The organism is Acinetobacter towneri (assembly GCF_001758345.1).
Taxonomy (GTDB): domain Bacteria; phylum Pseudomonadota; class Gammaproteobacteria; order Pseudomonadales; family Moraxellaceae; genus Acinetobacter; species Acinetobacter towneri_A.
Window position 1 is genome coordinate 57672 of the sequence record NZ_MKQS01000001.1, and the last position, 115343, is coordinate 173014.

The 115343-nt window shown below is 40.2% G+C and carries 99 protein-coding genes, 1 tRNA gene and 4 pseudogenes (1 of these 104 only partly in view); 39 read left to right on the forward strand and 65 right to left on the reverse strand.

The window, feature by feature from the left end:
- From BJN41_RS00245 to BJN41_RS00280, 8 genes are all read left to right on the forward strand, one after another.
- On the forward strand, positions 1-394 hold the 3' end of the coding sequence (locus tag BJN41_RS00245) for a MetQ/NlpA family ABC transporter substrate-binding protein (protein ID WP_070152050.1). 479 nt of this gene lie to the left of the window's left edge; only the last 394 of its 873 coding nucleotides appear in the window; the start codon falls outside the window, past its left edge; it ends in the stop codon at positions 392-394.
- A gap of 74 nt (positions 395-468) precedes the next feature.
- Positions 469-1494 carry a methionine ABC transporter ATP-binding protein gene (locus tag BJN41_RS00250; RefSeq protein WP_070152053.1) on the forward strand — a complete coding sequence of 342 codons (1026 nt, stop codon included), beginning with the start codon at positions 469-471 and terminating at the stop codon, positions 1492-1494.
- Entirely contained in the window at positions 1491-2186 is a 696-nt protein-coding gene (locus tag BJN41_RS00255; RefSeq protein ID WP_019837998.1) for a methionine ABC transporter permease, read from the forward strand. The genes BJN41_RS00250 and BJN41_RS00255 overlap by 4 nt, the downstream gene beginning before the upstream one ends.
- A 189-nt stretch (positions 2187-2375) precedes the next feature.
- A complete protein-coding gene (dnaE, locus tag BJN41_RS00260) occupies positions 2376-5939 on the forward strand; it encodes a DNA polymerase III subunit alpha (protein WP_070152056.1) in 3564 nt (1187 codons plus the stop codon).
- Between the two features lie 28 nt (positions 5940-5967).
- Positions 5968-6816, forward strand: a complete 849-nt coding sequence (locus tag BJN41_RS00265) for an RNA methyltransferase (protein WP_070152059.1) — start codon at positions 5968-5970, stop codon at positions 6814-6816.
- Complete coding sequence (cysE, locus tag BJN41_RS00270) at positions 6809-7618, forward strand: serine O-acetyltransferase (protein ID WP_019838001.1); 810 nt, start codon at positions 6809-6811, stop codon at positions 7616-7618. The genes BJN41_RS00265 and cysE overlap by 8 nt, the downstream gene beginning before the upstream one ends.
- Before the next feature lie 141 nt (positions 7619-7759).
- A complete protein-coding gene (locus tag BJN41_RS00275) occupies positions 7760-8662 on the forward strand; it encodes an ABUW_2363 family tetratricopeptide repeat lipoprotein (protein WP_070152063.1) in 903 nt (300 codons plus the stop codon).
- A gap of 127 nt (positions 8663-8789) precedes the next feature.
- Positions 8790-10784 carry an esterase/lipase family protein gene (locus BJN41_RS00280; protein WP_070152065.1) on the forward strand — a complete coding sequence of 665 codons (1995 nt, stop codon included), beginning with the start codon at positions 8790-8792 and terminating at the stop codon, positions 10782-10784.
- Between the two features lie 281 nt (positions 10785-11065).
- On the opposite strand, the gene BJN41_RS00285 is transcribed toward BJN41_RS00280, so the two are convergent.
- Positions 11066-11245 carry a hypothetical protein gene (locus tag BJN41_RS00285; RefSeq protein WP_019838006.1) on the reverse strand — a complete coding sequence of 60 codons (180 nt, stop codon included), beginning with the start codon at positions 11243-11245 and terminating at the stop codon, positions 11066-11068.
- 717 nt (positions 11246-11962) lie between these two features.
- Between BJN41_RS00285 and mutS the strand changes: the two genes are divergently transcribed.
- The 4 genes from mutS (at position 11963) to BJN41_RS00305 (ending at position 16829) form a co-directional block, all read left to right on the forward strand.
- Positions 11963-14602 carry a DNA mismatch repair protein MutS gene (gene mutS / locus BJN41_RS00290; protein ID WP_070152068.1) on the forward strand — a complete coding sequence of 880 codons (2640 nt, stop codon included), beginning with the start codon at positions 11963-11965 and terminating at the stop codon, positions 14600-14602.
- Positions 14603-14815: 213 nt separating this feature from the next.
- Entirely contained in the window at positions 14816-15139 is a 324-nt protein-coding gene (gene fdxA, locus BJN41_RS00295) for a ferredoxin FdxA (protein ID WP_070152070.1), read from the forward strand.
- Between the two features lie 142 nt (positions 15140-15281).
- Positions 15282-16001, forward strand: a complete 720-nt coding sequence (locus tag BJN41_RS00300; RefSeq protein WP_070152072.1) for a D-Ala-D-Ala carboxypeptidase family metallohydrolase — start codon at positions 15282-15284, stop codon at positions 15999-16001.
- Positions 16002-16163: 162 nt separating this feature from the next.
- Entirely contained in the window at positions 16164-16829 is a 666-nt protein-coding gene (locus tag BJN41_RS00305) for an O-methyltransferase (protein WP_070152074.1), read from the forward strand.
- Positions 16830-17004: 175 nt separating this feature from the next.
- On the opposite strand, the gene BJN41_RS00310 is transcribed toward BJN41_RS00305, so the two are convergent.
- From BJN41_RS00310 to BJN41_RS00365, 12 genes are all read right to left on the reverse strand, one after another.
- Positions 17005-17847 carry a universal stress protein gene (locus BJN41_RS00310; protein ID WP_070152077.1) on the reverse strand — a complete coding sequence of 281 codons (843 nt, stop codon included), beginning with the start codon at positions 17845-17847 and terminating at the stop codon, positions 17005-17007.
- A 126-nt stretch (positions 17848-17973) separates the two neighbouring features.
- A complete protein-coding gene (locus tag BJN41_RS00315) occupies positions 17974-18600 on the reverse strand; it encodes an acyltransferase (RefSeq protein ID WP_070152080.1) in 627 nt (208 codons plus the stop codon).
- Positions 18593-19192 (reverse strand): IMPACT family protein, encoded by a 600-nt coding sequence (locus BJN41_RS00320; RefSeq protein WP_070152083.1) that lies wholly within the window; start codon positions 19190-19192, stop codon positions 18593-18595. Before BJN41_RS00320 ends, BJN41_RS00315 begins: the two co-directional genes overlap by 8 nt.
- Before the next feature lie 222 nt (positions 19193-19414).
- Positions 19415-20173, reverse strand: coding sequence for an LPS export ABC transporter ATP-binding protein (gene lptB / locus BJN41_RS00325; protein ID WP_171257405.1), 759 nt, complete (start codon positions 20171-20173; stop codon positions 19415-19417).
- Positions 20174-20181: 8 nt separating this feature from the next.
- The gene (gene lptA / locus BJN41_RS00330) at positions 20182-20748 is read right to left on the reverse strand and encodes a lipopolysaccharide transport periplasmic protein LptA (RefSeq protein ID WP_070152089.1); all 567 of its coding nucleotides are present in this window, start codon (positions 20746-20748) and stop codon (positions 20182-20184) included.
- A complete protein-coding gene (gene lptC / locus BJN41_RS00335; RefSeq protein ID WP_070152092.1) occupies positions 20738-21280 on the reverse strand; it encodes an LPS export ABC transporter periplasmic protein LptC in 543 nt (180 codons plus the stop codon). Before lptC ends, lptA begins: the two co-directional genes overlap by 11 nt.
- A 40-nt stretch (positions 21281-21320) precedes the next feature.
- Positions 21321-21860, reverse strand: coding sequence for a KdsC family phosphatase (locus BJN41_RS00340; protein WP_019838015.1), 540 nt, complete (start codon positions 21858-21860; stop codon positions 21321-21323).
- Positions 21861-21863: 3 nt separating this feature from the next.
- Entirely contained in the window at positions 21864-22841 is a 978-nt protein-coding gene (locus BJN41_RS00345) for a KpsF/GutQ family sugar-phosphate isomerase (protein ID WP_004973067.1), read from the reverse strand.
- A 418-nt stretch (positions 22842-23259) separates the two neighbouring features.
- A tRNA-Gly gene (locus BJN41_RS00350) sits at positions 23260-23335 on the reverse strand.
- A 65-nt stretch (positions 23336-23400) separates the two neighbouring features.
- Positions 23401-24822, reverse strand: coding sequence for a cysteine--tRNA ligase (gene cysS, locus BJN41_RS00355; protein WP_070152095.1), 1422 nt, complete (start codon positions 24820-24822; stop codon positions 23401-23403).
- A 208-nt stretch (positions 24823-25030) separates the two neighbouring features.
- Positions 25031-26143: a beta-ketoacyl-ACP synthase III gene (locus BJN41_RS00360; protein WP_070152098.1), complete on the reverse strand. Its 1113-nt coding sequence runs from the start codon at positions 26141-26143 to the stop codon at positions 25031-25033.
- A gap of 30 nt (positions 26144-26173) precedes the next feature.
- Positions 26174-30133: a DUF3418 domain-containing protein gene (locus BJN41_RS00365; RefSeq protein WP_070152101.1), complete on the reverse strand. Its 3960-nt coding sequence runs from the start codon at positions 30131-30133 to the stop codon at positions 26174-26176.
- 376 nt (positions 30134-30509) lie between these two features.
- Here BJN41_RS00365 and ahpC point away from each other — a divergent pair, with 376 nt between their 5' ends.
- A complete protein-coding gene (gene ahpC, locus BJN41_RS00370) occupies positions 30510-31073 on the forward strand; it encodes an alkyl hydroperoxide reductase subunit C (RefSeq protein ID WP_070152104.1) in 564 nt (187 codons plus the stop codon).
- Between the two features lie 295 nt (positions 31074-31368).
- Positions 31369-31575, forward strand: coding sequence for a hypothetical protein (locus BJN41_RS00375; protein ID WP_004973053.1), 207 nt, complete (start codon positions 31369-31371; stop codon positions 31573-31575).
- 96 nt (positions 31576-31671) lie between these two features.
- On the opposite strand, the pseudogene BJN41_RS00380 reads toward BJN41_RS00375, so the two are convergent.
- Positions 31672-31887 (reverse strand): annotated as a pseudogene (locus tag BJN41_RS00380) (DUF1653 domain-containing protein); the annotation flags it as partial.
- 143 nt (positions 31888-32030) lie between these two features.
- Between BJN41_RS00380 and BJN41_RS15745 the strand changes: the two are divergent.
- Both BJN41_RS15745 and BJN41_RS00385 read left to right on the forward strand, forming a co-directional pair.
- Positions 32031-32381, forward strand: a pseudogene (locus BJN41_RS15745) (transposase); the annotation flags it as partial.
- 248 nt (positions 32382-32629) lie between these two features.
- On the forward strand, positions 32630-32974 hold the full coding sequence (locus BJN41_RS00385) for a hypothetical protein (RefSeq protein WP_070152107.1): 345 nt from the start codon (positions 32630-32632) through the stop codon (positions 32972-32974).
- An 89-nt stretch (positions 32975-33063) separates the two neighbouring features.
- Here BJN41_RS00385 and BJN41_RS00390 read toward each other — a convergent pair whose 3' ends face one another.
- Positions 33064-33579, reverse strand: a complete 516-nt coding sequence (locus tag BJN41_RS00390) for a hypothetical protein (protein WP_070152672.1) — start codon at positions 33577-33579, stop codon at positions 33064-33066.
- A gap of 159 nt (positions 33580-33738) precedes the next feature.
- Between BJN41_RS00390 and BJN41_RS00395 the strand changes: the two genes are divergently transcribed.
- A complete protein-coding gene (locus tag BJN41_RS00395) occupies positions 33739-34785 on the forward strand; it encodes an NAD(P)H-dependent flavin oxidoreductase (protein WP_070152110.1) in 1047 nt (348 codons plus the stop codon).
- Positions 34786-34869: 84 nt separating this feature from the next.
- Here the strand turns inward: BJN41_RS00395 and dusB are convergent, their stop codons facing one another.
- Positions 34870-35916, reverse strand: coding sequence for a tRNA dihydrouridine synthase DusB (gene dusB, locus BJN41_RS00400; protein ID WP_070152113.1), 1047 nt, complete (start codon positions 35914-35916; stop codon positions 34870-34872).
- A gap of 420 nt (positions 35917-36336) precedes the next feature.
- On the opposite strand from dusB, the gene BJN41_RS00405 reads away from it, so the two are divergent.
- The gene (locus BJN41_RS00405; RefSeq protein WP_070152116.1) at positions 36337-37953 is read left to right on the forward strand and encodes a tyrosine-type recombinase/integrase; all 1617 of its coding nucleotides are present in this window, start codon (positions 36337-36339) and stop codon (positions 37951-37953) included.
- 4 nt (positions 37954-37957) lie between these two features.
- On the opposite strand, the gene BJN41_RS00410 is transcribed toward BJN41_RS00405, so the two are convergent.
- From BJN41_RS00410 to BJN41_RS00510, 21 genes are all read right to left on the reverse strand, one after another.
- On the reverse strand, positions 37958-38467 hold the full coding sequence (locus tag BJN41_RS00410) for a hypothetical protein (RefSeq protein ID WP_010112783.1): 510 nt from the start codon (positions 38465-38467) through the stop codon (positions 37958-37960).
- Positions 38468-39094, reverse strand: a complete 627-nt coding sequence (locus tag BJN41_RS00415) for a lysozyme (RefSeq protein ID WP_070152119.1) — start codon at positions 39092-39094, stop codon at positions 38468-38470.
- Positions 39091-39471, reverse strand: a complete 381-nt coding sequence (locus BJN41_RS00420; protein ID WP_070152122.1) for a hypothetical protein — start codon at positions 39469-39471, stop codon at positions 39091-39093. The genes BJN41_RS00415 and BJN41_RS00420 overlap by 4 nt, the downstream gene beginning before the upstream one ends.
- A gap of 79 nt (positions 39472-39550) precedes the next feature.
- Positions 39551-54988 carry a PLxRFG domain-containing protein gene (locus BJN41_RS15750; RefSeq protein WP_070152125.1) on the reverse strand — a complete coding sequence of 5146 codons (15438 nt, stop codon included), beginning with the start codon at positions 54986-54988 and terminating at the stop codon, positions 39551-39553.
- Positions 54989-55114: 126 nt separating this feature from the next.
- Positions 55115-57043, reverse strand: a complete 1929-nt coding sequence (locus tag BJN41_RS00430) for a hypothetical protein (RefSeq protein ID WP_070152128.1) — start codon at positions 57041-57043, stop codon at positions 55115-55117.
- 69 nt (positions 57044-57112) lie between these two features.
- Positions 57113-59620 carry a hypothetical protein gene (locus tag BJN41_RS00435; protein WP_070152675.1) on the reverse strand — a complete coding sequence of 836 codons (2508 nt, stop codon included), beginning with the start codon at positions 59618-59620 and terminating at the stop codon, positions 57113-57115.
- Positions 59621-59625: 5 nt separating this feature from the next.
- Complete coding sequence (locus tag BJN41_RS00440) at positions 59626-60966, reverse strand: hypothetical protein (RefSeq protein WP_070152131.1); 1341 nt, start codon at positions 60964-60966, stop codon at positions 59626-59628.
- Complete coding sequence (locus BJN41_RS00445) at positions 60963-63584, reverse strand: hypothetical protein (protein WP_070152134.1); 2622 nt, start codon at positions 63582-63584, stop codon at positions 60963-60965. The genes BJN41_RS00440 and BJN41_RS00445 overlap by 4 nt, the downstream gene beginning before the upstream one ends.
- 1 nt (position 63585) lies before the next feature.
- Positions 63586-64113, reverse strand: a complete 528-nt coding sequence (locus BJN41_RS00450) for a hypothetical protein (RefSeq protein ID WP_227515200.1) — start codon at positions 64111-64113, stop codon at positions 63586-63588.
- A 90-nt stretch (positions 64114-64203) separates the two neighbouring features.
- A complete protein-coding gene (locus BJN41_RS00455) occupies positions 64204-65430 on the reverse strand; it encodes a hypothetical protein (RefSeq protein ID WP_070152138.1) in 1227 nt (408 codons plus the stop codon).
- The gene (locus tag BJN41_RS00460; RefSeq protein ID WP_070152141.1) at positions 65430-69059 is read right to left on the reverse strand and encodes a hypothetical protein; all 3630 of its coding nucleotides are present in this window, start codon (positions 69057-69059) and stop codon (positions 65430-65432) included. Before BJN41_RS00460 ends, BJN41_RS00455 begins: the two co-directional genes overlap by 1 nt.
- Positions 69060-69111: 52 nt before the next feature.
- Positions 69112-69411, reverse strand: coding sequence for a hypothetical protein (locus tag BJN41_RS00465; protein ID WP_081406264.1), 300 nt, complete (start codon positions 69409-69411; stop codon positions 69112-69114).
- Complete coding sequence (locus BJN41_RS00470; RefSeq protein WP_070152144.1) at positions 69408-70598, reverse strand: hypothetical protein; 1191 nt, start codon at positions 70596-70598, stop codon at positions 69408-69410. The genes BJN41_RS00465 and BJN41_RS00470 overlap by 4 nt, the downstream gene beginning before the upstream one ends.
- Positions 70599-70913, reverse strand: a complete 315-nt coding sequence (locus BJN41_RS00475; protein WP_070152147.1) for a hypothetical protein — start codon at positions 70911-70913, stop codon at positions 70599-70601.
- A gap of 2 nt (positions 70914-70915) precedes the next feature.
- Positions 70916-71323 (reverse strand): hypothetical protein, encoded by a 408-nt coding sequence (locus tag BJN41_RS00480; protein ID WP_070152150.1) that lies wholly within the window; start codon positions 71321-71323, stop codon positions 70916-70918.
- Positions 71304-71501, reverse strand: a complete 198-nt coding sequence (locus tag BJN41_RS00485; protein WP_070152153.1) for a hypothetical protein — start codon at positions 71499-71501, stop codon at positions 71304-71306. The genes BJN41_RS00480 and BJN41_RS00485 overlap by 20 nt, the downstream gene beginning before the upstream one ends.
- Positions 71502-71594: 93 nt before the next feature.
- A complete protein-coding gene (locus BJN41_RS00490) occupies positions 71595-72269 on the reverse strand; it encodes a DUF6682 family protein (protein ID WP_070152156.1) in 675 nt (224 codons plus the stop codon).
- Positions 72269-73162 carry a RyR domain-containing protein gene (locus tag BJN41_RS00495; RefSeq protein WP_070152159.1) on the reverse strand — a complete coding sequence of 298 codons (894 nt, stop codon included), beginning with the start codon at positions 73160-73162 and terminating at the stop codon, positions 72269-72271. Before BJN41_RS00495 ends, BJN41_RS00490 begins: the two co-directional genes overlap by 1 nt.
- A gap of 71 nt (positions 73163-73233) precedes the next feature.
- Positions 73234-73707, reverse strand: coding sequence for a hypothetical protein (locus tag BJN41_RS00500; RefSeq protein WP_070152162.1), 474 nt, complete (start codon positions 73705-73707; stop codon positions 73234-73236).
- Between the two features lie 64 nt (positions 73708-73771).
- On the reverse strand, positions 73772-75061 hold the full coding sequence (locus tag BJN41_RS00505) for a DUF4043 family protein (RefSeq protein WP_070152166.1): 1290 nt from the start codon (positions 75059-75061) through the stop codon (positions 73772-73774).
- A 26-nt stretch (positions 75062-75087) separates the two neighbouring features.
- Complete coding sequence (locus tag BJN41_RS00510; protein ID WP_070152170.1) at positions 75088-76134, reverse strand: hypothetical protein; 1047 nt, start codon at positions 76132-76134, stop codon at positions 75088-75090.
- Between the two features lie 105 nt (positions 76135-76239).
- Here BJN41_RS00510 and BJN41_RS00515 point away from each other — a divergent pair, with 105 nt between their 5' ends.
- Positions 76240-76467: a hypothetical protein gene (locus tag BJN41_RS00515; protein ID WP_227515190.1), complete on the forward strand. Its 228-nt coding sequence runs from the start codon at positions 76240-76242 to the stop codon at positions 76465-76467.
- A gap of 341 nt (positions 76468-76808) precedes the next feature.
- Here BJN41_RS00515 and BJN41_RS16040 read toward each other — a convergent pair.
- The 18 genes and pseudogenes from BJN41_RS16040 to BJN41_RS00600 all read right to left on the reverse strand — a co-directional run.
- A pseudogene (locus BJN41_RS16040) lies at positions 76809-77192 on the reverse strand (Gp49 family protein); the annotation flags it as partial.
- Positions 77193-77460: 268 nt separating this feature from the next.
- Positions 77461-79764 (reverse strand): hypothetical protein, encoded by a 2304-nt coding sequence (locus BJN41_RS00525; protein WP_070152176.1) that lies wholly within the window; start codon positions 79762-79764, stop codon positions 77461-77463.
- 9 nt (positions 79765-79773) lie between these two features.
- A complete protein-coding gene (locus tag BJN41_RS00530) occupies positions 79774-81438 on the reverse strand; it encodes a terminase (protein WP_070152179.1) in 1665 nt (554 codons plus the stop codon).
- Positions 81439-81539: 101 nt separating this feature from the next.
- Positions 81540-82193, reverse strand: a complete 654-nt coding sequence (locus BJN41_RS00535) for a hypothetical protein (protein WP_042890544.1) — start codon at positions 82191-82193, stop codon at positions 81540-81542.
- A 57-nt stretch (positions 82194-82250) separates the two neighbouring features.
- Positions 82251-82583, reverse strand: a complete 333-nt coding sequence (locus tag BJN41_RS00540) for a hypothetical protein (protein WP_070152182.1) — start codon at positions 82581-82583, stop codon at positions 82251-82253.
- Positions 82580-83038 carry a hypothetical protein gene (locus BJN41_RS00545; RefSeq protein WP_070152185.1) on the reverse strand — a complete coding sequence of 153 codons (459 nt, stop codon included), beginning with the start codon at positions 83036-83038 and terminating at the stop codon, positions 82580-82582. Before BJN41_RS00545 ends, BJN41_RS00540 begins: the two co-directional genes overlap by 4 nt.
- A gap of 23 nt (positions 83039-83061) precedes the next feature.
- Positions 83062-83457 carry a DUF1064 domain-containing protein gene (locus tag BJN41_RS00550; protein ID WP_070152188.1) on the reverse strand — a complete coding sequence of 132 codons (396 nt, stop codon included), beginning with the start codon at positions 83455-83457 and terminating at the stop codon, positions 83062-83064.
- Complete coding sequence (locus BJN41_RS00555) at positions 83454-84197, reverse strand: ATP-binding protein (protein WP_070152191.1); 744 nt, start codon at positions 84195-84197, stop codon at positions 83454-83456. Before BJN41_RS00555 ends, BJN41_RS00550 begins: the two co-directional genes overlap by 4 nt.
- On the reverse strand, positions 84194-85186 hold the full coding sequence (locus tag BJN41_RS15755; RefSeq protein WP_070152194.1) for a DUF1376 domain-containing protein: 993 nt from the start codon (positions 85184-85186) through the stop codon (positions 84194-84196). Before BJN41_RS15755 ends, BJN41_RS00555 begins: the two co-directional genes overlap by 4 nt.
- 6 nt (positions 85187-85192) lie before the next feature.
- Positions 85193-85498: a hypothetical protein gene (locus BJN41_RS00565; protein WP_070152197.1), complete on the reverse strand. Its 306-nt coding sequence runs from the start codon at positions 85496-85498 to the stop codon at positions 85193-85195.
- Positions 85495-86073: a hypothetical protein gene (locus BJN41_RS00570; protein ID WP_070152199.1), complete on the reverse strand. Its 579-nt coding sequence runs from the start codon at positions 86071-86073 to the stop codon at positions 85495-85497. The genes BJN41_RS00565 and BJN41_RS00570 overlap by 4 nt, the downstream gene beginning before the upstream one ends.
- Complete coding sequence (locus tag BJN41_RS15230; RefSeq protein ID WP_141730345.1) at positions 86070-86297, reverse strand: hypothetical protein; 228 nt, start codon at positions 86295-86297, stop codon at positions 86070-86072. The genes BJN41_RS00570 and BJN41_RS15230 overlap by 4 nt, the downstream gene beginning before the upstream one ends.
- Before the next feature lie 70 nt (positions 86298-86367).
- Complete coding sequence (locus BJN41_RS00575; RefSeq protein ID WP_061517846.1) at positions 86368-86625, reverse strand: hypothetical protein; 258 nt, start codon at positions 86623-86625, stop codon at positions 86368-86370.
- Positions 86622-87137, reverse strand: a complete 516-nt coding sequence (locus tag BJN41_RS00580) for a hypothetical protein (protein WP_070152202.1) — start codon at positions 87135-87137, stop codon at positions 86622-86624. Before BJN41_RS00580 ends, BJN41_RS00575 begins: the two co-directional genes overlap by 4 nt.
- Positions 87130-87846: a hypothetical protein gene (locus tag BJN41_RS00585; RefSeq protein WP_070152205.1), complete on the reverse strand. Its 717-nt coding sequence runs from the start codon at positions 87844-87846 to the stop codon at positions 87130-87132. The genes BJN41_RS00580 and BJN41_RS00585 overlap by 8 nt, the downstream gene beginning before the upstream one ends.
- Positions 87843-88364, reverse strand: coding sequence for a hypothetical protein (locus BJN41_RS15760; protein ID WP_070152207.1), 522 nt, complete (start codon positions 88362-88364; stop codon positions 87843-87845). Before BJN41_RS15760 ends, BJN41_RS00585 begins: the two co-directional genes overlap by 4 nt.
- Before the next feature lie 2 nt (positions 88365-88366).
- The gene (locus BJN41_RS00595; protein ID WP_049044693.1) at positions 88367-88693 is read right to left on the reverse strand and encodes a hypothetical protein; all 327 of its coding nucleotides are present in this window, start codon (positions 88691-88693) and stop codon (positions 88367-88369) included.
- Positions 88694-88704: 11 nt separating this feature from the next.
- Positions 88705-88917, reverse strand: coding sequence for a helix-turn-helix domain-containing protein (locus tag BJN41_RS00600; RefSeq protein ID WP_070152210.1), 213 nt, complete (start codon positions 88915-88917; stop codon positions 88705-88707).
- Between the two features lie 110 nt (positions 88918-89027).
- Here BJN41_RS00600 and BJN41_RS00605 point away from each other — a divergent pair, with 110 nt between their 5' ends.
- The 14 genes from BJN41_RS00605 to BJN41_RS00670 all read left to right on the forward strand — a co-directional run bounded on the left by BJN41_RS00605 (position 89028) and on the right by BJN41_RS00670 (position 96891).
- Positions 89028-89693, forward strand: a complete 666-nt coding sequence (locus BJN41_RS00605) for a helix-turn-helix domain-containing protein (protein ID WP_070152213.1) — start codon at positions 89028-89030, stop codon at positions 89691-89693.
- A gap of 23 nt (positions 89694-89716) precedes the next feature.
- Positions 89717-90106: a putative four-helix membrane protein gene (locus BJN41_RS00610; protein ID WP_081406265.1), complete on the forward strand. Its 390-nt coding sequence runs from the start codon at positions 89717-89719 to the stop codon at positions 90104-90106.
- A gap of 152 nt (positions 90107-90258) precedes the next feature.
- Positions 90259-90588, forward strand: a complete 330-nt coding sequence (locus BJN41_RS00615; protein ID WP_010112842.1) for a hypothetical protein — start codon at positions 90259-90261, stop codon at positions 90586-90588.
- A 53-nt stretch (positions 90589-90641) separates the two neighbouring features.
- The gene (locus BJN41_RS00620) at positions 90642-91466 is read left to right on the forward strand and encodes a DUF2303 family protein (protein WP_070152216.1); all 825 of its coding nucleotides are present in this window, start codon (positions 90642-90644) and stop codon (positions 91464-91466) included.
- 64 nt (positions 91467-91530) lie between these two features.
- Positions 91531-91755 (forward strand): hypothetical protein, encoded by a 225-nt coding sequence (locus BJN41_RS00625; RefSeq protein ID WP_070152218.1) that lies wholly within the window; start codon positions 91531-91533, stop codon positions 91753-91755.
- A complete protein-coding gene (locus BJN41_RS00630) occupies positions 91752-92009 on the forward strand; it encodes a hypothetical protein (protein ID WP_070152221.1) in 258 nt (85 codons plus the stop codon). Before BJN41_RS00625 ends, BJN41_RS00630 begins: the two co-directional genes overlap by 4 nt.
- Positions 92010-92011: 2 nt before the next feature.
- Positions 92012-92335: a hypothetical protein gene (locus BJN41_RS00635; protein ID WP_070152224.1), complete on the forward strand. Its 324-nt coding sequence runs from the start codon at positions 92012-92014 to the stop codon at positions 92333-92335.
- Positions 92332-93318: a YqaJ viral recombinase family protein gene (locus BJN41_RS00640; RefSeq protein ID WP_070152227.1), complete on the forward strand. Its 987-nt coding sequence runs from the start codon at positions 92332-92334 to the stop codon at positions 93316-93318. The genes BJN41_RS00635 and BJN41_RS00640 overlap by 4 nt, the downstream gene beginning before the upstream one ends.
- A gap of 11 nt (positions 93319-93329) precedes the next feature.
- Positions 93330-94340 carry a RecT family recombinase gene (locus tag BJN41_RS00645; protein ID WP_070152230.1) on the forward strand — a complete coding sequence of 337 codons (1011 nt, stop codon included), beginning with the start codon at positions 93330-93332 and terminating at the stop codon, positions 94338-94340.
- A gap of 52 nt (positions 94341-94392) precedes the next feature.
- Positions 94393-95886 carry a 3'-5' exonuclease gene (locus tag BJN41_RS00650; RefSeq protein WP_049044790.1) on the forward strand — a complete coding sequence of 498 codons (1494 nt, stop codon included), beginning with the start codon at positions 94393-94395 and terminating at the stop codon, positions 95884-95886.
- Positions 95887-95957: 71 nt separating this feature from the next.
- Entirely contained in the window at positions 95958-96188 is a 231-nt protein-coding gene (locus BJN41_RS00655) for a hypothetical protein (RefSeq protein WP_141730346.1), read from the forward strand.
- On the forward strand, positions 96188-96409 hold the full coding sequence (locus BJN41_RS00660) for a hypothetical protein (RefSeq protein ID WP_070152236.1): 222 nt from the start codon (positions 96188-96190) through the stop codon (positions 96407-96409). The genes BJN41_RS00655 and BJN41_RS00660 overlap by 1 nt, the downstream gene beginning before the upstream one ends.
- Positions 96402-96707: a hypothetical protein gene (locus tag BJN41_RS00665; protein WP_070152238.1), complete on the forward strand. Its 306-nt coding sequence runs from the start codon at positions 96402-96404 to the stop codon at positions 96705-96707. The genes BJN41_RS00660 and BJN41_RS00665 overlap by 8 nt, the downstream gene beginning before the upstream one ends.
- Positions 96708-96714: 7 nt before the next feature.
- A complete protein-coding gene (locus tag BJN41_RS00670; protein WP_227515191.1) occupies positions 96715-96891 on the forward strand; it encodes a pyocin activator PrtN family protein in 177 nt (58 codons plus the stop codon).
- A gap of 86 nt (positions 96892-96977) precedes the next feature.
- On the opposite strand, the pseudogene BJN41_RS16045 reads toward BJN41_RS00670, so the two are convergent.
- A pseudogene (locus BJN41_RS16045) lies at positions 96978-97043 on the reverse strand (hypothetical protein); the annotation flags it as partial.
- 83 nt (positions 97044-97126) lie between these two features.
- Here BJN41_RS16045 and BJN41_RS00675 point away from each other — a divergent pair.
- The gene (locus BJN41_RS00675) at positions 97127-98332 is read left to right on the forward strand and encodes a DUF1615 family protein (RefSeq protein ID WP_070152240.1); all 1206 of its coding nucleotides are present in this window, start codon (positions 97127-97129) and stop codon (positions 98330-98332) included.
- Positions 98299-98946 carry an HAD-IB family phosphatase gene (locus BJN41_RS00680; protein ID WP_070152243.1) on the forward strand — a complete coding sequence of 216 codons (648 nt, stop codon included), beginning with the start codon at positions 98299-98301 and terminating at the stop codon, positions 98944-98946. The genes BJN41_RS00675 and BJN41_RS00680 overlap by 34 nt, the downstream gene beginning before the upstream one ends.
- Positions 98947-99238: 292 nt before the next feature.
- Here the strand turns inward: BJN41_RS00680 and BJN41_RS00685 are convergent, their stop codons facing one another.
- Positions 99239-100333, reverse strand: coding sequence for a fatty acid desaturase family protein (locus tag BJN41_RS00685; RefSeq protein WP_070152246.1), 1095 nt, complete (start codon positions 100331-100333; stop codon positions 99239-99241).
- A gap of 13 nt (positions 100334-100346) precedes the next feature.
- The gene (locus BJN41_RS00690; RefSeq protein ID WP_070152249.1) at positions 100347-101417 is read right to left on the reverse strand and encodes a ferredoxin reductase; all 1071 of its coding nucleotides are present in this window, start codon (positions 101415-101417) and stop codon (positions 100347-100349) included.
- 154 nt (positions 101418-101571) lie between these two features.
- Between BJN41_RS00690 and fabR the strand changes: the two genes are divergently transcribed.
- Complete coding sequence (gene fabR, locus BJN41_RS00695; protein ID WP_070152686.1) at positions 101572-102252, forward strand: HTH-type transcriptional repressor FabR; 681 nt, start codon at positions 101572-101574, stop codon at positions 102250-102252.
- A 57-nt stretch (positions 102253-102309) separates the two neighbouring features.
- On the opposite strand, the gene BJN41_RS00700 is transcribed toward fabR, so the two are convergent.
- The 6 genes from BJN41_RS00700 to BJN41_RS00725 form a co-directional block, all read right to left on the reverse strand.
- On the reverse strand, positions 102310-103140 hold the full coding sequence (locus tag BJN41_RS00700; RefSeq protein WP_070152252.1) for an alpha/beta fold hydrolase: 831 nt from the start codon (positions 103138-103140) through the stop codon (positions 102310-102312).
- A gap of 411 nt (positions 103141-103551) precedes the next feature.
- Positions 103552-106389, reverse strand: coding sequence for an RNA polymerase-associated protein RapA (rapA, locus tag BJN41_RS00705; protein ID WP_070152255.1), 2838 nt, complete (start codon positions 106387-106389; stop codon positions 103552-103554).
- Between the two features lie 146 nt (positions 106390-106535).
- Complete coding sequence (locus tag BJN41_RS00710) at positions 106536-107222, reverse strand: RluA family pseudouridine synthase (RefSeq protein ID WP_413772604.1); 687 nt, start codon at positions 107220-107222, stop codon at positions 106536-106538.
- A gap of 445 nt (positions 107223-107667) precedes the next feature.
- Positions 107668-108969, reverse strand: coding sequence for a glutamate-1-semialdehyde 2,1-aminomutase (hemL, locus tag BJN41_RS00715; RefSeq protein WP_070152261.1), 1302 nt, complete (start codon positions 108967-108969; stop codon positions 107668-107670).
- A gap of 57 nt (positions 108970-109026) precedes the next feature.
- On the reverse strand, positions 109027-109647 hold the full coding sequence (gene thiE, locus BJN41_RS00720) for a thiamine phosphate synthase (protein WP_070152264.1): 621 nt from the start codon (positions 109645-109647) through the stop codon (positions 109027-109029).
- 635 nt (positions 109648-110282) lie between these two features.
- On the reverse strand, positions 110283-110666 hold the full coding sequence (locus tag BJN41_RS00725; RefSeq protein ID WP_019836693.1) for a DUF962 domain-containing protein: 384 nt from the start codon (positions 110664-110666) through the stop codon (positions 110283-110285).
- A gap of 241 nt (positions 110667-110907) precedes the next feature.
- On the opposite strand from BJN41_RS00725, the gene BJN41_RS00735 reads away from it, so the two are divergent.
- On the forward strand, positions 110908-112374 hold the full coding sequence (locus BJN41_RS00735) for a CYTH domain-containing protein (protein WP_070152271.1): 1467 nt from the start codon (positions 110908-110910) through the stop codon (positions 112372-112374).
- Between the two features lie 204 nt (positions 112375-112578).
- Positions 112579-114045, forward strand: a complete 1467-nt coding sequence (locus tag BJN41_RS00740) for a CHAD domain-containing protein (RefSeq protein WP_070152273.1) — start codon at positions 112579-112581, stop codon at positions 114043-114045.
- A gap of 105 nt (positions 114046-114150) precedes the next feature.
- Here BJN41_RS00740 and BJN41_RS00745 read toward each other — a convergent pair whose 3' ends face one another.
- The gene (locus BJN41_RS00745; RefSeq protein ID WP_070152276.1) at positions 114151-114783 is read right to left on the reverse strand and encodes a hypothetical protein; all 633 of its coding nucleotides are present in this window, start codon (positions 114781-114783) and stop codon (positions 114151-114153) included.
- 108 nt (positions 114784-114891) lie between these two features.
- On the opposite strand from BJN41_RS00745, the gene BJN41_RS00750 reads away from it, so the two are divergent.
- Complete coding sequence (locus BJN41_RS00750) at positions 114892-115293, forward strand: DUF3144 domain-containing protein (RefSeq protein WP_019836689.1); 402 nt, start codon at positions 114892-114894, stop codon at positions 115291-115293.
- The last annotated feature ends 50 nt before the right edge of the window (positions 115294-115343 follow it).

Below are 115343 nucleotides of genomic sequence, written 5' to 3' on the forward strand. Positions count from 1 at the left end.
GGTTAAACTGAAAGATGGTTTTGACAATGTTCAAGGTACGCCTGCAGACATCGTAGAAAATGCCAAGCAAATTCAAATCAAACCGATTCAAATGGCAACGGCTGTACGTGTCAAAGATGAAGTCGATGCAATTGTTTTGGGCAACACCCTTGCAATGGAAGGTGGTTTAAACGTACTGAAAGATTCAATTTATTACGAGCCAATTGACCAAAGCACAAAAATGAATATCAACATTCTGGCTACTGCTGCAGATCGTCAAAATGACCCAATCTTGCAAAAAGTAGGTGCGTTGTATCATACCGAAGCAGTGAAGCAATATATTGATCAGCACTTTGGCGGAACAAAAGTTGCGGTAAATAAACCTGTCAGCTATTTCACTGAAGCAGCAAAATAGTAATATAATGCGTTAAACAAAACAGGCAAAGCGAACTTTGCCTGTTTTTTCATTTATGGACATTTCTTGACGATATGATTGAATTTAAAAACATTTCAAAGCACTATCAGCTCAAAGGTCAAACACTGCGTGCGTTGGATCAAATTAACCTACAAATTCCAACAGGCAGTATTTTTGGCATTATTGGCTATAGTGGTGCAGGTAAAAGTACCTTAATCCGCTTGATCAATTTGTTGGAGCGTCCAAATGCTGGGCAAGTCATCATTCATCAAAAAGATTTTACTGCACTCAATGCTCGAGAATTGCGTCATGAACGTGCCCATATTGGGATGATTTTTCAGCACTTCAATTTATTGCAGACTAAAACTGTGGCCGCCAATATTGAAATGCCGATGAAACTTCTCGGCTGGAGCAAAGCCGAACGTGAAAAACGTTTAAATGAATTGCTTGAGTTTATTGATTTAAAACATAAAAAAGACGCTTTTCCCGATGAGCTTTCAGGCGGGCAAAAACAACGTGTCGGTATTGCGCGTGCACTCGCCAATCATCCTAAAATTTTACTTTGCGATGAAGCCACTTCTGCACTTGATCCGCAAACCACTAAATCGGTGTTGGAACTACTTAAAAAAATTAATCAGGAACAAGGCATTACCATTGTAATGGTGACCCACGAAATGGATGTGATTGAGTCTGTTTGTGATTATGTGGCGGTGATGGAACAAGGCAAAGTGATTGAAACAGGTTCAACACTGGAAATTTTTAGTCAGCCGCAACATCCAACCACCAAAAGTTTTATTCAAACGGTTTTACAGCAACAATTGCCAGTTAATATTCTGCATAACCTTGAAAACCAAAATCAGCACAGTATTTATTGCCTGAAGTTTTTAGGAAAATCTGCTCAGGAAACCGTGATTCAGGCCGTCATTAAACAGTTTGATATTAGCCTGAATATCCTGTTTGCCAACATGACTGAAATAGATGGCGCAGTGATTGGGCAAATGTTTATTCAATTATTGGGCGATACTGCAGAAATTCAGCATGCTATTGCCTTCTTGGAAAGTAGCGGTGTACAGGTTGAGCAGTCAGGAGTACAAGCATGAGAGATTTAATTGTGCAGTGGCTGACTTCGCTGACTGCTCTATTTTGGAAAAGCTCATTATCCATTGACCAGTTTGTTACAGCTTTGCAAGAAACCTTTCACATGGTGTTCTTTGCCATGTTGTTTGGTTGTATTTGGGGTTTTATTCAGGGCATTACCCTTTTGGTCACTCGTCCAACAGGAATTTTACCTAACCGTGTGATTTATCATGGCCTCAATCCCATTGTAAACGCACTACGCTCTCTGCCATTTATTATTTTGTTGATTGCGGTCATTCCCTTAACCAAGCTCTTGGTTGGTACATCTATTGGAACTTGGGCAGCGATTGTACCGCTAACGATTTATGTCGGCCCATATATTGGCCGTTTGGTGGAAACTTCATTACTTGAAGTGAATGAAGGTATTGTCGAATCTGCACAGGCGATGGGGGCAACGCCATTACAAATCATCTTCAAATTTATTTTACCTGAAGCACGCAGCTCACTCATTTTAAACCTAACCACAGCCACCATTAGCTTGATTGGCGCAACTGCGATGGCAGGTGCAGTCGGTGCAGGCGGGATTGGTGACCTTGCTATTTCTTATGGTTATCAACGCTTTGATAGTAGTGTCGTGATGCTAACCGTAGTGGTCTTATTAATTTTAGTGCAATTGGTGCAAAGTTTAGGTGACTGGTTATCTAAGCTCAGATAAAACAATGATCATTCAATAGCGAATAACTTAGCCTGTTCATCCCACTCGGTGAAACGTCAAAAGTTAACGCATAAAATGAAAAATTGTGTTAGCGGGTAAAGATCACTTCACCACAGAAAAACACAGCAGCGTGTTTTGTCTTGAGCAGAGCATGCTAAACTAACCCGTGATTTTTTAAGGGACTGATTCATGCGCTTTGTTCATTTAGGTATACATACAGAATTTTCGATTACCGAGTCGATTGTACGCATACCTGACTTGATTCAAGCTGCAGTCAATGAAGAAATGCCTGCTTTGGCATTGACCGATCTCTCTAACCTACACGCTGCCGTAAAATTTTATGGCAAATGTTTGGGGCAAGGCATCAAACCAATTTTAGGTTCAGTGCTGCGTTTAAATGATGCCGATCATCGCGTGACTCTATTGTCGATGAACAATCACGGTTGGCGTAATCTGACTGAATTGGTATCCCGTGGTTATATTGAAGGTCAGCAACTCAATATCCCTTGCGTCAATAAAGCATGGATTTTAGAACAAGCCGATGACCTGATTCTGTTACTCGGTATTCAAAGTGATGTCGGCAAAATGCTGATCACCTCCAATCCGCAAAAAGCCGAACCTTTGCTGGAAGAATGGATTGAAAAATTTGGCAATCGGGTTTATTTAGCCCTGACCCGCACAGATCGCCCTGATGAAGATACCTTTATTGCTGAAGCAGTTAAATTAGCTAAAAAATATAATATTGGCGTGGTAGCACATAACGATGTGCATTTTATTCGCCGTGAAGATTATGAAGCACACGAAGCGCGCGTCTGCATCGCCGATGGTTATGTCTTAGGGGACAACCGTCGTCCAAAAACTTACAGTCCTGAGCAATATTTTAAAACCGCCGAAGAAATGACGGCACTGTTTTCTGACATTCCAAGTGCCATTGAAAACAGCTATCACATTGCCAAACGCTGTAATGTCACGCTGCAATTGGGTAAATACTTCCTTCCAGATTATCCAATTCCAGAAGGACACACCATTGATACCTACTTTGCACACTTGTCCAAGCAAGGTTTGGAAGAACGTCTAAATGTACTTTATCCTGTTGCACAGCGTGATGAAGACTGGGCTGAAATTCGCAAACCTTATGATGAGCGAATTGAATACGAAATTAATATTATTAACTCGATGGGCTTCCCGGGCTACTTCCTCATCGTCATGGACTTTATTCAATGGTCCAAAAATAATGGCGTACCTGTTGGGCCGGGTCGTGGTTCGGGTGCAGGTTCATTGGTCGCTTATAGCTTAAAAATTACCGACTTAGACCCACTGCGTTATGAACTACTCTTTGAACGTTTCCTAAACCCAGAACGTGTATCCATGCCCGACTTTGACGTCGATTTCTGTATTGCAGGGCGCGATAAAGTGATTGACTATGTGGCACGTACCTATGGACGTGACGCAGTATCACAAATTGCCACTTTCGGTACTATGGCCGCCAAAGGTGCAATTCGAGATGTCGCGCGAGTTTTAGGCAAATCTTATGGTTTGGYAGACCGTATTTCTAAACTGATTCCAACTAAACCTTTAGGACTCAGTCTAGAAGAATCGATTGAAGCAGAACCACAGCTGAAAGATGTGGTGACCAATCCATCTAACCCTGACTATGATGATGCTTCAGAAATTTGGGAAATGGCTTTAAAACTTGAAGGCATTACCCGAAACACAGGTAAACACGCAGGTGGTGTGGTCATTGCACCAACCAAAATCACCGACTTTTCTGCGGTTATGTGCGATGCTGATGGAACCGCCCGTGTTGCACAATACGATAAAGACGATGTTGAATCGGCAGGTTTGGTCAAATTTGACTTCTTGGGTTTACGTAACCTGACGGTTATTGAAGATGCAGTACAAAATATCAATAAACGCATCCAAGCCGATACACCGCTAGATATTGCCCATATTCCATTGGACGATAAAGACGCCTATTTAGTCTTTGCCAATGCCAACACCACAGCGGTATTCCAGTTTGAATCCGTGGGCATGAAAAAGATGCTCAAAGAAGCACGCCCAAGCAAATTTGAGGAAATTATTGCCTTCGTGTCCTTGTATMGTCCTGGCCCGATGGATCTCATTCCAGACTTTATTCACCGTATGCACGGTGGCGAGTTTGAGTATCTGCATCCTTTGCTAGAAGGTGTGCTTGAACCAACCTACGGCATTATGGTTTATCAGGAACAGGTAATGCAGGCGGCACAGTATTGTGCAGGCTATACCCTCGGTGGTGCGGACTTACTGCGTCGTGCTATGGGTAAGAAAAAACCTGAAGAAATGGTCAAACAGCGCCAAATCTTTATTGAAGGTGCCGCGAAAAAAGACATTGATGCCGCCACAGCCAACCATATTTTTGACTATATGGAAAAGTTCGCAGGCTACGGTTTTAACAAATCCCACGCGGCTGCTTATGCCCTCGTTGCCTATCAGACGGCATGGCTGAAAGCACATTACCCTGCCGAATTCTTGGCAGCGGTCATGTCGTCGGAAATGCAAAACACCGATAACGTGGTGTTCCTGATTGATGACTGTCGCCACAATGATCTGGAAGTTTTACCACCTTCGGTAAATATGTCTTTGTATCATTTCCACGCCAGCGATGAACGCACTATTGTCTACGGACTTGGCGCAATTAAAGGCGTGGGCGAACAAGCCATGCAATCGGTGATTGATTCTCGCCAAAAAGAAGGTCCATACCGCGATTTATTTGACTTCTGTCATCGTATTGATTTGAAAAAAATCAACAAACGAACCCTTGAAGCCTTAATTCGTGCGGGTGCATTAGACTGTTTAGGCATCGAACGCTCAAGTTTAATGGCACAATTGCCAGAAGCGGTACAAGCAGCGGAACAAGCACGTTCCAACCGTGAAACAGGCATCATGGATTTATTTGGTGAAGTTGAAGAAGTACAACGTAAGCCTGCCAAACCTGTAAAACCATGGTCAGATGAAGTCCGACTTAAAGGTGAAAAAGACACACTTGGACTTTACCTCACTGGTCACCCGATTGATGTCTATCGCAATGAATTAAAAGCCTTTATTCCAAGTAAAATTAATGAACTGACGCCAACCCGTCGTGGCGTGACCACCGTCTTTGCAGGCTTGGTGGTGGATGTCGCCAACTTCCCAAATCGGATGGTGGTCACTTTAGATGATGGTACGGCACGTATTGAAGTATCTGCCAACCATGAGCGCTTCCAACGCTTTAAAGATATTGTACAAACTGAAAAAGTGGTGGTGATTGAAGGCGAAATTTACGAACGTGAAGGTTTTGACCGCCCAATGGGACGCTTAACCAAAGCGTTTAGCTTGAATGAAATTCGTCAAAAACGCGCCAATAGTATTCAAATTCACTTGCATGCAGAACATTTAAGCAAGACCTTGAGTCAAGACTTACAAAATATGTTGCTGCCTTATTGTAATGTGGATTTATGCACGCATATTCCTGTTTTATTGCACCTTGACTATGCTTATGCCACTGCAGAATTACATTTGGGCATTCAGTGGAAAATCGCACCCTTAGATGAAGCCTTGGTCAAATTGCGTGACTATTTTGGTAAAGAAAGCCTGCATATCGAATATCAAGTGAAATCCAAAGCCGCGAAAGCTGTCGATGTGGCGAAACCTGCATCGATTGCTCCACCACCTGCTGATATGAGCATGGACGATGCTATGGATTTATACCATACCGAAGTTGATCAATACTCTTAATTAAAAACTTAACCCATCTGGATTTGTTATGAGTCAAACTGACAATGCAACTGTTGCCGCACACCTCTCCCACGTGCGTATTGTCATGGTAAATACCACCCTGCCTGCCAACATTGGCAGTGCCTTACGCGCTATGAAAACCATGGGGCTAAATAAATTGGTTTTGGTTGCTCCAAAAACCTACCCACACCCAGATATTGATGCTTTGGCAGCAGGTGCAACCGATTTAATTGAACAGATCGAAGTGGTTGAGCAGCTCGAAGATGCCATTGCCGACTGCCATTTGGTCTTTGGTACTAGTGCGCGTACTCGCACTATTCCTTGGCCACTCTTAGATGCACGTCCTGCAGCAAAAAAATCTTTAAATGCTGTGACGCTACATGGGCAAAATATTGCAATTATTTTCGGACGTGAGGATCGTGGCTTAACCAATGAAGAACTGGCGTTGGCGAATTATCACGTGACGATTCCTGTCAATGAGGAATATGGTGTATTGAATGTTGCTCAAGCCATTCAAGTGATTTGCTATGAAATGCGTATGGCTGCCATCGATATTGTCGGAAAAGTTGCCGATCCCGAAGCGACTATGCAAGTGACAGATTCTGAAGCGATGCAATGGGATGAACCGTTGGTCAACCACGCGCAAATGCAACAGTTCTACCCACATTTAGAAAAAATGCTGGCAGAAATTGAATTTATGGACCCAAAAAATCCACGATTATTGCCTTTGCGCTTGCGTCGGCTTTTTGGACGTATACAATTAGATCGTATGGAATACCATTTACTACGCGGTATTTTTAGCCGCGTACAAGCAATGAATAACGGTTCATGGAAAAAATCTACATCAACACTCGACGAGGATCAAACTAATGCTTAAACAGCTCAAAGAAGACATTCAAGCTGTCTTCGCGCGCGATCCTGCTGCTCGAAATACGCTCGAAGTCTTAACGACTTATCCAGGAATTCACGCATTACTGATGCATCGCGTGGCGCATGAATTATGGAACAAAGACTGTAAAGGATCAGCTCGTCTACTCTCGTCATTTAGCCGTTTTGCAACAGGTATTGAAATTCATCCTGGTGCAAAAATTGGTCGTCGCTTTTTTATTGACCATGGTATGGGCGTAGTGATTGGTGAAACTGCTGAAATTGGCGATGATGTTACCTTATATCATGGCGTGACTTTAGGCGGTACCACGTGGAATAAAGGCAAACGTCATCCAACTTTGGAAGATGGCGTGGTGGTCGGTGCAGGCGCGAAAATTCTAGGTCCATTTACCGTACATAAAAATGCCAAAGTTGGCTCTAATGCGGTGGTGACCAAAGAAGTTCCGGAAGGTGCAACTGCTGTAGGCAACCCTGCGCGCTTTATCATGAAAAATAAACCTGCCGATGATCAGGAGACACGTCGTCGTGATTATGCCGCCAGTATAGGTTTCCAACCTTATGCGGCAACACAAAATCAGTCCGACCCGATTTTAGATGGTATGCGTGTGTTATTAGATCGTTTAGAACAAAATGAAAAACGTATGAATTTGTTGTGTCAGCGTTTATCTTTACTTGACCCAAGCTTTAAAAACCAACAACAACACGCACATGCTTATAGCGCTGAAGAATTAAAAATAATTGAAGATGTTAGACGTGAATGTGAAATGCAATACAACTCAACGGACACTTAAAAAAGTTCGTATCACTGTGTAACAAAGCCCCATCCTTTGTATTGCATGTTCGGAACAGATTTCTTAGACTGACCGACATGCAATATTTTAATTCGACACAGTCACCTCTCACTTTTAAAATAAATTGAATGGAAGAACACCATGACCCTTAAGCCTTTGGCACTCAGTATTTTAGCTGCAACGCTCGTTAGCGCCTGTGTTGCACCACCAAAACAAGAAGCAGTCAAACCTATCGTATTTACCGAACCAGAATTAAGCGCACCATTCTATGCCTTAAATCCATTTAATTATGATGCCCCCCCACCATTTGAAATTAACCTACAGAAAGCAGCAGCACAGCCTGTGACTAAAATGGTAGTCACAAATCCAAATGATCCAAGCAAGAGCATTACCTTAGATCAAAACAAATTGATTGTACCTACGCTCAATAACAATTCCCGTAGCTTGAAATTTGCGGTTTTGGCTGGTGACAACGAAATCGATATCACTGAAATTGATGACTTCTTACAACTGGTCGAAGGCAAAGCTCGTCACTATCCGCCACGTTTTAGCGAACGTCAAGAACGTCGAGGTTTTGAGGCGAAGCTCAAAGAAGTGACTCAACAACTAGACACTTTAGCAGCCAATGAAAATGCCTCTTTTGATATTTTGATGCGAGCATTTAAAGCCAGTGTTATGGCGCGTAACCTAGACTTAGGCTCTATTTACACCACACGCTCACTTAACTATGCACAGCGTATTTTAAAAATAAATCAGGAAGATGCTGAAGCGAATTTCTGGTTTGGTTTTGGTCTGTCTGAAGGGGGTGGTCATCGTGAAGCGATTCCTTATTTAGACAAAGCCATGAAAGCAGGTGTGCAGGAAGCTTATTTGTCTGCGGCAAACAACTACATTGCCATGGAACAAAAGAAAAATGCAGTACAAACTTTGAAAAATTATAAAATCAAATACCCGCAAGAAGCCGAAGTGGCTGACCGTTTAATTGCTGAAATTGAAAAGCAAGGTCGTTGGAATGTTTGGCAAGTAATCGCGCCACGTACTTGATTAAAGATCGATACAAAATAAATCTAAAATAGACCGTTCCGACGGTCTATTTTACTTAAGACGCAATTGAAAAAGCTTTAAAAAAACGTATGATGGAAAAAATCTTAAAAATTAAGCTAGACTTTCCATGAATAAAATTGTGATTGCTGCATTGCTCAGTACAACATTGCTGTCTGGTTGTCAGGTGGTGAGTGTTAAAAATCAGGCATTAAAAGTCAGCATTGCCAATGAACGCGATAGTATTTTATCGCGCAAAAAACTGAGTGAAGCAAGTTTAAATGTCTTGTCGATGACAGGACGTGAGGCGAATCTTTGTGCCGAAAACCCTGAAGAATGTGTAGATGCTCTGAAACAAATCCCACAAATTCAGGATGAACAACTGCTCTCAACCGCCAGTGAATTATATTTAGCGAAAGCGATTGGACTTGAAAATTCATCGTCCTGTAAAATCAGTATTCTGAACAGTAAAAGATCGGAAGAACAACAAAAAATTAATCAGGCCAATTATGAACAATGTTTAGATCAGCAATTACACATGCTCGATCAAAGTATTCGTTATAGTTACGCCTACATGTTTAAAACTAAACGTGCGCCACAAGACCGTATTTTTGATAACAGACAAGTCCAAATTCGGGACTTTTATAACCAAGCGATTGCCAAATTGGTCAGCAGCTATGCGCTGCGCTATAAACACAATGAATTACAACAACAAATTCGTGTTGGCAACAGCATTTACGATATTGATTTTGATTACTACCCACAGCTGAAACAGCAAAAAATTCAGCAATTGATGTCAACCTATAACCTGAACTTTTCGGGTTTGCGCTCGGTCACCCGCCGTGATGGTTTTGGGTCTGAATTTCTAGTGGTACTACCTGAAAATCCAAACGATGATTTGAGCAACAGCAAATATATTATTGATCCCCTAAAATATGATTATCCTGCAGGAAAAAATCCAAACATTCATCAAGCACGTTATTTAGCCGCGACCATCACTGCAGAACCGCATAGTGCCAATTCTATTGAAGATATTTTAAATCGACCCCATTTTAAGCTCAAAGCTTATGATCCGTATAAATATGAGTCCGCTCAAATTGCGCACAAGCAATACCCACTTGCCGCAAACTTTTCTGCTCCTTATGGCTTGTGGTTAGCGCAAAATAATTTAGGTAAATCGGCATATTTGTCCTTAATTGATCGTGAAGAACGACTCAGTATGCCGCATTTGTACTTACTTGAACCGTATAATCCGAATAAGAAGGTCATTGTGCTCATTCATGGTTTGGCCAGTAGTCCTGAAGCGTGGATTCGCTTAACCAACGATATTATGGGCGACCCTGTTTTACGAGAAAACTTCCAAGTTTGGCAGGTCTTTTACTCAACTAATATGCCAATTTTAGAAAGCCGTTTCCAAATTTACGCTCTACTTCAACAAGGCTTTAACCAGGTTAGCCCTTCTGCTGCTGCCAAAAAAGATGCTGTAGTGATTGGACACAGTATGGGCGGTATTTTAGCGCGTTTGTTAGTCAGCGATAGCGACTTAACTCAACCTGCCATGCAAATGCTTAAAAACCGAAGTCTTGAACGCTTTAAATCTGATCCTTTGTTGCAAGCACGGTTGCGCCTTAAACCCATCACCAATTTTAACCGTGCAATATTCTTGGCTGCGCCGCATAAAGGTACAGAGTTTGCAGACCGCTGGTTTACCCTAGCTGCACGTAAAATCATTCGCTTACCGACAGCATTTTTAAGTGCCTTTGCTGACACCTTACAGCAACATGAGGTCGATTTAAAAAATCTGACTAAAGAAATTGGGCATAGTGTCATTCAAAATGGGCCAAGTGATTTAAGTAAAAATTCCAAATTTACGGAATTAACTGAAGATATTTTGCCTGTAAAAGGATTTAAATATCACAGTATTATTGGCAATAATACTGACAGCACAGACTATCAATTAATGAGTGACGATGTGGTGCATTACAACAGTGCGCACTTAGATGGTGCTGTTTCAGAAAAAATTATTAAAGGCGGACATTCAATTCAGGAAACACCAGAAGCCGTATTGGAGTTGCGACGTATTCTTAGATTACATTTACAAGATTTAGGTCTGTATAAACCGTAATTGGTTACAGCAAATATAACCGAAGTCTAAGTGGCTTCGGTTTTTTAAGTCATGCAATTTCACAGCAATATTAGAACGGTGCTTGCAACACATAAGCTTAGATCAATAGCTCGTTAAATTCTGCAACGCTGCTTGGCAAATAATCAAATAAAGATTCAAGACCAAATGTTTTGAAACAACAACAAAAACCCATGATCACATGGGTTTTTGAGTCATTAAAATCAAATGCGATAAATCAGTCATCTATCAATTTCATTGTAAATAAACTTATACTGTTGTGCTTAGTCGATTTCTTTTAGGCACACTGCAGACAAAATTGGTATACCAAAACATGGAAGCAATAATAAAATCCAGTATTCAACGACAGTAGCTTCACCACTGATCATATTGATAAATATTCCACCAATGATTAATACCGCTGCAATTAAACCCAAAAAAATTCCAAAAAATCTTGCAGGCATTTTACGTCCTCTGAACATACGAACAAAAGTGATAAATACAGTATATACTTTATAATTAAATAAGATATTATTTTTTAAGCAAAGATGAACAAAGCAATACGATCCGCTGCATTAGAGGTGTCAATATTGCGCATATTGAAGTATGGTCTTAATAAACTTGTTTATTTGCCTGATAGGATACGCGTAGCATCTCTTGCTTTGGTAGTAGTTGAGGTTTTTCCATAGTACGGATTGTAACTAGAAATAAGACCATCTATAGCATAATGTTACAACATCTCCTACTTTCTAAATGAATACCTAGAAAACAATTGCTAAGCAAATTCATCAAATTTTATTATCCTGCATATTTAACACTCGACCCCTCAAATATTTTTTCAACTCAATGCAATTAAAATTGGTAAGTGTTTTATGGATGGACATCAAGCAAATGACTCTACAAATCATACATTTTAACGGCTAAACTCTTTGAGCTATGCGATATTATTTTTGAAACCTTAGGCTTGCTGTTTATGAGCGATTTTTTGGCTGTGTGCGACCAAACACACCCGATCAATTGAATATTATCCACATAAAAGCACAAACCGCTCTGCATTTTACTCACTTTTTAGAGCATGCAACAATGACATGCTGGTTCACTTATTTAACCAAGATGCCGTAAAATAAGCTATTCACAGACTTATATTTAAATTACGCCTCAAATTAAAGGATTTCAACTGCATGAACATGACAGAAATCATGGCTGACCTATCTTCCCATACTCCAATGATGCAGCAGTACTTAAGAGTGAAGATGGAGCATCCACATTCTTTAATGTTCTATCGCATGGGCGATTTCTACGAATTGTTTTTTGATGATGCTCACAAAGCCTCCAAACTTTTAGGCATAACCCTCACACATCGAGGTAAAACCAGCGGCAAGCCTATTCCAATGGCAGGCGTGCCCTATCATGCTGCCGAAGGCTATCTCGCTCGCTTAGTAAAAAAGGGCGAAACCGTGGTAATTTGTGAGCAAATTGGCGAAGTGACAGGCAAAGGTCCTGTCGAGCGTGGAGTGGTACGGATTATCACCCCTGGTACTCTCACCGATGATGCCCTACTGAACAGTCATCAATCTTCCAATTTGGTTTCGTTATGCTTACAACAAAACCAAATTGGTATCGCATTACTAGATTTAAGTGCAGGGATTTTTAAAGTTCAGCAAATGGAATATTTGCCTGAACAACTCACGATTGAACTTTCGCGTTTAATGCCGAGCGAAATTGTGTTCGATGAAGATATTGTCGATCCAAATATCATTGAACAGGTTAAAAAGCAGCTTGACTGCCCTGTGACCAAACGTCCGAATGTCGATTTCAACCTGAACAATGCGCAAAAAACGCTTTGTGATCAATTTGCTGTATCGACACTTTCAGGTTTTGGAATTGATCATTTACCCTTAGCCAAAGCCGCAGCGGCAGCGTTAATTCACTATGCCAAAGAAACCCAAAAAACGGCTTTGCCGCATATTCGCAGTATTCAATTAGAACAAAGCAGCGATTTTATTGCGCTTGATCCTGTAACCCGACGTAATTTGGAATTAGTCGAACCATTATTTGAACACGGGACTTCTTTATTCCAACTCATCAACGATTGCCAAACTGCCATGGGCAGCCGTTTACTGAGTCGTGCCTTGATGCAACCTTTGCGTGATACGGTATTGTTAGATGCAAGACTAGATGCAATTCAAACACTCATACAAGGTTATCATGAATCTCCAGTGCGTTTGGTGCTCAAAGAAATTGGTGATATTGAACGCGTATTGAGTCGTGTCGCGCTCGGTAGTGCGCGCCCACGTGATTTAGTGCAATTGCGTCAAGCTTGTGCGCAAATTCCCTATTTACGTCATGCCTTACAGCCCATTGTTTCTACGCAGCAATCCACACTCATTCAAAGTTTGAATGAAGAACTGGGCAATTTTCACGGGCTACATCAACGTCTAATGCAGGCAATTGTAGAAAATCCACCTGTACTATTGCGTGATGGCAATGTCATTGCAGAAGGTTTTGACAGTGAACTCGATGAACTCCGTAAAATACGTGATCATGCAGGGCAATTCCTGATTGATTTAGAAATCAAAGAACGCCAAGAAAGCGGTATCCCAACTTTAAAAATTGGCTACAACCGTGTCAGTGGCTACTACATTGAACTCACTCGCGCCCAGGCCGAGCAAGCACCTGAACACTACATTCGTCGTCAAACCTTAAAAAATGCAGAACGCTACATCACTCCAGAGCTAAAAAGTTTTGAAGATAAAGTCTTGTCTAGCGAGTCCCGTGCTTTAGCACGTGAAAAAATGCTGTTCGAAATGTTATTGGATGAATTACGCCAAGACATTGCTCAATTACAAATGATGAGCAGCGCGATTGCACAAATTGATTTGTTGGCTAACTTTGCCCATCAAGCACGTTTACGCAGTTGGGCGCGCCCTGAATACAGCCCTGAAATTGGAATTAAAATTACAGCAGGACGTCATCCTGTTGTGGAAGCTTTAAGCAAAACTGCATTTACACCAAACGATACTTTACTCGACTACAATCATCGTTTGGCAATTATTACTGGACCGAACATGGGCGGTAAATCCACGTATATGCGTCAAACGGCACTGATTGCCCTACTGGGCTATTGTGGCAGTTATGTGCCTGCCMAAACTGCCGTATTAGGCCCTATTGATCGCGTGTTTACCCGTATTGGATCTGCCGATGATTTATCGACAGGCAAATCGACTTTTATGGTAGAAATGACTGAAACTTCACAAATTTTACACCATGCAACCTCACAATCTTTAGTGCTGATGGATGAAGTTGGACGCGGAACCAGTACCTACGATGGCTTATCTTTGGCGTGGGCATGTGTGTTGGATTTAAGCAAACGCATCAAATGTTTATGCCTATTTGCAACACATTATTTTGAATTGACCGAATTAAGCAAAGAATCAGGTGTAGATAACTACCACGTTACTGCAAAAGAAATGAACGGAAACCTGATTCTCTTGCACAAAGTACAACAAGGCCCAGCCAGTCAAAGTCATGGTTTACAGGTCGCAAAACTGGCAGGTATTCCAGCCAACGTCATTAAAGAAGCACAAAACCGCTTAAGAATTTTAGAAAAGCAGCAGCACAAAAATGTGAATTTGGCCGTTCAGGATGATTTATTCGCCCCTGCTACCAGCTTGGCAGAAGCTGAAATTATTGAACGTGTGATTGAAGTGGAAAAACCATCACCTGCTTTAGATTTATTACGCAGTATAGATGTCGATAATTTAACGCCACGACAAGCGCTGGAACAATTGTATGCTTTAAAGGAACAATTGAACGCTTAGCCGCTGTTATTTCTACAATATTTTTACCAAACAAAGACTCTTAATTGAGAGTCTTTTTCATTTATAAGTTTTTTTGATGGTTTTATCCCCCTTTTATCAAATTTAGCAGCACTGTCTATATCAAATATCAGTAAAAGCGATTGTTAGTTGTGGTGATTTTTGCCTAAAATAGACTATTCTGAATTAGAACCATATTGTTAGGTAGCTGTCGCCATGACATTTGTTGTCACTGAAAACTGTATTAAATGTAAATATCAAGACTGCGTTGAAGTTTGTCCTGTAGACTGCTTCTACGAGGGTCCGAACTTCCTTGTGATTAATCCAGACGAATGTATCGACTGTGCATTATGTGAACCCGAGTGTCCTGCCAACGCTATTTTCTCTGAAGATGAGTTACCCGAAGGTCAGGAAATATTTATCGAACTAAATGCCGAACTTTCACAGACTTGGCCAAACATTACACAAATTGGTGATCAACCTGCTGACCGCGAAGAATGGAATGGCAAACCAGACAAATTACAATACTTAGAAAAGTAAATTGATCTTGTTGTGAAAAAGATCAGCCCTGTGCTGATCTTTTTTTATACCTAAAACACACATTTGATTGCAATATTCTCAAATTTTTACCCGCATTTTCGATTAGAATACGGACACTTTAAATAAATATCTGATTTGCCTAATGAAGAAATTTTTCAAGGCGCTGTTTTCGTTCAGCATTGTTCCCATGATTTTGGTGGCTTGTAGCTCAACCCCAAACAGAACAACAACGATTACCACGCCCGATGGAAAACGAATTTTCATTCCTCAAGAAAAAATCACCTACGAGCGTCAGGCAGCACCTAAAATTGTGCCTTATTCGTATAATGCATGGGTGGCAGTGAGTGACAATTTACGCCAAGTTCGTGAATATGAACGCTTCTTGGAACATAATGGTGTTGGCAATATTATTCCAAGTTTTGAATTAATGCGTACCGCACGTGACTGGCAACGCTGTGGACGATCGCAGTTTATGATTCCAAGTCGTGAATTGTGGCAAAATCAGGTGCCTACCCTGCGTGTATTTAAATATTTAGTCGCCTCTAAAGTTTTAACGGACTTTGAAGTTACTTCTGTCTATCGAGATTTACCACTGAATCAATGTGCAGGTGGAGCAAATTCTTCACGTCACTTATTTAACTCAGCCATTGATTTTAGAATTGGGCCAGAATTCCCGAATGCCGAAGACTTTGCCTACATTGAAAGCACCAAATACAGATTATGTCAGTTTTGGCACCAACATGGTCAAAGTTTAAACATGGGCTTAGGTCTATACGCTTCAGGACAAATTCATATTGATACACAGGGTTATCGAACTTGGGGACCGGATTTAAGCCGTCATTCATCTATGTGTAATTTCTAACTTGCTCTCATTAAAATGAATTCTTAAAGAGGTCAAATTGACCTCTTTTTTTATTGCGAAATAAATTATCTACACTTTATTGCCTTGCCCCATTCCGTGAATAAATTGCACTCTGAGCAGAAAAGTTTACAATGCAGACATCGCAACAAAGGTGAGCACGCTATGCAACAAATGTGGACGGATATCGATCACTATATCGAATCACATTTAATTCCCGAAGACCCAATTTTAACGCAAACTTTAGAGAATACCGATGCCAAAGGTTTTCCAGATCACCTTGCAGTTGCGGCAAATCAGGGCATGTTGCTACAAATGCTCATTCAAATGAATCAATGCAAACGTGTGTTGGAATTAGGCACATTCGCAGCTTATAGCACAATGTGGCTGGCACGCGCACTGCCTGAAGATGGTTATATACTCACGATTGAAGGACGTGATACCCATGCCGCTTTGGGACAGGAAAATATTGACCGCGCGCAATTAAAACAAAAGGTTGAATTAAAAGTTGGTCGTGCTGCAGATATTCTAAAAGCCCTACCAGAAGATACTGAAGCTTTTGATTTTATTTTTATTGATGCCGACAAACAAAGCTATCCTGAATATTTGGAGCTTAGTCTTAAACTTTCGCGCTCTGGCACAATTATCTTTTTAGACAATGTCATTCGAGCAGGTGAAATTTTAAATCCCGACAATCACAAACCAAGCATTGAAGGGATTCGAGATATGTTCAAAGCCATGCAAAATCATCCACGAATTTTATCGTGTACAGCACTACAAACCGTAGGCAGTAAAGGACATGATGGCTTTGCTCTAGCGATTGTAAAGTAAAGTCCACACAAGGTTAAAAAACAACCTGACGCAATTTTACTTTATTTATTATAATTTTACATATACTGTCCATACAGTTATCCACAAATTATGCGGATAACCATAGACAGTCAGCTAGCCTTTATAAGTTCATCTAAACTATCTATAAAATGATATTTTGACATATTTAGGATTATTACTTTGCCACCAATAAAGGAACAGTTGAATTACGGAAAATATTAGTGGTAATGCTTCCTAAGAAAAATTGATGAATTTTACTGTGGCTAAATGCCCCCAGTACAATCAACTGGATACCATGTTCACGTTGATAATCTAAAATATTTTCAGCTACATCACCATAACGATATTCAACCACCACATCTAAACCCGCTGCTGTTAAAAAATCTGCAGGTTCATTTAAAAGTTCAGGATGATCGCCCACATAAAGCAAATGACATTGCAGTAATTTAAGCAAATCACTTTGTGCAATTCGCTTCATCATTTTGATACAAGTTGGGGAATATTCATAAGCAAAAATAAAGCGGGTTGGTGCTTTAAAATGCTCTCCCACAGTCATCACGGTACAATTTGCACCACGAATAAAGTTTTCAACATTACTCCCTAAAGCCTTGTTCCGTTCAGCAGATTTTTCGCCCACGCGTCCAATCACCACAATATCGTCTTCATTTAACACACTGAAGCTTTGTTCTAGAAAATCGCCTTTTTCTTGAATTTGAGTAGGTACAATTTCATATTTTTCCTGAATCATATTGGAAATGTGCTGTAATAAATTGTTGCTATAGTCGAGTGCTAATTCACTTTGTTTTTGTTCCAACTCGGCTAATTCTTTGAGTAACATCGCATTACTTTCAAAGCCAATTACACCACTAATTTCCCCTAAATGATAACTAGCGGGGTAATAATCTAAAACTTGTAATAACACCAATTCACGTTGAGTTTGTGTTGCAATCCACGCAGCAGCTTCAGCAAGCGCATTAATACAAGGCGAAGAATCAATACAAGCTATTACACGTTTCATTGTTGCCTCTCTTACTGCCTTTTGCAGGCTATTTTTTAGTTGTTATTTTTAACTTAACACAACTCGTGTTGCAGTGACATGAAAAAATGTAATGAAGTTTAAAGATTTAGCCTTGCTGGATCGTACTTATTCACGATAACGAATCAKTTTGGCAGGATTTCCCGCCACAATTTCCCGCTCCTGAACATCTTTAGTGACCATGCTATTCATCCCAACGACTGCGTGCGCCGCAATCTTCACCCCATCTTTAACACCAACATGCGCACCTAACCAAACATCCTTTCCAATTTCAATKCCTTGGGAACGCACTGCTTGCTGATAAATCGGCTGATCTAAAGCCATGCCATGATCAAACGCATATAAATGACAATAAGCTGCGATACGCACCTGATCATGGAGTTTAATTCCAACTCTGCCACCATCTAAAATACAATGATGATTAATCGCGACTTCATTTCCAATTTCCAAAGGGCCATGCAAAGTGCAATCGGCGGCAATAAAGGTATTATCGCCAATCCTGATTTGACGTCCTGGCTCTGCAAAAATATGTGCCAAAGGGGAAATAAAACAGTTTTTGCCAATCTTCACCGTTTCCATTGCCGTTAAATAAGCTTGATATTCCTGCTGCCAAGCTTCTGCCCATGCACGATGTTTAGGTTTTAATGACCAATATAACCACGGCATGTAGTTTAAACGGTGTTTATGCTGCTCACGGTATTTCAGCAATGGGTCAGGTGAATTTACTTCAGTCATCTTGATCATCCTCAAGGATTTTGAGTTTTTCACGCCCTCGGCTAATATCTTGTAATTTTAATGTTAAAGGTTCTATTTGATGGACTTGCATAAATGCCTTTACTAACACGCCTTCGGCGGTGTAGTCTTCGCTGTACTCAATCTGCTGACTATTCAGCTCGTATTGTAAAATTGCCCACTCATTAAAATGACAGGCAAATTGTACGGTTTTTTTCTGAATCAGTTCTATTTTTTCTGCCAGAGCCAAGCATTGCCCTGCACATCCCCCATAGGCACGTACCAGACCGCCTGTACCTAGTTTAATACCGCCATACCAGCGATTTACTAAGACCAAAACATTGGTCAACTCATTGCCTTCAATTGTGGCTAAAATAGGACGTCCTGCCGTACCTGACGGTTCGCCATCGTCATTAAAACGTAATTGATGCCCAATTTTCCATGCCCAACATTGATGTGTGGTAGATGGATCACGCTGTTGTTCCAAAAACGTTTTTACCGCTTGCTCATTATCTACAGGCACGGCAATTGCCTGAAATCGACTTTTTTTAATTTCTTCTTCAAAAATGATGGGCGAAGCAATGGTAAATAGCATAACACTCCAATCAATCAACCAGTTCAATGAAAACTTGATAATTATAACGTGTTGAGCGTGAGAACGTATTTAGAGTTATAGCGTATTTAGACTGATAACTACTATGAAAAAACCTTCTATACCTTTGAGGATAGAAGGTTAAATAAATATTTACACAACTTTCTGTTCTGCAACTTTTACCACAAGCTTGTACAAACCAATCACGATCAGAACATTCAAGCTTTAAACAAAAAAGTCTTCTCCCAAATAGACTTCACGTACAATTTCATTTTCAAGAATTTCTTGCGGTGTACCTTCGGCAATGACCGAACCTTCACTAACAATATAAGCACGTTCACAAATGGCTAAAGTTTCACGGACATTATGGTCGGTAATTAATACGCCAATATTACGATCTTTTAAGGTGCGAATGATATCTTTAATATCACCGACAGAAATTGGATCAACCCCTGCAAAAGGCTCATCTAACAACATAAATTTAGGGTCAGCTGCTAAAGCACGGGCAATTTCTGCGCGACGGCGTTCACCACCCGACACACTCATCCCTAATGAATCTTTAATATGCGTAATTTTAAAATCTGCTAGCAATTCTGCCAACCGCTGCTGACGTTGCTGTTTATTTAAATCTTTGCGTGTTTCTAAAATAGCCATGATATTTTCAGAGATGGTCAACTTTCTGAAAATAGAGGCTTCTTGTGGTAAATAGCCAATCCCCTTACGCGCACGTTCATGCATGGCAAGGTCTGATAAATCCAATTGATCTAAATGGATTTCCCCTTTATCCATGCGCACCAAGCCTACAACCATGTAAAAACTGGTAGTTTTACCCGCACCATTCGGCCCAAGTAATCCGACAATTTCACCACTTTTCATTTGAAACGAAACGTCTTTTACCACCCAGCGTTTATTGTAGTTTTTGGCTAAATGCTTAATACATAGCGTTTGCGGATCACGCTGTATGCTGTCCTGTGTTGCGCTCATTTGATCCATTAATTACGCGCTCCTGGAAATGATTTTGAGCTTGAGGGTGGAATGACAATTTTTACACGCCCCGCATCCGAACCTGTTTTATTTGGTGTACCAATTGCTTCAACATCACCTTTGTTCATGCTATAGCGCAATGTATTACCACGAATACTAGCACCATCTTGTTCTAAAAGTGCACCACCCGATAAGGTAATAATGCCTGTTTCTGCATTGTAAACAATCTTTTGTGCTTGGCCTTTTGCTACACCTTTAGCAGGATCGGTTTTTTGCTGAAATTGTGCAGGTCTACCCGTTGCCGTAATGACACTAATTTCTTTTTTACTGTTCAGATTAGCAACAATCGAATCTGCCTGAAGTTTCATGGTGCCCTGCTCAATCACCACATTGCCTGTATACGTCGTGACGCCAGTACGTTCACTAAAGGTCGCACGGTCTGCCAATAAAGTAATAGGCTGACTGCGGTCTGACGGAATTGCCCATGCACCTGCCGATGAAAGCACGGCCAAGCCCACAAGTGCTGCTTGTTTTATCAACGCTTTAGGAGCTGTAAGCTTAGATTTATGGTTCATACTTTCCTCGAATATTAAAAAATTCGTATTGCCCGTCATTTAAATTGGCTTTTAAACCCTGACTGATAAAATCAGCCTGTGGAGATTGAACAGTCACTTGTTTGTCGGTACTAATTTCACGTGTTTTAGGAAACACATTTAACTCGACTGTTTCAAGCGTCAGCTTGCCTTGAGCGAGTAACTTGGTTGCCAGCACTTGATCTGACAACATAACCTTTTCATTGTCATTAAAACCTTGAGCCTGTTTGGCGAAAAAAGTGGCGTCCACCGCACCCGCTTTATACATAGATGCATTTAAGTTTTCCAGCTTAGAGGTTTTTTGTTGCATGTCTTGCTCTAAACGATCAATTTGTGCACGCACATATAAATTTCCCTGCTCATCTGTTTGGGTGAGATGAATTTGCTCTGCCGTATAAGTCATAGAGCGGGCAGCGTCAGTTTCCAGTTTCTTGCCTTTACCGCTGTAATAGTAATAACCACCACTTACAGCTGCAATTGCAATCGCAGTAACATATAAAACTTTAGTATCCATAAGTGGGGCTGTAACTCAAACCTTTGAATGTATGACTTAATTAATGAGGGATGCTGAGATATTTTTCAAGTAAGCTTTGGTACACACCTTTGGCGGTTAAAATCATATCGCAGATTTCACGTACCGCACCGCGCCCACCCATGGCCTGAGTGACTAAATCGGCACGACGACGCACTTCAATATGTCCATTTGGCACTGTGACTTTCATACCTGCAATCGAAAATGCAGAAAGATCAGGCCAGTCATCACCCATATAGAGACAGTCTGCTGGTGATAAACCCAACTTGTCGCAGGCTTCCTGCAATGCAGTGCCTTTATCTTCACGTCCTTGGTAGACCAAATCTACACCTAAATCAGACATGCGTTTTTCTACAATATGACTTTTACGCCCTGTGATGATAATGACTTTAACGCCTGCTTGTTGTACCAGTTTCATGCCTAAACCATCTCGAATATCGAATGATTTAATTTCATCCCCGCTGTTGGTTAAGGTCACAAAACCATCACTTAGAATTCCATCGACATCTAAAACCAAAGCTTCAATATGACGTGCTTGCTCTAATAAAATATAAGATGCCATTGTTTAGTTTACCCCTGCTTGAATCAAGTCATGCATACTGATCACACCAATGACTTTATTAGCATCATCCACCACTACAAATTGATTGATTTTACGGTCTCGTAATTGTTCTAAGGCTTCAACTGCACGTGCTTCTTGTGAAATCGTTGCAGGATGTTGCGTCATCACTTGCCCAACTTGTAAATTCACATCAAAGCCCTGTTGCTTATCAATTAAACGACGTAAGTCACCATCGGTGAAAATGCCCAACAAGACATCATTTTCATCGACAATTGTGGTTAAACCTAGACGCTTGTTTGAAATTTCGTATAACACTTTATTCATGGGTGTATCTGGTGCAACTTTAGGTAATTCTGTACCTGTATGCATTAAATGTTTCACATGCAATAACAAACGCTTACCTAAAGCTCCCGCAGGATGTGAGCGAGCAAAATCATCGGCAGTAAAACCGCGTGCATCGAGTAACGCCACCGCGAGTGCATCGCCTAGTGCTAAGGTTGCTGTAGTGCTTGAGGTGGGTGCTAAGCCAAGTGGACAAGCTTCCTGAATATTGCCCAATGTCAAAGCGACATCGGCATTTTGTGGCATTGGACCACGATCATCACCGCTAATGGTGATCAGTGGAACTTCTAGATGTTTGATGAGTGGCATCAACATCATAATTTCATCACTTTTGCCTGAATTGGAGATAGCAATTAAAACATCACCGCGTACCAACATCCCCAAGTCCCCATGCCCTGCTTCACCCGGATGCATAAAGAAAGATGGCGTACCTGTAGAGGCAAAAGTCGCAGCCATTTTACGACCAATATGACCTGATTTTCCCATACCTGTGACCACAACACGCCCTTTACAATGCAACATAATTTCGCAGGCACGGCTAAAACGCTGATCAATTTGCGTGGCCAAGACTTGTAATGCTTGTTCTTCTATTCTTAAAGTGTCTAAGGCAACAGATTGGAAATCAATGGTATTTGACATGTTAGGCATTCAACGTCCAACTTAAATTGAGTGTTTTCTATACCTCAATAAGGCGATTTATTGAAGTACATTTAATTTTCGCAATTTTAGCATATCTATGCAATTCTACACTTTGATTCTGCGTGTGTTTTTTGTTTTAGCTTATTCGGGATAATTCTTAAATTCTTGTTCAATTGTATGCTGTTTTATCTGAATGGCTTTTTGACGCTTGTTTCAAGCGAAAACCAACCAAGTTTTAAGCTTAGGTGATTTATTTTTATTCATTCAAAGGTGTAGATAGAGTCACTTCACAAGTATATTTCGATACGAACACTCCAAAATTTATAGATCAAACCCATTTATAAAGCTGGCTGCAAGTTAGCTATAACTAACAGCCATAAAAAAACGCTTATCTTTTGATAAGCGTTTTTAAAAATTTTGGAGCGGGAAACGAGACTCGAACTCGCGACCCCAACCTTGGCAAGGTTGTGCTCTACCAACTGAGCTATTCCCGCAATATTGAAGTGAATTATAGAGAATTTCATACAACTGTCAACTCTCTATGCCTCCAAACGCTCAATTAATCAGCACGACGCCACACCGTACCTTGACGAGTATCTTCCAAGACTACACCTTGATCGAGCAAAGATTGACGAATTTCATCGGCACGGGCGAAGTCTTTGGCTTTTTTCGCATCCTGACGTTGCTGAATGAGGTCTGCAATGGCTTGTTCAGATAGACCCAAAGCGTCCTGACCAATATCAGACTTCAAGAATTCATCGACATCATGCTGTACCAAACCTAAAATATTGGTCAAATGACGCAAGGTCGAGTAATACACTGCTGCCTGATCTGCATTCTGCTCTTTTACCGCACGGTTTAGTTCTTTATTGACTTCAAACAGCACTGCAATTGCTTCGGCGGTATTAAAGTCATCACGCATTGCAGTATTAAAACGCTCAACCAATGCCTCATCTAACTGCTCAACCGTTAGCGTACCATACGCTTGTTGATAAGCCTTAAATGAGTGATAGAAACGTGATAAAGCAGTTTTAGCTTCTTTGAGTGCCACATCTGAGAAGTTTACAGGGCTACGATAATGCGATGACACAATAAAGTAACGAATCACTTCAGGATGGAACTTTTCCATCACATCACGAATGGTGAAGAAGTTACCCAATGACTTTGACATTTTTTCGCCATCGACATTAATAAAGCCAACGTGCATCCAATAATTTACATATTGTTCACCTGTCGATGCTTCAGACTGAGCAATTTCATTTTCATGGTGTGGGAACATCAAGTCTGAACCACCACCATGAATATCAAAATGATTGCCCAAGCAGCAAGTAGACATGGCAGAGCATTCAATGTGCCAACCTGGACGTCCATTGCCCCACGGCGAAGCCCACGATGGTTCATTTTCTTTGGCATGTTTCCACAAAACAAAGTCAAATGGATGCTTTTTATCGACTTCAACATCAACCCGTTCAGACGCGCCTGCCTGCATATCTTCTAGCTTGCGACCTGAAAGACGGCCATATTTGTCAAATTTTTCAACCTGAAAATAAACATCGCCATTACTTGCAGGATAGGCCGTGCCTTTATTGACCAAATTACCAATCATATTTTGCATTTGATCAATATATTCAGTAGCACGTGGTGCAGCATCAGGTTCAACGCAACCTAAGCTTGCCGCATCTTCATTCATGGCTTGAATAAAACGATCTGTTAAAGCTTGAATACTCTCGCCATTTTCATTGGCGCGTTTAATAATTTTGTCGTCAATGTCAGTAATATTGCGTACATATTTCACATTCCAACCTTGACTGCGTAAAAAGCGAATGATGTAGTCAAATGCAACCATAACCCGCGCATGTCCTATATGACAGTAATCATAAACCGTCATACCACAGACATACATGTCGATATGTCCTTCTTTACGCGGAACAAATTCAACTTTTTTTCGTTGCTCTGAGTTGTATAGAACAAATGGTTGCATAGGTTTTCAAAATAGGTCTATTAAAAGATGCTTCATCTTAACCTAAGCATTATTTTTCATAAAGTTTTTCGATGTTTTTATTATTCATGAGTCTGTGTGAAGAGAATATGCAGATGATCCATTCCTTCATCCAAGCCTTCTCCCGAAGGAGAAGGAACTTTTAATACCTTTACTTAGGTGTTTGCTGATCTTATGCGATTTGCAAAACTTATGCAGCATCACGTTTTTGGACCAAAATCGCGCCCACTGAATAACCTGCGCCAAATGAACACAAGACACCATATTCACCATTCTCGACTTCATGTGCAGTACGGTGTAAGGCAATAATTACCCCTGCCGATGAGGTATTGGCGAACTCATCTAAAATAATAGGCACCAAACCAGGTTGTGCTGCTTCTTTGCCGACCACCAATTTCAAAATCAGTTCGTTCATACTGGCATTGGCTTGGTGCAACCAGAAACGCTTCACCTCGGTTGGCGCAATTTGATTCTTTTCCAGTTGCGCAGTGATCATTTTAGCGACTAACGGGCAAACCTCTTTAAATACTTTACGACCATCTTGATGGAAGCGTTTATCGTCAATATCTGCATTTTCACTTAGGTTTAAGAAACCGAAGTTATTGCGAATATTGTTAGAGAACTGGGTAAACAGGTTCATATCTAAAATTTCAAAACCTGCTTTGGTATCTGTCTCTTCTAAAATTGAAGCGGTTGCAACATCACCAAAAATAAAGTGGCAGTCACGTGAGCGGTAATCGTTATGCCCTGATGTAATTTCGACATTTACCAATAACACACGACGTGCGCCTGCTTTAATCACATCATGCGCTTGCTTAATACCAAAAGTCGCAGCAGAACATGCTACGTTCATGTCATAGGCATAACCCTGAATACCGAGCGCAGTTTGAATTTCAATCGCCACTGCAGGATAAGCACGCTGCAAGTTTGAGCAAGATAAAATGACCACATCAATATCTTCTGCAGACACACCTGCATTTTGCATGGCTTGTTTTGCAGCAATTACGCCCCATTCCGCTTGTAGCGAAATTTCGTCATCGCCACGTTCACGTAAATTTGGACGTAAACGGTTAATATCCAGAATACCTGTTTTTTCTGACACATAACGACGTTTTACCCCAGAGGCTTTTTCAATAAAATCAGCACTAGAGCCACGACGTTCTTCAAGCTCACCTGCCGCAATTTTGTCAGCATTGAGCTGATTATACTGTTCCACATAAGCATTTAAACTTTCGACCAATTCTTCATTGGTAATAACATCTTCTGGATGATAAAGACCAGTACCTGTAATGCGAATGCCCATGTAAAACTCCTTCTAGAAATTACTTATATCTTAACTGATTCCAAGCTGTTCCCATACTTTTTGCAGCCGAGTTGCAGAAATTGGCATTTTGGTTTTCATGGGTTGAGAGAAGAGCGAAATGCGTAATTCTTCTACCATAAAGTACAATTCCTTGAGTCGGGCATCTTGTTTGTATTTAAACAATTTGTCCATCCAAGGGTCAATTTGGGCGATAGCAGCATTGTCTCTTTGCAAGTTGTTGGGTAAGCGGTCTAAACGTAATAACAACGCTTTCAAATAGCGCGGATATTCGCTCCACACCTCTACAGGCTTGCTATACACAAAGTCTGCCAGATGCATTAAGTCCAGCTGATCTTCTATATCATCCATATTTTTAGCAAAAACTGCTTCATCAAGCATAAGAAGCTGACGGCGGATGTCTTGCCATGCAATATAAATTTCATTAAAGATACGCAGCGTGGCTTGACCATGACTGAGGAAAGTCTTTTTTACCTCAAGCTGCAACTTTTGAAACTCTTCCAAGTTGACTGGTAAGTCACAAATAATGCTTTGCAAGGTTGCATAAATCAACATTTGCTCAAGTTGAGCTTTATCACCCAAAGGCGAATACGCCAAAGCCAATGGTTTATCAATTTGTTTTTTCAATTGGCGTGATAAATCAACCAATTGCACATACAGCAAGCGAATCACCCCTTCACGGTGCTGACGAATCGCCTCGCTCTGATCATTAAAGGTTTGAATCACCACACCCGATTCATCTTTTTGTGAAAGTTCTGCAAACGCTTTACTTGGTACCAACGCCTGATATTGCTTAACCACTACGCCCGTGACTTTTTGCGAGGCTTCAAATACAAATCGTTCAGGGAAGGTTTGGAATTCGCCGTGTAACTGTTTTACTGGACTATGCGTTTCGGTACGGCAACGCGCTTTTAATTCAGATAAATCACKACCTTGTTCAATCACCCGCCCTTTTTCATCTAGCACTTTAATGAACGGCAATAAATACGCATCTACCCGCTCAAAGCTAAAGTCTTTTTCGCTGATGTGCTCAGCACGTAATTGAAATGCCAAAAAGCTAAAAATATGCTCACGTAAATTTACCGCATCAACACGTTGTCGCAATTTTCGGGCTGTGTCTGGAATAGGCACCAAATGACGGCGCTTATCTTTAGGCAAAGTTTTGAGCAAGGCTTCAATTAAATTTTCACGCCAGCCTGGAATGCCCCACGACCAGATATTTTCATCAACCTGTGCCAACGCTTGCACTGGAATTTTAACGGTTGCACCATCTTCATCATGGCTTGGGTCAAAACGGTAACTGACCGCCAAGCGCAGCTCACCATTACGCAAATAGTCAGGAAATTGCTGCGTGGTCGGACGATTATTTAGCCAAAGCGCATCATCTTCCACAAATAAATAACGTGGATTTTGCGGCTCTACTGTCGCACGCCAATCTTCAAAGGCACGGCGGCTTGCCACTTCTGCTGGTACTTTGGCCGCATAAAATTGATAAATGGTTTCTTCATCGACCACCAAATCACGCCGACGTAATTTATCTTCAACCCGTTCAACTTCTTCTAGTTTGAGCAGGTTATGTTTTAAAAATGGAGGCGCAATACCCAAGTTGCCTGTGGTTAACGCATCGCGCAAGAAAATTTCATGTGCGGCTTGCTGATCGACCTTTTCGTAATTTACAGGACGTTTCGGCTCGATAATCAAACCAAACAGCGAAATCTGATCATAGGCATTCACCACACCTGCTTTTTTAGACCAATGTGGTTCAAAATAATGATGCTTCAGCAAATCACGTGCGGCCAATAAAATCCATTCAGGTTCAATTTTTGCTAAGGTGCGCAGATACACTTGCGACGTTTCTACCATCTCAAATGCCATAACCCACGGGGTATTGGTTTTATGCAAAGTCGATGCAGGGAAAATACGCGCTTTTTGTTGGCGCACCGCCATAAAGACATTGCGCTCATCGGTTTTATTGGCAATAAAAGAGAGCAAACCTGTTAATAACGCCCGATGCAGATTTTCATAACTGGCTTTTTTTTCGTTAAAAGACAATTTTAAGCCACGCGCCAAATCCACCAATTGTTCATGAGTTTTCTTCCATTCACGTAAACGTAGCCAACTTAAAAAATGCTGGCGGGCAAAAGTACGACGTTTGTTTTCACTCATACCGTCACTGTTTTCGTGTAGAGTTTCCCATAACTTTAAATAAAATAAAAAGTCGGAATCTGCTTCACGGAACAAAGCATGTTTTTGATCGGCTTGCATTTGTTTGTCTGCCGGACGTTCGCGCGGGTCTTGTACGGCTAATGCCGCTACAATAATCAAGACTTCATTTAATACCCCAAAATGCGCACCGCCTAAAATCATGCGTGCCAGTCGTGGATCAATCGGCATTTTTGCCATTTGCTGACCAATTTTGGTTAAACTACTGCCTTGAAGCTCGTCTTTATTAGAAGTGGATTTAGCGGAAATATTCGGGTTTGAATCTCCCTCTTGCGTAGCAGAGCTATTCATTCTTTCTAAAAGAGGAGCTTTGCCCTTATCGATCATCGCACCCAGTTCAATCAACAGCTTACGACCATCATTGACCAAACGATGATCTGGCGGCTCAATAAAGTCAAAATCTTCGAGCGAGCCCAAGCCCAAACTTTGCATTTGTAAAATGACCGATGCCAAGTTGGTGCGTTTGATTTCAGGTTCAGTAAACTTTGGGCGACTTAAAAAATCTTCTTCGGAATATAGTCGAATACAGACGCCTGGTGCAATACGACCACAACGTCCTTTACGCTGATTCGCTGCTGCTTGAGAAACTGCTTCAATTGGTAAACGCTGCACCCGTGAGCGGTAGTTATAACGTGAAATACGTGCAAAACCGCTATCAATCACATAGCGAATATTGGGTACAGTAAGTGCTGTTTCAGCAACGTTAGTGGCAATAATAATGCGACGTCCACCACCTGAAGGATTAAAGATTTTTTGTTGTTCCGCCAAAGCCAAACGCGCATATAACGGCAAAATTTCAGTATGACGTGGTCCGTGCTTATGTAAGGTTTCTTGCAGTTCCCGGATTTCCTGTTCGGTACTAGCAAAAATGAGAATATCGGCATGTTCGGGATGACCTTTTTCCTGTGCATCAGCGAAACATTCTTCTACCGCTTGCACCACTGCGCGTGGCAAGTTTTCTTCAAAGTCATCAAATTCATCATCATCACTCCCGCCAATGCTTAATTCTGAAATTGGACGATAACGCACTTCGACAGGATAGCTGCGACCTTCAACCTCAAAAATAGGGGCACCATTAAAGTAATTGCTGAAACGCTGCACATCTAAAGTTGCAGAGGTGATGATGACTTTTAGATCAGGGCGACGCGGCAAGAGTTGCTTTAAATACCCCATAATGAAGTCAATATTTAAAGAACGCTCATGAGCTTCATCTATAATAATGGTGTCGTATTTATTTAAATAACGGTCATTGGCAAGCTCTGCTAACAAAATACCATCGGTCATTAAACGAACGATTGAATCTTGCGAACCCTGTTCATTAAAGCGAACTTTAAAGCTGATGGACTCTCCCAACTTTTCGCCAACTTCTTCAGCAATACGCTGGGATACACTACGCGCAGCAAGACGTCGTGGCTGAGTATGACCAATTAACCCCGTTAAACCACGGCCTGCCAACATGGCAATTTGGGGTAACTGTGTGGTTTTTCCTGAACCTGTTTCACCTGCTACAATAATGACCTGATGTTGCTGAATTGCAGCAATCAACTGCTCGGCAGATTGAGTGACGGGTAAATCTTGATTTAACTTAATATTAGGAATGCGCTGCGCACGCTCCAACACTTTTAAATTGGATTTTTCGAATAATTCCTGGTATTGCTTAGGATTAGCAGCTTTGCCTTTTCGTAGTCGATTTAAACGATGACGATCACGCGCCAAAACGAGGTGGTCTACATTTAAATGACTCTGCACAGAATACGCTTCCTAACCAAAACACAAAAGCGTATTTTACGCTTTAATGCCATAGAGAGAAAGAACAGCGATTTAAAATGCGTATTTAAAAAATTGACAATGCCCCCTTGAATTTCAAAATATCACCCCCATATTGATGGATGTTCACGAATTGCTGAGCTGTGCTTTATTGATACCTGAAAAAATAGGTTGTCATGCAATGATCATCATTTTGAGGCCTAATTAAGGCTCAGTAATACTGTGATGAAAGCGGTACACTTTTTACATTCTCATTTGTTTTTCCGATGCTAGTGATGTAAAAATACCATTTCAGCAATAAAACAAAATTAGATATTCTATTGCCAACGAAATACAAACCTTAATCATGGAGACAATGATGAGCTTAATTAATACTGAAGTTAAACCATTTAAAGCAAATGCATACCACAACGGTCAATTCATTGAAGTAACTGAAGCTGACCTTAAAGGCAAATGGTCTGTAGTATTCTTCTACCCTGCGGACTTCACTTTCGTTTGCCCAACCGAGCTTGGTGACCTTGCAGACAACTACGCAGAATTCCAAAAATTAGGCGTTGAAATCTATGCAGTTTCGACTGACACTCATTTCACGCACAAAGCTTGGCACGATTCTTCAGAAGAAATCAAAAAAATCCAATATGTAATGGTTGGCGACCCAACTTGGACGCTTTCTAAAAACTTTGAAGTATTAATTGAAGCTGATGGTCTTGCTGACCGTGGTACTTTCGTTATTGATCCAGAAGGTAAAATCCAAATCATCGAAATTAATGCTGGTGGTATCGGCCGTGATGCTCAAGAACTTCTTCGTAAAGTTAAAGCAGCTCAGTACGTTCACACTCACCCAGGTGAAGTATGCCCAGCTAAATGGAAAGAAGGTGATGCAACTTTAGCACCATCTATCGATTTAGTAGGTAAAATCTAAGTTTTAGATTAAACCACTCAAAAAACCACGCATTCCATGCGTGGTTTTTTTATGCATTCACAATAAAAGCAACGTTCATGAATCGGTCACTCTCCTTTGATATCGCTGAAGATAAAAATAGCTTCTGCAACAAGCTTCTATTTATCTTTTGTATTTCTGTTCAAAAAACACGCATAAAAATCCAATAAATCTTAGATTTACAATTCTGTAATACTTTTTTTTAATTACTTCACTTATGTTCAAAATAAGCAGAATTATTCTGTGAAAAATAATATAAAAAATAAAGGAGTTGCTTATGGGTAAAACACTTGCCGTGACATCCTGGACATACAGTGCATCTTCACGTTATTTAAAAATATTTTACGAAAATGGCTCTGGGGATTTATTCCATCCTGTACCACAATTTATTTATGACAACTTATTAAGACGCAGTGATAAAGCAGCTTTTGTGAGTAAATATTTAGCATACGATTTAAGCTTTAACCGTATTTCCATTCAATAATTGATCTTATTCAACTTTGAGCATCCACATTGAACGATCCAATCTAAAAATAGATTGGATTATTTTAAATAGGTAAATGGCTTCAAATATTTWTTGCACTTCCCGAATCAATTTAAAGCGTTCCTGTTCACGGTCGTCATCCAAAGTAATATGCTCTTTGAACATATCAAGTGGTCTGACCCAAATAGAATAATCGCCATATAAGCATTGATAAACCACCAATTTCTCTTGAGTTTCACTGTGTGTTGCCACATGCAGTACTTGATACAACTGCCCTTTATAATGTTGATAAATCCCTTTTTTAAGCATCAAATTCTCCACATTGCATTTAAAAGTTAAATTAAAATCTATTTGCCATCATAAAGTTAATATTTAACGTGATACATCTTACTAAAAATTAGTTTTGTTGCACAAACCCATCTCTAAGAAGCTTATTCCTCAGTATATTTTTTTGAATGAATAATCCTCCACCTAAAATTTACCCTACAACCCATGGGTATTCATATAACCTAGCTCTCATTCATTGGGGAGGGAATATTATCATTTGGTTCATCCCGCTAGGAAATAATATGCTTCAGAAAAAGGTAAACAAGGACGAAATCACACCTATTCCGATGCAGCCATCCAATACTGCTTAAATGAATAAATCCTTATTCCTTCTGTCTTTACCTATGGTCATTGGCTTTGTAAAAGGTCTTATTAAATTTTGCGGATTAAGTTGGACAAGGCCAGATTACACCACGCTTTGTAGAAGAAAAAAGCATCTTGATATTAAGATCAGCGACCAAAACACTAGCAATGTGCTTTGTTGATCCACATTTTTCAAGAAACTGGTTTTGAAGGTTTTTTTAAATTTTAATAAAAAAATATAATAAAATCTTCATATTAGGTTTGTGTTCAAAAAAGTCAAATCTCGCTATAAGTACTCAAAATGCAATGATTGCTTAATAAATCCATTACATTATTTGAACAATTTTTAGCATCCAATTGATTTTTTTTTGGTTATATTCGCATTATCCCATCTTAAGTGGATGCAAATAAAGGACACATGATAATGAATAAACTACTTATTGCTTTAGGTCTTGCTGCTACTGTAGCACTTGTAGGTTGTGCAAAAGAAAAAGCACCAGAAACAGGGGCAACTACAGGTGAACACTTAGAAAACGCTGCAGCTCAAGCTGCACATGATGCTGAAGATGCAACTCATGAAGCTGCTGCTGCTACAGCAACAGCTGTTGATAATGCAGCGCAAGCAACTGAAAACGCCGCACACAATGTTGCAACTGCGACAGAAAATGCAGCTGATGCGACTGTACAAGCCACTAAAGATGCAACTGCTGCTACTGCAGGTGCAGTTGAACAAGGTGCTGCAAACGTGAAAGAAAAAGCACAACAATAATTTAGTTGTGTAAAACAAAAACTCCTGAGAATGTCTCAGGAGTTTTTTATTAAACACGATTCAAACAATACACCCAAATCCTACCGAAATTACAATGCAGCTTTTAAATTACAACCATAACCCATGGTCTGTTGTACTTGGCGGTAACTAGTATAACGATTCAAAATAAAATCATAATAAGATTCGGCATTGGCAAAATTTGCAACCAAATTTTCCTGCTCTGCACGCGCTAATTTTACATCTTTAAGTAAATCTAGATTGTAATGTCCTAAGCGATATAACTCAGAAAAATAACCATTCATCATATCGCAATAGGCAATTTTAGTCGGCTTTAAGGCGGTACTGGCGACCAAATGTTGATTCAAAGTTTGTAAATTATTCACATCTAAAGGGAATTGATGCGCAAATGCGATACTTTCCACTTGTTTAAATTGTTTGAAGTCTTGCGCCAATTTGGCATTTAAAGCATCTATACGTTGCTGCAATGCTGCTGCATCCTGCACCTGATATTGCTTTGGATCAATATTTTCTTGAGTTTCCTGTGGATTGCTACACGCAATTAATCCACACACTACAAGCAAACTACTATAAACGAAAGACTTCATTAATTTACTCATCAATTCATACATTCAGCTTATTATGCCTGAAAGCATCTGCAAATTTTATGATATTGCTCATCTTAATATTTCATAAGGAAATGACGTATATGATTTGCCAATTTATCTAGAATTGGGCAAAGTAGATAAAAACATGGAGTAAATAATATGGCCTTATTAGAACAACTGAATATAAAGCATCCTATTTTTCTTGCTCCAATGGCTGGTGTTTCTACTCCCGAACTTGCAGCCAAGGTTTCTAATCAAGGTGGTTTGGGCTCACTTGGTTTAGGTGCAAACACGGTCGATGCTGCACGTGAGCAAATTTTACGCACTCAAGAATTGACCGATTTTCCATTTCAAACCAATTTCTTCTGCCATGAAACAAGCCCGTTAGATGAAGTCGTTGCACAAGCATGGATTGCATATTTTGAGCCAATCTTTGAACGCTATGGCGCAACCGCACCAAGGCAACTGAATTGTATTTATCCAAGTTTTAAAGATCATGATGGATATTTAAATCTTGTACTAGAAACTAAACCGCAAGCGGTCAGTTTTCACTTCGGGATTCCACATGCACATCAAATTCAGGCTTTAAAAGATGCAGGGATCATTACCATGGTTTCAGCAACTAACTTAGCCGAAGCCCRGGCGATTGAAGCAGCTGGAATTGATATTATTATTGCGCAAGGCATCGAAGCAGGTGGGCACAGAGGTATTTTTAACCAAGCTTTTGATAGCGCAATTAAAACCAGCGATTTAGTACAACTGATTCGTAAGCATTGTACCTCGCCAGTAGTTGCAGCCGGTGGCATTATGAATGGTGAGCAAGCACAGTCAATGCTGAACTTGGGCGCCTCTGCAGTACAAATGGGTACAGCTTTTGTACAATGTAAAAGCTCGAACGCCAATCCAGCTTATCGACAAGCTTTATTTCAACAAAACATTACTCAAATGACCGACAGTATTTCTGGACGTCCTGCCCGTGGTTTAATTAATCATTGGCATACACAGATAGATACGCCAGATCGTTTAACTGTGCCCACCTATCCGTATACCTATGATCTTGCAAAACAGTTGCATGCAGCAGCCGTAACACAAGGTGAACAAGGTTATGCTCCGTTTTGGGCTGGTAGTAATGTGAGTCAGATTCGTGAACTAGAAGCAGCAGATTTAATTAATCAGTTGGTTTTGGAAATGATTCACGCACGCTAAGTTTACGTACAGAAAACTCAACTGTGTATCACAGTTGAGTTTTTATTTAGTTCCAAACAAGCTAAAGCATATATTTGTATGCGATTACTTTGTGTCTAACAAGTTCACGGTTTCAACCTGCACATCACTCATGATTTCACCATGCGCAAGTAACTGATTAAAGTAATCTTCTACTACTTTATATTGTTCTGACGTAGTTTCTACTTGATACATATTTTGACGAAATTCATTACTGGAATGTAAACCTTTGGTGTACCACGCAATATGTTTACGTGAAATACGACAACCTGAATATTCACCATAGAACTCATACAGTTCAGCTAAATGTCCGAGTAATACTTTTTGAACTTCTGCAATGCTCGGCGATGCTAACTTCTCACCCGTTGCTAAATAATGTGCTATTTCCCGAAAAATCCACGGACGTCCCTGTGCTGCACGTCCAATCATAATGGCATCAGCACCTGTGTAATCTAGTACATATTTGGCTTTTTCAGGGCTATCTATATCACCATTCGCAATGACTGGAATCTGCAACATACTTTTCACGTCTTTAATCAGTGAGTAACGTGCATGATTTAAATACATATCTTCACGGGTACGACCATGCAAAGCCAAAGCGGCAATACCTGCTTGTTCTGCACGCTTTGCCACACGTAAGATATTTTCCTGACCATTTAAAAAACCCAAACGGGTTTTAAGGGTTACAGGTACATCAACCGCAGCAACGACAGTATCTAAAATACGTGCCACCAAATCTTCATCTTGCAACAAGGCAGACCCCGCCAATTTATTACAGACTTTTTTGGCAGGACAGCCCATATTGATATCAACAATTTGCGCCCCGTTGGCCACCTGATAGCGTGCTGCTTCCGCCAAATCATGCGGATCTGAACCAGCAATTTGTGCAGAAATTGGCGCAAGCTCCCCATCAAAATTGGCACGATACAAACTCTTTTTACTCATGCGCAAAGTTTTGTCAGACGTCATCATTTCACTGACCGCATGCCCAGCACCAAAGTATTTGCACAATGAGCGAAATGGCCGATCAGTAACGCCTGCCATCGGCGCGACAAAAATAGGGGAATGCTTTGATTTATCAAAAAATTCTGCAATTACGTTGTTTTTACTCAATTTTCACTTTCCCATATTCTCAAAGGTTTTACATCATTTTCAATCATTCTTAACTATTCTTTACGCCTTATTTGCGCCATAATCACCCTTGTGGCGTAAATCCAACTTTATGGCGTAAATATGGGAACAATTGCGGAACGAACTACAGCAGATGGTAAAACTCGATACAGAGCTCAAATACGAATAACTCGTAAAGGCTTACCACCATTTATTAAAACAAGANCCTGCCATCGGCGCGACAAAAATAGGGGAATGCTTTGATTTATCAAAAAATTCTGCAATTACGTTGTTTTTACTCAATTTTCACTTTCCCATATTCTCAAAGGTTTTACATCATTTTCAATCATTCTTAACTATTCTTTACGCCTTATTTGCGCCATAATCACCCTTGTGGCGTAAATCCAACTTTATGGCGTAAATATGGGAACAATTGCGGAACGAACTACAGCAGATGGTAAAACTCGATACAGAGCTCAAATACGAATAACTCGTAAAGGCTTACCACCATTTATTAAAACAAGAACTTTTGCAAAAGAGTCATTAGCCAAAGAATGGATTAAACGACTTGAAGCGGAGATTCTGGTTAATCCTGCTATTCTAAATCCAGAAGCTAAGGTTGTGTCAAAAACTTTAGAACAATTCATCACTCAATATTTAGATGAAATTAGTGACGAATTTGCTGATACCAAAACTGCAGCACTAAAAAATATCTGTAATTATGATATTGCCCATAAAGATGCTTATACCCTTTCACGACAAGATTTCTCATCATTTGCCATTGAACGACGAAAAGGCAATCCAATTGAAATGATAGATGGAGTTGCCCCAGCAACTGCATTAAAAGATTTATCCCATATTTCATCGGTTCTTAACCATGCTGAACTTGTATGGGGTGAAGATGTTGCACATGCAAAAAATGAATTGTCACATTCGCTGATCGGTCTAAAAAAAGCTCGTATTGTTACTAAATCAAAGGAACGTGATCGTTTAATCACATCAGAAGAACTTCATATTCTGACCAATCACTTTTATAAAGGCTGGAAACGAGTTCGCAATGCCATTCCTATGCACCTGGTCATGTGGCTTGCGATCTATACAGGTCGTCGTGAAGGTGAACTATGTGAAATGCGTTTAGCTGATTTTGACAAAAAAAATAGTCAATGGAAAATCAGAGACGTTAAAAATCCAGATGGATCCAAAGGAAATCATAAGTTTGCCCATTTAGAGCCTAATGCCCTCCTCATTATTGAAGAATTACTTGAACCTTCTACTCGAAAAAGAATGCTGGAGCTGGGTTATAGTGATGAGCTTTTATTACCTGTCAATGTACAGACAGTCAGTGATTATTTTCGTAGAGCATGTCGTTTAAATGGAATTGAAGATTTAAGGTTCCATGATTTACGCCATGAAGCTGCAACACGCTATGCAGAGGATGGCTTTACGATACCGCAACTTCAAACAATTACATTGCATTCATCATGGAATAGTCTTAAACGGTATGTAAACCTAAGAAAACGTGGAGAACGTTTAGATTATCAGACAGCTATTCAATTTGCCCGACAACAATATGACGATAATTATTCTAAATTTGCTTTAAAACAAAGGTATGTATCAGCTGCTGATATTGCGGATGCAGAGGAAGCTTATTCTCAAGTTCAAACACCTGACGTTATAAATACTGAATTTTCTTTTATCAAAGAACAGTTGGAAAGATTTATGAAATCATTCCGCCCGACTAAAAGTGTTAAAGATATGTATAAAGAAAAATCCAATATACAAAACATATTTGCATGGAATGATGTGCAACAGTCTTTTGTAGTCCCATACATACAAAATGCTTGGGAAAATTGGTTTAATGATAATGGGGCTATTGATTGGAAACAGCTTCCAGATGATACAACTCACTTTAGCATCAAAGGGTTAGACGTATTAAAAATTGAAAATGAACGTGTGTATAAATGGGAAAAAGAAATAGAAAAATGGTTCGATATTACTAAATATTTTGATGCCGATATTTCAAACCTTATCAAGAAATAAACCCTCAATTGAGGGTTTTATTTAGTTCTGGCCAACTATCGTATAACCTCATTGCGTCCAGTGAATGTCCATCAGCTTTTTCTGCCAAGCTTCGATATTCTGCTGTGCAACTTTCGAGTAATTCTGAGTTGGCAATGGTGTAGTTAATGATGGTTTGCTTGGGAGCACTGGACAAACGTTTGTTGGCTTCACTGAGTTGCTTTGACAACCCACTAGCAGCCAAGTCAGCACTACGAGCGGCAGCATTCGCATCTTGTATTTTTTTAATCGCATTTTGTTCTACCTCTATAATTTTAGCTGACCATGTTTGCATAATGGCGGCTTTTTCCTCTTGAGCCTGATCAATTGCATCTTGATAAGGCTTAATAGCATCAGCTACTGCTTTAGTTTTAACTTTTTCAGCATTTGCCAATTTTCCAGCAAGAGAATTGGCATAAAAAACATATCCAAAGATAAATATCATCAAGCCTAAAATAATGTATTTGTAAAATTTACCTAACACAGCATCAATCATTTAAGCCACCTTTAGGAATAATGATTTTTCTTTTGCTCGACGATTGACTAAGCCTTGAATACGCTTTCCATTATCAAACACCCAACGATCAAATTGACTTGCAGCCGAGGTCAAACTGTTTTGATTAATAAGAGTAAGCATTGTGCTTTTTACAAATGCGGTTTCGCCTATGTTGTAGACAAAAGAAGCCAATGCATCAAATTGGTTTTGATTAAGATTGACTTTGACATTTTTATCAAGACAAGCATCAACCCATACACAATCGTTTTTAAGCCATTGTTCAGCTTCATTTCTCGTGCAAGTATCACCTTTTTTAACTGATGTACCATTTGGATATTTAATGGTACCAAAGCCAATAGTCCAAACACCTCCTGTATCTAAATAAGCTGTTGAACGAAAACCCTCAGCATCTCTAATAATTGCATAACCATTCTCAGAAATATCTCGCTGTCCATTTACTAAAGGTGTAGGTATTTCAAAGCCAATAAGTTTTGCAAAAACATTTAAGCCATTTTTCTCAATAATCTGATCACCAGCTACAACCTGAGATTGACTTAATTTGCCACCAGACATAGCACGAAGCCATGAATATACCTGAGCAACTTGTTGTGATTGATCTACGCTCATTGTTTGTCACCTTTACCATTACTAAGTATTGAAATAAAGGCAGCTTTGACCTCACTAATAACTTCAGATAAGGGCTTACCCTGCATCAGTGCAATGGACTGATAAAGAATGCCAATCCCTAATAATCCAAAAACTGCAAACATAAGCATCACAAAGCCTTGAGCCATGTGAGAATATTTTGATAATTCGTAATATTCAATAAATGCTGAACCGCCATAAAGGCTGACTGAAACGCTGAATAAAAACTTGCCTATAACACCCAAAGAAATTTGAATTTTTCCGTTTTTATCAATATCACCACTTAATACCAGGGCAAGAATAGCCCCCACTACGGCAGGCACAACTTTGATGATCCATGGAATTGTGTTTTCTTGCATAACTTGCCCCGAAATAAAACTCTACGAAATGAAGTAGAGTTTTATTTAAAGGTGGTTATTTAGCGAACCTTACAGGGGGTTATTCACCAAAAGCAAAGTAACCAGCTTCACGTGCATCTTGGCGATTCCGTGACAAATATATGCCATCTTCAGCACGATCTATACGACGTTGGCGATTACGATAACTTTGATTAAGGTTCATTCTAGTTATACGACGTGATGGATTTTTGTCATTGAAACCTTGAATTTCTTCCCAAATTTCATCCATCTCTTGTTGGTCATCCATCATTTTCGCTCGTGACCATAAAGCCATTAAACGACTACGACGCTCATTAAGCTTTCGGTTAAGCTGATAAATTGCCGATTTACCTTCATAAGCAGTCCGTATATCAGACGGTGAAAAACCCATGCCCTGTATCAACATATCCATTGAATCAACTTCATCAACAATAGAAACACCCGTTTTATCCTGAACACCCTCATCATTGTAGCGGTATGTTTTGGCAAAGTTTTTCAAGAACACAGGTAGCATACTTTCCACTCCACGTAGATTATGCCCTTCTGAAATTTCCTGAGCACCTTTTGCAATATTTGCCCCAATGCCGCCAATAGGACCTAAAGCCGCCGATGCTGCAGAATCCCACCATTTTTTACCTTCTAACCCTTCTTGTACGTCTGGTAATAAAAGATTATTAATACCAACACGACTAGAAATATCCACACCAATACCGCGTGGCGCACCTTTCATCAGCATATTTGAAATGGTCGGGCTGAATGCTTCAGCAAGATAGTTACGCAGTGCCACTTCCGCATCCCAAGGTTCGTCGTCATCCCCGCCCATCCAAGATGCAACCGACAACAACATTCCAACCATAGGCAACCCAAGCGCACCAGCAAAAGTTGCGTGCATTGCCAAAATAGCCCCAAGTGATTTACGAGCTTCTTTTCGTTCAGCTTCCGTTTCACCTTTAATGGACTGATAGGTCTGACGAGCCAATGTGTAAAGCATGTTTTGACCAAACTGTTTAAACAGTAAAAGAACCTTGGCAACGTTGCCTTGCATGATACGTGGACGGTTGCCAGAACTGTAATCAAAGTGTCCTTTGTAGGTCGCATCTACAGCTTGATCAAATGCTGAATCGTGATTTTCACCTGATTGACGCGCTAGACGATATGCTGCAATAAAAGTAACTTCACGGTTAAATCTTTCAGCACTATGGAACATGACACTMGCTGCACGCATAATCGGGCGTGTCTTCCACATCACACCACTATCTTCACCCTGTGCAATTCCTGCTAAATCATGTGCCTGAGTGACATCAATCACGCCACGCGCCACAGCATCTTCATAAGCCTGTTTTTCATCTTTATTTAGAAATTTAGAAATATCCGAGCTAATTGTTTTGTAAAGGTCAGTTTTTGATCCTTCCCACTTCACCTTGTGAAACTCTACCCCCTTTCTAAAGTCATTCGATGCTTTCAGTAATTCATCTGCCGCTTTATCGAAGCCCCATTTAGCACCCATCAATGGATAAGCCACCAATGCTGTCTGCGATAAGTTGACCATAGCTGCTGCTGGTGATAGTCCTAGATAGTAAATAAAGCCCAAACTGGTTAATGCACTTGATAAAGGTGATGACTTTGGATTCATTAAGTTGTCATGGCGTTTGTTCATTTCATCAATGACACGTTGAGCTGTTGGCTGGTCATAACTATCATTAAGCTTACTTTGTTCAGATGCGTATTTCTGCATATCATCAAGCTGCTGTGCTAGTTGATCGCCATAGCGCAACTTAGCAAGATAACTTGCACCATGAAACATATTCTGAGCAAATGCCCGACGTGCATCTTGGCTAAACCCTGCTGTACCCTTACGGTGAATCCCATGTTTCGCCCAAGACAAATCGGGCATAGAAGATAAATAAAGCTGACTTAGAGTATCTTCAAATTCGGCTTGTTCCGCAGTCGATAATCCTAAATTTTCAACCTCTGCAAATAGGCTGCTCATAAATCCACGGCCAACAGAATCACGCGAAGCATTAAACTCTTTATCCAACACGACTCGATCAGTTTTATAATGAGGATATTTTTGCATTAATTCTGATCGTAGACTTTGTGCTTCTCCCATGGTTTCAGCACGGCTAACGCTCTCAACTTCACCATTTTGATTACGCATCACCACAACATATTTACCAAAACGAGCCAATGGGAAATACACACCTTTGACATAACCAAAGAAGTTATCATCCATCTGTTTAAGTAAATCAGCTTTCTTTTGACTAGAAAGTTCTGATCGTAAGATGCGCTCTTTAATTGCTTGATGTACTTTTGCATAGTGCTTTTTATAGGCATCACGTGCTTTTAAATACATTGCCTGAGCTTCAGGTGATAATGAATTGTAATCATCACGTAATTGCTTATATCTGGAAACACTGTCCCCTTTCACATAAGGCTTTGTAGGGTCAATTTTTGCTAAAGTCGAATCATGCATTAACTCTGCAAGTTGATCTTCATCGTTTAAATTTGCCCATTCACGCACGATACTATCAGCTTCAGCACCAGCATCGTTCTTATCAGCATCCATTTGAGCAGCCAATTCATTATATTTGTTTAACTGCGGTAAAATTTTGCTGTAAATTTCAGTAAGTTGTCGACGACCTAAGGCTGATAAGCCAATACCCAACCAATCAGTAAATTTATAACCTGTTTTATCCTTGATAGACTTTGCAGATAAATGTTTAATACTTTCACTTAAATTATTGATTGTATTATCAAAAAACTGACGACTATACAGAGGTGAAGTAGCATTTTCAGCATTATATGAGGATTTCTCAATCATTCGCTCAGCAAGTGCAACTATGTCGTTTGGATTGAGGTTGAGATTTATTCCAAAATTATCAAATAGCGTTGCTTTAACATACGTCACTAAATTGTTTATAAGTTTTTGTAGTGCATTACGCTGTACTACATTACGTTGTTGCATAGTTGATGAGAGTGTTAATAGGTATGGCAAATACTCTAGATGTTGACGCTCAGAACCTTGTTCACGTTCCGCAAGTAATTTTGCAGCCATAGCAACAGGATTGCCCTGATCAACCAATTTATTAAATTGATTCATCAATTCATTATATTGTTTTTGGTTCATCATATTTTGAAAACCAGCATGACCACCCAACTCATGTAAGAATGTTGGCACTGTGCTTTCAGCAGTCAGATTCGATGCAACGAGTACCGCTTTACCGTTGTAATAGAAGCCCTCAACACCTTCAACCTGATAATCCTGAATAATCTCAAGCTTACCTTGTCGTTCAAGCTCATCAATGGTCTCTTTACCAAAACGATCAATCAACACGTCTCGTACTTGTTGAGTTGTAGAACCTGAATTACTTTTAGTACGACGGCTATAAAGTGGAGTATCAGAATTGTTCTTAGATGAAAATTCTTGATTTTTATATTTACCAAAATAGCTTTGATCAACTACAGCCTTACGAGCTTCTGACAAAAACATCATCAAATCGGCATCATTGTAACGTGAAAGGAATTTATCAAAGCCACGATCACGGAACCACTGACGAATATATCCAATAACTTCTTTTAGCTTTTGACGTACAAAAGGACGTGACTTAGCATTTTGTGCAACAAAAGCAAATAGTTCACTTACGGTTGCTTGCTGAGCATCCAGTGGATCGTAGTAACCTTCCTCAACACCTTTTTTAAATGGCTTAATATAGGCATTATCAAATTGATTCATATCAACGCCATTATCTTTGGCTATTTTACGAATACCCTCTATGCCACCAAGTGCATTAAAAAGCTGCTGAAATTTTGTCTTATACTCTTGACCAAATAATTGCTGAACTCCAAAGTGTCCAACTACTTCATGTATTAAAACCTCCTCATATGCTTCATAAGTAGTTTGTTGTGTATTATGATTTCCTCGGATATCTCCAGCATTAATATAAAGTGTGCCTTTATGCCAAACAGCCATTACATCATACCGCTTGGTTTCTTCTTGCTCACCTTGATAGTAATTTTCTTGCTGTATCGTTTTTGGCAAAGCCTCAAACGATTCAACTACAACAAACGGAAATTTGGGTTGTACTATCCCGCTGATTCCACTTTTAGATTTATTTGGCGTGTCCCCTTTAGAAATCCTAGAGAGTATATCCACTACAAGACGATCCGCCCGATTTTTAGAAAGCGGCAAAAATGAAGTTGATAAAGGTGAAGTACCTCTACGCTCGTTATCAGGTTTTAATTTGTCACGGCTATAGTCATTAATTTCATTTTTTACATCATTGTCTGCCTTTGTTTTGTCATTAATATTTGGTGCTTCAAATTCTCTTTCCTCATAAATCGGCATACCTACACTGTCGGTTGCTTCTAGGTACGGAATCTCAATGGTCCCTTTCGCATCTTCTGCCGACACAAACCAACCATCATTGGTATAACGATGACCAGAAACGATAAATAGTTTGCCCTTGTAATACACCTCTGAATCAATTGGCGCACCACGACGCAACCAGATTGGCGGTGCTACAGGGTTGTTTTCCAAGTCTTGTTCGATATTTTCAAGCTGTTTTTGAGTACGCGCCAATTGATCCGCCTGACCAAACGGCTGCTCGACTGCTTTAGATAGACTGTTAATCGTGTCTTGTGCGCTGACTTTTGCATCTTCCAGTGCTTTAACGTCCTGTGCTGCACCACGTAACTTGCCCTCGATACCACGTAAGGTATTACCCTTAAATTCAATCGGGCCAATCTTCATCGATAATGTTGCTTGTGGTTGCAGGCTATCCCATTCAACCGACATAGTAATATTGCCGTACTTGCCTAATGTGATTCGTCGTGAACCAGTACGCACGTGATCAACAATGAATTGCTGAATCGCTTCTGATGCTTCCTTGTGTTTGTCGTACTTAGTGCCGTCCACCTCTACAGAGAAGTTTTCAGACTGTGACTGCATTAGGGTTTGAATACGATCCAGGACAGCATTGTTTTCATACTCGGCAATCTGCTCGTCAAAACGAGCAATACGACGTTGCGTGTTGCTAATAGTACGCTTCATATCCGCGATACCCTGGGTATGCAAACGCTCTTTTCGTTGCAGCTTCTCAAGTTTTTCTTTCATCTTGATCCGTTGCAATACACGTGGGTCGCCCGAGGCTTCTGAGAATGAGGACATAATATCCCCTGCATTATCCTCACCGTTATCCGCAGCTGCATCACCTTCAATCGAACGGACATTACCATCGGCTTTCATAAAGGCATTGATAAAACGGTCCTTAATAGCTAAGACTTGCCATGATTTACCGTCTAACTTATCCGTGATGTAACGATACTCAAGTACCGTGTTCCATTGGTTGCCCTGGCGTAAACCGCGACCATTACGCTGTTCAAGTTCACCCGGCATCCATGGCGCGTCCAGGTGGTGCATGGCGCGTAAGTTACGCTGCATATTCACACCTACCCCGAGCGTTTGAGTTAAGCCAATCACCACACGGATCTCACCAGTATTCACCTTATCGGCAATCGCTTTACGTGCTTCGGCTTTGACTGAAYCATCGACAATGGCAATTTGTTCACGTGGGATACCTGATTGAACCAGGCGTTCTACAATATCCTTGATCGGTGAAAAGACTTTAACTCGCTCACGAATCGTTTTCCCGTTAGCATCTTTCTGACCAGTGCTACGTTCGGTTGTAGTGTTATAACCTGTATCCGCAAAAATGACCTGGCTTGCAAGTGGGTGTGAGTGATATACCTCCATCACATTTTTAACCACTTGAGATGCTTTTGACATTTCAAAATCTTCGGTTTTACCCTCCTGGCCAATGTATTCAGGATCACCAATACGCGCATCATAACTGGCTTTCTTGGCTGCGGTACTGATCGATAGCGGTGCACGTGGATCGCCATCACGCATCCATTGGCGTTTTTCTTTACCGGTTGCTTGCTCCCACTCTTTCGCTAGGGACTGAATCTCAGCCAGCGTTTGTTCCTGTTTTGGCGACATTTCAGTAGTGACGTTAATCACTTTCTTATACGGGCGGTCTTTAGCATCTTCGGTGCGGCCATTCAGTAATTCCGCTTTTTCTGCTTCGGTTAGACTTTCATCCGACAAGATTTTGCCTGATTTGGTTTTACGTGGCTGCATTTCAGGCATATCGTTGGCAAAAACAATATCCATAAACTGACCAATCATCTTGCGCAATTCTGGTACGTTTACAAATCCAGCCAAGCGAGTGACCAATTGATATTCACCAGTTGCAGACAATTCAATATCAGTAATATCGGTTGCAAAACTACCAAACCAGCCATCCCATGCAGCAACATTAAGTTTCTGCATTTCTTCTTCCATCACATAACGCATTTGATGGTAGATTTCAGTTAGGGTGTTGGTGATCGGTGTACCCGTAAAGGTATGCACATTACCGCCATTATTCATGCGACGCACATAACGAGTGAGCAACTGCAAATTCACTGAGCGTTTATTGCTACTGGTGTTTAAGCCCTTCATGTTCATACGTGTAGCAATGCTTGGTTTTTTAAACTCATGCACTTCATCAACCATGATCATATCTACACCAAGTTCTTCAAAGTTCACCGCATCGGCTTTACTTGAATCCATGGCTTGCTTTTGAATGTCCTCCAAAAGTTTCAGACGTTGTTTAGCAAGCTGCTTGGCAGTTGGGTTTTTAAAGCCCATTTTTTTATTCACGTCGTCGCTGTTCATTGCCAGGACTTCATCCAGGGTTGCGCCACCTTCTTCGGCCAGTGCTTCTTCGATCTCAGCTTCCAGTGCGGCAATATCATCTGCAGCCATGGCCATAAGCGTTTCTTCTGACAATGTGAGCTTATCAATCATCGAGTGTGGCATCACCACCACATCCCAATCATCATTGGCAATTTGACGCATACGAATCTGACGGACTGCTTTACCTAGTTCACTAATAAACAGTACACGTGCCGATGGATACATCATCTGAATTTCTTTGGCTACGGCTGCGCTGTTGGCATTGTGGGCTAAGATCAATGGCTTTTTAGCAATACCATAGCGGCGTGATTCAAGTGCAATACCACCCATGGTAAAGGTTTTACCGGTACCAACTTCATGCGCATTGATCGAACGTCGGTTTACAATTGCTCGCCAGATTGCATTCTGCTGGTGCTGACGCAGGTTGAATGGACCATTACCCAGGCTTAATGCCATGCCCTGCATAGACATAAACGAGCCATCATACTTCGGTGTCGCCCAGGCATTAAAGGTATGGTTATATTCCTTCTCTAACTGAACACGACGCTCAGGATCGGACCATAACCAGGTTGCAAAATCCTCCTTAATCTTGGAGATTTTTTCGTTTACTTCTTCCGTGGCTTGCACATCCACACTTTCAGAACCATCAGCGTTTTTATACTTCACGGTAATAGTCTGGTTAGATAGTGCTGCAGATACTACGGTCTGGAATGACTTGTACTTGGTGCCATAGTTGGTTGATGCTTCGGTACGGCGTGATGCATTGTTTTCAAGTTTGACCTTCCATTTACCGTTTGGGAATGTCACTTTGATGCCAGTGCTGTCAGTCATACCAAGCATGTGTGCAATGTAGTTCTCATAGTCTGACAACGGCACCCAGGTCGCGCCCATCTTCGCTTCAATATTGAAGTAAGGAATATCCTCTGGAATAATTTCTTTGAGCGCATCGACGTTACGCTGCAGATCAGTATTGCCTTCTGCTACGGCATTTTGTGCTTCTTCCAGTTTCAGGCGCACGTTACCAGATAGGTACATATCGCTTGGCATAATATCGCCATTCGGTAATACATATACCGCACCCTTTTCTAGTAGTTCAGCACGTGCCTGATCCTCAGATACATTGGCCATTTTTGCAATATTGGCTAGGCTAGGTGAAGCAGATTTATTCCGTTCCACTACAAAGGCATCCGACACGGTTGGGTTTTCCATTTGTGCGGTACCACGGACTACACTGCGTTTTAAAATTTCAGCAGGTTTACCGTTCACTTCTAAAGCCGCTAGGCTGTAGTAATACGCATCGTCTAATTTGCGGAAGTATTTCAAACCAAACGAATCAGCCAATGGGCCATGCTCTTTGGTATATGCCTGATAAAGCTTATTCAGGGTCTTACGCAATTGCTCTACATTATCTTGTTCGATGCGTTCTGCATCGGTTAAATCTGTGTAGGCTTTACGAATTGCTATCAGGTCCTCAATTGATTTCTTGCGTTTTGCGGTTTCCTTGTCACTCTTGAGTTTGTATTCAGCAAGATCGGTAGCTTTAACCATTTGGTCGCCATAGACAAACATCAATTCGCCATCGCTGATGGTCAGCGTATTGGTGCGCTCACCAGATTTGTTGGCGTAGTAAGTCAAATGATCTTCGCTGTGTCTTGGCAATAAGGCATTTTCTGGAACAAAATTAGCTGCTTTTTCAAGTCTCTGTTTTAAGTCATGCGGGCGATGCACGATCATGCCAGCGCCAAATCGGGTCGTGCCGCTGCCATAATCAATGTCACCCAACACATTACGCAAGTTTTCAGCATAAAAGTTGTTTACTTTCACTGGTTTTGATGAAGTTTTAACTTCGGATAAACCAATCCAATTGACTTCTGGTGTCATAGCCAAAGGCTCAGCACGTTTACGCAACACGATAATATCTGTCACGACTGCTGTGCCTGCATATTCTTGAAATGCACCAGATGGCAAGCGAACCGATGTAATTAATTCAGCTTTCTTAGCCAATTCACGACGAATCACTTCGGATTGTTTGTCCATCGTACCAGATGACGTAATCGCCATAACGATACCGCCAGGACGAACCTGATCAAGCATTTTCAGGAAATAGTAATCGTGTAAGTTCGGATTGAATTGATTGTAGCGACGGTCTGCAATTTTAATATCAGCAAACGGCACATTAGAAATCACCAAGTCATAGAAGTTATCTGGTGTTTTAGACTTCTGATATGGCATGTTCTGCACATTGCTTTCAGGGAATAACTGTTTTGCAATCGCGGCAGTGGTAATATCTAGGTCAATTCCAGTCACTTGGCTACGCTGTTTAAGGTGCATCGGCATTAAGCTAATGAAGTTACCTGTGCCTATCGCTGGCTCAAGAACACGCCCACCTGTAAAGCCCATTTTTTCAGCCATAGACCACATAGCAGCAACGGTATATGGGTCGGTAAAATGCGCATTAATAGTCGAATCTTTTGCAGACTCCCAAGCTTCTTTGCCTAACTTCTCACGTAACCATAAGTTACGTTCTTTCCAAACACTTTCGTCTTTAAATACTGGTTTATCCCAAGTACCTTGGAATAAATCCTGACCAAAAGAACCCCAACCTGTATAGCCTGCAAGAATCGCTTGTTCTTCCGTTGTTGCCTGGCGACCTTCGTTGGTTAGTTCTTCCAAAAGCTCAAGTGCTGCTTTGTTCTTATCGAATCGTTTTACCTGAGTACCGCCAATAATCAGCTCTGGATCGGCCATGTAGAAATCAGTCGCGGTATTGGCTACCGCTGCAGGTGACTCTAATCTTGCAGGTTGGTCAGTTGGTAGTTGTCCAGTTCCGCCTGAGTTCTCGCGTCGGCTGGATTCCATCCCGCGTCCAGATGCTCCTGCATCGTTCTCCACATCCGCTCCTGTACCACGTATGCGAGATCGTCCAGCAGTTTGATTTTGGTTAGCTGTTCCACTTCCTGCGGATACTCCTGTTTCCACATTTGTATTATTTGCTTGTGTATCATCCGATTGTGAATTACGTCCTCGTCCGCCTCGTACTGTTGACGCTCCTTGCGGATTGCTTGCATTGCTTGCAGATTGTTCATTGCTGTTTTCCTTGTTCTGGTTGCGCTTCACAAGCACAGTAACCATATCATCAATCATTTGAGCCAGTTCAAACGCTGATGTATTCGCACCAGCATACTGGTTTCCAGAGTTCTCAATACCAAAGCCACTGGCTTGCTTATCGCTTTCCTTCATGGTGGCACGATACATAATGCCAATACGTTGTGGGTGAGAACCTGGACGACCATCACCAATGCTGACATACACGTTAGTACCTGTCACTGGTTCGCGGATATAAAGCGATACCTCACCACTACCAGCTACGCCTGATTCATTCACGCTGACTTTTTCAGGCTTACCCTTTTTATTCAGATGTAGCTCATAACCAATGCCTTCCAAATTCTTTTGCACCGCTTCAAGGTACTTTTTAGAATCTTTCAGGAATGCAGTTTTAACACCATCTTTTACGCCATTATCAGTATAGATTTTACCCGTATGTTCTGAATTGGTTGCCCAACCATCTACATATTGAACACCCCAATCTTGAACAAGTGTTGTGTCATTCTTAGGGCGCTCAACCGTTGGTCGAGTTACTGCTGTGTCGGATTTCGGCGTTGCTGCATTTGATTGGCTAGATGCAGGTCCTTGTCCTGTTTCGCTAGGTTTTCCATTACCTGCGTSATCATTTCCTTGGCTAGAGAAGATGTCTTGTTGCTTTTCGGCTTCGCTTTGTTTGAGTTTGTCATGTACCTGTCCTAAAATTTCCTCAGTGCTTAAAGGCGCATCACCAAACAGATTAGGTGATGCTTTTGCAGTCATGGCCAATTGCGCATACGACTTTAATGCTTCTGCAACTTTCTGGCTGCTTCGCGCTTTTTCCAGTTTATCACCACGATAGAATACACTAACAAAGTCTTTTGTTACTTGATCAATACCCCCATCGAACATATCGTCTTGGTTTAGCATATCAAGTAAGGATAAATTTTGCTGACGTGCTTTGCGTACTAGATGGACCGCCTCAACCAAATTGGCTTCGACGTTTACACCTTCAACTAGAATCCCTTCCATTACACCTTTACGGACTTGCGCCCATTGTGGTGCCGCTTCAATCAAAGCATTACCAATGGCTTTAATATCGCTGTCTTTAGACTCAATCACCTGGCTAATAATTTTAGCATCATTAAAGGCGGCAGCAAGTAAGGCTGATTCAATGCGTCGGTATCCATCTTGAGTAAGTGATACGCCATCTTTATCAAGCATGGTGCCGCGTTCATTTTTAGATGCCACACCAGTTAAAAAGGCATTCACAAAATCACGATTGGCTGTGTTGTTAAAGCTGCTCCCTTGTACCAGGTGCAAAATATCCATGACTTTCGGTGCATCAGACATGGCCTGTTCACTTGGGCTCATATCCAGTGTTTCACGCTCATTGGATTCTGTGGTATAGGCTACACGCTCGGCCATATTCATTGGTGTGATACGTTCACGAACCAATACCGGCTGCTGCATGTTAGCCACGTCATAGCCCTGGTCCTGTAACCAGTCCTTGTATGCGTCTGCTTTTCCTGTTTGATAGGCTTTACGAATCGCCAGGGTACGACCATTACCGCTTTCAACTTCATTGCCAGGCGATACGATAGGCGCACCATTGGTAGAGCTTGCACTATCACCCAATAATTTAGGGTTAAGTTTGTTGGCAATATCATTGACCTGGGTAATGGATTTTAAAGTGGTACGGTCACGTGGCTGCAATGCTTGTGGGTATTCAGAATTAATTGCACCGCTGTCCAGGTTTGATGTGATCAGGTCGTCGGCTTCAACTACTTTGTGACGCACCTTAAATTCACGACCTGCAGGTGTAACAACCGTTTCTGTTTTTCCTGTCATGGTACCTTCATTGGTGAGGGTACCATCAGTAGTTGACTGCTGTTGTGGATTATCGAGTTTTGCTAATTCTGCACGAACGGTTTCTGCACTATCCATGCCCTGAATATCCGCACCCATATCCTCCATCATGTCACGTGCGCCATTATACCAACTACGCAAGTATGGACGGATTTTCTCAACACTCACATCAAGATCATTCGCAATATTTTTGGCTAACGCTGCAAACTTACGTGCGCCACGCTCAATATGATAAACCGCAAGTTCCGCACCAATAGCCATGATTTCAGGGTCAATACCACTATTCAGTTGTGATAGCTTGGCTTTTAGACGAGCTCGTAATTCTGCTGCACGATCATCGGATACTAACGTGTTTTTAGAAGGTTCGGCTTTTGCTTTTGGCTTTTCAGGTTGATATTTTTGTTCCTGTGCTTCCGCTTTCTTCTCAATCTCACGTGCCTGACGTAATGCCACCGCTCGATCTGAAACAGAGCGTAATCCGTTCTTAGCACTAGCTTGTAGTTTTTTAAAAAGTGGATGCTCAGGATCTGCCTTGGCCAAAGCCTTGTTCATTTCCTCTTGCCATTTATTGACAGGGTGTTGTGGTTCTATTTTTTGTCCACTTTCAGCCACTGGTTTAGAGGTATCTGAATTTTTTAACCAATCTTTAAATTGATCTTTAGACATTTGAGTAACAGGACCAACCTTCCAACCTTTGTCAAAATTGGATTTATATGCAGTAATGGCTTCCTCCTGGCTGTCAAAACCAAGCATCACCTTATGCTCATCAAATCCACCGCTGCCCTGATCAATCTGATCTACAATGAATACATTTTCAGATTCAGGATTTTTACCTACATAGGTATCAATATGCTCTTGATCAGCACCAGTAGTACGCTTGATGTATCCGTAATGGTCGCTCATATTATGCGACCATTCGTTACCATCTGGATCAGTACCGCGACGTTCTGAACCGCGTGGATTTTCAACAGCAATATCAAGGCCATGTACCTTGATGTGACCTTTTTTATAATTACCGGCTTCAATCTGGGCTTGAGTCGGTTCAGGTAAATCATTATGAACACTTGTTGCGGCTTCATGTGCTGCATTATCTAAATCAGACTGTTCGTTATTCCCTACCCATTCACCGCTATGTGGGTCCTTAACCGCAGTCACCTTGCCCATGAAGTTACGCGCATCATAGTCAATCTTGTAATTCGGATTGTTCTTGATCTTCTCGTATTCACGATCAGATAATTCATAACTACCTGATGTTTCAATTTCGTCAGCCATCATCGTCACACGCGCATTGGTTAAACCATGTGTTTCACGAACAAGATCATTTTCAGCGGTGAAAATTTCAGGATTTGCTTCACGTATACGTTGACGTACTGCATTAATTCGGGTAGTAGATTCTTCTATTTTTTTAAATTCGCCACTCAGGTTTTCTACAGTAGTCTTTTGTGGTTGATTCAAACTTACACTGCTTTGCGTCTGTTCTGTCAAACCGTTTTGCAACTCTGTAATCTGTTTACGGATCTGTGCCTTTTTCGCTACACTTTTTTCATTTTTAAACTGTTTTTCAAGTTCAGTAAGCTGCAACGCACTTTGTACATTCTTCGGTGTGCCGTTCTTGTCATCTTGTGACAAATGCCAAATTGCTTGCTGTAGGACTTCATCCTTAGTTGGGCGTTTTGGCCATGCATCGCCTGAAACAAAACTTGAATCACCTTTAAAACTTAGGCTTGAAAAATGCGTATTACCGCGACGACCTGCCGATGTAATTTCAGCGGTTTTTGCAAGTTCTTCTGCTCGTTTATATAAATCAGGTAATTGCTGCTTTACCTTTTCATTTGAACGTGCCGATGCTGTGTTTCCTAAATTTGCAATGTATTTGCTGTCCTCTGCATTGTTGGCTTGGGCTTCTTTACTTGCCTGTAAATTCAAATCACGTACTTGAGCACGCAACTTATTTTCATTGTACGGATTTGGAACATCATTCTGATTTGAACTTTCTGTTTTTGGCAAAGTATCTACATTTTGCGACGCACTTTGTAATTTTTTAGGCTGAATCTCAAAGCGCTTACCATCTTGAACTACCTGATAATCATTGCCTAAATTTTTCTTATCAATGAACGCTTGCGCTTTATCATGCGTGCCAAACCATTTATTTTTACCATCTTGGCCTAAGATTGGTTGAACAGTTTGCGCTGTATCTGTTTCAATTGCCCCGCCCATGCCAGCTTGTGTATCCCCTTGTTGTGCTGTTGCATCTTCAAGGTTTGCATTAAAAGGCTGCCCATCGTTCTGGCTTCCTAATAATGATTGATAGTTTGACGGCACAGCATCACTGATTGGTGTATTGCTTTGCTCTTGCGCGTATCCCAATTGAGCTATCGGGGATGCGCCACTATCCACTGCCAAAGCTGCTGCGGATGACATAGGACCTGCATTCGGATCAATCCCCATTTGCTGTGAAGGTGTTTGGCCGACTGGCGGTACAGCATTCAGCAAATCATCAAAGGCCGCTTCACTGCCATAATCACCATCAAAATAATTACCATTCGGTGCTGGTGGCGTACTTGGGTTGGTTGGATTACCATTTGCTGCACTGCCCTGATCAAAGCCATCATTGTTTAATAGGTTGTCAGCTTCCATTGATGGCTGATCATAAACAAAAGCTGTGCGACCTTGATTGTCGCCCTGTGGTACATTTCCACGTGGGATATATTCACCAGTCAAAGCACTATCTGGATTTGAGCCTAATTGTGGAGGTGCTGATGGTAGATTAGGTGAGCCTGATTGTTGTTGGTTATCTTGAGGTCCTGTGTCAGATCGACTATTCCACCAATCACCAGTTTTACCCACACCACTGACTGTACCGCCCATTGCCATACCAGCCAAAGTGCCCATGACTGCTGCATTTTCAACACCATCATGCCAAGGCTTATCCAATGCCATATTCTGTAAAATTTGTTCAGAAACGGATTGAGGTAATTCTTCTAAAAAGCCTTCTGAAATTGCGCCTTTAATCACAGCAGTTGGAATTGCTCTCATCGGTGTCTTGGCAATTTCTTCACCCACTTGTTGCGTGGTTAAGCGACCTGTTTGAAGTGCTGTATCAACATCTGATAAGCCCATTTTCTGGGCAAGACGACCACCAGCATAGCCAAACAAGCCACCCAATGCGCCCGTACCAACACTTGCTAAAGACTGATCTGCGGTTAAGCGCCCATCTACCGTTTCTTGGCGAATTTGTTCAGCTTGGCTACCTGCCATCACTGCACCTTCACCAACTGCGCCAGCAACAACAGGATTGGCTATACCAGAAGCACGACCTAATACGCCACCTAAAAACATTGAAGGGAGAGATTCAGCAACGGTATTTGTGATAAGTGATGGGTTGCTGATGGCATTTTTTGTTATATCAACCGCATTGTCGAATTTTTTGCCAACCTTTGTTGCGAAGTCGTCACCTTCCTCAATTTTTCGATTGCCAATATTTGCAGAATCTTTTAATTGTTGTTGGTATTGTTCAGACTGCCAACCTGTCATTACATTTTTGGCAGCTTTTGGGTCGTACCCAAGTTTTTCGGAAAGTATTTTACCTGTAGCACCATCGGACATCATGTCACTTAGACCGACTGCTACCTCACCTACACCTACCGTACCCTTGCCAAGTAAGGAGACTGCATGATCTTTTGCTTGACCAAGAAAACCCTTATCTTCACCATCAAGTGCGCCTGTAAATGGCTTTAATGTTGGTTGTTGTTTTTTATCAGTATTATCGTCAAGTTTACCTGTAAATGGTTTTAGGGTAGATTCTGACATGATGCACTCCTATTGGTATGTGCATAGCATGTATAAAGAGCTAAAAAAGGTCGAACCTTAGAGGGGGATGTTATAGTGCATGAATTTTTATATTAAAAAATAGCCACTCGAAAGTGGCTATCCCAATTAATTACCAATAAATCGATTACCTTGAGCATCCTCATAAACAGGCTTGCCATTGCTTGTACCTACTTGACGTGTCATGCCATTTGGTAGATTAGTCGATGATGCAGCTGGTGTATTAACGAACTGCTGTGTCTGAGTATCAAATAATTGTTGCGGGCGATTAACCATTGCCATAGCTTCATTGTTCCATTCCTGACCACCACCCACAGTCATATAACGGTCTTTACCAGTATCTGCTTTATTACCTGCATAACGATTAATTTTTTCTTGAATGGATTTACGATCTTCATCCGATTTCGCAGAATCATATTGTTCATACAATTTCTCTAATCGTGCTGAGTTACGAATGCCAAAACCTTTTTCAGTGGCATTAAGATTAAATTCTCGATTCGCTAAATCATTGGTCGCTTGGAATTTTTGTGCATCAAAGCCTAAATTTGCATTAAATCGGTTATTAGTACCTTGCTCACCTAGTTCCGTACGATAGTTCTGTCCAGCTTGTCCCATGGCTTCACGCTGTAAAGCAGCAACGTTGTTCGCATCGGTGGTATAACGTTGATTGGCACGATTATCCTCACCTTGCTGTAAATCAGACAAAGTACGGACTTGATTCGCAGTTAATCCTCTTGCCCCTGCAATCGGTGTGCTTGCTGCACGAATTACAGCTTGACGTTCTGCTTCCTGTGCTTCATTACGTTGAGGTGCTTGTACAGGATTATTACCATAACCTCGCATACCCAAGCCTAAATTCATTTCACGTTGAGCGATTGCATTTTGAATCTGTTGTTCAGTCGGTCCCATTTCTTGAGTATTAGCAAATAAATTTGCTACCCCACGAGGGTCATTCACTGGTCTTACTTTGAATCCTAGTCCTTCGCCTTCTCTAATACCATCTGCTCGTGCTTGCGCTGCTGCACCAGGATTAGCATAGCTAAAGCTGTTTCCTTTTTGTTGAATAGCATAAGGATCAGAGTTCTGTACAGATCTTGATGGAGTTTGAACTTCAGGCTGTGTTTGTGTGGTAGGTGGTGCTTTATTATTACCAAATGGATTGTTTACAACAGCATTTGGATTATTCTGTTTAGCATTAAATTCAGGTTGAGCTGCTTTTGCTTCACTTGCAATACGTTGTTTATCCGCATAAAAGCGTCCAGCTTGTCCAAAAGTTAAAGCATTACCTAAGTCTGAAGCATAACCTAATGCACGAACACCGAAATCTTTAGCAAATCCTTTTGCTGTACCTAAATCTTCTGGTGACTGATCACCTAAACCAAAACGTTCTCGATAATCCTCACTTGGTGTGGCAGCGTTTGCAAACAAAGATGATGCTGCACCTAAATATCCAACACCTTTTACAAGCTTGCTATTGTTGACAAAATTTCTTATACCTCCGCCAAAACCCCCACCTTGTGTTGGTGCTGGATTACTTGGACTTGCTGATGGTGAGCTGGTTGTTGAAGGTGCAGTTGATGTTGCTGGAAGTTGACGATTAATTGGTGTGACATCACGCATTTGTGGCCCACCAATTCTATTTTGTTGTGCACGACGAATATCATCTGCGCTTGGGTAGGCACTTGGTACCAGTCCACCATTTGCAAAAAATAACTCAGGTTTATTTTGACCAGGCTTAAAACCCAATTGAGGTTGATTAACAGGCATATGTGTCTGATCTTTCATGGCATCAAGAGTTTGCACACCAACCGAATGCACTTGGTCAGGCGAGAGTTCGTATTCACCGTTACTGAGATTAACTGGCGTTGGACTCCCCATATTTTTTAAATTATCCGCACCAATCTTTTGGGTGGAATCGGCAGGCATAATATAGCTACCTGCTGGAACATTTTTTTTAATATCATCAGAAGTGCCAGTACCTGCACCTTGAATTAGTCCATTTTCATCTTGCTTTGAACGTTTTTTTAAGCCGTACATGACACTTATTCCAATATAAATATCATGTATATTTAATCAATACAGGCTGTAAGCGTTAGCCTTACAGGGTTAGTATGAATAATTGTGACTTTCAGACTTGGATTCACTGGCACTATAATTCAATGAACTTGAACCACTACCACTGATACTTGCTGAAACGTGCATAGCAGACATCGCCCCTGCTGCAAGTTGTGAAGAATATTGCCCAACTGCCTTGGCAGCTTCTAATGCAAGTTGAGCTTTCTGAATCGCATTTTGCATATTTGCTTCGTACTCTTTTAACTGCATTTCAGCAAATGCAATATTAGTACGGACATTCATATCTGTATAACGTGCTTGTGTTTCTGAATTTGCAATCGCTGTACGCAAATTCATATCAGCGTATCTGGCATGAGTTTCAGCAAATGCAATATTGGTACGACTATTCATATCTGCGTAACGTGCCTGCATATCTGCGTTGGCAATACCAACACGCATACGAGAATCAATATAACGGTTATAGACATCAGCATTTGCAATCGTTGTACGCAAAGATAAATCAGCATATCGTGAATGTGCTTCACTTACTGCAATGGCAGTACGAGATTTCATGTCAGCAAAACGTGCTAACGATTCACTATTGGCAATACCCACACGCATACGCATTTCAGCATACTTCGCTTGTGCATCAGCAAAAGCGATTTTAGTACGTGCTGCGGAATCAACTACACTTGCCTGTGTACTCATTCTACTGGTTTCTATATCAGCTTTCGCCTTGAATGCTTCTACTTGTGCAGAAAATGCGGAAGTATTACTTTGCACTACACCCATTTTTGCATCAATTTCAGCCTTGTACGCATCAACATTGGCAGTATATTCAGCAATCCGTACACGTGCTGTCTCCAATCTTAAATCTGCTTCTTTAGCCTTAATGTTGGCTTTTGATGATAAACCATCCACCGTCGCAGCATACATACGAGCAAGTGATTCGTACATTCCAGACTTTGCCGTTTCAGCTTTAACCTGCGAATCAAACACCTCAACTTTCAGCTTTTCAGCACCAATTTGTTCAGAATATGCCTGTACTTCTGATTTATAAGCATCAAACTTGGTGGCAATTAATCCTGCTCGTGCAGTTGCACCTTGTACCAATGCTTTGTAAACCTCAACATTGGTAAGAGCAGCTTCAACTTTAGCCTTAAATATCTCAACACGTTGTTGATTAATCTGACCTATGGCAAGCTGTGCGTCAATCTGGGCTTTATAAGCAGTGATTTTAGAAATAGCTGCTTCAATCTTAGTCTTATAGACAGTAATCAGACTTTCAAACGCAGAGTTTTGAGCATTAAACAAACTAATTTGAGCGTTTAGGATACTAATTTTACTATCAACCTGAAGTTTAGCCATTTCCATAGTATTGGAAACATAGGCAAGCCACATATCCTGCTTCATTTTTTCCAAAGCCATTCCCTGCTCTGTTAAAAAACGGATATGTTCAAGCTGTTTATCAAACGACTGAATTAAAACATCACGATTTAGATCGGCAATTGCCAACTTCCCATTGTCACGAATATCATTGACTTGTTTTGCAAGCATACCCTGTGGCATTGAGAAACCACGGCTCGCCCAATCCGTTACAACTTCCTGTACTGCTCGATCTGTTTCTCTACTGGTACGCTCCCTTGCTCGATTAAATAAAGATTGTTCTACTGCAACAGGCAGCCCTAATCCAGCATGATTACCTTGTAACCATGACCGAATCTCCAATACCAAAGGTTCAACCGCATTATCTGTATTATTTTTAAAATAATCCTCTGCTACAACCTTGGTAACACCGCCCACGATTCCATCAATATCTGGAATAGTAACTTCCAATTCAGGGGGAGCAACATCAAAGACAGGTATTTCATCATACTGAAAGTCGGGCAATGCAATAGCTTCAAGCACATCCATTTCAGGCAAGATAATAGTTGGAGCATCTGGCATATCCACATTATCATCAATTTGTGGACGTATTGGTACATCAACGTATGTAATTGATGGTGCATCAGGCAGATTCAAAATAGGTGCATCAGGTGTTGGAGGTAAATCCAGATCACTTAAATCCAATGACTGCAATAAACCATCAAGATTAATGCTATTGGGCAACTGTCCTGCATCAAAATTTTGTACATTAAATGCAGGTAACGTTGGTAAATCAATATCGGTATTTACTGCGGGAATCACTGACGCATCAATAAAGGTAGGAGTTGATAAATCTTCACCAAAGATAGGTGCATCAGGAATATTAATATCCAATCCTGTGAATTGTGGGGCAGTTAATTTTTCAGGTGTTTGAACATCAATATCAATTATCGACGGCTGTGGTAAATCTATCTTTAATTCAGGTACAGCAATCCCTTTTAATGGCTCATAGCCATCAGGTGATGGTTTTGGTAAATCTGTTGGTGGGCTGACAGGTTCAACCTCAATATTACTTATAGATGATAATGAATCTGATATATCTGAAAGTAAACTATTAGTTTTATCTTCAAAAAATCTCATTTTATCGTTTACGAGTTCAACAGACTCATCAACAACATTTAATGTTGGATACATCATAACTATATTCTCCGTTTAGTTGCTGTCATATCAATAGAGAAATCATTGATATATCCATACAAACCGCCAATTTTGATTTCAAAGCTAAAATGCCGACCACGCAAACCTCGACCAAATAACACTCGTCCATTAGTCAGATAATTTGACGGTTCTGTGGGCAAGTTATATGTATAAGTTTGTTTAGTCCCACTTTGAGTTGTACCAACACCAACAGACAGGAATCTATTATCACCAGCTAGTTCATATTCCAGATATGCGGCAACTGGATGAACCAAATTACCCTGACCCAAATCAAGCTGTCCCGTAACCATTCGGGCATCTACAAATGTATGAGCATCAAGACGATATAGCCCATCTTCTGCAACACCATAAAGAACCCCATCAATCACAGCCAACTCACTAAAGCCATAGTCCTGATAGCGACTCATTGCCCATGTATCAACATTAGAAGTCCACGCATAACCATATTGCCGTTCTGCTGAATAATCATCATCAGTAAAAACTAGATCAGTGACCCATTGTTTTGCATTGTTTTTGCCCTGATTTACATCAGTAAGACTTAAACTTTCACTTAACCATTGTTTTACCTTACGTTTTTGACTTATATTTTCACTAATAGATATATTATCAATAACTTGTTGTCTGACTTTGAGACGTTGTGAATACTGTTCAACATGCAATACATGGTCTGTAATAAAATCGGAATATCGTGCAACGCATCTACCAGTAACCAATATAGATTCAGTAATTAATGATCTTGTAATTTTTTTATGATGATATTGTTCATTAAAATGAATATCATCATAGGTATAAGCACGAGTATTCTGTTTAACTACTCTGTCTAATATAGAAATACCATCGTTAATAAAGTCCTTAAAAATAACACCAGCTCTAAAAAAGTCTTTAACAGATATTGTTTCATTCAATTTAACAAAACTAAATTTCTTGTTTAAGAAATTATCTTCAATGAATAGTCGATCAACACTCAATACTCGCTGCTTATCACTTGAATATGTTTCAGAACTAATCTGATCAACAATTAATGACTTTGCACATAATTTTGTTTTGAATGTATCAGAGACAATAATTTGCTCTGTAATCATATCCACATGACGCTTACGCCCAACCAATGTGTCAGTAACACTGACACTATCTTTTATAGGGAAAATAGCAGAATCTATTAACTCATCAGAAATAGAAAGTGTATCGCCCGACATCGCATAAAGCCGATATAAAGAATCCTCTTTAATTCTAATGAGTTCTTCTGTGACTGCTTTGGACTTACCCATCGTGTTATTGGAATATGCAATCGTTTCCTGAATATCATCCCGATATAAAGTCATTCGTTAATTACTCCAATAAAGTGATATGCAGATTTATGATCAACCAAACTGCAATAGCCCCATTTATAGCGACGGTTATATTGGTCAGTTTCAGATATATTGGCATATTCACTATCACCAAAGACAACCTTACAGGCATCACGATAAAAATAGTAAGGTGTGCCACCTGCATCAACAGGTGAAAAAAAGAAATACCAATTTTCAGGCACATTGCGATGTACAACTTTGGCATTAACTTTCTCATAACTTATTGCAACCTTACCTATGTTTTTTCCTGGTACTGTCTCGGTTTTTTCATAAGGTTCAATCGTTGGACCCTCTCCCCCAATAACAACACCAGCAGCTTGACGGGTGCTTGATGTTCGGCTTGTATAAGGCGCACAAACACCACTCACATCAACGTAGCTGGAGCCAACACCAAACCAATCTCCTGATTCAGCAAAATCACTATAATCATCAATAGTGCGATAAGGTGGTCCATATACATAAACATACTCACCAGTTCTAGGTATAGGCTCGCCCTTACCGCGCCCTCCGATATAGTGAAAAATAGGATCGTATGTCCAGAGTGGATAGGATGTTGGATCAGGAACACTGTTCAGCGTATGTTTTTCGCTCATCGTTTCACTTGCTGTTGATTCCTGATAGGCATATAAGATGCAATCACGGTTAAAGACAGGCACACATATACCAACATCCAATGAATCTGATGATTCTGTTTTTATTTTTGTTTCATGCTTATAATAACGATAGCGACTTAAACTACCATGTGTAAATAACAAAGGTGGTGTCTGATAAGCTGGATTTCCATAACCTAAATCAGAGCCTTTGATATGAGTATAGGTGGTGGATTCCGATGCTTCACGACGATCATCAAAGTCAGAAGTATAAAAATACCCCATTAGGCCTGTAGAACCTTGCGTTTCAGTTTTATCCCACTGACCAACAATCATTACATCCTCAAAAGTGGATTGCACTTCTTTATGGAATGTACGGTCATCAATGAAGAATTTAACGACTTTAAGTTGATCATCAACATAACAACCAAACATAACCGTATCACAGCGCACAAAATTTCCAGTGTAATCAGGCGAAGCAAATATAAATGATTCACAACCTTGCCCTGTTAATTCAGGAAACTTTAATCGCCCCATAGAAGTTGGGTATTGTTTGCCCAGCATCCAACATACTGCGCCGCTTGATGCTCGTGTCACACTTCCTGAGTGTGATGCAATGGGTGGGACTTCATAATTGTCCCAATAATCCACATCTACAGATGTAACGCCTAGCGGATTGTATAAGCTTGTTTCAGCTTGAAAATATATATCCTCTTGAGGAACACGACGCAACTTATACATAATTGCTAATGTCTTTTGCTCGCCTTTGGGCAGCAATGCAGCCAACTTATTTAAGTATTGAGAAATTACTTTAATATAGTTGCTCTCTACATCTATTTTACCAAGCCAGCCATCTTTCTGTGCCGAACCCAAATTTAACTTGATCTTGTACCCGTAAGCGTGCATTAAACCATTATCGGCATACCCTCGACACGTGTTAAAGCCCTCTGTACCTTTAGAGTTAAACGACCACCCACAGGCCGTATACATAGCTGAATGATGATAAAAATCAGCCGTATCACATACTTTAATCACAACTCCAGCTCTACGCCACGCCTGAAAGTCATCCCCAACAGGAAAGCTTTCTCCACTCGGCATCCCACCAAAACGATCAAGAATTTTTAAGATTTCCTCATCATCCACTTCCTGTACATATTCACGAAATGCCTGTGTGGTTGTAGCAGGAACTAATGGCAAGGGCATTGCCCATACACCACTGGCATCTATTTGTAATAGCCATGGTTTATTCTGATCATCAAAGGACACTCCATGGCATCGGCTAAATTTATAATCATATTGAAATTGTCCCTCAGGATTCGGAATGCCTGAATATCCAGGCAATCGAACCCCATCCAATTCAATTGAAATTTTCTCAATGTATTTATCTGTGATTTTAAAACTCGCCCTTTCAATTGGTATATCTGGTAAACTTTTTACACTTTGCTTACCATAGCCACCAACGATCTGCATGACTTCAACAATGGCACCACTATGCCAAGTAGGACGCTGTTTAACATATTGAGTGTATGTATAAATACCCGTGTATTGGGGTTTGAAATATTGAAAATATTGACTGTATTCTATTTTAAATCTTTGTAATTCAATGTCTTTGGCTGGCAAACTCTTATTTTTATCATAACCAATTAATCTTCTTCTAGCCTGTTCAGTTAATTTAATACCGACTTTCCCATCATCAGTTAAGACAATAGATTTTGTAATCACGCCACTATAAAGCATTGGAACATACAGTTTTGCGAAGCCATCTGGTTCCAGTTGATCTAAAGGTAATTCTTTATGTGCAATTGCCTTTAGAATTCCACCCATATCTTGCAGAATGACATAACCACCGTCAGGCAAGTCTTTCACTTGCCTAGCGTGATCTAAATTCGATATGGTTTTATTGTTTGAGAATTTTCTAATCTGATGGTCAATAAAAAGTTTATCACTTTCAGTTAATTGACCATCGACAACAAATAAACCATAAGAACGTGGACTGTGCATACTATGCAGCAGTGAAACTTAAACGATAGCCAATTTCATACTCATCGCCATCCTGAAAAGTACGGGGGGCTGTATATTTAGATGCGGAAATCAAAGTGCCCGATGTACCACCCTTAACACTATTCGTGAGCATTGCTGCACCTGTAACAGTGAGTTGTGATGATGTTGCAATGGTCACTTTAGCAACTGCTGCAAAGTTGTCAATAGAGTTAGTATTGGTGTCCGCAGGTGTCCATTGTGGTCGTGTTGCAGAAGTATAGCCCTCTGTCATACTTACAATTTCAGCAGCAACCGATGCGAAATTAGCCGCAGTCCAGTTAGGTGCTGGTGCAGTTGCTCCACTAAACAATGCCAAATAATATCCAGCAGACTTTACTTTTGACCCCATCGCTACATTAAGCAAGTGTGCCAGCCCCTCATTGACAACAAGGTTATGTGTTGCCTGCCACTCACCACCATTGACACGATCAAAGTATTCCCCCTGTGCCAGAATACCTTGCTGTGGAAAATAGATGCCTTGTTCAGTCATCTCATAATTTCGTGCATGTAAATCATTCTGTAAAGAACGTTGTAACTCTTGATTGCTCATCGTCAGATACCATGTAAGTAAACAATGACATCACGTTACAATAGTAGTGATTCTTCTCCCTAGCCTTACAGACCTACCCGATTTTGCTGTTACACCTTTTAATATCCCTGCTTGCAGTTCTATAATTTGACCACTCGATGTACCTAAAACATAACCATTCTCTGCCAACCAAAGTGCAGTACAATTACCACCTTGAGAAATATTCCCACCAATATCATTCGCATCTATTTCAATCGCACTATCTGGTACTGGAGCATGAGCAGTTTTTGCCTGAAATGTCATATCTTGTGGCTTAGTTCCTGTCAAAAATACCACATGGGTCACTTGACCAACCCAAATCCCACCATCCACAGGCAAAATAAAAGTAATACGTTGTGGCATCATCACAAATCCAAAACGCTCATCATGTAAATGGTAAGCTAAAGGCTCTGAAAAACGTAAAATATTCTTGTCTGCTGTAATCAAACGACCTTGCCAATATTTCATGTATTTACCTGTTGGCATAGGCGAAAGCCCTTTAAATCGGGCAGACATTCCTATCTGTTCCAGATTAGTGATAGTAATAATATTGGTGTTAATTGGATAATCAGCATAATGTAATAACTCACTACCGTTGCGATGAGTAACATATACTCTAACTTCTGTGACCGATGTATCAAGGCAATATGGTAAATTTATCTGAATACTGGCAAAAGTATCATCATAACTATTAACATTGGTTTTTATTTCAATATTGCCTGAATCAACTTGGGATAAACCTGATTCTTGTTGTCCACGTAACCAAGATATTGCAACACTGTATGAGCCACCTTTTAATGCCCCACCACTTTCAAGCATAGTTAATATAGGTGCCGCAGGTGTAGCAATGCTAAGTGATTGCAACTGTTGTCCATTATAAATCAGGATTTCCTTATCACTGGCAATATAGATGAGGTTGTTTACCACCTCATAACGCAAGGCACTATTCCCAACCATTGCTAAAACATCATATTGCCATGTGACTGGATTCAATTTAACGAGCTGCTCCCCAAGTGTTGCAAATACATCTTTATGTAGAGGACTTTGCCAAATATTTTTAAAATTTAATCCTGATACTTGGGCTGCACCTTTACGCAAAGCAATTCGTCCTGTATCGGTAACATCAATATTTACTGCATCACGAACAAAAAGTTTGGTGGAATCGCCACCAACCTGTAACCCATCATCCGCAACAACATTATTCATCCCTAAAATTGGGAATAATTTTAAAGCTGCCATTAGAAAGCCCCTTTTCTGTACTGATCTGCATTTCCATCAGGTCGGATATAATGTACTGCTGGTTTTATATTAGGCACTGTGACGACCAAAGCATCAACACCCACCGGTTGAATAGAAAGACTTGGTTTAGGTAAGTCTTTACGAATGACACGCATTCTTTCATCGAAATTTGTATAGTCATATTCACACTTAAAAGCATCATAACCTTGCACGCCTACTTCACGGATTTTATTAGAAATCCATGCTTGACCAAAGGCTTCATTTTCAAAACCACCGTAGTTCCCCTTGACCAATTTCCCCACTCGTAGACCTTGCCACATAAAAGGTTCATCACCACCTAACTGAGTACCCATTCTTTCTGAATTAAAACCATTCGGTCTCATAGTCCTATGAAAATGAGAAATGTAATTTAACGATGAGATACCAAGTGTATCAGCACCATGTGGGTGTATTGTTCGATTTAGTTCTTCACTGCGTTTTAATGTAGGGTCTCCAAATAAAGACATCATGGATGATACGCTTTGGGTGATAAATCTAGTTTCATCTCCAAAATTATGCCAACCCATACGATGTGCCTGCATTCCCTTTACTTCTATATAGCGACGTTTAAGATCAAGTTGAGGTACGCCATAACCAGCCCTGTTTCCCAAACCAATGTTTTGTAATAATCGGTGCTTCAAGCTGACCAATGTTTGACCAAATACCTCGCCTGGCCATCTGGTTCCGCCACCACTATTTACATAATGATTACTTCCAGAATAATGATTTGCTATAGCCTGCAGTGGTGCCTCCATAACAGCATAAATGGTATGTGGTGATAATCTCGGCTTACCAACAGTGATAGTAAAATCAATCCCCTTATTAATTGATATTGTTCTATTTTTTAAGGTAACGTGTGGCATCTGATCGAAGTCAGGCATACTAATTCCATACTCCATCACAATACCATTTGATTGGGCATGGTGATCTTCACCATACCTTGCAGCATTAAATCCGCTCACGAATATTACATTGGTTTTGATTAATGGGCGTGGTACTTGACCACCTGGAATGGAAATTCCATGACCATCATTCTGCTCACCATCTATTTCAACTGCATCCAACCAAATATATTGTGGGTAATATGGCGGCACACCTGTTTTAGTAACTTTGTGTGTTGGAATAGCCCATTGAGTAAATCCTGAAACAGAAAATTGTCTATCTCGAAAGGCAATTTCACTTTTACCCCACAAAATATTTTCGCTGCCTTGCTGTAACAGTTCACGCCATTGTGTACGAATATTTGTTTGCCCAAATTCTTCACCATTATGGCCACGCTGTTTTAATTCAGGTGTTAGATTTTTCAAAATTGGATCACCGAAATAATCTCGATGTGTCCATCTTGTTATTACTTTATTCCATCGGATATTTAATATTGGCAAACCAAAAACCTGATGCTCGTCAAAGCGTCCTACTTCCTCAATATAACGTGTATATAAATCAACAATCGGTAAAGGGATAATTGGTGGGGAAATTGTATATCTCTGTTCAAATTTTAAAGTCCTGATCCGATCAGCAATCATGGGTTTACCCATCTCAAGACTTTCAAAATTACCTATGCGACTGAAGTATCTTCGAGTATTCAGAATTGCTGCCATACCAAAGGCATCAGTTTTAAAACCTTTTTGAGCAATAACAGGTGCAGCATTATAAATTGCAGACCAGCCGCTAATATACGGTGACTCCAAACCCTGTAATTTTAAATACCGCACTCGATCAGCAATCATGGGCTTGCCAAAAGATTGAGCATCAATGCCTAATGGCAATAATGGTCGAGCCTTATTTTCAATATAAGGTTCAGCTACACGTGCAAAATTACTGCCTATTGCTCCAACGATTCTATTTCGATTTACAATACTCGTCCAACCAATCCATTTTGGTGGCACTAGCCCACTATCAAGATCATAAAACTGAACAATATACTGACGCTTATTCCAGAATTTTGCGGTGCCAAAACGATGGCCGCCCTCTTGCCCTGTGCTTAAAAAACCATTGGGTTTGAGATATTTTCTTCGCAAATCAACAACAGCCAAACCAAACGGATTGATAAATCCTTGCGGATATATAAACTGCCGAATCGGAATAATACGGCTACCAAATAATGTTGCCACATAACCAAAAGGTTGAATATGTTGTGGTCCACCTACACGATGAATAGGTATGTTCGGATAAGTTATAGAACTTGGAGATAATTGTCGTACCGCATAAGACACCCACGCACCGTCACCATAAACAGAATGAGATGAACCATTAGCGAGCAGCACCCTACGCCCATGCTCTACACGTGGCGTTCCGTATTCATCATTAACGATGCCTGTTGGATTTAAATACCTTGCAAAGTGCCAAACATTAATCTCACCAATGGCAAGAGATTCATGTCCAAGACCAGCATAAATACTTCGAGTTTTGTTTGAAATCCATGTAGTGCCAAAGTCATTCTGATATATTCCAACAGGGTTTAATTCTGGTGGCTTTGTAAGTGTATGTGTGCCAAATTTCGGTTGATACCAGCCACTTGGTTTTAGTGTGCGAATACGATAACCAATGCCAGAATTTAAACCATCAAAAGAGTAAATTCCAATAGGTGCAATAGATGGCGTTTTATTTTGTATAGCATTGCTACCAAATCTCTGAGCATCAAAACCAGAGTGAATAATATTTCTAAGATTACTTCCTACAATAGACCAATCACTGAATGATTGTGAATATAAACCTGATACTGTGATTATTCTTCTAGTATTTTTTGCCGAAATGTCACCAAACACACCACCAACAATTACAGTATATACACCTGTCACATATATTTTTTGAGTAGGGTCAAATACTTTTGGATAGCCTGAATTAAAAGCATCTATTTTTGCAGGCAGTAAATATCGTGGACTATGTGATACCCATGCCGTGCCGTATAAGTCTGTAGTAAACCCTTTAGGGGATGGGTTTCTTTTTACCAATGCATTGCCAAATTGCCAAGCTAAAATACCCGTTGGATACAAAATACGTGGCGATACATCTGGACTTGGCATTTCTTGTGGTGTAATACCCTCATCAACCAAGTTTACAAACAGGTCTGCTTTGGTATTAATAACAATTGCTAAGCCGTATTGTGCTGCATCAAAACCAAGATTATTTAGGTCGAGATATTTAACACCGCCTTGTATGTAAGCAGCACCATAAGATGCAGCGTCATCGCCACCTACATCCTGTATATATTGTCGTAGGTTGTAGACTTTTGATGGAGTTTCAACCGATGACTCATCAAAACCAAAAACTTCAATTTCTCTATTAAAGTTCCAGATGTGGGCAGCACCATAAGATGTAGCGCTATAACCAGTAACCTTAATTAAAAGAGATGGGATTAGCTCTTGTTCACCGAAAGATGTGGCGATAAAGCCTGTCGGGAATAATGCACGAGAACCTTTAACAGCCACTTGCCCATAAACTGAAGAATTTATGCCACCCACACTGACATATTGTGTCGCACTAGAACTCGCACCAAAATCGAGTACAACATTATGTGGATTCGTGGGCGTGTTTACTTCTGAATCAAAATCAAGTACAACATTATGTGAGTCTGGTGTCGTATGGCTCATAAAGCACCCTACCTTACAAGTAGCGCATCATCACACACCGCAATTCGTTGTGTCATTTTGCGATTACCTTATCTTGAATGACTGCATTGTATTGGCTGGCTGGGTCAATTCCGACTACATAAAACTCTCGATCCGATGGCAAGTTGAGGAATTTATAAACCCCGTTTTTATCACTTGATGTATCCGCAACATGGAGCTTATTACCACTCAGACGCTCATAAAGTCGAATTGTCACATTAGGATAGATTTGACCAAGCTTCTTGGTCGTGCCTAAAATCTTTGCTTCTCCTAGCTTTGTAATAAATAACCCTGTAGCCAAGTTCGATCTGTTACGAACAAATTGAAAATTCATACAATAAAATCCCCAATCAAATCAATTGCAAAATAGGCATCGCTACCACTCACACAATTACCCAAAAACATAAACTTACCCGTTCCATTCAAAGAGTTTTTTGTTGTGGTAAAGGCTAAACTTTGCCGAGTAGCATCATCAATTGATGCATTTAGAAAATAGCTATTACTTAGATTTGCTAAAATGGCACCACCAGCCGATGTGATGAAATCCTCATGCGCTCCATTCGCACTATCAGAAAGTTCAGTGTTAAGTGATCCAGATACATAACCACTTGAAGACCCGCCATATGGGCTACTTCGTCCGATAGAAGTAGCCCCTTTAATCCCTGAAAGATTAATTGCACCATATGAAGTCGCATCTAAGTTCGATGTCCAGACATTCGGAGCTGTCACCATATATCCGTCTGCTGGAGAACTTGAACCCGCAATGTATTGGGCAAGCAATACGGTGTTGCCTCTAGGGAAGCGTGAAGAACCTTGTATAACTCCATATTGAGCGGCACTCATATAATCTGTTGGAGTGTAATTACCAGCGGCAGGGAAAAAGTAAAATCCTTTTTTACTTCCAACCAGAAGCCATGCATGTGTTCTTGCAGTTGTTGTTGTTGAAAAAATCCATTTAAGAGGATCGGTTGATTTAGGGGTGGTTGCAACTGGTACAGCATTCGGCAATGTGTTTATATTAGTACACGCTTTTGAAATTCTGACAATTGCCCCTCTATAGTTTACGCTTGCCGCAGCCAAAGTCGCTTCATCAACTCGCAAATAAGTAGGATCTGTCATTTCAGAAAAGTAATAGATCCGCTTAGAGCTATCACTTAAGTATTTTGTGATACCAATGGGGGCTAGTTTTGAAATTATTGAACCCGACAAAGTTGATGGTATGACATCAACCTCAAAAGTAAGCGTTGTTGATGTAACTGATGTAATACGATGCTCTTTATTTAATGTAGCCTCAGTCGCTCCACTTAGCAACAAAACTTGACCGTCTAAATATCCATGTGCTGAGAAATAGTTAGCTGTAATCACATTGCCAATGATGGATAAACTTGAGATTGATTTTTGATTAAATCCGTCTACTAGGCATGCATCTAATAAGCTACATAACTGCCCCCAAACATTGGTAAGCTGGGGTGCATTGGCATTTGTATATAGAAAATATTTCGTATCAGTACTTGCGACCATTTACTCACCTATCAACTGACCATATACATCTTCATTCTTCCAATACCCTTTCTCGCTATGCCAATTCACATATTCATCAAAAAAGTTTTGTTCCCCATAGGAGCGAATACGGTCTTGCACATAACCCATGATCCATTCCATGACATTGCCACAGTTACCATAACTGCCACCTGTCATTTGTACGGCATACATTTGAAATTTCGGTAGATGAATCAAAATATGCCAGTCAATTTTTTTAATATCACTGGCATATAAATCGGCTTTAAATCCTGCGACACCTACGGCTTGCGTAGGTGGTTTAGGGCTATTTTTCATATTCACACCTTGAATATTTTATTTGTGCCGTTATCCCACGTTACAATAATGTCACCGCCATTTGGTGTAATTGGCAACCCTGTTGCAGTGTCGATAAACGCAATCAAAGGACTTGTGCTTTCCGTCCCTGTATCCGCATAAATCACGATTGCTTCAATAGATGCACCTGATACCGCAGAAAATGTAACGTCTGCTGCATCTGCTGCACCACCAGTTGTCGCCTTTGCAGTTAGTGTTACTGGTCCTGCAATACGTGCAGATGTAGGAATGTCAGATAAGTATTGATGTACTGCTGTTTGCGGTGTGTATGCACCTGTATCAACCAAGATGACTTTAATAGTGTCAGTCATCCAGTTAATCTGTGCCTCTAAGAAGCGTTGACGTGCGTAGTCATAGAGCGTGTTTGCCATGTGCTTGAGTCTCCGTAACTGAATCGGAAGCACTCATGCGCTTATGTTTAATTTCAATGTGATTATCTGCTTCAACACAAATTCGAGCCAATTGCCCAGACTTTTTGATCAATCGAACTTTGGCATCGCCAATGTTCAACACATCGCCTTGTCTTAGATCAAGAATTAATTTGCCCATCTTTGTGCACCATTAAATAAAATAAGTAAGATCATTATGTGAAAAACCCCTGAAAAGCTTTAGCCTTACAGGGGTGCTTATGTCACAAGCAAGTCATGGCATGAATGGAATAACGTTATGCGGTATATCTTCACGAGTAATGCGTCGCAAATCGCTATCAGGACGAATACCGAAATATTCTGTAAATTCCTGCTCTGCTAATGCTGATCGGTTTGGATCAAAGAACTCTGCATCTGGCACCTTAAACGCTTGGTATAATACCCACTGGATTAAATGCACATGATGAATCGAATTGATTTCAGGAACATCAGTATCATTTTCCATTGGTGACAATGGCACCCGATAGCCTTCTAATTGCAATTCACCATCCACGTTAGGGGTTGGCACAAGGCGAATACCTGTATCATCCTGAATTGCGAATTGCGGTGTGCCTTGTTCTAACTTCCAATTATCATTACGATAGCGACGATCTAAGCTCTCAGCAGACATTAATGCTAGATAGGTGCCGTGTGCGCCACTAGACGGCTCAAACCAAATACGACTCAACTCATATAGTGAATCATGCAATGCGTAGTTGGCCGTCCCTGCGGTCACATCAATTTTACAAACATCATTGTTTTGGGATTCATGCAATAAACGACCACGGATACACGCTTCACTTACGGCATCGTTAAGCCAATCAATGACACTGGCATCATCAATAAAATATGGTTCTACTTTATCGTTGGCCAGTGTGCGAAAACGGCTGATCAGGTCATTTAGCTGCATTACACAACCCCATATTGATGAATCATTTGGGTAACTGATTCTTTTAATTCATCAAGATTTTTTTGTGGGCTAAGTTTCTGCTCATACTTTTCTAAAGCATATTGAACCAAGCCAGCCTTTGTCATTTTTCCAATCGTTTCAATTTCATCAAGAACTTTATTTTCTTTATCAATTTCTTCTTGCTGTTTTTCTTTAGAGCGATTGAGAATACTTGACGTATCATCATCTAAGCCTTGCTCAGTAGATTCACCAGAAATGGATTCAGGCTCACCCTCATAACGAGTAAACTCAGGATGTTTTAAAAACTTGGTTGCCAAATCACTTGGAATTGATCGCACTTGACCTTGTTCAAAGGTTAAAGCTGATTCGTATAAGTGGTCGGTATATAGAGATTTATTTCCAATATACTGAATTGATACACCAGCAGATTTTTGAACAACATTGGTTGGGGTGATTGTCGCTGTATTAATTGCGACATTCTTTTGATGCTCAACCTTTTGGCGTAGATTCACAACTTCCGCACTCAATGCCAAGTAATCTTCAGGATCAGGCAAGTGCTTAACCAAATGCACCGTTGTACGGAACAAATAATCCTTAGCCTTTTGTTCAGGTGGCAATTCTTCATAAGGTAAAAAACATGGATGCTCTTTCTTTTCCGCATCCTTGACTTCACCATATTTCCAGCCTTCAGCTTCTTTTTGTTTATACCAGCTTTCATGTGACTGTTCTGGTGTTGCATCAGGATTTGCCAAATGCATTTCAACGCCAGCAATCAAACTTTGTTTATGTGATTCTGGTGTGTCATCCCAAGCAGGTTGACTATCATCACCCATTGATTGGCAATATGCAGCATTAATTGCATGACACATCATCGCTATTGCAATCGTTTTCATCTTATCACCGTAATAAGTTAAAAAATAAAAAGAATGGTGTAGGTCTGTCTAAAACCTACACCATCAAAACATTAACGAGGACCTGTCAATTCACCACTGACAATAACCTTGATGTCGCTTGCCTTGGCATTCGCTGCGCCACCAGTGGTTAAAATCAATCGTGCAGCCTTAGGCAAGGTTACCAATTTACCTGTATTAGCACGTAATCGACCTGCTGTTGCAAGGTCGCCATTGCTCATGAAGTAAGCTGCATCTTGTGGTACTTCTGTACTATCACCATCAACATACTTAAAGCCAAGTGAACCTGTAACGGTGGCTGTCATACCTGTTTTAATCAGGATTTGAGCATCATCAAGGCGCATACCTTCTGGTAGTTCACCTAAATCAATAACATCACCACTTGCTACTGCAGCAGTTGTATCTGAATCAATTACGGCACCTGAAGCATTCGTGGCAAGAAAAAATGCTAACGCTGTAACATTGCCATATGGTGAGAATCCACCAAACTGACCATAACCACTAGGCTTCTTCTTAATTGTCGCCATTTTAAAAATCTCCAAGGATTAGAATAAGATGAGGTATGCCCATAACTGGACATACCCAAAACAATTACTGATTAGCACCAATGATTGGCACAGCGGTATCGACAACAGTTACACCATAGTCGGTAAATTCTGTACGCTCACCAGTATCAACAGCGAAACGGATTTTTGATGTACCACGAATGGCACCGATCAATAATTCCCATTTATCGCCATGATCAAGGTCTTTTTCAGACCAGAAGAAAGGCACACCAGACTTATCACTTGCAGCCATTGCTTCCGCAATTGCTTGTCCACCCAAAATAATTGAACGGTCAACAGCGAAAGTGCTACCAAAACTTGATGGTACGATTAAATCTGATTCAGCTTCACTGTCATACGAAGCACAATATTTAATTGTGTCACCTGCATAGAAACGAATCGGACGTGGCATTTTTCGGATAATAAATCCGTTCCATAAACCCACATCACCTAAGAAAAGCGGATGTTGTTTTGCCTGACTTGCTCGTGCAAATGCAGATGATTGGAAAGAACGGAAACCTGGTTGAGCAGCAAATTTGTTGTACTGTGCTGGCGATACAAGCCATACACGTAATGGTGAATCTTCCGCAGCAACATCACCTTCAAACTTACAAATAGGTGGTGGTAAAGCAATTTGATCCAGAACAGTTTTCATTGAATCAACTGAATCCATTGTAAATAGATCAGTTGTTGCAATATCAAACTCACCTGCATTGCTTTTAACGCTCTGCACACCAGAACCATCAACAACATAGTGACGGTTTTTAGTTGGTGCTTTAACACGGTTCACCATGATTTCATTGAAGTTTTTATGATTATCTTTAGGAATAACCCATTCAATGTTGTTATGAGAACCACGTGCACCAGCCATATGCACCAGTAATGACTGATCACAATAGCGATCCATCAAGTTCTGAGCGACTGGACGACCAAGTTTGCGCAAATCAGCTGGGCTACGAATCTGTGACATCACGTTACCCAAATCAACAGGGAAACGAGCTTGGTTCACACGTAGGCGATCTTCATTCAAAGACATCCCCACACCACGACCTTCAGCATACGCACTACCCATAATTGGATATGCACCGACTGGATTTAGTAAGTGGAATGTCACTTCATCACCACGCCCTTTTCCTAAGTCCTGAACACGAACAATAGGCATATGGGATGTGGTTTGTTTACGGAGAGTCGCTTCCGCACCTGCTTCGCCCTTAGGCATTTTCCCAKCCAATAGGTTTAAGGTGCTGTTACGATTCATGTGTGTAGCGAACAGACCTACCGCTTGGGTAACTAAATTGGTCTTATCGCCATAACTTGCGTTAGTTTTAGTAGTCATGTTTCAAATACTCTCATCACGTATGTTTAAACACGTCTATTGAGAAATTGCTCCACTTGGTCGGGTGTCCATCCTTGCATTTCCTCTGCAAGTTGCGCTGGCGACATTGCTGCCAAACGCTCATCACGAGAAACACCAGCAGGACTACCAGCAGGCAAATCACTCAGACTGTTCGGTGGTGGTGTTTGAGCCTGACTCACAGCTTTTTGCGCTACTGCCTTTACTGCATCATTGGCAGGTTGAGCAGCTTGTTGACCTGATTGGGTATTCGACTTATACAATCCTAGAAGTTCTACCACCTGAGCAGCTGAACCTTTGTCCAAAACTGTTTCATACGCATCTTTCAGAAAACTTGGTTGTGCATTCTTCCAATCATTAAATTCTTTCGATTCAACAATAGATTCTGCATCTGGGTGTGCAGTAAAGATTTCGTTAAAATGGGCTTGCTCTACACTGACCTGCTGTTGTTGCTGAATTGGAGCTAAAGCAGTTTGTAATTGCTGTTGCACCAAAGTTGAAACCTGTGAATTAACAAGTTTCTGAATACCAGCAGCCAAGTCTTTCTCGCTAAAATCCCCAAAGATTGCAGGGTCTACACCCTGATCAATCGCTTGTTGTGCGATATTTGCTTGGTTGTCCTGTGTGGTTGGAGCTTGTCCGTTATCTTTACGTTCCTGTGCATCAGCTTGAAGTTGTGCCAACTGTTGTTGAGCTTCATCAAACTTTTGCTTCCATTCCTTTTCACCGTTACGTGCTTCCACTAACTTGTCATAGGGAATGGTATGTTTTCCGTCTTTAGCTAAGATCACAGCATTTTCAGCATTTAACTGGCTTTCATCGACCTGTTGTTGCTGTTGTGCTTGTTGTGTATCAGCTGGTTGTTGCGTACCGTCTTGACCTTCAACTTTTGGGGTATTTTCTTCTGTAACTTGGGTAGTTGCTGGCTGACTACCATTTTCCGCATTTGCGGTATCGCCATTTAACGCTTGCTCTAAAAGCTGCGCTGCAAGTTCAGGTGATGCTTTACCACCGTTAGCTTCAATCAACTCATTTTGTTGCTCTGTAATATCCATGTCTGTCCTATCACTTATCGCTGTGACCGCAAAGGCGAATGGCTAGAGTTATCTAGCGTTTAGCTGTTGATTGCTCAACATGAGACAAGTGTCTAGGATTTATATATGATGTCGTTAGCCTTACAGGGGGTAGGATTAATGGCAGAATATTGTGCTCAATGCGCCAAGCAATATGGAATGAGTAATGGGTTTATCAATGAATGTAAACCTAACTATCTAGCAAATGTTATTTGTGAAGGTTGTGGTGTAATTCAGGTGAATCACAAAGGTGAATGTGTGAGCCATGATTGCGACAATGGAAATCATGCCGTTGAATGGAAAATCAAGAAATAAAAAACCAGCATATTGATGCTGGTTTAAAGGTCTCGAATTCGATAGGTTTAAATCAATTCATCTAATAATGCAGTCATTTTGGTTTCAGCTTTTTTGCGTAATTCTGCACTGATTTTATTATTAGACAGTAACTGTGCCAAGAGAAAAGCGTTATCACGTTTGGCATTGAGTTGATAACCATTAGAATTAGAACTAGCACTACCACTGGCACATGCTTGGTTATCATTTGTAGGATCGGTGGATTTAACAGCATCACTATATTTAATTTCTAATTCAGGCAATTCAGAAACTATAGGGCTGTCTTGCAACTTCTCAGCATCCACACCTTGGCTTGCAAAATGTTCTTGGATTTTAATTTGATGGTTTAATTTTTCTTTCAACAAATAACCTTCTAATAACCAAATCTTTTCACGAGCATTGTCATAGGCAATTTTCTTCCCAATTTCAGCATCGAAATTTTCAGGACTTGCACATGCAGACTCACCAGTAACTGTAAATCCATTCTCTAATGTAAGAATACAGAATGTTAATGTCTGTAGTGGAAGCGGTGCATCAAAAACTTCTACACCATTATCACGCTTGCACACGTCACGAGGTAGGATGTATTCAACTGCTTTGATTTTAGAATCAATATCAGCAGGCGTTAAACGTGGCGCATTTAAGTTTTTAGATTGAATTTCTTGCTCAATTTGTTGTTCTACTGTCTCGGGTTCTTCCTGAACCAAAATCACGACTGCACCATTCGGAATACGATCTGTTTTATGGCTATAAGTTTCATTATTTGTCACTCGATAATCAAGTAATGGATTCTCGACAACCAAGTAATCACCTGAAATATGCCACGCACTAACGCCAATCATTCGTGCAACCTGTTCAGCATTACCAGTAGTGTCAGTGGTTGGATCAAGTTGTAAAGTAATTTGAGCAGTCATAATAAATTCCAATAAAAAAGACAGCCGATTCGACTGCCTTAGTATCTGTGAACAATGAAAATTACTCTTGCCTTACAGGGGGTATGTTGTCATTGGTTCGTTGAGTTTCTATGCCTTGCATACCAGTACCGCCTTGCTGTGGAACTGGTGGACTCATCGGGCTAGTGTTCTGCTGAACCTCTGCTAATCCCTCACTGCCCAACTGCGCTCCCTCGCCCTGAACATACGGGCTGCGAATGTCCATTGCTGCGGTCTGCTCTGCTGTAGGGAAATTAGGATCATCGCCCATCGGATTAGGACGCTGATAACCTGCACCTTTCATAATCTCGTCAGCAATTGGCGCAATCTGCGGCATCATTGCCACTTGTGAACCGCCTTGCATTGCTGAATATGCAGCTTGCACACCAATTTGTACTGAACGTGCGTCTATTTCCTTAATTTCACTTACTGCTTTACGCTCTTTAAGTTCAAGCTCTCGACGTTTTAGATCAATACCTGCATCGGCAAGTGCTTTATCAACAGCTTCTTTAATTTGTTGCTCCACTTGTTCTGGTGTTGGTGCCTGTGTAGCTTGGCGAATAGATTCAATAATGTCTTTCTTGAATGGAATGTCAGTCAAGGCCATCACATAAGGCAATACTGCAACTTGAACCTCTTGAGGTAAGGATTTAACAATCTCAGACAAGGCATTAAGTTGTTGTTCTCGGAATGTGCTGGTACTTGGAACATCATCAAGTACAACTTTCAAGCGTGTACGTTGAACATCATTACTGACGTAAGGGTAACCGTGTTCATCAACTTCAGGTTTATTGATAACAACTGTACGATCCTCACGTACCGCATCACCCTCAATAATGATAGTTTGTTGCTGAGTGCCCATATCTTCAACGATCATTGATAGCAACTGCTCACCGATTAACGTCCTTGCTTCACGAAAATTATCCATCATCTTCATTAAAGTTTGATTGGATTGCTCAACTTGAATCTGCTCTTGTTTGCCCGAAGTCGCATTACCCTTTTTACCTTGGAACCCAGAAGTAATATTGCTTACTTGCTCAATAGCAGCACGATTATCACTAATCAGTTGGAAATGTTGCTGTGATAATTCATAGTCACGTTTAACATCAAATCTTGCACCAGGTCTAGCCATGTGTGCTGCATCCAATACAATATCAGCATCAGGACGCGCAACTTGACGACGTAATTGTTCGTCTGTCATAGCCACTGCACCTTTGGTACGTTCAACACGTGTAACACTCATCCCCCAACGTAACTTTGAGATACCAGAGTTAATGCTGTCTTGACTGTACTTCATGCCACGAACAAAGCCATACGGTATGCCAGTATTATCTTCACTAAACCCAAAAAAAGGTACATAAGGGAAATAATGGTGTGAATATGGCGAAGGACTATCATGTAAAAGGTGTGGTCCAAGCCAATATGAACGACGCAATTTTGATATGGTAGCCTGCTCTACACGTGCAACACCTTGATAAATTGCCAAATCATGAGCCATGTTATTGATGTCATACTCAACGATGCGACCATCACTGAACTTTAAAACTGGTACACGCACCCAACGACGGTACCAAACCTCAGTAACGTTTATCTCTTTAGATGTAGGGTTATACCAGTAGTTTTCACTTATCGTCCATGAACGTGCATCAAGCCAAGCGTTTTGTAAGCCTGTACTTGCTCCACCATCGAGCACATCAGGTTGCTGCCACCATGAACCGCCATAACGACCAACTGTTTGGATTAGCTCCTTGTGTTCTGGGAAAGCACTCATCAATCGTTTAGGATGAACCCAGCGTGTACGACGTAACCAGCGTGCATCAGATAAGTCTGGTTCTGTAGACTTCATATCCCAATGAATTTCATTACGATGAACTACAACACAACGATAAGGATATTTAAATGGGTCTTGCTCACGCTTTACCTCAACCCATCCTAAACCACATGAAATTTGAGGACGAAAAGCATCACTACACGCTTTATCTGCTTTAGATAAGCGTTCAGCTTGATTTAACTTGTAGTTCAAGGCATCAGCAACATCATCACCGCCAGTTTCACCATTGGCTTTTACACGCCAATCAGTACGAGTCTGTAGCTCATAACCCATAATCGACAATAAAGCTGGACTAATTCTGTCCTCTACAGCAGGTGGAATACCGATCTGTTGCATACGGTTAAGCAAATCTGTATCTAATTGATTGCCATCTGCATAATCCATCTCTTTATCTGCGATGTGACGCCAATGAGGTTGTTCCTCAATTTCGTGCATGATCTCCGTTAATTCTTCCAGACTAAGCGTATCATCATCGCTAATCTGCTCACTTGTAGCTGTATCTTCTTGAGTAAACATAGCTTTTCCTTATAAACGCCAATCTGTCGGAGGTGCTTCGACATAACCATGTGGATTTTGATGTGTTGTACCTTGATTCATACCAGTAAGACTAGCCGTATAGACATAATCACCAAGCAACCCTGCATCTTTAGCCTGTGCCCACTGTCTAAGTGCATCTGCACCTTCTGAGCAACCATTCGATTTATCAGGCTGGTCAATAAACATATTGGCTTGTTGGTTAAACTTTTTCTTATAGCCTTCAATACGTTCGATACCCAATTTGCATCGTTCTTCATCAAACCAAGCATTCTTTAAATGTCTACGAGTCTGTTGAATACCAGTTGTGAGTAACGTAATACGTGGAATGACCACAAAATTATGACCAGGTAATAATTCCTCAAGCATTTCTAATACTGACTTGTTGTAATCGCCAAGCCTTTGATGTGCTGCATCGTGCGGTAAATAATGAGTATGATAGATATAAGGTTTATCTTTAATCAGTTTCACGTAATGACGTAAATCTTGAAAATGATCTTCTTCATAATCAATAAAGCGATCTTGCTGATTCATCATTTGATGAAACCAAATTGCACAACCATCATGGTTGCCAATATCCCAAAACGTACACGTAGGTACATCTAAAACTTCAATTTGAGCAATACCACTACGTTTACGCAACTCAAGCATATCTTTTGCGTAGTAGTTCCCTTCTGTACTGACCTGAAATGCTTCGTCAGGAAATGAGGGATACTCTTGCCACATCAAAGCTTGATCACCAGATAGATCATTATCACGTGTCGATACATACCAAGCACGTTGATCAGGATCAATTTTGATCTTCTTACCTAAGTTTCTGGATACAACAATTTCAATGTGATCAAAAATATTATGATCTTTTTTAGAAATAATGACTTCAGTTGAGTCAATACGATACTTCGGTTCTTCCCACCAGCCGTAAAAATGAAGCCTAAAGTCTTTTGGCGTGAGTTTTTTGCGTGAAGCAAAGTTCTTCTGTGCGATCTGAACCTTATCAAAGAAGTCACCACCACGACCTTCAGCAGTAGATTCAATGACACATATACCTGTTGTTGGAACTGCTGGTAATGAACCTGTACGAACTTCTTTCGCTTTACCAGGCGATTGAGCGCAAATTTTACCGTATTCAGAAATAAGTAAACGGTGCATGGTACCGCCACGGAATGATGTGGCAACTGAAATTTTAGAACCATTATGGGCGAATTCCATCTCAGTTCCATTATTCGTTTTGAGTGGGAAACGTTCTAATATTTCAGGTGGTAAGTTATCGTACGCAAATTTAATCTTATCGCTAAAAATATCACCTACAGTTTCAAGGTTCTGTGCAATAACACCGCAATGCTGATTGGCATTAAACAAGGCATGATCAAGCCACAATATACAGATCAATGTGGTGAAACCTAACTGCCGTGCTTTTAAAATAATATTGCGGTACCACAACCGATTTAAGAATTTCTTCTGTGCATCATTAGGCTGGAACGGTAATTCAAATGTTGGAGCTTCTTCTACTTGCCCTAACTCATTTACAAAGTCATCACCTTTAATTTTGATCTTATATAAACAGCCACTAAAAATACGCCAAACAGGGTCTGCCAAGCAGCGTTCAAGCTCCTCGGCATTTGTCGGTAGTGGCTGTAAGTTAGTGTTATAAATCAATTTTTACTCCATTTTGCACAACATTGGTGCATTTTTGAAGCGTGTACGTGAATGAAATTGTTTTGGTGTGGGTGATTAGTCGTTCCATTCACGTACATGCACTAATATTCAGGATCATCGGCAATTGGTTTAAATGCAGAACTATTTCCAGTGCTCACTCGTTCAAGTAATGCAGTCAGTGCATCGACAGGTTTATTGTTCTCATCATCAAGTCCAAACGCTTGACGTTCTAAAGCAATCAATGTTTTGAGTGTGTCGCTTAAATCTTTCATAGACTTCACACGACCAGGCATTGAGATGATCTTCATGTAAAGGTCATTTACTTTGTCATTGCCTTTGTCATCAGGTGACCACATAAGCTCACCCAACATTTCCAGCAATTTGACATTCTCTTGACCGACCATCATTTCAAGCTCATCAAAAAGACTCATAGCAATCTTGCGTGAACGTTGAATATCCTTACGATGTGCTAATCGGACTGACGCTACTTCATTGGCACTCGCATCAATTTTGTCTTTTTCTGAAATGGTCGTTTTCGTGCGCACACTGCTGCGCACACTCTCCTTGCGCACAATGTCATCTGCTTTAGCTTTAATTTTTTCAGATAGATCACGAACCCATTCGTATTGCTTTGCTCTACGTCTAATGCCTGATTCTGCAATATCATGCTCACCTGCAATTTGACGTAGAGACTTAATACCTGCTCGATAATCGAGTTCGATCTTTTCCCAATCAATTACTTTTTTTTCAGCCATGATCACCAAACCTCATATTGGTTTAATGATCATGTATATATGTGGGGAGGTCTAACCTTAGAGGGGGTGTAGCACGTTGTTATAAAATTCCTTATATTCTTTTCTAGTCATGACTTTATATTCATAAATGTTTTGAATAATGACAGGTAAACCGTGTAAAAATGAAACTGCTTTTTCTGTAGGTGAAGAATTATCAAAGGCTACAAGATGTTTTGACTTAATTAACATCTCAAATTTTTCCTGTGAAAGTAAGATTGCGTAAGGATCATCTTCACTCTCTTTAGGTTGTTGTATTTGAGCAGCCATCTCCTTTAATTTATCTATGGTTAAATTATTAAAACGAGTGACAGGTTCTGAGGTGCCGACAAGTTGATCTAATATTGATTTCATAACAATTCACCTTGCTTACCCACATCCAGTAAATCACTGACTTGTCTATTAAGCTTACGCACCTGACTTGTTACTTCACTCTGAAGTATTGCCATATGATGGCCCATTTCAATATTTGCATATTGCATTGCTTCAGCAACCATAAGATTGCCAAGGTTGCGTGCTTCACGTGGCGTCAATGTCAAAATCTGGTCATCACCAATTTCAATTTTAACGGTACCATCAGGTAAAACCATCTTGGACATAATACGAGATGGACGATGTTTAGGGGCTGGAATGAATACACCACGCTGTACACGGATAATCTGACCACTATCGACAAGATGGCTTAAACGATCATCAACGATAGATAATTTTAAGCCTGTCAATTGTGACAAAGTTTCTCTAGTAACGATCTGCTCTTGATTATGTAAATCCTCAATGGCTTCAAGGATTGTTTCAGCGTTAGACTTCATTGTCATACTCCCCTAAATCGTTCTTAAACTTCAACTACGTCGATATTGTGAATTAGCTTCATCAGCTTACGTTTAATGATGTAATCCGCAGTTTTATGACCTTTGGCATCTTCACAGATGAACTGATCATCTTTGGTCCAATAAACAAAGTCTGCTATGTAATCTGTGCCACGTACTTTCACACCACAAATTTTTTGTGTTGGTATCAGGTTGTAGCGAACCTGAGTCTGTAAATCCTTAATCTCACCTGCACGCTGTAAGGCCTTTAAATCATTTAAACGACGATATTCATGCTGTGAATCAGCAACTTTTTCCCCATCAATTACAACTTTATGATTCCCATATTTTGGTTGTTTAGGTTTTTTGATACGTTGTTGCACAAGTCTTTTGATTTGTGATTGTGATAAATAACTTGTCATGAGTTCACCCGTGCATCTGCCCATTTGCATTCAACTGTTTTCAATCCGTCGTGCTGGAATCTGGACCACAAACGATCACCAAGATCTGCTTTGAGTTGTTTCATTGTGAAATTAGATATCAGCATCGTTGGTTTTTTTCGGTCATATCGTGCTGTAAGAACTCGGTGAATAATTTCCAGACGCTTATCACGGTCATGTAGACCGTACTCATCGAGAATGAGTAAATCGTATTGGCAGATGTCATAAATCACAGATTCTTCAGATTGATCTTTCGTATCTTTGTCCCAAGCGTTCATGACTCGCTGCGCTAATTCTTCACTTGTGATGTATCGAACAAACAATCCATTTTTCAGCAAAGTTTTTGCAGTAGCACATGCTAGGTGTGTTTTTCCTGTGCCAGTTGATCCAACCATGATGAAATTTGATTTCTTTCCTGCAAGTAATGCTTGTGCATACTCGATGCATTGACTCAGTGTGTTGGCTTGTCCTTGTGTTTTTGTCACATAATTCGTGAATGCTGAATCACTGTGACGTTCAGGAATCATTGCACCTTCCAAATGTTTTTGACGAACCATACGATCAACACGTGCTTGTTCACCCTGCTTGGATTTATTCAAATTAGCTACTGCACACTCTGGGCAAATATGATGCGGTCCTGCTTTGACCATGTTGATTTTGTGAATCTCACAAATTTGATCCACAAAGTTAAAACCGTTTTCAAGATTTACTAATGCGTTCATCGTAAGCCCTCAGGAATTTCAACTGTTCCATGAAATGGACGATCATCGGTGTTTGGTTCGTTATCCCATGCAGCATTGACTTGTTTGGTTGAATTGGCGTTCACAGGTCTAGTTTTTGTGCCTGTTGGTGCTTTGTCGTTTGAGTTATCACGCTTGATCCAGTTGATGTATTTTGAGTACACCTGGTTTTCAAGTAATCGCCCCGATCTGATTTGTGGTGCGTAGTGTGGCAAGAACGTAATCATGGTTTGATCAAATTCTTGTTGTGTGGTTTTCGGTAAACCTGCTCTTTGACGCCATGCGTTGATCTGGTCGAGAGTGGGTTTCCAGAGATTCAGATCGTCATCAAGTGAGTTTTTTTGTTCGACTGAATTTTTTTCAGGTTCGCCTTGTGAGTGAATATTATTTATATTCTTATCTATTCTATTCTCTCTCTTATCTGTTGCGATCCCGACATGATTCGGGTTGCTATCGCCCCCCGATCGGGACTCTATAATTTTGGCAATCTTCTTTGTTAATGCTTTGGATTGGGGGGCGATACTTTTTAACCGATGAACTGCATCGCATAGCTGACTTTCTAACTCAGATGTATCTATCTGAATTTCCCAACGCTTAGCGTTCCCTTGTGCCCCAGATATAGCACTGGCAAGCTTTTCAATCCAAGCTTCCAATGCTTTCTCTGCAACTACATGGTGATACAAACGACCATCACCACCATCAACCCATCCACGTAAGGCGTGATCTTTTACTTTTTTCCATTTGGTTCCCATGCCAGATAAGTGCGCAAGCATCTTGTCATTGTTTGGAATACTTGCAGCAGGTATTTGCGACCAGCTTTTTAACCACAACGTCATGCTTGCAACTTTTTCTGAATCATCTCCAAGAATCCATGTTTCAGAATTCAAAAGTCGATCAATATCCAGTGGCATAAATGGAAAATTTGATACATCACACTCTTTCGGAGTAAGTGGAATTTTAGAATTATTCATACCACCTCACCACAAATCTTCACTACATAACCCAAGGCGAGAAAATTCCATCTCACCTAAGGCTATTAGCTCTAATTGGTTTGCAGTCCATTCTTGTTGGCCACATTCAACTGCATGTAAAAATGCTTGTGGACGTGTATAGAACTTCCCATTTTCACAATAGAAACCTTGATGTGCAGATTTCCCCCATTGATTTTGAATATCTGGTACCAAGCCAAGTGACAGAATGATATTGATACAATCTGCATGGCGATTAGGTTTTGGTAGAGCGACCATAAGCTCACCTGCTTTAACAGCAACTCCGATAATCATGTTGCCACCCCTAACCCATTACCAGTAAGGGAGATCTGCACGGCTTTAAATTCGCGCTGACATGCCATGTTCTTGAATGCAGAAAAGCAAGTCACAATGTATGGCTGCTTTACAATTTTGAATCCCGGTCCCGCAACTTCATGGAAATATTCATCCATTAACTTGCTGGCACCTTTCCAGCGAGTTTTGACACCACATTCAACGATGTAAATTGGCTCTTGATCTTCTTCACAACCATTCAAAAACTGTCCATATGTCATGCGTTCAGGTACAGCTATTTCAAAATCGAGCTGTATAGATCGGCCATCTGGATGATCTGCGTATATGTCACAACTGATATGGAAGCTTTGCTTGTTGTCGATTAAATCCTTACGCATGGCAATCACAAGTGTACCCTTGGTCAAAGTTAGCAAATGGGCTAACTCAGGCGCTTGATCCTCAGATTTCCCATTTGTTAATTGCCAAAGTTCGAGAATGCGATTTTCTTCAATCGCTTCACCAATAAGCTGAAACTTGCGTACAGGATTTAAAGCAGGTTTATTGGGGTTGTATTTTTTATTACGTTTTTTAATCACGCCACACCCCCTGCGCCTTGCTCTTGAGCTGGTACATGCTTTTCCTGATCAGCCTTAAAAACAACTGAGCTAAAGCATTTAGGGCAGTCATACCAAACGCCACCCCAAGCCTCACACTCACCTTCTGTTTTCCTGTATTCCATTTGAATTCCATGTGTTCCGCACACTGGCAACACCATCAATTGATATTGGCTTACATCTGAATATTTTATTAAATCACTCACACCCCACCCCACTTAACCAACGCAGCACCAATCGCCATAAATACAAACATCAAAACTTTGTTTAGGTCTTTCATGCTGCCACCTTCTTTTCATGACTTGAACGAACCTTGTTCACACCTTTTACATGATGTGGTCTATAAACGCGGTCATAGCAGCCTTTACATGCTGATTCTGGTCGAAATGTAATGGTTCCATCTTTTAACTTTGATTTAATCATGAACCAAAACTCTGAATCTGTAGGCCAGTATTCATCACAGTGCTTACAAAGTTTTTCTTTCCCTAGTTCAGTAAAGATATACATAGGTTTTTTAGCTTCATTTGATTTCATGCTGCTACTCCCTTATGTTTCTTCACATGCTGTGCCCAGCCTTTGCATGGTTTCATGCGCTTACGATCTGTAGCAGACGGACTATGCAAATTTTCAATATCTTTATGGCAATAAAAAACAGCATCCAACTCCAAGGCATGAGCCAAGTCAGATTGAGTAGAAGGACAATGATTTGCTAAAGTGCCGCAACGATAAGCACACGATTCACACAGAACATCTTGATTAGGTGCTTTTTGCGCTAGGATCAGCCCATTCAAAGCACCATGAAAACTAGGTGAAATAAGCTTATCTATTGCGTATGGGTGCATATCGCCAGTGGTGACGAGATGTAAATACAATGTTTCATCACACGATTGGGCATAATTCACAGCAACATTTAAAACATTGCCAAGTAAATTAAGTAATTCATCATGTGATTTTGCTGAAAACTTATCCTTGATTGCCTGTAAGCGTTCAGCTTCAGGCAATTGGATAATGTCAGTAAGTGCGAGAATTGAGGTGTTATCAATCATGATCTACTCCCTTTATTCCCTCATAAATGCGAATAAGGTCTTTTAATTCAGATAGATCAATGACTGTTTTAAAATGTTTTTTCAGTTCTTCTAACGATGTAAAATCAGAATCATCCCAATCATTTAATTCAGATGACCAAAATGAATGAAACTCTAATGAGTGATAATGACAGCCAGTATCAATGATGTAATGAGTGGCAGTTTTATCAGGGGTATTGTAAATAATTTCCTTTGCCTGCTCTAAGCCCAAGGAATCAACCAATTCCAGTGCTCTATTTTTAAGTTGTTGCAGGGATTCAGCATAATGCCATGCACGAGCACAAATATTGTTTAAACTGGTACGACGCTCATCCAACCAATGTTGTCGCCACTCTTCTTTTTTGATTGGATCATCAATTAAATCCATACCTTTATTAAATGATGCACGTGACTCTGCACCACCAATTAAAACGCCATTTAGACACACAATTAATTCATCTAGTTTGTTGGCTTTAATGAATTCAATAGATTGATCTAAATCTCTATTAAATTTTTCAGTGAACCATTCATCATGATCACCAAAGATGAAGAGAGGTACTTCAAGATCAGTATCTATCCCCTGCAATGCATATTTACCAGTTCCAATTAAACAGCAAGTAACAGCAGCAACTTCGTGATCAGATGTTTCCAAAGTACATTTATCACTTGGATTAATAATTTCAAAAATCATCCCTGCACCTCCACCACTGCACCACCATGTTCATGTAAGCAAATCTGAACACCGTTTGGGCAGGTACAGTATTTTTTAGAGATTACGCAATAAGCCACTTCAACCGACTTATCTTCTCCATCAGCAGCTAAATCAATACCAATGAAATACGCACTATCCAGATGCTTATTTAAATCAGCAGAAAGACGTTTTTTAGCGTGTAACTCTGCTGACGTGGCTTGGCGAATATCATCTTTAAAAACAGGACCGAAATTTCCCGACTCCAAAATCTTTACTCGGTACATATTTGGCGTGTACATATGATTGACAATTTCTAACAACACATCTTTTGTGCCTTCACCAATCAAGACGACCACATCACCAGCACTGAAACCACTATCTTTTACATACGCTTCGTCAGGTGCTAAGCCCAAATCAAACTCACGTTTTTCAATTTGCTGAATCAAACAGTGATTGCACTGCTCTGTTTTAAACTCTGGACATTTGCCAGCGCACTTATGTTCTGTTAAATTACTCATGTTCATTTACCTGAATGTTGATGAATACTAGAAGCTCGACCTGCAACGTCAGGCTTTTTTAATGCCTGCCAAAAACTTTTCAAATTTCTGCATACATTCATAAATACACTCGTAGACGTTGTATTCTTTGATTTTTCTATGTGCTCAGATGATGATTGACCTGTCTCCAGTTCGATCTTTTTATCTATGGCATCTCTTAACCACTTAGCACGATCACTACCTTGGCTTTCAGCCAAAGTATCAATGATCTCTTGGACTTCCAGCGGTACACGTGTTGACATGGGTGCCAACAGTTTTTTGCTGAATACAAACATTATTTTTGTTTCCATAGGATTTCCTTTTAACTCGCAGATTGTGCGGTTAAGTCTGCTGATTGGTGTTTTTCCCAAAGAGCTTCTAATTTCTTTCCAAGCTCATAAGACAAGCGTTTACCGCAAACGCCACGTTCTAAATCACTTACATAATTTTGAGAACATTCAATTTCCGCAGCGATTTGAGTTTGTGTTAAACCTTTTTCTCTTAAATCAGAGATCATTGTTTGCCACTGATTCATAAGAACCTCCGATATTTTTAACAAATATATAGGTTTTCCGATATTAAGACAATAGCCAAACCGATTGCATTTTGTATCAGAATTCCGATAGTAGTTTTTAGGATTTTTTTATGGCGACTTTAGGTGAAAATTTAAAAAAGCTTCGTAAAGCCAAAAAAATGACTCAAAAGGAATTGGCTCAAAAATCAGGCGTGAAGCAATCTGTAATTTCTGACCTTGAAACAGGCAATGCAAAATCAACAGGTTCAATACTTGAGTTAGCAAATGCTCTTGGTGTAACAGCGGAAGAACTCAAGAAAGGCATAACTGGTGATTTTGATAACAATGTTGTCTCTATCACATCAAATAAACTCATCCCTGTTTTATCTTGGGTGCAAGCAGGAATAATGACATCTGTAGAAGCATTAAATCCATCTGAAATTACAGAATGGCTTCCTCCATTAAGTTCTGATGATCCTGACGGCTGTTTTTACTTAAAAGTAGTGGGTATCAGTAATTTTCCAACGTACCAAGATGGTGATTACATACTTGTAAATCCATCATTCCAAGTTTGTGATCTTCTATCTGAAGACCTCATTGTTGTTAGAAACAGTACAGATGCAACATTCAAAAAATTGATTATTGAAAGTGATGAACGTAAATATTTACAAGCACTTAACCCAAACTTTCAACCCAATATCATTGAATTTGAAGAAGGTATGGAATTGGTCGGCTTAGTGATTGATGCTTTTAGGCCACTTGGTGGTTCGCGTCCTAAAAGAGTTAGAAAAAGTTAATTAATCTTAGCCTGAGACAAGCTATGAAAAAAACTCCAATATTATTAATACTCATTTTTACACCTTTTCATACTTATGCAGATCGATATATTGAAGATGGTTTAGGGAGTTCGTCAGGTGGTTTTTTTGACATAATTATTGGGGTAGTATGTATAATCGGTGCTTTATATTATTTTGTTAACTCATTTTCAGAATGGAAAGTACGACGATCTAAGGGTGAAAAACCTGAATCAATTGACAGTATTGCGCAATGGATGTTTTTTATATTCGCTTACGCTTTTATCTCGGCTTTTGCTTGTATTCCACTGATATTAATATTAAAAATTATTGGTGGTGCTAGTTTTGTTAAAGAATATTGGTATTGGGGATTTATTCTTTGCTTTTCAGCATTAATTTATTTAAAAAGATCTTAGATGTAAATTTCTTCAAAGCCTGCCCTGAGCAGGTTTTTTTATCACTATAAAATTAAAAATCGGAATTTCTATAAAAATATCGGTTTTCCTATTGACTAATAATATCGGTAATGCGATATTTATCTCACACACTAACCCAATGTGAGGTAAAAATGTCTACCAAACCAACCAACGCACAGCAATTTGTTGCTGACTTAGGTGCAGGAACCTTTGCTAACCAACTCGGTGCAGCTATCAGCATGGTTTCTCAAGGTGCTGTTCAGCACAACAAAAAAGGGCAAATCAAAATCACACTTGATATTGCTCGTATCGGTGATTCAAGCCAGGTCGAAATTGCACACACACTCGCTTTTGTTGAACCAACAGCAAAAGGTAAACGTGCAGAGGACACTACCTCAAAAACTCCAATGCATTTGAATGCTGGTGGTGATGTCACTTTGTTCGCTAACCATACAAGTCAATTATTCACTGAAGACGCTTAAACAGCCCCCTTCTCATTACAACAATTTTACCAACCATCCATAAGGTACTGAAAATGGAAAACTCTGCTAAAGAAATCGTTGAACTTGCGTTACCTGTAAATGATTTATCTCGTGGTCAACTTGTTGCCATTCATGAAAATTTCAATGTTCATGATTTAGAACAATTTCAAGCTGGTCGTAACCGTGCACGTGGTGTTTTAAAAACCCCATCTTTTGAAGATTTTAAAAGTTATGTTTTAGGTAATACGCAGTCTGAAAATTCTGTTCCTGATGTAAAAGTTTATGCCCCTGTATTTGTTGACCACAAAAATGTATCAGCAACAGCAATTTTAAACTTCAAAGTTGTTGGATTGGCTCAAGGTCATTGTGACCATAAAGCAGTGTTACAGCTTGAACCAACTGTAGTTTGGGAAAAGCTCAATCAGCTTAAAGATAACAAACTTAATCAAAAGCGTTTTGCAACATTACTTGAAGATTGGGCAAGTGTATTTGCTGCAACAAGTGAAGCTGGTGAAACGATCCATATTGCGGAAGCAATTAATGCAGTTCGCAACATGAAAGTTGGCGCATCTTCAACTACTGACTCGTCAGTATCAAACATGCAAGAAACTCGCTCAGTCTTTGACAAAGTTGAAGCTTCAAGCACAGCAGGGAAATTACCAAGTTATTTTGAAATCATTGATCCAGCTTATGTCGGTCTTGATGACAAAACTATTCGCTTGCGTCTTGTAGTAAATAGCTCAGATGGTGAGCCATCGTTTGCATTGCAAATCGTTAAAGAAGAACTCTTGCGTAATGAAATTATTCAAGAATTCAAAGAAAAAGTGATTGCCTTGCTCCCAGAAAACCCTGTCCGTATTGGTACGTTTGCAGCTTAACAGTGGGCATTAAAAAGCCCGCAGGGACTGGAAATCTAGCGGGCTTCAACTACACGAGGTCATTATGGCAACAAACACATCGCAAAACAAGCTAGTCGAAACGCTAATTAAGCGCCAAGACAAAAAACGCTTTGTTTCAAAGCTTAAAAGCTTTGCTTCAAATGCTGCTGCATCTGCGCTGATTGCAGTAAGCACATTCATCTTTTTTGGTGTTGGTTTAAAAGCTTGTGAAGCGGAACAAGTTTCACAGGTTAATGCAACCAAAGCGCATTTGGAGGCTATGCGATGATGGCTTTCATTCCTAAAGTTGCTACCCCTAAGGAAGCAACGCACCACATTTTGGTCAATGGTGAAACGCTGGAGTATTACCGCGAAGACACAAACCAAAAGTTTGATTGCGGTGTGTGGGTTGATCTGAATTCTAAGTTTTTCCCGACATGGGTTGCGCCTATCAACCAAATGCCTTCACAAGTAAGTCGTGGTTATGTGCGTTCTGAAATTTATCCTCGTAAACACGTTTCTGGCGCATATCAGGGAGATTGATCATGAAAATTAAAGAACAATTTTTCGTGGTTAAAAATTTAACTACAGGGCAATTTGTTTGCAATGTTGGCTCTGAAAAACATAAAGCAGCATTCACACGTTTGCTTACCTCTGCTAAATGCTTTCAAACATTTGAATGTGCAGGAGATGCAATTGATACGATCCGTGTATTTTTTACAAGCAAGGAAACGGAAGCTGCTAGAGCCGATGATGATTCTGAATATTACATAAAAGATGCACAGCAAAATTATGAAAAATTCGCCAAAAATCTTGTTATTTGCAAACTAACAAGAACTCACTCTATTTCAAAAGGAGTTGAACAGTGAATACACAAGTTAATCGTGATCAATTTCTTGCAGGTCGTAAAAAAGGTATCGGTGGTTCAGACGTTGCTGCAATCCTTGGTTTTAGTCCGTACAAATCACCATATCAATTGTGGTTAGACAAAACTGGTCGCAGTGAACGTAAAGAATCACAAAATGAGTCTGCGCATTTCGGCAACCTACTTGAAGACGTTGTTGCTAAAGAGTTTTCACGTCGTTCAGGTATGAAAGTTCAACGTGTTACTCAGCAGTTATCTCTTGAAAACATCGGAGAGTCTTGGGCTATCGGTAACATTGACCGTGCTGTTATAAATCCTGAAATAGCAGGTCGTGTTTTCTTTAAAGATGGGAAACTAACTACAGACCAAGGCTTGGAATGTAAAACAGCTTCGGAATATTTGTCCAAGTTATTTGGTGAAGAAGGAACAGACCAAATTCCAGACTATTACCTTACTCAATGCCTTTGGTACATGAAGATTACAGGCTTCCAAGTATGGCACCTTGCCGTTCTCATTGGTGGCAATAAGTTCCGTATGTATCGCATTGAACGTGATGACGATTTAATTGAATCAATCTTTAAACAGGTTAAAGCATTTTGGTTCAACCATGTCATTGCTGATGTTCCACCAGATCCTACTTGTTTTGATGATGTTTTACATCGCTGGTCAAATCATGTTGTGGGTAAACAAGTCGAAGCTGATTTTGAACATATCAAGCTTGCTGAAGAACTTATCACTGTTCAAGGTCGCCAAAAAGCGGACAAGGCTCGTGAAGATGAAATCAAATTAAAGATTGTCTCAACGATGCAGGATGCGGAAATGATGATTAGCCAGGGCAAGTCCATCTGCACCTACAAAGAACAATCCTCTACTCGTATCGACAGTACGCTGTTGAAAAAAGAAGAACCTGATTTATTTGCGAAATATAGCAAAACCTCCAGCACCCGAGTTTTCCGTATTTCAAACAAATTTAAAGAAACAGTTTAAGGAATTTTATTATGAACGCATTAACAACCCCACAAAATGGTCAGATTGCACACTTAACTGCTTTTGACATCATGATGAATCCTGAAATTATGGATCGTTTTGAGCGTATTGCAAGTGTCATGGCTTCATCAAAATTTGCAGTGCCGAAACATCTTCAGGGCAATACTGGAGATTGTTTAGCCATCATTATGCAATCAGCACAGTGGCAAATGGACCCTTTTGCCGTAGCTCAAAAAACTCATCAAATTAATGGTGTATTAGGGTATGAAGCGCAACTTGTGAATGCTGTGATTACCAATCGTGCACCTATCACAGGTCGTTTAAATTTTGAATGGTATGGCGATTGGGCAAAGATCAACGGCAAGGAAGATAAATCATGGGATAAAGGCATTAAAGTCTGGGCAACATTAAAAGGTGAAACTTCTCCACGTGAAATTGATATTTCTATGGGACAAGTAGGCTCAGTACGCAATTCACCTTTATGGGTAAGTGATCCACGCCAACAACTTGCGTATCTTGCTATTAAACGTTGGTCACGCTTATATACACCCGATGTAATTCTAGGTGTTTATACCCCAGATGAAATTGCTGAACGTGAAGAACTTGATGTTACCCCAGTTCAATCAACGGTAAAAAAACATCAAGGTGCATCGGGTTTAAAAGCTCAGATGGCTGAACGTGAACAGTCTCAAGAAACTGTTATTGATATGGCACCCGAGTTCAATACAGCAGCATTAATTGCACAAATTTATGCGACTGAAACACTGGAACAGCTAAAAGAAGTCAGCAACACAGTACCTACTAACTTAGGTGAACCAGCTCAAACTGATATTAAAAATGCTCATGGCTGGCAGAAGTTCTACCTTCAGTTGGTTGTTGATCTTGAAGACGCAGCGGATGTTGAAACCATCAATAAGATTATGGGTGAGCGTTTTGAGCCTCACACTTCTGGCTTATCTGATGTTCAAATCGACAAGATCAATTCGATTTACGAACGCAAAGCAGCTGAATTAACAGCATAACACTGGCATGTGGTGCCCTCACACATGAGGGCACCAGTAGTGAGATAGAATTATGAATCCAACTATTGAACAACAACATGCCATTGATATGGCATTACATGGTCAGTCTTGTAAAGTGACCGCATACGCTGGTGCTGGTAAGACCTCTACCCTTAAACTGATTGGTAATGCAAAGCATCACCAACATGGAATGTACTTGGCATTTAACAAAGCTATTGCAACAGAAGCACAGTCTAAATTTAACCATAATGTTAAGTGCAAAACATTTCACAGCCTAGCTTATAACTCTGTTCCACGCTGGCTGACTAATAAATTAAAAAATCGTCGCTTGATGTCAAACCAATTGGCATCTCGCCATGATCTTGAGAATTATCAAGTACCAGTGGCATTGGTTAAACAACGTGGTGAGGATGACCAGAAGCGTTTATTTAATTCAAAACGTATGGCCACATCTATGATGAATGCCGTCGGTTATTTCTGCCGTTCTAATTACAGCGAAATTCAACTATCACAAGTTTACGCTGCTTTACCTGATTGGATGGATGATACATATCGTGCTGAATTGGCAAATATCCTTTTACCTAAGGCACATGATTACTGGAATGACATTTTAAATCCTGCTGGTATTAACCGTCTCGAACATGACCATTACCTAAAATATTGGGCATTGAGCAATCCAGTGATTAATGCTGACTTTATTTTATTTGATGAAGCACAAGATGCTGATCCTATTATGTTGAATGTTTTGAGTAAGCAACGTGCTCAGGTAATTTATGTGGGTGATCGTCACCAGCAAATCTATGCGTTTCGTGGTGCTGTCAATGCGATGCAATCCCTAGATATTGCTGAAACACGTTTGAGTCAATCATTTCGTTTTGGTGAAAACATTGCTGATCTTGCGAATAAAATTTTGTTCAATGTTTTGGATGAAGAAATTCCATTACGTGGTTTTGAACAAATTGACTCCAATGTTGGTGAAGTCACCGATATGGTTGCAGATGCATTTATCTATCGTACCAATGCTGCTGCCCTTTCAAACATGGTTGAGTTGGTAAAAATTGGACGTGAACCACGTTTGGAAGTTGATACAGGTTCTTTATTAAAAAACATTGAAGATGCTAAAAAAGTTAAGTCTGGAATAAAAGTCCACGATGGAAGTGTATTTGAAGGCTTTAGCAATTGGGAAGAAGTCATTGAATACACAAATGAAGTCTCTGGAAATGACTTAAAAGCACTTGTTAGCCTAATCAATAAAGTGGGTGAAGAAGCTCTAATCAGCTCATTACTAAAAAGTAATTCTAGTGATTATGACTGCATTGTGACCACAGCTCATAAGTCTAAAGGCTTGGAGTTTAACAAGGTCAAACTTGGTGGTGATTTCTTTTATAAAGAAGCTGCTGCACCTGGTGAAAAAATCCTAACCGAAGATGAAGCTCGACTTTTATATGTTGCTGCTACTCGAGCTAAAAAGCAGTTAGATATTTCTGCATTGAACCCACTATTTAAAAAGATTGGATATAACACTCAAGCTGAGGTAGCAACATGATCACTCGCCTACCTTGCCGATTTACAAACTTATTCACTTACTGGTTGTACTGTGATGGATACAGGCCACAAGTGAAAAAAAATGCTGTGGTTATGCGTCGTGGCGATAGTGTTCTCAAAATATTCTGCCACAAAGGCCGAATGCAGCAAGATTATTTGATGAATGAAGCATGTCAGCGAAAATTCAAGCAATTTTGTGGATGCTACTTAAACGGATATCGAGAGTTTTTAGTCGGCTTAGAGCGCGAAGCAAGAGTTGAAGTAGCTCGTAGTAAAAATTTTAACTATTTAATGGTGGCGTGATGAAAAAAATTATCACTAAAACTTCAGAAGCTGCACTTAATGATATTCAAAGTGCAATCTCTGAATTAAGAAATTGCCAGGACGAAATCAGAAAAGGACTGACTGCTCAAGTTTATGTAGATTTGGCAAATAAAAAACTGTCGAATGCAATTAAACATATGCTTGATGCTGAAAGCTGGGTCGATGCAATCAAAGATTCACAGGAGCAAGGCCATGATTAATGAAAAACCACCGATTGAAATACAAGAATGTCCTGTTCAAATGCCTGTATCTTATTTTGGTGCTACCTATCAAGACTCTCAATGTATTGATGGCTATCTATGGGACTTAGATAGTGGTGATGGTGAATATCTAACAAGTGGTGGCGATATTCCCTGCCCATTCTGTAATCCAATTGATCATCTTGAATACCAATTAAATGATGATCAGGATAAAGTGATTTGCTCTGTGTGCCGATCTAATTTGAGTCAACTAAATTGGGCAGAAACAAGCAAACCTTCTGTAAAACGATATTGTTGAAGATTACATGCCACATTTAGATATGGCAGCTGCAAAACAACGAGCAGCTAAATGTAAACTACCTTTCCCGGCATTTAAGGTGGATGGTAATAAATCTGAATACTTTGTAAACTTAACGGATGTTGCAGTTTGGTTAGATTCACTGCAAAAAGAGTCTCAAAGAAATTGGAGTGAGGTGAATTGATTTCACCTCCTTTTTTTACGCCAATTCTACGCCATACGCCACGTAAAAAACACTAAGATATTGATTTTAAATTATAATTATAAATAGTCTAACCCACCTGCCATTGGGGCAACAATCAAATTATTTGACAGTTGATAGGGACCAATATACATATATATTCTTAACTTTAATGATTGGCATAGTATACTGCATCTGCCCTTTGGGCTCATCCATTTGGAACGAGTTTTCCCTATCTATGAAAGACACTGTATTCACTTCTTTGATGAAACCCTTCAGCGTGCTCGCCTTATCCATAAGCTTAGCAGCCTGTGGAGACAGCACATGGTGGTCTAAGGACAATGAGCCGACCTTGGAAGCAGAACACATTCGCAAACTGATTCCTAACCGTGTCAGTGAACGCAGTGCTTGGGCTAAAGATATTTATGATATTTCTGAGCAATTGGGTATTCCACAAACTAAAGAAAATATGTGCACCATTATTGCTGTGGTTGATCAGGAATCTAACTTTGTAGCCGACCCACAAGTTTATGGTTTGGGTGAAAAAGCTGTTAAAGAAGTGCAAGATCGTTTAGATGAAAAATTTAAAGACAAATTGGGCGAAGCAATTGGTGGTACGGTTGCAGGCTATTTTCAGGATGTGCTGAAAAACCACCCTAGCCCTGAAGATAACTATTTAAGTCAAATGCGTCGGGTAAAAACTGAACGTGAATTAGATGAACTATATCGTGAAATTTTTGACTACATGGCAAAGCATTATCATGTTTCCGCACTAACAGGTGCTGCCAAACTGTTTGGACAAAATATTGGTGAAAAGCTTAACCCAATTACCACTTTAGGTTCTATGCAAGTGCATATTAGCTATGCGAAAGAGCATAAACGAAAAAGTGGCAACATTGCGGAATTACGCAGCGATCTATATACCCAGTATGGTGGCTTATATTATGGGATTCATCGTTTAATGATGTACCCTGCCGACTATGATCAACCGCTATACCGCTTTGCTGACTATAACTCGGGCATGTATTCAAGTCGCAATGCAGCATTCCAAAGTATGCTGAATGATTTAACCGAAGCTGAACTCGATTTAGATGGTGATTTACTCCTTTACGCTAAAGATGGCGGCGTGCGTAATGCAAAGAGTGAATCAGAACGTGAATTAATTGCTGTTTTTGCCAAACATAATATTTTAGTCACCCCACGCCAAATTCGTGCAGACTTAAAAAAAGAAAAAGAAAAGAAATTTGAAGACACTGCAACCTATTTAGCGGTTACAAAACTCTATAAAGCACAAACGGGCAAAGAGCCATTTTATGCCATGATGCCGCAAGTGGTCATTTCAGGGCCTAAACTGAGTCGAGATTACAACACCAATTGGTTTGCTACGCGAGTCAATGGACGTTATAAAACATGCATGCAAAAAGCCAAAAATATAAAAATTTAGCCTTATTTGATTTTGATGGAACCCTGTGCAGCAAAGACAGTTTTACAGGGTTTATTTTCTATGCTTTATCTAAGCGGCATATTATTAAACAAGGACTTAAAATCTTGCCTTGGATTCAGGCCTATTATTTAAAATTTTATCCTGCACATGCCATGCGTCCTAAATTGTTTAATGCCATGTTCAAAGACGCAAGTACAGCTGAAATATTAGCACTTGCACAGCATTACGCAGTAGATTTAATGCATGACCTTAACCCACAACTGTTACAACAATTAAAACAGCATCAATTCAATGGTGATGATGTGGTGATTGTTTCTGCCAGTGTGGATATTTATTTGCAATATATTTGTCAGCAGTTAAATGTCGATTTGCTTTGTACTGAAACAGAAATTAAAAATCTACAATTCACAGGGCAATATTCAACACCTGATTGTAGTCGGGAACAAAAGAAAATACGGATTTTAGAACAATATGATTTAGAAAATTATGCTGCTATTTATGCGTATGGTAATAGTGATGAAGATGATGCCATGCTGAGTTTAGCGACTTATTCTTATATGGTGGGTAGTGATCATTCATTGCCAGAAATTGTAACTTATAAAAAACTGGCTTGATTTTGATGAATGATATAATAAAACCACAATTTGAATTGTGGGTTTTTTAAGTTACATGTAGCGGATGCCGCCTATGGTGATTACTTTTTTATACCCAGAATAGAAAATAAAAATAGAGTTTTCTCTTAATAAAATAGCTGATGATTCTGCATAAAAATAACGACTACGACACCTAAAGCAATAAAAAAGGTGACACTTTACAGCATCACCTCTAATTCAAAATAGAAGTATAGTTTTAAACCAAGATCAATCACTTAATCTATTCGTACTAAACAACTCATTTGTAAGTCACTTATTTCTTAAATGGAAAAGCATATTTCACAATACGTTTAAGCACACTGCCGTACTGTTTAATTAAGCTCGCATTGTTGTAGTTCAAGCCATACTTTTCACACACAGCTTGTACTTTTGGCGCCATTTTACGATAGCGACGTGCAGGAATATCTGGATATAAATGGTGTTCAATTTGATGGCTTAAATGTCCTGTCAAAATGTGGAATGCTTCAGAACCTGTAAGATTCGATGAACCACGAATTTGACGCATATACCAGTGACCACGGCTTTCGTTTTGCATCACAGACTTTGGAAATACTTCTACATCCTTCGTAAAGTGACCGCAGAAAATAATGCTGAATGTCCAAATATTACGAATACCATTCGCAACCAAGTTCCCTGTAAACACTGGTAAAGCCGAAGGGCCTGCAATCAATGGAAAGAACACATAATCTTTAAACAATTGTTTTCCGATTTTCTTCTGCATAGGTTGCCATTCTTTTTTAGCTTGGGCTTTGCTTTTACGGCCATTCAAAATTTTACCAATTTCTAAATTCTGAATTGCAACACCCCATTGGAACAGTAAGCAGAAAGGAATGCTGTATAAAGGTTGCAATAAGTAGCCTGATCTCCAACGTTGTTCTGGGAACAAACGCACCAAACCATAACCAATATCATCATCCATACCTTTAATATTGGTATAAGTATGGTGTTTAAAGTTATGGGTTTGACGCCAGTTGTCTGAAGTACCTACCGTATCCCATTCATAACTTGCACCATTGAATTTAGGATCATTCATCCAGTCATACTGACCATGCATGACATTATGACCTAATTCCATGTTTTCCATAATTTTGGCAAAGCCCAATAAACCTGTACCCAAAACCCATGCTGGCGGGAACCATCCTGCGAACAATAAGGCACGACCTGCCATTGAGCTATAACGAATGGTTGAATAAACACGGCGGATGTATTTGGCATCTTTTTCACCAATATCATCCAAAACTTCTTGTTTAATGGCATCTAATTCACGTGCAAGCTCATCTAATTCAAATTGAGTGAGTTCACGGTTTTTAGGATTGCGGAAATATTCTATTTTTACTGGCATATTCATAATCGGAACTCGCTTATAAATCAATAATTAAATCGGTTTGTGCTGAATTGACGCAGATTTTCAATTGGTTATTCGGTTCGCTGTTTTGAACACCATCGACCAAGTTTTTAGTTGAACCTTCAGCCTTGTTGCATACGCATTTATGGCAAATTCCCATACGACAGCCGTATTTAGGTTTAATATTTTGCTGTTCCAGACTTTCTAAAATGGACTTGCCTTTTGGAATAGTGATAATCTTTTTCGATTGAGTCAGTGTAACTTGTACCAAACCAACATCGTCACTTAAAACAGGCGTCATGCTAAAAGCTTCTGTTTTTAGCAAGGCAGCCTGTGCAAGTAATTGTTCAGCTTGCGTGGTAAAACCCGATGGGCCACATGCAAACACTGCACTTTGCTCAATTTGCGCTAAGTCTTTTAAATGTTCTGCATTTAAACGGCTGTGCGCCAAACTCGGCTCTTGGGTATAAAGCACTTGAAATTTAAAGTTTGGATATTGCTGTGCCCAAGCTTCAAATTGCGCTTTAAATGCTGCATCTGCAAAGGTTTTTACCCAATACATTAAAGTCACTGGAGTGCTACTAAGACGACCAGATTTTGCCATGTCTTGTACCAGACTATACATCGGTGTGATACCGCTACCTGCTGCCAATAGAATTAAAGGCTGGGCTTGTGCAGGCAATTGCATATCACCATAAGGCGCACCAAACTCTAAAGTATCGCCAACTTTGGCTTGCTCAACCAGCCATGTGCTGACTTTGCCCTGATCAACTTTTTTCACTGTCAACAAAACGTGTTGTGCATCAAGCTGAGTCAAACTATATGTTCGCTCATAGCGTACGCCCTGAATTGTCACATAAACAGGATGATGCTGCCCTGCTGCGCCAATTTGGAATTTTTTATTGAATTGCAAAGTAAAGCTCACTACACCTTGTGCAGCGGTATCTTTTTTTACAATTTTGCCGAGTGACTGATTCACCGACCATAATGGATTAATTTTTTGCAACCAGAAGTTTGCTGCATAAGGATCTAGTACTGCTGTTGCAATACTGGATAAGGGTGATTTTCTTTTTTCAGTTAGCTGCATGATTCAGCACCACACGATGAAATTTTAATTATTATACACATGTATATATATTTGTATATACATGTGTATTGTTTCTAATCGTTTCACAAGTACTGGCGCAACCGCTATAATGCCTCTAAGCTTATAAATTATTGAAAATATGACTCAGCCTGCCATGAAAACAAACCATGATGTGACTTTTCCAGAATCAGAAACGGTTCGTGAGCCTCTTGTCGTGCGTACGGTTGGGCGTAAAGCCACAATTACAAAACAAGAGTTATTTCAGGCAGCATTAAATTTAATTGGCCCACAAAAAAGTATCGCATCTTTAAGTTTGCGTGAAGTTGCACGTGAAGCAGGCATCGCACCAAACAGTTTTTATCGTCATTTTAAAGATATCGATGAACTTGCGATTGAACTGATTGATCGTGCAGGTGTGGTGTTGCGTCAAATTCTGCATGAAGCACGTTTAAAAGCAACAAAACAAAACAGCATTATTCGCAGTTCGGTTGAGGTATTTATTGAACAACTAGATACCGATGAAGGCAATTTAAGTCTGCTATTACGTGAAGGTTATACAGGTTCAACCTCTTACAAACTTGCTGTTGAGCGCCAGTTGAATTATTTTCAGCAAGAATTGCAGGATGATTTAATTCGTTTGGAACGTTTAAATAACAGTAAATTGGCACATCCCGACATTGCAGCTAAAGCCATTACACAACTCGTATTTAATATGGGCGCTAAAGTCATAGACATGCCCACTGCAGCACGTAAAGAAACTGCCGAACAAACCATGATTATGATTCGTATGATTTTAGAAGGTGCACGTCATTTGGATGATGCCAAAATTCGTTAACATAACACAGGATAAATCGGTCGATTTTCCTGAATCAGGTCACGCGCGTTTAAGCATTTAATTGCTAGACTTTACTATTAACCGTGTTGTTTTTTGAATTAATTTCTGCACATATGTTGCTGTGGTTTCAGGATTTTCCAAAGGAAACATGTGTCCTCCCTCGAGCACACTAAACTCAATTCCATAAGTTTTTTGCATGCCTTGCGGTAAACCTTGCAAATAAAATGGGCTATGCCTTGCTGTAATTAAATGCACAGGTACATCTGGGGCTTTGCGTGGTGTGCGCCACCACCATGCAGGTACGGTTCTAAAAATTTCAGCTTCTACCCGTTTTGGAATTGTTAAAGTCACACCACCTCTTTGTGCGTCGACTTGTATGCCGCTGGCAAAATAATCTTCAAAACATTGTGCATCAAAATTTTTAAATAAACTGTTATGCCGCAAAGCTTGATAGGCTTCTGCATGGCTAGCCCAATGATCTCGACGCTTCATGGTCACGGCGGCAGGTGTGAGTTGATCTACATATTTCAGTTTAAATTTTTGTAAAATTTCAAATAATGCCGACTTCGATCCAATCACAAAAGGTGGATCCATAATAATCAATTGAGAAAATAAATCTGGACGCTGATAGGCACACATCAGGGTTAATAATGAACCAAAAGAATGCCCTAAACCAATCACTTGTTGCTTTGGAAACTGCTGCTCAATGTCCTGAATCACTTGATGAATCAAATAGGTCCACTTATAGGTCACAGGAAATTCTGCTTGCATACCAATCAGTGGAATTGCCTTTAAATGATAATCTGCTTCAAAACATTGAAAAAACTTTTGATAACTGGCAGAAGGAATACCATTGGCATGGGTAAAATGAATTGCAGCTTTAGTCATTTAAAATACGCTTAAAAAAGAATATCGGGTCTGTGACTTGGATCTATGCGTACGCGCTTACAAATTCAACACTTGGCACATCAATCATGCGTAAAAGATCAACAGCCCTTAAACTACGCATATCACTGGGTTTTGAAAATGACCAGAATGCTGAAAAAGATAAATTATGAGTCATTTTAATGACACATAAGCACTGATTGCTACTTTGTTTAAGTCTGTTATGTGAAAAATCTCGCACAAAATTTTTATTGCGATATTAAAAAAGCACCCCTAAATTGCTCCGTAAAAATGAGGCGCAATACCCAACTTAAACCATGCAATTTAGAAGATGCCAAATATTTAAAAAAAGTGATTGATTAAAACTGACTCAATACAAATACACCGACTAGACACCTGTATTGAATGCACTTTTTATGGCTTTACCACCACCATCACCTGAATCGCTTCAGGCGTGACCGATGCACCATCTAATAATGCCACACCTTCTTTTTGCAATTTCTGTAAACGTGTAATTTCATCTTCACGAATACTTGGGTTAAATTGTTTCAAATAGCTTAAACGGTCAATCTCATATTGCCATTTTTTATTATACGTGTCTTTGGCTTGTAGTATAAGTTCTGGCAATGCTGTTTTAGCCAATTCCAAAGCCTGTTTATAACGTGTTTCAATCACATCACGACGTGCTTTCACCACTTGGCGGCAACTGTTACCATCTAAATGATGTAAATATGGTTTTAAAATTTCGGGTGCTATTTTTTGCGATAAATCTTGACCTTTTTCGCTCAGCAAGACACGAATCAGTTGCTGCGGTAAGCTCGACGGTAAGTTCAGCGCTTTCGGTGCAATGACATCCACCTTAAACCAAACTTCCAGTAACACTGAACCTTGTGGCAAAGCGGCAGATTTTAATACCGCAACGTTGGTGCTACCAAAACCTTGTGTATTGATCATTTCCATCACGCTTTCTGTGAATGGATGTTCTAGGGTCAAATACTGTGCATCTTCACGAATTTGTGCCTGATCCCGATAGAACGTCGCGGTCATGCCTTCTTCGTCTAAGGTCAAACCTTGCACTTGCATTTGATCAGTTGGTTTAATAATCACCGTGCCATTGCTTTGTTCATCGAAGTCAATATTGGTCGATGCCATAAAGCGCTTCATAAACATAGGCAACGTAGTATTGTCATCGTAATCTTCTAAAGCTTGTACAATTTCCTGCGCCACCACAGGACGGCAAGAGTTGTATTCCAACAAACGATCTCGACCCGCTTGAAGTTCTGCTTCCAAAGCTTCACGCTGCACACTGACTGCTTCCAGTAAATCTTCAAACTGTTGTCCTAAGTCTGCAAGTAAGCAGTGTTTTAAATCGACAATAAAGTTTTCCTGCAAGGTTTGTGCAGTGGGTGAAATATTACTGAAAATATTGAGTGCTTCGTTATACCAACGGAACATACGCTCTTGCGCAGTCCCCACCAAATACGGCACATGAATTTGAATACGGTTTTCTTGACCAATACGGTCTAAACGACCGATACGTTGTTCTAACACGTCGGGATTGGCAGGTAAGTCAAACAAAATCAGGTCTGATGCAAACTGGAAGTTACGCCCTTCTGAACCAATTTCGGAACACAATAAAATTTGTGCACCATAAGAATCTTCTGCGAAATATGCTGCCGCTTGGTCACGTTCTAACAAGCTCATGCCTTCATGGAACATGGCGGTACGAATGCCTGCATGTAGGCGGAGCGCATTTTCAAGAGCCTCTACTACAGGGCCGCTACGCGCAATTAAAAGCACTTTTTTGTGTTTTAAATCACTACGTAAACGCTCCATGAGCCACATTACACGCGGGTCAGTTTCCATCCAACTGCCATCGAGCTGTGCTTCTTCTGGCCACATTTGTTCACGCAACTTGCCATCTTTAGACCAGTTTTCTGGTGCAGGTAATGGTGCAGGCTGACAATCACGACCCGGGAAACCTTGAATTGCTTCACGGGTATTACGGAATAAAATACGCCCTGTACCATGACGGTCTAATAATTCGTGGATGGCACGGAAACGCTGTTCAGGGTTATCTTCAATGCGATGTCCCAACAAGCCTTCCAGTGCAGCCAAATGGCTTTCTTCCAATGCCGCATCTGACATTAAGACTTCGGCAATTTTTGCCGTATGCTGATATTGCGCTTCTTCATCTAAGAAACGGTCTAGCGAACTAAAACGTTGCGGGTCGAGTAAACGTAACCGTGCAAAATGGCTTTCTACACCCAGTTGCTCAGGCGTTGCTGTGAGCAATAACACCCCTGCAGTTTGTTCGGCTAATTCTTCAACCAAATCATAACGGTCATTGCCGCCTTCTTCTTCGCTCCACATTAAGTGATGTGCTTCATCGACCACCAGCAAATCAAACCCTGCTTCTAAGGCTTGTTCACGTAAGTCATCGTGGTCGATCATTAAATCCACTGAAGCAATGATACATTGTTCAGTCAAGAATGGATTTAAGTCTGGATCGTGTTCTTTAATGGATGCCGTGCGAGTTAAATCAAACAAAGAGAATTGAAGATTAAAACGGCGACGCATTTCAATCATCCATTGATATTGCAGCGAATCAGGCACCAAAATCAGAATTCTTTCCRCACGTCCTGTTTTGAGTTGCTGATGGATGATTAAACCTGCTTCGATGGTTTTACCCAAACCAACTTCATCCGCCAACAATACACGTGGCGCAAAACGCTTTCCGACCTCATGTGCAATATAAAGTTGATGTGGAATCAATCCTACGCGCGAACCAACTAAACCGCGCAGCGGACTGCTTTGCATATTGGCTTGCATCAACAAGGCTTCAATACGCAGGTCGTACCATTCTTTATAATCAATTTGGCTAGCAAGCAAGCGGTCTAACGGTTTTGAGAGTTGGATACTGGCGCCAATACGAGTTTCATTCAGTGACTTCTTTTCTTCACTGCCATCTTGCAAACGACGCACTACGTTATAACGCAATACACCATGACGGTCTTCGACAGATTCAACCGTCCACACATTGCCTTCTTGGTCTTGAACTTCATCGTTTACATTAAAAATGATACGCGATAAAGGTGCGTTATTGCGTGCATAGACACGGGTTTCATCACTTTTAGGGAATAAAATGCTGACCGATCGCTCATCTACATCAATCAGAACACCAAGTCCTAATTCCGTTTCTGTGTCTGATAACCAACGTTGACCAATAGCAAACTGCTGCAATTTTTCCACCTTTATTTAGAAGTTAGGACGTATAATTTTTTGCGCAAAACCTGCTGAGTATTTGAGCAAAAATTCAGGGCGTATAGCAATATATTTTGACATAAAGCGCACTAAAAAGAGAGCCTAAAGCACAGGCTTTGCGTAATCTTTTTCGCTTAAAATGGGACTGGGCAAGTAAACTGTACACGTTGCTCAGTTTGTGGGTGCAGAAAACTTAATTCTGCTGCATGTAAACACAAACGAGGCATGAGTTGTTGCTGTTCAGGCGTGGCATACAACGTATCACCAATAATCGGATGACCTAAATATTGCATATGCACTCGCAATTGATGCGATCGACCTGTGATAGGCTTCAGTTGCACACGAGTCACGATTTGCCCCTGCAATTCAAATTGCTCCAATGCACGCCAATGCGTTAACGCAGGTTTGTTATGGGTTGCATCGGCAATGTGTAATGGAGGATGTGCAGGATCGTAGACCACTGGCACATCTACAGTGCCTTCACCTTGCAGTTGCCCTGCTACCAATGCCTGATAGGTTTTGTCGGTTTGGCGTTCTTGAAACTGACGCGAAATTTGTTTTTGCGCCCATTTCGTGAGTGCAAACACCAAAATACCCGAAGTATCACGATCTAAGCGATGAATCAGTAAAGTGCGCGGTTCAATTTTAACCAGACGACTGATCACACAATCTTGCAAATCTGCTGTTTTACCTGGAACAGTGAGTATCCCAGCGGGTTTATGGATTACCATAAACTCATCGTCACGATGAATCAGGTGTTCGCTTAGAAAATTACTCAATTTCAATTCCAGGCTTGATCGTGAAAATAAGGCGGCAATAATAAAAAGCCTGACACAGAATTACAATGTAAAATTTGCGAATACAAGATGAATTTCCCGATTTGCTTTGCTAAAACAAGTAATACGCTGAATTTTAAATCAGCCTGATTTTAGAAATGTGGATTTTATAGCATGCAGGAGGCTTTGCTGCATAAATATTTTTTTAGATACTGTTTTAAAGGTTTTTAAATTTGGATAGAAAAATACAATGAAATCATAGTGCAAGGTAGTTGCTCAACAAAGCTGTTCTGAAGCTATATCTTTAATGGCGGGAGCAAGTGAAGCAAGAGGATTCATATTTAGTTTGATCTGGCTATTTTAGTGTTTAACAAGACCCTGATCTAAGCCTTTGATATTAAATTGAAGAGCATGCTCTTCAATTTAACCTAAAGCATAGATATTGTGGAGATATCTATGCCTTTTAGGACTGTGTTAAGCAGAGGTCAAATTACGTCTTCATTTCCGCAAATGTGTCTTTTGCAGCTTGAATGGTGTAGGCAATATCTTCATCACTATGCGCAGATGAAATAAAGCCTGCTTCAAAAGCAGATGGTGCCAAGTTCACACCACGTTGCAACATTCCGTGGAAGAATTTACGGAAAGCATCGACATCGCATTTCAGCATAGAATCAAAACTGGTGATGTCATCTTGGTCAGTAAAATACAAACCAAACATCGCACCGACTTGTTGCGTCTTGAATGGGATACCTGCTTCATCTGCCGCAGCTTGTAAGCCTGCCAACAATTTTTCCAGTTTCGCAGTTAAGTTTTCATAAAAACCTTCGGCGCGCAAATGTTTAAACATTTCAATTCCTGCACGCATCGCCAATGGGTTACCCGACAAAGTACCTGCTTGATACACTTTACCTAATGGCGCAATACATTCMATGATTTCGCGTTTACCACCAAATGCACCTACTGGTAAGCCTGCACCAATAATTTTACCAAGCGTGGTCAAGTCTGGTTTAACATTATAATGTGCCTGAGCACCGCCCAAGCCAACACGGAAACCAGTCATCACTTCATCAATAATAAAGACTGAACCGTGTTCATCACAGACATTACGAATCTCTTCCAAGAAACCATCAATCGGTTTAACCAAGTTCATGTTGCCTGCAACAGGTTCAACAATCACCCCTGCAATTTCTGCACCAAACTTTGCAAAGCATTCTTTTAAGGTGGCGATATCGTTATACGGTAAAGTCAATGTATGTTTAGCAAAATCGGCAGGAACACCCGCAGAAGTTGCTTCACCTTCGCCACTGGTTAAAAGTCCTGAGCCTGCTTTGACCAAAAGCGAATCTGAGTGTCCATGATAGCAACCTTCAAATTTGACGATTTTGTCACGGCCTGTATAACCACGCGCCAAACGAATTGCAGTCATGGTGGCTTCTGTACCTGAGTTGGTCATACGAACCAATTCAATGGAAGGCATAATTTCGCAAATAATATCGGCCAAAGTCGTTTCATGCACTGTTGGCGCACCAAAACTTAAACCATCTTCAGCTGCAGCTTGCACCGCCTGGATAATGGCAGGATGGGCATGGCCTAAAATCATTGGCCCCCAAGAACCTACATAGTCAACATAGCGTTTGCCATCGACATCATACAAATAAGCACCTTTGGCTTTTTCAATAAATACAGGGGTACCGCCTACCCCGTTAAATGCGCGTACAGGTGAATTCACCCCACCTGGTATATGTTTATTGGCTTGTTTAAACAACTGTTCTTGCTTTGGAGATAAGCTCATGGAGGCACTCAACTTAAAAAATAAAATAAAATTAGCTGTCTGCTTTAAGCTTCTGCTTTAAGCTTCTGCTTTGAAAAGTGCAGACCAATCATAAACACGCTGTGCAACAGTATGCATCGGACGTCCTAATATATCACTTATCACTGCACATAAATCGGCACCTGCATCAATGACTGGCTGACTGTTTTCAACAGTTAAACCGCCAATCGCGCAAATTGGTACATTGAGTTGTTGCTTCGCCTGTGTGAGTGTGTCTAATGTGAGTGTACTTGCCTCTGGTTTAGTTTCAGTTGCATAGACTGCGCCAAAAGCCACGTAGTTTGCACCATCGGCAATGGMTTTTTTTGCCAATTCAATCGAGTTATTACAACTACGACCAATCAATACATCTTGAGGTAAGCGTGCAACTGCTTCAACAATAGAGCCATCCTCTTGCCCTAAATGCACACCAACACCATATTTCACGGCAGTTTCAAGATCATCATTAATCACAAATGGCACTTTGTATTGATCACACATCGATTTCATATATTCGATTTCGTATGCCTGCTGAGCTTGAGGCACATTTTTACGGCGATATTGCAACACCGCGACTTCATAAGTTGCCATCGCCCCTTCTAGTTTTGCCAAAAGCAGTTCGATAGGATCATCATTGGTAATCAGATATAAACCGCGCATAATCTCAGCCACAAATAATACAAGGTCTGCATTATTACATATTCAAGCGACATACGTCAGAACCTCAGGCTTAGCAAGTTTACTTATAGGGGCTCAATAAGCTTCTATTTTGTTTGGGTTTTATTATGTCAAAATGTTAAAAATACCAAATTCCAGTGATAGCGCTAAAAGCTAGATTTAGCTTTAATTGAACTGCGCAAAACAAGAACTGTAACCAGTTCAATAAGATATGGATCTTAAAATCCATATGGGTGACTACAGCGAATAACGACATATTTATGTTACCCATTTAGACACATGATCATTTGTGCCAGAGCGCATGTGGGGGTGCGACAAATGATCATGTGTCTATATTTTTATAACTTACTTTCAGTAATCTACTTACCATATATTCTTGCTTAAAGATGAATGATTTCTGATTTAACGCAACTTGAAATTTTTCGCATAAAAAAAGCCTAGAGAAAGGTCACTCTAGGCTTGGAAAGTCACAAACTTTTATTACTCAATTTGATGACACATTATTAGAATATTCACTCTATCATTTCAACAAAAAATTAATTTTATTTAAACATTTTTTATGAAAATAATCACATATCGCTTACTTTTTGCCTAAACGGTATAACTAAGCACTCAATTCAACTTGGAATTTTATCTTTAGCGCGATCTTGTAAACTTAAATGACCACGCAAAACATCGGCAAACATCCGCCAATCTGAAATAAAACTATACACAGGTTGTTTAAAACTGGCAGGTTTATTTTTTTCAAAGATAAAATGTCCAACCCATGCACAGGCATAGCCTGCCATCAAACCATACAGTATATATTTGGCTTTTTTCTGTCTTATGGCTTTGCTGACACAATATAAACCAATACTGCTGCCAACAACGTGCAAACGACGACTCATGATGTTGCGGTGTTCAGTTAAATAAAAACGGTAAAATGTTGAATAATCCTGAATTGGCAATTCAAACTTAGGCTCTGGAGTTGGCTCAAATTCGGGCTTTAATGCTGCGTTCATGTTCATCATCCTGATGTTTATAAATTTGAATTATTTTTGCTACGCTCAACGACACTTTAAACTAAGCCAAAATAAAAACCAAACACTAAAAAGCCAAGGTCAAGTCTTACTTCTTGATATATTTTGGTTACAATCAAACGCACTTTTGCAAAACCTTGGTTCTGCAATTTTCACAAATTTATAATACCAATTTGTTTGCCATTGCTTTGGCACTACATGCTTTACGTTCAGGATATTTTTCATGGTCGAAGTTGAATTAAAATTTCAAATTCCAGTCGCACGTCGCACTGCACTACTCAAAACTTTAGACCCGAAAAAATCGACCCAAACTCCTTTAAAAGCACGCTATTTTGATACATCTACACACAGCTTGGCACATCATGGCACGGCGTTAAGACTGCGTTTAGAAGGTGAGCTATGGGTACAAACTTTAAAAGCGGCAGGTCAAAGTCATTTTCATAGTTTTGAACATAACCATCCGCTTGCACCAATTGAAACTCCAGATACCCCACCACAACTTGATCTGCAAATTTATCAAAACATTCCCGAAGCACAACAATTGCTAAATCAAGCTTTGGGGCAAAATTGGGATCAGTTAAAACTACAGTTTGAAACTGATATTCAACGTACCTCACGACTGATGAGCGTTGGAGATACTGATATTGAAATCAGTTTAGATGTGGGCCACATTCGTTGTGCAGATGCCGAAGTTGAAGTACATGAGGTTGAATTTGAACTGAAACAAGGTTCAATTCAGCAATTACTGGCTTTTAGTTTTGAGTGGGTGAAAAAATTTCATTTATGGTTAGATGTACGCAATAAAGCTGAAATTGGACATTTGCTTTCGGTGCAGCAAAAAGTCAGCCCTGCGGCTCAGAGCAAAGAATTTCAATTCAGTAAAAAAGATCATGCAGACCAAAATTTACGCCTGTTAATTGCTCAACAATTACAGCATTTATTGCCCAATATTGCCGCAATTTCTGCACAAGTTGCCGAGCAAAGTCATCTTGATCAGGCACAGCTTGCTTTGCAGCATTTACAACTAACATTGTGCTTATTTAAAGATTGGTCGAAGCAATTAGGCGACAAATGGGCCATGCAAATTGCAGCATTTAAACAACATTTTGATCACTTGCAGCATTTAGAACACATGCAAGCCACACTCGGTGCGTTTTTACAAAACCCGACGACTGCAGAGAACCTAAAAAAAGATACCTTGTACGCCCAAGAAAAATTGGTCAATTTAGTCCGTTCAACGCAAAACGTACATCACTATTTAGAATTATTGATGTTTAGTTTAGACGTGAGCGATAACTCGGGTTTAGACTTAAAAACTGCCGCACAAAACACATTGCAACAGCAATATAAGCAGTTACATGAACAATTACAGCACAGTGATATTCACGATTTTGAAAGCTTAGATCAACTGGCTTTGCGTATTCAGGAGCTTAAGTTTAGCTTCCCGATTCTGACGCATATTTATGATGTCAAAAATTTGCAGAAATATAGTAAAGCTTTGAATGATGCCCAGTTTGCAGCTCAGGAATATCAAATATTGGCATCTTCTGCAGCATATATTCAACAAACTGAATTGGAAGCGAGCGACTGGTTTGTTTTGGGCTGGCTAACCGCAAAACAGGAAGTGTATGCACAGCGTTTATTAGAAGCGACTGAACAATTTATGGTGAGCCGTAAATTCTTAAAATAAGCTCCCTTAATATCCTCACAACAAACGCTAAAAATACTGCAATACAACGGCAGTCTTGTGAATATTCATTCGGCTGCTTTATCTTAAAAACTGAATACAAATTATTTTCTTTTTCAAGCTTTTGTTGACAGTTACCCCCTTGTTCATTTATAGATTTACACTATAGTAAAGAGAACTTTTCTTGTTTCATCGAGGGAATTCCCGATGTCTGAAATAGAGTTAAAATTTCAAATTCCACACAACTATCGTGCGGCATTTGAAAAAGCATTTAAAAAGAACAAACTGGTTCAACAACAACGCTTATGGGCTAAATATTATGATAGTCCTGAGCAGCACTTAGCCAAGCAACGCATTGCCCTGCGTCAGCGTTTAGAGGGTGATATTTGGCGACAAACTTTAAAAGCGCCTAGTCCACAACATTATGAACGCTTTGAACTTGAGCATGAATTAGGACATGATGCACCTGAACTGTGTGATTTGACATGTTATGAAAATCATAAACAAGCTCGAAAGATTTTAAAAAAAGCCCTGGATGGTTCAGAAGTCGATTTAAGCTTACAGTTCGAAACCGATGTTTTACGCTACAGCCAATTGGCGCATTATAAAAACAGCCAAATTGAAGTTGCTTTTGATTTAGGTGAAATCCGCCAAGGCAAAAATTCGGTTGAAATTTACGAAGTTGAGTTTGAACTGAAACAAGGTGAAATTGCAGATTTAATTGCCTATATTCAACCGTGGATTAAAAAATATCATTTATGGCTCGACACACGCAGCAAATCGCAGCGTGGCAATATGCTGTACAACAAAGAAACCATGATTCCTGTACAGCAGCAAAATACCTTGCAATTGCAACACCCCGAAAATATACATGAGTTGTTGGCGCAAATTACCCAGAATTGTTTGGCTCACTTGCTGCCAAATGCAACTGCGATTGCCAGTCAAGATTATGCCAGTGGGCATGTGCATCAAGCACGTGTTGCAATTCGACGTTTACGCAGCGCCTTAAAAATCTTTGCTGAGTATGATGCGCTGGCAAATCACAATTGGGAAAGTCAATTGGCTACCCTCTTTCAGCAGTTAGGTTCGACCCGCGATCAAGATGCTTTGCGTGAAAGTCTGATTCCACAACTTGAAAACGCAGGCTCACCTATTACTGAGCTACCCCCTACAGCATCTGAAAATATTGCGATTGATGCAATTTTCCGTTCACCGAGCACAACCTTATTACTGTTACAACTTATGAGTTTTGCACATTCAGCGGCGGTTACAGACGCAGAAWCAAAAMCATTGAAAAAAGTGTTACGTAAACGCTTGCAGAAATTGCATCAACAAATTTGTGATGATGCAGGTCATTTCCAAACCTTAGATGTGGACTCTAAACACCGCACGCGTAAGCGTGTGAAACGCTTACGCTATACCGTAGAATTTGTGAGCAATTTATTTGCAGAAGATGATGTCAAAACATATTTAAAAACTCTAAAACCATTACAGGAAACTTTAGGACATTTTAATGATTTGATGGTGGCACAAGGTTTATTCGAAAGTCATACCCAAGCGGAACCGAAAACATGGTTTGTATTGGGATGGATTGCGTCTGAAGAGCGTCATATTTCCATACAGATTGAACAGGATTTACAGCAGTTTGCTGAAAGTCAGCCTTTTTGGTCTTAGTTAAAATGTGATCATCAAATAATGAGCACATTTAAGCTCAACACCGATTCATTTCATGTTCAGCATTTTTATATTTAATCTTAATATTGCACACTTTCTAAAAGCTTAACGATATTTACCAAACACTTTCCATGTCTGGTTATCCGCTAAAGGGTCTTGATAACTGTCACTGCGCTGCTTACGTGGCTTATCGCGCGCATCGACCAGTTCAAAATGCGGTTCAACACTTAACACAATACCATTCACATAAAAACGGGTGCGCGTGTAATCACTTTGTCCATGTTGAAACACATAAGTACGCAGATCAATAAACTCACGATGTGCCACCAGTGCTGCACTTTCATCACTGTCTAACCAACGCTGCATGACTTGAATTTCCTGCGGTTCAAATTGCCCGCATTTTTCGATCAGGCTAGCAATTCCCCGAAAAGTTTTCGATTCTTTAGCACGGGTTTTATTGACTCGAATCCGATCGACATGAAAATAAAACAAGGGCAAGTTCAAATGACTGGGTAAATGCACGGCATCAATGACTGCATCTTGCATAAAAGGTTGAAATAAATCCTGTGCGCGTTCAATCAACCCTGTCCATTGCTTATAGTATTCTGCCACTTCTGCTCGTGTTCCATAATAAATCGGCAAGCCTTCAACATGTGCAAGTTGTACGGGTGGCCAAATATTTTGACGTAATAAAGCAATGTCACTTTTTAAACTTTGAACCGCAATTGCATCTTGCATCAACCACTCCAATTTTGCTTAGGCTATTTTTAGCTTAAGGCAAAGGTTTTGTTTCTGCAAGGCTTTGCCTATAATGAAACATTCAGATTTTTAGCTTAGGAACAATTCATGGTTCAAAAGATTGAAGCAACCGATGTAACCGAAGAAGAAGCATTAAATGCGGCTTTTTTTGAACGTGCCGATGAATTTATTAAACAGGCCAATGGCTTCTGTCATTTTGAAAAAGGCTCTACAGTAAAACCCGCTGAAATTCGTGGTCAGGTCAGTGCTGCCATGTTGTTCGCTACAGCGCGTTTTAATACTTGGGTCGCTGCCAATAACTTTAAAGATGGCAATGAAATGCGCGATGCCAAAGATCAGGTGATGTCGTATATTTTGCAGCAATTTCAAATGATGCTAGAAGATAACTACGACGAATACTGCGAACAGTTTGAAAACTATTTGCGCTTCCGTCATAACGAAGAGTTTCATACCAATAAACATGATCATTCACACGATCACGAACATTAAGTTCTGCATAAAAGCCCTATGGGGCTTTTTTAATGCGCTAGTTTTCCAAT

Excerpts from the sequence above, each read along its gene's own strand:
- BJN41_RS00310 (WP_070152077.1), bottom strand. The coding sequence starts at position 17,847 with ATGAAACGTGTAATAGCTTGTATTGATTCTTCGCCTTGTATTAATGCG.
- BJN41_RS00745 (WP_070152276.1), bottom strand. The coding sequence starts at position 114,783 with ATGCAAGATGCAATTGCGGTTCAAAGTTTAAAAAGTGACATTGCTTTA.
- BJN41_RS00535 (WP_042890544.1), bottom strand. The coding sequence starts at position 82,193 with ATGGCTGAAAAAAAAGTAATTGATTGGGAAAAGATCGAACTCGATTAT.
- BJN41_RS00565 (WP_070152197.1), bottom strand. The coding sequence starts at position 85,498 with ATGATTATCGGAGTTGCTGTTAAAGCAGGTGAGCTTATGGTCGCTCTA.
- cysS (WP_070152095.1), bottom strand. The coding sequence starts at position 24,822 with ATGCAACCATTTGTTCTATACAACTCAGAGCAACGAAAAAAAGTTGAA.
- BJN41_RS00670 (WP_227515191.1), top strand. The coding sequence starts at position 96,715 with ATGCCACATTTAGATATGGCAGCTGCAAAACAACGAGCAGCTAAATGT.
- BJN41_RS00375 (WP_004973053.1), top strand. The coding sequence starts at position 31,369 with ATGGGTAAAACACTTGCCGTGACATCCTGGACATACAGTGCATCTTCA.
- BJN41_RS00385 (WP_070152107.1), top strand. The coding sequence starts at position 32,630 with ATGAATAAACTACTTATTGCTTTAGGTCTTGCTGCTACTGTAGCACTT.
- BJN41_RS00255 (WP_019837998.1), top strand. The coding sequence starts at position 1,491 with ATGAGAGATTTAATTGTGCAGTGGCTGACTTCGCTGACTGCTCTATTT.
- BJN41_RS00620 (WP_070152216.1), top strand. The coding sequence starts at position 90,642 with ATGGAAAACTCTGCTAAAGAAATCGTTGAACTTGCGTTACCTGTAAAT.
- BJN41_RS00575 (WP_061517846.1), bottom strand. The coding sequence starts at position 86,625 with ATGAAATCAAATGAAGCTAAAAAACCTATGTATATCTTTACTGAACTA.
- BJN41_RS00300 (WP_070152072.1), top strand. The coding sequence starts at position 15,282 with ATGAAGAAATTTTTCAAGGCGCTGTTTTCGTTCAGCATTGTTCCCATG.
- BJN41_RS00600 (WP_070152210.1), bottom strand. The coding sequence starts at position 88,917 with ATGAATCAGTGGCAAACAATGATCTCTGATTTAAGAGAAAAAGGTTTA.
- BJN41_RS00700 (WP_070152252.1), bottom strand. The coding sequence starts at position 103,140 with ATGACTAAAGCTGCAATTCATTTTACCCATGCCAATGGTATTCCTTCT.
- BJN41_RS15760 (WP_070152207.1), bottom strand. The coding sequence starts at position 88,364 with ATGAGTAATTTAACAGAACATAAGTGCGCTGGCAAATGTCCAGAGTTT.
- BJN41_RS00450 (WP_227515200.1), bottom strand. The coding sequence starts at position 64,113 with ATGACTGAACAAGGCATCTATTTTCCACAGCAAGGTATTCTGGCACAG.
- BJN41_RS00465 (WP_081406264.1), bottom strand. The coding sequence starts at position 69,411 with ATGAATTTTCAATTTGTTCGTAACAGATCGAACTTGGCTACAGGGTTA.
- BJN41_RS00735 (WP_070152271.1), top strand. The coding sequence starts at position 110,908 with ATGGTCGAAGTTGAATTAAAATTTCAAATTCCAGTCGCACGTCGCACT.
- BJN41_RS00545 (WP_070152185.1), bottom strand. The coding sequence starts at position 83,038 with ATGAAGTCTAACGCTGAAACAATCCTTGAAGCCATTGAGGATTTACAT.
- BJN41_RS00470 (WP_070152144.1), bottom strand. The coding sequence starts at position 70,598 with ATGGTCGCAAGTACTGATACGAAATATTTTCTATATACAAATGCCAAT.
- BJN41_RS00610 (WP_081406265.1), top strand. The coding sequence starts at position 89,717 with ATGAAAAAAACTCCAATATTATTAATACTCATTTTTACACCTTTTCAT.
- lptA (WP_070152089.1), bottom strand. The coding sequence starts at position 20,748 with ATGAACCATAAATCTAAGCTTACAGCTCCTAAAGCGTTGATAAAACAA.
- BJN41_RS00625 (WP_070152218.1), top strand. The coding sequence starts at position 91,531 with ATGGCAACAAACACATCGCAAAACAAGCTAGTCGAAACGCTAATTAAG.
- lptC (WP_070152092.1), bottom strand. The coding sequence starts at position 21,280 with ATGGATACTAAAGTTTTATATGTTACTGCGATTGCAATTGCAGCTGTA.
- BJN41_RS00650 (WP_049044790.1), top strand. The coding sequence starts at position 94,393 with ATGAATCCAACTATTGAACAACAACATGCCATTGATATGGCATTACAT.
- BJN41_RS00515 (WP_227515190.1), top strand. The coding sequence starts at position 76,240 with ATGATGTCGTTAGCCTTACAGGGGGTAGGATTAATGGCAGAATATTGT.
- BJN41_RS00555 (WP_070152191.1), bottom strand. The coding sequence starts at position 84,197 with ATGAACGCATTAGTAAATCTTGAAAACGGTTTTAACTTTGTGGATCAA.
- BJN41_RS00305 (WP_070152074.1), top strand. The coding sequence starts at position 16,164 with ATGCAACAAATGTGGACGGATATCGATCACTATATCGAATCACATTTA.
- BJN41_RS00440 (WP_070152131.1), bottom strand. The coding sequence starts at position 60,966 with ATGACTTTATATCGGGATGATATTCAGGAAACGATTGCATATTCCAAT.
- BJN41_RS00725 (WP_019836693.1), bottom strand. The coding sequence starts at position 110,666 with ATGAACGCAGCATTAAAGCCCGAATTTGAGCCAACTCCAGAGCCTAAG.
- BJN41_RS00685 (WP_070152246.1), bottom strand. The coding sequence starts at position 100,333 with ATGAATATGCCAGTAAAAATAGAATATTTCCGCAATCCTAAAAACCGT.
- BJN41_RS00510 (WP_070152170.1), bottom strand. The coding sequence starts at position 76,134 with ATGGATATTACAGAGCAACAAAATGAGTTGATTGAAGCTAACGGTGGT.
- ahpC (WP_070152104.1), top strand. The coding sequence starts at position 30,510 with ATGAGCTTAATTAATACTGAAGTTAAACCATTTAAAGCAAATGCATAC.
- BJN41_RS00665 (WP_070152238.1), top strand. The coding sequence starts at position 96,402 with ATGATTAATGAAAAACCACCGATTGAAATACAAGAATGTCCTGTTCAA.
- BJN41_RS00265 (WP_070152059.1), top strand. The coding sequence starts at position 5,968 with ATGAGTCAAACTGACAATGCAACTGTTGCCGCACACCTCTCCCACGTG.
- BJN41_RS00320 (WP_070152083.1), bottom strand. The coding sequence starts at position 19,192 with ATGCTATTTACCATTGCTTCGCCCATCATTTTTGAAGAAGAAATTAAA.
- BJN41_RS00475 (WP_070152147.1), bottom strand. The coding sequence starts at position 70,913 with ATGAAAAATAGCCCTAAACCACCTACGCAAGCCGTAGGTGTCGCAGGA.
- BJN41_RS00345 (WP_004973067.1), bottom strand. The coding sequence starts at position 22,841 with ATGTCAAATACCATTGATTTCCAATCTGTTGCCTTAGACACTTTAAGA.
- BJN41_RS00435 (WP_070152675.1), bottom strand. The coding sequence starts at position 59,620 with ATGTATCCAACATTAAATGTTGTTGATGAGTCTGTTGAACTCGTAAAC.
- BJN41_RS00660 (WP_070152236.1), top strand. The coding sequence starts at position 96,188 with ATGAAAAAAATTATCACTAAAACTTCAGAAGCTGCACTTAATGATATT.
- BJN41_RS00680 (WP_070152243.1), top strand. The coding sequence starts at position 98,299 with ATGCATGCAAAAAGCCAAAAATATAAAAATTTAGCCTTATTTGATTTT.
- BJN41_RS00390 (WP_070152672.1), bottom strand. The coding sequence starts at position 33,579 with ATGAAGTCTTTCGTTTATAGTAGTTTGCTTGTAGTGTGTGGATTAATT.
- BJN41_RS00420 (WP_070152122.1), bottom strand. The coding sequence starts at position 39,471 with ATGCAAGAAAACACAATTCCATGGATCATCAAAGTTGTGCCTGCCGTA.
- BJN41_RS00490 (WP_070152156.1), bottom strand. The coding sequence starts at position 72,269 with ATGCAGCTAAATGACCTGATCAGCCGTTTTCGCACACTGGCCAACGAT.
- BJN41_RS00525 (WP_070152176.1), bottom strand. The coding sequence starts at position 79,764 with ATGTTTACTCAAGAAGATACAGCTACAAGTGAGCAGATTAGCGATGAT.
- BJN41_RS00635 (WP_070152224.1), top strand. The coding sequence starts at position 92,012 with ATGAAAATTAAAGAACAATTTTTCGTGGTTAAAAATTTAACTACAGGG.
- lptB (WP_171257405.1), bottom strand. The coding sequence starts at position 20,173 with ATGAGCGCAACACAGGACAGCATACAGCGTGATCCGCAAACGCTATGT.
- BJN41_RS00595 (WP_049044693.1), bottom strand. The coding sequence starts at position 88,693 with ATGGAAACAAAAATAATGTTTGTATTCAGCAAAAAACTGTTGGCACCC.
- BJN41_RS00340 (WP_019838015.1), bottom strand. The coding sequence starts at position 21,860 with ATGGCATCTTATATTTTATTAGAGCAAGCACGTCATATTGAAGCTTTG.
- BJN41_RS00495 (WP_070152159.1), bottom strand. The coding sequence starts at position 73,162 with ATGAAAACGATTGCAATAGCGATGATGTGTCATGCAATTAATGCTGCA.
- BJN41_RS15755 (WP_070152194.1), bottom strand. The coding sequence starts at position 85,186 with ATGAATAATTCTAAAATTCCACTTACTCCGAAAGAGTGTGATGTATCA.
- BJN41_RS00645 (WP_070152230.1), top strand. The coding sequence starts at position 93,330 with ATGAACGCATTAACAACCCCACAAAATGGTCAGATTGCACACTTAACT.
- BJN41_RS00615 (WP_010112842.1), top strand. The coding sequence starts at position 90,259 with ATGTCTACCAAACCAACCAACGCACAGCAATTTGTTGCTGACTTAGGT.
- BJN41_RS00250 (WP_070152053.1), top strand. The coding sequence starts at position 469 with ATGATTGAATTTAAAAACATTTCAAAGCACTATCAGCTCAAAGGTCAA.
- BJN41_RS00460 (WP_070152141.1), bottom strand. The coding sequence starts at position 69,059 with ATGAGCCATACGACACCAGACTCACATAATGTTGTACTTGATTTTGAT.
- BJN41_RS00280 (WP_070152065.1), top strand. The coding sequence starts at position 8,790 with ATGAATAAAATTGTGATTGCTGCATTGCTCAGTACAACATTGCTGTCT.
- BJN41_RS00430 (WP_070152128.1), bottom strand. The coding sequence starts at position 57,043 with ATGTACGGCTTAAAAAAACGTTCAAAGCAAGATGAAAATGGACTAATT.
- BJN41_RS00405 (WP_070152116.1), top strand. The coding sequence starts at position 36,337 with ATGGGAACAATTGCGGAACGAACTACAGCAGATGGTAAAACTCGATAC.
- BJN41_RS00540 (WP_070152182.1), bottom strand. The coding sequence starts at position 82,583 with ATGAAATCAATATTAGATCAACTTGTCGGCACCTCAGAACCTGTCACT.
- BJN41_RS00500 (WP_070152162.1), bottom strand. The coding sequence starts at position 73,707 with ATGGCGACAATTAAGAAGAAGCCTAGTGGTTATGGTCAGTTTGGTGGA.
- BJN41_RS00275 (WP_070152063.1), top strand. The coding sequence starts at position 7,760 with ATGACCCTTAAGCCTTTGGCACTCAGTATTTTAGCTGCAACGCTCGTT.
- cysE (WP_019838001.1), top strand. The coding sequence starts at position 6,809 with ATGCTTAAACAGCTCAAAGAAGACATTCAAGCTGTCTTCGCGCGCGAT.
- BJN41_RS00675 (WP_070152240.1), top strand. The coding sequence starts at position 97,127 with ATGAAAGACACTGTATTCACTTCTTTGATGAAACCCTTCAGCGTGCTC.
- BJN41_RS00455 (WP_070152138.1), bottom strand. The coding sequence starts at position 65,430 with ATGGCAGCTTTAAAATTATTCCCAATTTTAGGGATGAATAATGTTGTT.
- BJN41_RS00360 (WP_070152098.1), bottom strand. The coding sequence starts at position 26,143 with ATGGGCATTCGCATTACAGGTACTGGTCTTTATCATCCAGAAGATGTT.
- BJN41_RS00750 (WP_019836689.1), top strand. The coding sequence starts at position 114,892 with ATGGTTCAAAAGATTGAAGCAACCGATGTAACCGAAGAAGAAGCATTA.
- fabR (WP_070152686.1), top strand. The coding sequence starts at position 101,572 with ATGAAAACAAACCATGATGTGACTTTTCCAGAATCAGAAACGGTTCGT.
- BJN41_RS00410 (WP_010112783.1), bottom strand. The coding sequence starts at position 38,467 with ATGATTGATGCTGTGTTAGGTAAATTTTACAAATACATTATTTTAGGC.
- BJN41_RS00580 (WP_070152202.1), bottom strand. The coding sequence starts at position 87,137 with ATGATTGATAACACCTCAATTCTCGCACTTACTGACATTATCCAATTG.
- fdxA (WP_070152070.1), top strand. The coding sequence starts at position 14,816 with ATGACATTTGTTGTCACTGAAAACTGTATTAAATGTAAATATCAAGAC.
- BJN41_RS00630 (WP_070152221.1), top strand. The coding sequence starts at position 91,752 with ATGATGGCTTTCATTCCTAAAGTTGCTACCCCTAAGGAAGCAACGCAC.
- BJN41_RS00485 (WP_070152153.1), bottom strand. The coding sequence starts at position 71,501 with ATGGGCAAATTAATTCTTGATCTAAGACAAGGCGATGTGTTGAACATT.
- BJN41_RS00415 (WP_070152119.1), bottom strand. The coding sequence starts at position 39,094 with ATGAGCGTAGATCAATCACAACAAGTTGCTCAGGTATATTCATGGCTT.
- BJN41_RS00585 (WP_070152205.1), bottom strand. The coding sequence starts at position 87,846 with ATGATTTTTGAAATTATTAATCCAAGTGATAAATGTACTTTGGAAACA.
- BJN41_RS00690 (WP_070152249.1), bottom strand. The coding sequence starts at position 101,417 with ATGCAGCTAACTGAAAAAAGAAAATCACCCTTATCCAGTATTGCAACA.
- BJN41_RS00445 (WP_070152134.1), bottom strand. The coding sequence starts at position 63,584 with ATGCACAGTCCACGTTCTTATGGTTTATTTGTTGTCGATGGTCAATTA.
- BJN41_RS00285 (WP_019838006.1), bottom strand. The coding sequence starts at position 11,245 with ATGCCTGCAAGATTTTTTGGAATTTTTTTGGGTTTAATTGCAGCGGTA.
- BJN41_RS00605 (WP_070152213.1), top strand. The coding sequence starts at position 89,028 with ATGGCGACTTTAGGTGAAAATTTAAAAAAGCTTCGTAAAGCCAAAAAA.
- BJN41_RS00550 (WP_070152188.1), bottom strand. The coding sequence starts at position 83,457 with ATGACAAGTTATTTATCACAATCACAAATCAAAAGACTTGTGCAACAA.
- BJN41_RS00480 (WP_070152150.1), bottom strand. The coding sequence starts at position 71,323 with ATGGCAAACACGCTCTATGACTACGCACGTCAACGCTTCTTAGAGGCA.